At 34.2% G+C, this 115,343-nt stretch carries 94 protein-coding genes, 4 tRNA genes, 6 rRNA genes and 1 pseudogene (1 of these 105 running past the window's edge); 58 read left to right on the top strand and 47 right to left on the bottom strand.

Going from position 1 to position 115,343, the window contains the following annotated elements; all coding sequences use genetic code 11:
• Nucleotides 1-170 precede the first annotated feature (170 nt).
• The 3 genes from FLAK523_RS14310 (at nucleotide 171) to FLAK523_RS14320 (ending at nucleotide 2,836) form a co-directional block, all read left to right on the top strand.
• Nucleotides 171-695, top strand: coding sequence for a nuclear transport factor 2 family protein (locus FLAK523_RS14310; protein WP_248904734.1), 525 nt, complete (start codon nucleotides 171-173; stop codon nucleotides 693-695).
• Nucleotides 696-970: 275 nt separating this feature from the next.
• The gene (pepT, locus tag FLAK523_RS14315) at nucleotides 971-2,245 is read left to right on the top strand and encodes a peptidase T (RefSeq protein WP_248904735.1); all 1,275 of its coding nucleotides are present in this window, start codon (nucleotides 971-973) and stop codon (nucleotides 2,243-2,245) included.
• Between the two features lie 3 nt (nucleotides 2,246-2,248).
• On the top strand, nucleotides 2,249-2,836 hold the full coding sequence (locus FLAK523_RS14320) for a YdeI family protein (RefSeq protein WP_248904737.1): 588 nt from the start codon (nucleotides 2,249-2,251) through the stop codon (nucleotides 2,834-2,836).
• Between the two features lie 58 nt (nucleotides 2,837-2,894).
• On the opposite strand, the gene yajC is transcribed toward FLAK523_RS14320, so the two are convergent.
• From yajC to FLAK523_RS14335, 3 genes are all read right to left on the bottom strand, one after another.
• Nucleotides 2,895-3,167: a preprotein translocase subunit YajC gene (yajC, locus tag FLAK523_RS14325; RefSeq protein ID WP_248904739.1), complete on the bottom strand. Its 273-nt coding sequence runs from the start codon at nucleotides 3,165-3,167 to the stop codon at nucleotides 2,895-2,897.
• A 30-nt stretch (nucleotides 3,168-3,197) separates the two neighbouring features.
• Nucleotides 3,198-4,109: a transcription antitermination factor NusB gene (gene nusB / locus FLAK523_RS14330; RefSeq protein WP_248904741.1), complete on the bottom strand. Its 912-nt coding sequence runs from the start codon at nucleotides 4,107-4,109 to the stop codon at nucleotides 3,198-3,200.
• A gap of 200 nt (nucleotides 4,110-4,309) precedes the next feature.
• Nucleotides 4,310-5,416, bottom strand: coding sequence for a Glu/Leu/Phe/Val dehydrogenase (locus FLAK523_RS14335; RefSeq protein WP_305881769.1), 1,107 nt, complete (start codon nucleotides 5,414-5,416; stop codon nucleotides 4,310-4,312).
• A 201-nt stretch (nucleotides 5,417-5,617) separates the two neighbouring features.
• On the opposite strand from FLAK523_RS14335, the gene FLAK523_RS14340 reads away from it, so the two are divergent.
• From FLAK523_RS14340 to FLAK523_RS14380, 9 genes are all read left to right on the top strand, one after another.
• Nucleotides 5,618-7,378, top strand: a complete 1,761-nt coding sequence (locus tag FLAK523_RS14340; RefSeq protein WP_248904743.1) for an ABC transporter ATP-binding protein — start codon at nucleotides 5,618-5,620, stop codon at nucleotides 7,376-7,378.
• Between the two features lie 74 nt (nucleotides 7,379-7,452).
• Nucleotides 7,453-7,836 (top strand): PUR family DNA/RNA-binding protein, encoded by a 384-nt coding sequence (locus tag FLAK523_RS14345; RefSeq protein WP_248904745.1) that lies wholly within the window; start codon nucleotides 7,453-7,455, stop codon nucleotides 7,834-7,836.
• 106 nt (nucleotides 7,837-7,942) lie between these two features.
• Nucleotides 7,943-8,833: a mechanosensitive ion channel family protein gene (locus FLAK523_RS14350; RefSeq protein WP_248904746.1), complete on the top strand. Its 891-nt coding sequence runs from the start codon at nucleotides 7,943-7,945 to the stop codon at nucleotides 8,831-8,833.
• 298 nt (nucleotides 8,834-9,131) lie between these two features.
• Complete coding sequence (locus tag FLAK523_RS14355) at nucleotides 9,132-11,639, top strand: cation-translocating P-type ATPase (protein ID WP_248904748.1); 2,508 nt, start codon at nucleotides 9,132-9,134, stop codon at nucleotides 11,637-11,639.
• A 58-nt stretch (nucleotides 11,640-11,697) separates the two neighbouring features.
• On the top strand, nucleotides 11,698-12,063 hold the full coding sequence (locus FLAK523_RS14360) for a DoxX family protein (protein ID WP_248904750.1): 366 nt from the start codon (nucleotides 11,698-11,700) through the stop codon (nucleotides 12,061-12,063).
• Nucleotides 12,064-12,888, top strand: coding sequence for a sulfurtransferase (locus tag FLAK523_RS14365; protein WP_248904753.1), 825 nt, complete (start codon nucleotides 12,064-12,066; stop codon nucleotides 12,886-12,888).
• A 43-nt stretch (nucleotides 12,889-12,931) separates the two neighbouring features.
• Nucleotides 12,932-13,375 carry a cytochrome c oxidase assembly factor Coa1 family protein gene (locus FLAK523_RS14370; protein WP_248904755.1) on the top strand — a complete coding sequence of 148 codons (444 nt, stop codon included), beginning with the start codon at nucleotides 12,932-12,934 and terminating at the stop codon, nucleotides 13,373-13,375.
• Nucleotides 13,372-14,052 (top strand): GNAT family N-acetyltransferase, encoded by a 681-nt coding sequence (locus tag FLAK523_RS14375; RefSeq protein ID WP_248904756.1) that lies wholly within the window; start codon nucleotides 13,372-13,374, stop codon nucleotides 14,050-14,052. Before FLAK523_RS14370 ends, FLAK523_RS14375 begins: the two co-directional genes overlap by 4 nt.
• A gap of 117 nt (nucleotides 14,053-14,169) precedes the next feature.
• Nucleotides 14,170-14,697, top strand: coding sequence for a YceI family protein (locus FLAK523_RS14380; RefSeq protein ID WP_248904758.1), 528 nt, complete (start codon nucleotides 14,170-14,172; stop codon nucleotides 14,695-14,697).
• A gap of 31 nt (nucleotides 14,698-14,728) precedes the next feature.
• Here the strand turns inward: FLAK523_RS14380 and FLAK523_RS14385 are convergent, their stop codons facing one another.
• Nucleotides 14,729-15,070 carry a tRNA-binding protein gene (locus tag FLAK523_RS14385; protein WP_248904760.1) on the bottom strand — a complete coding sequence of 114 codons (342 nt, stop codon included), beginning with the start codon at nucleotides 15,068-15,070 and terminating at the stop codon, nucleotides 14,729-14,731.
• A 114-nt stretch (nucleotides 15,071-15,184) separates the two neighbouring features.
• On the opposite strand from FLAK523_RS14385, the gene FLAK523_RS14390 reads away from it, so the two are divergent.
• Nucleotides 15,185-15,742: a thioredoxin family protein gene (locus tag FLAK523_RS14390; RefSeq protein WP_248904761.1), complete on the top strand. Its 558-nt coding sequence runs from the start codon at nucleotides 15,185-15,187 to the stop codon at nucleotides 15,740-15,742.
• A gap of 131 nt (nucleotides 15,743-15,873) precedes the next feature.
• Here the strand turns inward: FLAK523_RS14390 and FLAK523_RS14395 are convergent, their stop codons facing one another.
• The 4 genes from FLAK523_RS14395 to FLAK523_RS14410 all read right to left on the bottom strand — a co-directional run bounded on the left by FLAK523_RS14395 (nucleotide 15,874) and on the right by FLAK523_RS14410 (nucleotide 19,020).
• Nucleotides 15,874-16,806: a peptidylprolyl isomerase gene (locus FLAK523_RS14395; protein ID WP_248904764.1), complete on the bottom strand. Its 933-nt coding sequence runs from the start codon at nucleotides 16,804-16,806 to the stop codon at nucleotides 15,874-15,876.
• Nucleotides 16,807-17,358: 552 nt separating this feature from the next.
• Nucleotides 17,359-17,658 carry a hypothetical protein gene (locus tag FLAK523_RS14400; RefSeq protein ID WP_248904766.1) on the bottom strand — a complete coding sequence of 100 codons (300 nt, stop codon included), beginning with the start codon at nucleotides 17,656-17,658 and terminating at the stop codon, nucleotides 17,359-17,361.
• Between the two features lie 83 nt (nucleotides 17,659-17,741).
• Entirely contained in the window at nucleotides 17,742-18,710 is a 969-nt protein-coding gene (locus FLAK523_RS14405; protein WP_248904768.1) for a sodium-dependent bicarbonate transport family permease, read from the bottom strand.
• 25 nt (nucleotides 18,711-18,735) lie between these two features.
• Complete coding sequence (locus FLAK523_RS14410) at nucleotides 18,736-19,020, bottom strand: hypothetical protein (protein WP_248904770.1); 285 nt, start codon at nucleotides 19,018-19,020, stop codon at nucleotides 18,736-18,738.
• Between the two features lie 56 nt (nucleotides 19,021-19,076).
• On the opposite strand from FLAK523_RS14410, the gene FLAK523_RS14415 reads away from it, so the two are divergent.
• A complete protein-coding gene (locus FLAK523_RS14415) occupies nucleotides 19,077-20,003 on the top strand; it encodes a LysR family transcriptional regulator (RefSeq protein WP_248904779.1) in 927 nt (308 codons plus the stop codon).
• A 551-nt stretch (nucleotides 20,004-20,554) separates the two neighbouring features.
• Here the strand turns inward: FLAK523_RS14415 and tnpA (FLAK523_RS14420) are convergent.
• The 5 genes from tnpA (FLAK523_RS14420) to FLAK523_RS14440 all read right to left on the bottom strand — a co-directional run bounded on the left by tnpA (FLAK523_RS14420) (nucleotide 20,555) and on the right by FLAK523_RS14440 (nucleotide 25,505).
• A complete protein-coding gene (gene tnpA, locus FLAK523_RS14420; protein ID WP_248904789.1) occupies nucleotides 20,555-21,010 on the bottom strand; it encodes an IS200/IS605 family transposase in 456 nt (151 codons plus the stop codon).
• 225 nt (nucleotides 21,011-21,235) lie between these two features.
• Nucleotides 21,236-21,694, bottom strand: coding sequence for a hypothetical protein (locus FLAK523_RS14425; protein WP_248904791.1), 459 nt, complete (start codon nucleotides 21,692-21,694; stop codon nucleotides 21,236-21,238).
• Nucleotides 21,695-22,111: 417 nt separating this feature from the next.
• Nucleotides 22,112-22,573, bottom strand: coding sequence for an IS200/IS605 family transposase (gene tnpA / locus FLAK523_RS14430; RefSeq protein WP_248904793.1), 462 nt, complete (start codon nucleotides 22,571-22,573; stop codon nucleotides 22,112-22,114).
• Between the two features lie 223 nt (nucleotides 22,574-22,796).
• Nucleotides 22,797-23,051, bottom strand: coding sequence for an FUSC family protein (locus tag FLAK523_RS14435; RefSeq protein ID WP_248904795.1), 255 nt, complete (start codon nucleotides 23,049-23,051; stop codon nucleotides 22,797-22,799).
• A gap of 423 nt (nucleotides 23,052-23,474) precedes the next feature.
• A complete protein-coding gene (locus tag FLAK523_RS14440) occupies nucleotides 23,475-25,505 on the bottom strand; it encodes a M3 family metallopeptidase (protein ID WP_248908099.1) in 2,031 nt (676 codons plus the stop codon).
• A 295-nt stretch (nucleotides 25,506-25,800) separates the two neighbouring features.
• Here FLAK523_RS14440 and FLAK523_RS14445 point away from each other — a divergent pair, with 295 nt between their 5' ends.
• The 10 genes from FLAK523_RS14445 to FLAK523_RS14490 all read left to right on the top strand — a co-directional run bounded on the left by FLAK523_RS14445 (nucleotide 25,801) and on the right by FLAK523_RS14490 (nucleotide 41,285).
• Nucleotides 25,801-26,244, top strand: coding sequence for a DUF1569 domain-containing protein (locus FLAK523_RS14445; protein ID WP_248904797.1), 444 nt, complete (start codon nucleotides 25,801-25,803; stop codon nucleotides 26,242-26,244).
• Between the two features lie 59 nt (nucleotides 26,245-26,303).
• Complete coding sequence (locus tag FLAK523_RS14450) at nucleotides 26,304-28,829, top strand: M14 family zinc carboxypeptidase (RefSeq protein ID WP_248904799.1); 2,526 nt, start codon at nucleotides 26,304-26,306, stop codon at nucleotides 28,827-28,829.
• Between the two features lie 291 nt (nucleotides 28,830-29,120).
• On the top strand, nucleotides 29,121-29,798 hold the full coding sequence (gene trmD / locus FLAK523_RS14455) for a tRNA (guanosine(37)-N1)-methyltransferase TrmD (protein ID WP_248904801.1): 678 nt from the start codon (nucleotides 29,121-29,123) through the stop codon (nucleotides 29,796-29,798).
• Nucleotides 29,799-29,969: 171 nt separating this feature from the next.
• Nucleotides 29,970-30,320, top strand: a complete 351-nt coding sequence (gene rplS / locus FLAK523_RS14460; protein WP_248904804.1) for a 50S ribosomal protein L19 — start codon at nucleotides 29,970-29,972, stop codon at nucleotides 30,318-30,320.
• A gap of 271 nt (nucleotides 30,321-30,591) precedes the next feature.
• Nucleotides 30,592-32,814, top strand: coding sequence for an NADP-dependent isocitrate dehydrogenase (locus tag FLAK523_RS14465; RefSeq protein WP_248904805.1), 2,223 nt, complete (start codon nucleotides 30,592-30,594; stop codon nucleotides 32,812-32,814).
• Between the two features lie 130 nt (nucleotides 32,815-32,944).
• Nucleotides 32,945-35,326, top strand: a complete 2,382-nt coding sequence (locus FLAK523_RS14470; protein WP_248904807.1) for a TonB-dependent receptor — start codon at nucleotides 32,945-32,947, stop codon at nucleotides 35,324-35,326.
• 42 nt (nucleotides 35,327-35,368) lie between these two features.
• A complete protein-coding gene (locus tag FLAK523_RS14475) occupies nucleotides 35,369-36,190 on the top strand; it encodes a DUF4249 family protein (protein WP_248904809.1) in 822 nt (273 codons plus the stop codon).
• Between the two features lie 70 nt (nucleotides 36,191-36,260).
• Nucleotides 36,261-36,923, top strand: coding sequence for a thiamine diphosphokinase (locus tag FLAK523_RS14480; RefSeq protein WP_248904811.1), 663 nt, complete (start codon nucleotides 36,261-36,263; stop codon nucleotides 36,921-36,923).
• Between the two features lie 96 nt (nucleotides 36,924-37,019).
• Nucleotides 37,020-37,967, top strand: coding sequence for a 23S rRNA (adenine(1618)-N(6))-methyltransferase RlmF (gene rlmF / locus FLAK523_RS14485; protein WP_248904813.1), 948 nt, complete (start codon nucleotides 37,020-37,022; stop codon nucleotides 37,965-37,967).
• A gap of 348 nt (nucleotides 37,968-38,315) precedes the next feature.
• Nucleotides 38,316-41,285 (top strand): TonB-dependent receptor, encoded by a 2,970-nt coding sequence (locus FLAK523_RS14490; protein ID WP_248904815.1) that lies wholly within the window; start codon nucleotides 38,316-38,318, stop codon nucleotides 41,283-41,285.
• A 100-nt stretch (nucleotides 41,286-41,385) separates the two neighbouring features.
• On the opposite strand, the gene FLAK523_RS14495 is transcribed toward FLAK523_RS14490, so the two are convergent.
• Nucleotides 41,386-42,045: a hypothetical protein gene (locus FLAK523_RS14495; protein ID WP_248904817.1), complete on the bottom strand. Its 660-nt coding sequence runs from the start codon at nucleotides 42,043-42,045 to the stop codon at nucleotides 41,386-41,388.
• A 246-nt stretch (nucleotides 42,046-42,291) separates the two neighbouring features.
• On the opposite strand from FLAK523_RS14495, the gene uvrB reads away from it, so the two are divergent.
• Nucleotides 42,292-44,286 (top strand): excinuclease ABC subunit UvrB, encoded by a 1,995-nt coding sequence (uvrB, locus tag FLAK523_RS14500; RefSeq protein WP_305881770.1) that lies wholly within the window; start codon nucleotides 42,292-42,294, stop codon nucleotides 44,284-44,286.
• Here the strand turns inward: uvrB and FLAK523_RS14505 are convergent.
• Both FLAK523_RS14505 and FLAK523_RS14510 read right to left on the bottom strand, forming a co-directional pair.
• Nucleotides 44,283-44,684 (bottom strand): excinuclease ABC subunit B, encoded by a 402-nt coding sequence (locus FLAK523_RS14505; protein WP_248904819.1) that lies wholly within the window; start codon nucleotides 44,682-44,684, stop codon nucleotides 44,283-44,285. The two genes, uvrB and FLAK523_RS14505, sit on opposite strands and share 4 nt — an antisense overlap.
• Nucleotides 44,685-44,924: 240 nt before the next feature.
• Nucleotides 44,925-45,263 (bottom strand): hypothetical protein, encoded by a 339-nt coding sequence (locus FLAK523_RS14510; RefSeq protein ID WP_248904820.1) that lies wholly within the window; start codon nucleotides 45,261-45,263, stop codon nucleotides 44,925-44,927.
• Between the two features lie 252 nt (nucleotides 45,264-45,515).
• Here FLAK523_RS14510 and FLAK523_RS14515 point away from each other — a divergent pair, with 252 nt between their 5' ends.
• From FLAK523_RS14515 to FLAK523_RS14535, 5 genes are all read left to right on the top strand, one after another.
• On the top strand, nucleotides 45,516-46,319 hold the full coding sequence (locus FLAK523_RS14515) for an alpha/beta hydrolase (RefSeq protein ID WP_248904822.1): 804 nt from the start codon (nucleotides 45,516-45,518) through the stop codon (nucleotides 46,317-46,319).
• Nucleotides 46,320-46,382: 63 nt separating this feature from the next.
• Entirely contained in the window at nucleotides 46,383-47,393 is a 1,011-nt protein-coding gene (locus FLAK523_RS14520) for a dipeptide epimerase (RefSeq protein ID WP_248904825.1), read from the top strand.
• Nucleotides 47,394-47,399: 6 nt separating this feature from the next.
• Nucleotides 47,400-48,431 carry an aminotransferase class I/II-fold pyridoxal phosphate-dependent enzyme gene (locus tag FLAK523_RS14525; RefSeq protein WP_248904827.1) on the top strand — a complete coding sequence of 344 codons (1,032 nt, stop codon included), beginning with the start codon at nucleotides 47,400-47,402 and terminating at the stop codon, nucleotides 48,429-48,431.
• 58 nt (nucleotides 48,432-48,489) lie between these two features.
• The gene (locus tag FLAK523_RS14530) at nucleotides 48,490-48,954 is read left to right on the top strand and encodes a DUF1456 family protein (RefSeq protein WP_248908101.1); all 465 of its coding nucleotides are present in this window, start codon (nucleotides 48,490-48,492) and stop codon (nucleotides 48,952-48,954) included.
• 7 nt (nucleotides 48,955-48,961) lie between these two features.
• Nucleotides 48,962-49,621 (top strand): NAD(P)H-binding protein, encoded by a 660-nt coding sequence (locus FLAK523_RS14535; RefSeq protein WP_248904828.1) that lies wholly within the window; start codon nucleotides 48,962-48,964, stop codon nucleotides 49,619-49,621.
• A 111-nt stretch (nucleotides 49,622-49,732) separates the two neighbouring features.
• On the opposite strand, the gene sucC is transcribed toward FLAK523_RS14535, so the two are convergent.
• Entirely contained in the window at nucleotides 49,733-50,926 is a 1,194-nt protein-coding gene (gene sucC / locus FLAK523_RS14540; protein WP_248904830.1) for an ADP-forming succinate--CoA ligase subunit beta, read from the bottom strand.
• 429 nt (nucleotides 50,927-51,355) lie between these two features.
• Between sucC and gltB the strand changes: the two genes are divergently transcribed.
• From gltB to lysA, 3 genes are all read left to right on the top strand, one after another.
• Nucleotides 51,356-55,873: a glutamate synthase large subunit gene (gene gltB, locus FLAK523_RS14545; RefSeq protein ID WP_248904831.1), complete on the top strand. Its 4,518-nt coding sequence runs from the start codon at nucleotides 51,356-51,358 to the stop codon at nucleotides 55,871-55,873.
• Nucleotides 55,874-55,875: 2 nt separating this feature from the next.
• Entirely contained in the window at nucleotides 55,876-57,330 is a 1,455-nt protein-coding gene (locus tag FLAK523_RS14550) for a glutamate synthase subunit beta (RefSeq protein WP_248904833.1), read from the top strand.
• 247 nt (nucleotides 57,331-57,577) lie between these two features.
• The gene (lysA, locus tag FLAK523_RS14555) at nucleotides 57,578-58,798 is read left to right on the top strand and encodes a diaminopimelate decarboxylase (RefSeq protein WP_248904835.1); all 1,221 of its coding nucleotides are present in this window, start codon (nucleotides 57,578-57,580) and stop codon (nucleotides 58,796-58,798) included.
• A gap of 60 nt (nucleotides 58,799-58,858) precedes the next feature.
• On the opposite strand, the gene pafA is transcribed toward lysA, so the two are convergent.
• The 11 genes from pafA to FLAK523_RS14610 all read right to left on the bottom strand — a co-directional run bounded on the left by pafA (nucleotide 58,859) and on the right by FLAK523_RS14610 (nucleotide 72,117).
• Nucleotides 58,859-60,475 carry an alkaline phosphatase PafA gene (gene pafA / locus FLAK523_RS14560; protein ID WP_248904838.1) on the bottom strand — a complete coding sequence of 539 codons (1,617 nt, stop codon included), beginning with the start codon at nucleotides 60,473-60,475 and terminating at the stop codon, nucleotides 58,859-58,861.
• Nucleotides 60,476-60,640: 165 nt separating this feature from the next.
• Nucleotides 60,641-60,750, bottom strand: a 5S ribosomal RNA gene (gene rrf, locus FLAK523_RS14565).
• A 144-nt stretch (nucleotides 60,751-60,894) separates the two neighbouring features.
• Nucleotides 60,895-63,777, bottom strand: a 23S ribosomal RNA gene (locus FLAK523_RS14570).
• A gap of 204 nt (nucleotides 63,778-63,981) precedes the next feature.
• Nucleotides 63,982-64,055: transfer RNA gene (locus FLAK523_RS14575), tRNA-Ala, on the bottom strand.
• A 108-nt stretch (nucleotides 64,056-64,163) separates the two neighbouring features.
• A tRNA-Ile gene (locus FLAK523_RS14580) sits at nucleotides 64,164-64,237 on the bottom strand.
• Between the two features lie 127 nt (nucleotides 64,238-64,364).
• Nucleotides 64,365-65,880: ribosomal RNA gene (locus FLAK523_RS14585) — 16S ribosomal RNA — on the bottom strand.
• 998 nt (nucleotides 65,881-66,878) lie between these two features.
• Nucleotides 66,879-66,988: ribosomal RNA gene (rrf, locus tag FLAK523_RS14590) — 5S ribosomal RNA — on the bottom strand.
• A 144-nt stretch (nucleotides 66,989-67,132) separates the two neighbouring features.
• Nucleotides 67,133-70,022 (bottom strand): 23S ribosomal RNA (locus tag FLAK523_RS14595).
• A gap of 189 nt (nucleotides 70,023-70,211) precedes the next feature.
• Nucleotides 70,212-70,285: transfer RNA gene (locus FLAK523_RS14600), tRNA-Ala, on the bottom strand.
• 115 nt (nucleotides 70,286-70,400) lie between these two features.
• A tRNA-Ile gene (locus FLAK523_RS14605) sits at nucleotides 70,401-70,474 on the bottom strand.
• 127 nt (nucleotides 70,475-70,601) lie between these two features.
• Nucleotides 70,602-72,117, bottom strand: a 16S ribosomal RNA gene (locus tag FLAK523_RS14610).
• The 16S, 23S and 5S rRNA genes sit together here with 4 tRNA genes alongside, the layout of an rRNA operon.
• An 829-nt stretch (nucleotides 72,118-72,946) precedes the next feature.
• Between FLAK523_RS14610 and thrS the strand changes: the two genes are divergently transcribed.
• From thrS to FLAK523_RS14655, 9 genes are all read left to right on the top strand, one after another.
• A complete protein-coding gene (gene thrS / locus FLAK523_RS14615) occupies nucleotides 72,947-74,893 on the top strand; it encodes a threonine--tRNA ligase (RefSeq protein ID WP_248904840.1) in 1,947 nt (648 codons plus the stop codon).
• A 76-nt stretch (nucleotides 74,894-74,969) separates the two neighbouring features.
• Nucleotides 74,970-75,467: a translation initiation factor IF-3 gene (gene infC / locus FLAK523_RS14620; RefSeq protein WP_248908102.1), complete on the top strand. Its 498-nt coding sequence runs from the start codon at nucleotides 74,970-74,972 to the stop codon at nucleotides 75,465-75,467.
• A 107-nt stretch (nucleotides 75,468-75,574) separates the two neighbouring features.
• Entirely contained in the window at nucleotides 75,575-75,772 is a 198-nt protein-coding gene (gene rpmI / locus FLAK523_RS14625) for a 50S ribosomal protein L35 (protein WP_022827375.1), read from the top strand.
• A 130-nt stretch (nucleotides 75,773-75,902) separates the two neighbouring features.
• A complete protein-coding gene (rplT, locus tag FLAK523_RS14630; RefSeq protein ID WP_248904842.1) occupies nucleotides 75,903-76,247 on the top strand; it encodes a 50S ribosomal protein L20 in 345 nt (114 codons plus the stop codon).
• Between the two features lie 153 nt (nucleotides 76,248-76,400).
• Nucleotides 76,401-77,204 (top strand): M48 family metallopeptidase, encoded by an 804-nt coding sequence (locus FLAK523_RS14635; protein WP_248904843.1) that lies wholly within the window; start codon nucleotides 76,401-76,403, stop codon nucleotides 77,202-77,204.
• A gap of 126 nt (nucleotides 77,205-77,330) precedes the next feature.
• Nucleotides 77,331-78,761, top strand: a complete 1,431-nt coding sequence (gene istA, locus FLAK523_RS14640) for an IS21 family transposase (RefSeq protein ID WP_248904845.1) — start codon at nucleotides 77,331-77,333, stop codon at nucleotides 78,759-78,761.
• 159 nt (nucleotides 78,762-78,920) lie between these two features.
• The gene (locus FLAK523_RS14645; protein WP_248904847.1) at nucleotides 78,921-79,148 is read left to right on the top strand and encodes a hypothetical protein; all 228 of its coding nucleotides are present in this window, start codon (nucleotides 78,921-78,923) and stop codon (nucleotides 79,146-79,148) included.
• Nucleotides 79,149-79,197: 49 nt separating this feature from the next.
• On the top strand, nucleotides 79,198-79,650 hold the full coding sequence (locus FLAK523_RS14650) for an ATP-binding protein (protein WP_248904849.1): 453 nt from the start codon (nucleotides 79,198-79,200) through the stop codon (nucleotides 79,648-79,650).
• A gap of 91 nt (nucleotides 79,651-79,741) precedes the next feature.
• Entirely contained in the window at nucleotides 79,742-80,842 is a 1,101-nt protein-coding gene (locus FLAK523_RS14655) for a sensor histidine kinase (RefSeq protein ID WP_248904850.1), read from the top strand.
• Between the two features lie 76 nt (nucleotides 80,843-80,918).
• On the opposite strand, the gene FLAK523_RS14660 is transcribed toward FLAK523_RS14655, so the two are convergent.
• Complete coding sequence (locus FLAK523_RS14660; protein ID WP_248904852.1) at nucleotides 80,919-81,776, bottom strand: hypothetical protein; 858 nt, start codon at nucleotides 81,774-81,776, stop codon at nucleotides 80,919-80,921.
• Between the two features lie 328 nt (nucleotides 81,777-82,104).
• Between FLAK523_RS14660 and FLAK523_RS14665 the strand changes: the two genes are divergently transcribed.
• From FLAK523_RS14665 to FLAK523_RS14690, 6 genes are all read left to right on the top strand, one after another.
• Nucleotides 82,105-82,296 (top strand): hypothetical protein, encoded by a 192-nt coding sequence (locus FLAK523_RS14665; protein WP_248904854.1) that lies wholly within the window; start codon nucleotides 82,105-82,107, stop codon nucleotides 82,294-82,296.
• A 59-nt stretch (nucleotides 82,297-82,355) separates the two neighbouring features.
• Entirely contained in the window at nucleotides 82,356-84,080 is a 1,725-nt protein-coding gene (locus tag FLAK523_RS14670; RefSeq protein ID WP_248904856.1) for a tetratricopeptide repeat-containing sensor histidine kinase, read from the top strand.
• 10 nt (nucleotides 84,081-84,090) lie between these two features.
• Nucleotides 84,091-84,759: a response regulator gene (locus FLAK523_RS14675; protein ID WP_248904857.1), complete on the top strand. Its 669-nt coding sequence runs from the start codon at nucleotides 84,091-84,093 to the stop codon at nucleotides 84,757-84,759.
• A gap of 134 nt (nucleotides 84,760-84,893) precedes the next feature.
• The gene (locus tag FLAK523_RS14680) at nucleotides 84,894-85,193 is read left to right on the top strand and encodes a hypothetical protein (RefSeq protein ID WP_248904859.1); all 300 of its coding nucleotides are present in this window, start codon (nucleotides 84,894-84,896) and stop codon (nucleotides 85,191-85,193) included.
• A gap of 204 nt (nucleotides 85,194-85,397) precedes the next feature.
• Nucleotides 85,398-86,201 (top strand): endonuclease/exonuclease/phosphatase family protein, encoded by an 804-nt coding sequence (locus FLAK523_RS14685; protein WP_248904861.1) that lies wholly within the window; start codon nucleotides 85,398-85,400, stop codon nucleotides 86,199-86,201.
• Nucleotides 86,202-86,330: 129 nt separating this feature from the next.
• Nucleotides 86,331-88,463 (top strand): DPP IV N-terminal domain-containing protein, encoded by a 2,133-nt coding sequence (locus FLAK523_RS14690; protein ID WP_248904864.1) that lies wholly within the window; start codon nucleotides 86,331-86,333, stop codon nucleotides 88,461-88,463.
• 208 nt (nucleotides 88,464-88,671) lie between these two features.
• On the opposite strand, the pseudogene glsA reads toward FLAK523_RS14690, so the two are convergent.
• From glsA to FLAK523_RS14715, 5 genes and pseudogenes are all read right to left on the bottom strand, one after another.
• Nucleotides 88,672-89,301: pseudogene (gene glsA / locus FLAK523_RS14695) on the bottom strand (glutaminase A); the annotation flags it as partial.
• A 17-nt stretch (nucleotides 89,302-89,318) separates the two neighbouring features.
• The gene (locus FLAK523_RS14700) at nucleotides 89,319-89,855 is read right to left on the bottom strand and encodes an IS630 family transposase (RefSeq protein ID WP_248902447.1); all 537 of its coding nucleotides are present in this window, start codon (nucleotides 89,853-89,855) and stop codon (nucleotides 89,319-89,321) included.
• An 11-nt stretch (nucleotides 89,856-89,866) separates the two neighbouring features.
• Nucleotides 89,867-90,382, bottom strand: a complete 516-nt coding sequence (locus tag FLAK523_RS14705) for a hypothetical protein (protein ID WP_248904866.1) — start codon at nucleotides 90,380-90,382, stop codon at nucleotides 89,867-89,869.
• On the bottom strand, nucleotides 90,354-90,746 hold the full coding sequence (locus tag FLAK523_RS14710; RefSeq protein WP_248904867.1) for a glutaminase: 393 nt from the start codon (nucleotides 90,744-90,746) through the stop codon (nucleotides 90,354-90,356). The genes FLAK523_RS14705 and FLAK523_RS14710 overlap by 29 nt, the downstream gene beginning before the upstream one ends.
• Before the next feature lie 42 nt (nucleotides 90,747-90,788).
• Nucleotides 90,789-92,051, bottom strand: a complete 1,263-nt coding sequence (locus tag FLAK523_RS14715; protein ID WP_248904869.1) for an asparagine synthetase B — start codon at nucleotides 92,049-92,051, stop codon at nucleotides 90,789-90,791.
• A gap of 811 nt (nucleotides 92,052-92,862) precedes the next feature.
• Between FLAK523_RS14715 and FLAK523_RS14720 the strand changes: the two genes are divergently transcribed.
• A complete protein-coding gene (locus FLAK523_RS14720) occupies nucleotides 92,863-93,393 on the top strand; it encodes a hypothetical protein (RefSeq protein WP_248904871.1) in 531 nt (176 codons plus the stop codon).
• A gap of 71 nt (nucleotides 93,394-93,464) precedes the next feature.
• On the opposite strand, the gene FLAK523_RS14725 is transcribed toward FLAK523_RS14720, so the two are convergent.
• From FLAK523_RS14725 to tgt, 11 genes are all read right to left on the bottom strand, one after another.
• The gene (locus FLAK523_RS14725; protein ID WP_248904874.1) at nucleotides 93,465-94,139 is read right to left on the bottom strand and encodes a response regulator transcription factor; all 675 of its coding nucleotides are present in this window, start codon (nucleotides 94,137-94,139) and stop codon (nucleotides 93,465-93,467) included.
• Between the two features lie 3 nt (nucleotides 94,140-94,142).
• Nucleotides 94,143-94,934 carry a sensor histidine kinase gene (locus tag FLAK523_RS14730; RefSeq protein WP_248904876.1) on the bottom strand — a complete coding sequence of 264 codons (792 nt, stop codon included), beginning with the start codon at nucleotides 94,932-94,934 and terminating at the stop codon, nucleotides 94,143-94,145.
• On the bottom strand, nucleotides 94,931-95,575 hold the full coding sequence (locus FLAK523_RS14735; RefSeq protein ID WP_248904878.1) for a hypothetical protein: 645 nt from the start codon (nucleotides 95,573-95,575) through the stop codon (nucleotides 94,931-94,933). Before FLAK523_RS14735 ends, FLAK523_RS14730 begins: the two co-directional genes overlap by 4 nt.
• Complete coding sequence (locus FLAK523_RS14740) at nucleotides 95,575-95,979, bottom strand: hypothetical protein (protein WP_248904880.1); 405 nt, start codon at nucleotides 95,977-95,979, stop codon at nucleotides 95,575-95,577. The genes FLAK523_RS14735 and FLAK523_RS14740 overlap by 1 nt, the downstream gene beginning before the upstream one ends.
• A gap of 352 nt (nucleotides 95,980-96,331) precedes the next feature.
• Nucleotides 96,332-97,876: a replicative DNA helicase gene (dnaB, locus tag FLAK523_RS14745; RefSeq protein WP_248904882.1), complete on the bottom strand. Its 1,545-nt coding sequence runs from the start codon at nucleotides 97,874-97,876 to the stop codon at nucleotides 96,332-96,334.
• Between the two features lie 140 nt (nucleotides 97,877-98,016).
• On the bottom strand, nucleotides 98,017-98,970 hold the full coding sequence (locus tag FLAK523_RS14750; RefSeq protein WP_248908103.1) for an acetyl-CoA carboxylase carboxyltransferase subunit alpha: 954 nt from the start codon (nucleotides 98,968-98,970) through the stop codon (nucleotides 98,017-98,019).
• 174 nt (nucleotides 98,971-99,144) lie between these two features.
• Nucleotides 99,145-99,735, bottom strand: coding sequence for a dual specificity protein phosphatase family protein (locus FLAK523_RS14755; RefSeq protein ID WP_248904885.1), 591 nt, complete (start codon nucleotides 99,733-99,735; stop codon nucleotides 99,145-99,147).
• A gap of 39 nt (nucleotides 99,736-99,774) precedes the next feature.
• Entirely contained in the window at nucleotides 99,775-101,706 is a 1,932-nt protein-coding gene (locus FLAK523_RS14760; protein WP_248904887.1) for an LTA synthase family protein, read from the bottom strand.
• Nucleotides 101,707-101,844: 138 nt separating this feature from the next.
• On the bottom strand, nucleotides 101,845-102,729 hold the full coding sequence (locus tag FLAK523_RS14765; RefSeq protein WP_248904888.1) for a DMT family transporter: 885 nt from the start codon (nucleotides 102,727-102,729) through the stop codon (nucleotides 101,845-101,847).
• On the bottom strand, nucleotides 102,716-103,804 hold the full coding sequence (locus FLAK523_RS14770; protein ID WP_248904890.1) for an LptF/LptG family permease: 1,089 nt from the start codon (nucleotides 103,802-103,804) through the stop codon (nucleotides 102,716-102,718). The genes FLAK523_RS14765 and FLAK523_RS14770 overlap by 14 nt, the downstream gene beginning before the upstream one ends.
• 106 nt (nucleotides 103,805-103,910) lie before the next feature.
• Nucleotides 103,911-105,041 carry a tRNA guanosine(34) transglycosylase Tgt gene (tgt, locus tag FLAK523_RS14775; protein ID WP_248904892.1) on the bottom strand — a complete coding sequence of 377 codons (1,131 nt, stop codon included), beginning with the start codon at nucleotides 105,039-105,041 and terminating at the stop codon, nucleotides 103,911-103,913.
• 472 nt (nucleotides 105,042-105,513) lie between these two features.
• On the opposite strand from tgt, the gene FLAK523_RS14780 reads away from it, so the two are divergent.
• The 4 genes from FLAK523_RS14780 (at nucleotide 105,514) to FLAK523_RS14795 (ending at nucleotide 109,094) form a co-directional block, all read left to right on the top strand.
• Entirely contained in the window at nucleotides 105,514-106,689 is a 1,176-nt protein-coding gene (locus tag FLAK523_RS14780) for a TlpA disulfide reductase family protein (RefSeq protein ID WP_248904893.1), read from the top strand.
• A gap of 181 nt (nucleotides 106,690-106,870) precedes the next feature.
• On the top strand, nucleotides 106,871-107,467 hold the full coding sequence (locus FLAK523_RS14785) for an AbiV family abortive infection protein (RefSeq protein WP_248904896.1): 597 nt from the start codon (nucleotides 106,871-106,873) through the stop codon (nucleotides 107,465-107,467).
• A gap of 142 nt (nucleotides 107,468-107,609) precedes the next feature.
• On the top strand, nucleotides 107,610-108,134 hold the full coding sequence (locus FLAK523_RS14790) for a GNAT family N-acetyltransferase (RefSeq protein ID WP_248904897.1): 525 nt from the start codon (nucleotides 107,610-107,612) through the stop codon (nucleotides 108,132-108,134).
• Between the two features lie 225 nt (nucleotides 108,135-108,359).
• A complete protein-coding gene (locus FLAK523_RS14795; protein ID WP_248904900.1) occupies nucleotides 108,360-109,094 on the top strand; it encodes a hypothetical protein in 735 nt (244 codons plus the stop codon).
• Between the two features lie 189 nt (nucleotides 109,095-109,283).
• Here FLAK523_RS14795 and FLAK523_RS14800 read toward each other — a convergent pair whose 3' ends face one another.
• On the bottom strand, nucleotides 109,284-109,751 hold the full coding sequence (locus FLAK523_RS14800) for a hypothetical protein (protein WP_248904902.1): 468 nt from the start codon (nucleotides 109,749-109,751) through the stop codon (nucleotides 109,284-109,286).
• Between the two features lie 213 nt (nucleotides 109,752-109,964).
• Between FLAK523_RS14800 and FLAK523_RS14805 the strand changes: the two genes are divergently transcribed.
• The 3 genes from FLAK523_RS14805 to FLAK523_RS14815 all read left to right on the top strand — a co-directional run bounded on the left by FLAK523_RS14805 (nucleotide 109,965) and on the right by FLAK523_RS14815 (nucleotide 112,011).
• Nucleotides 109,965-110,810 (top strand): L,D-transpeptidase, encoded by an 846-nt coding sequence (locus FLAK523_RS14805; RefSeq protein WP_248904904.1) that lies wholly within the window; start codon nucleotides 109,965-109,967, stop codon nucleotides 110,808-110,810.
• Nucleotides 110,811-110,863: 53 nt separating this feature from the next.
• Nucleotides 110,864-111,397, top strand: coding sequence for a GyrI-like domain-containing protein (locus tag FLAK523_RS14810; protein WP_248904906.1), 534 nt, complete (start codon nucleotides 110,864-110,866; stop codon nucleotides 111,395-111,397).
• A 95-nt stretch (nucleotides 111,398-111,492) separates the two neighbouring features.
• Complete coding sequence (locus tag FLAK523_RS14815; protein ID WP_248904908.1) at nucleotides 111,493-112,011, top strand: GNAT family N-acetyltransferase; 519 nt, start codon at nucleotides 111,493-111,495, stop codon at nucleotides 112,009-112,011.
• A gap of 910 nt (nucleotides 112,012-112,921) precedes the next feature.
• Here FLAK523_RS14815 and FLAK523_RS14820 read toward each other — a convergent pair.
• Complete coding sequence (locus FLAK523_RS14820; RefSeq protein WP_248904910.1) at nucleotides 112,922-113,746, bottom strand: alpha/beta hydrolase; 825 nt, start codon at nucleotides 113,744-113,746, stop codon at nucleotides 112,922-112,924.
• Between the two features lie 412 nt (nucleotides 113,747-114,158).
• Here FLAK523_RS14820 and FLAK523_RS14825 point away from each other — a divergent pair, with 412 nt between their 5' ends.
• Together FLAK523_RS14825 and FLAK523_RS14830 are read left to right on the top strand one after the other, a co-directional pair.
• On the top strand, nucleotides 114,159-114,734 hold the full coding sequence (locus FLAK523_RS14825; protein WP_248904911.1) for a ferritin-like domain-containing protein: 576 nt from the start codon (nucleotides 114,159-114,161) through the stop codon (nucleotides 114,732-114,734).
• 318 nt (nucleotides 114,735-115,052) lie between these two features.
• Nucleotides 115,053-115,343: the 5' portion of a serine protease gene (locus tag FLAK523_RS14830; RefSeq protein WP_248904913.1), read on the top strand. 276 nt of this gene lie beyond the right edge of the window; 291 of the gene's 567 nt are visible here — the first part of the coding sequence; its start codon is at nucleotides 115,053-115,055; the stop codon falls past the right edge of the window.

The raw sequence follows: 115,343 nt of genomic DNA on the forward strand, positions 1-115,343 counted from the left end.
GTGATATGCAAAAATAGAATTATCTAGCCGATAAATAAATATTTAGAAACTAAATTTATAATCATATAAAACAAACCGTATCCATTTTACTTATAATAAAATTAATTGACTAATTTTAAGGTAGTTAAAGGCTTTTAAATTTAATATATTAATTTAATTCAGAAAAAATTATGAAAAAAAATGTAGCTTTCAGTAAATTATCGCCTGCCTTAATTACCATTTTAGTAGTTTTATTTGTAGGAGTAAGTTGTAATTCCCCAAAAAAAGAGAGTAAAGAAATGTTTGACATGACTTCCGCCAAGAAAGCCATAGAAGAACAAAATGCAGTTTTTATAGAGGCTATGAACAAAGGGGATTCCGTAACTGTTGCAAATAACTATACCATAGACGCCAAGTTTATGCAACCCAATGCTAAAGCGGCAGAAGGAAGAAACAACATTCAACACCTTATGTCTAATTTTATGAAATCAGGAATGCCAGTTTTTGACATAAAAATTGTTGAGCTTTGGGGAAATGACGAAACTTTAACAGTAGAAGAGCAATGGACTTTCAGTGACAAAGACGGAAAAATAGTTGATAGCGGAAAAGCTCTTGAATTATGGAAAATGGAAGATGGAAAGTGGAAGATTCATAGAGATTGCTATAATTCGGATATGCCAATGACTATGCCCATGAATATGCCTAAAAGCCATTGACATACCGAGTAATTAATTATAAATCGAAAGCATAAAAGAGTGTAGTACATCACTTTTTTATGCTTTCGATTTATGATTACTTTAATTCATAACATCGTTACTCACAAAGAATGAATTCAATCCTTTTTTTAAATTAGAGAAAAAGCAAGGGGAATAAGAAATAATAATATTAATCCAAACTATTATCTAGTATGTTTATTTAGAATGACAAATGTAAATAATAGTCCCTTTTTCAAATAAAATGTATATTTGTGCTTCATTAAAAAAATCACAATATGCAACATATTATAGATCGTTTCATCAGTTATGTAATAATTGACACTGAATCAGATCCAAATTCAGATACTACACCCAGCACAGCAAAACAATGGGACTTAGCCAATAAATTAGTTGAGGAGTTAAAAGCTATTGGTATGCAAGACGTAACCATAGATGACAAAGCTTACATTATGGCTACTTTGCCAAGTAATGTATCTCATGAAGTACCTACAATTGGGTTTATTTCTCATTTTGACACTACTCCTGATTTTACTGGAGCAAATGTAAAGCCTCAAATTATCCCTAATTATGACGGAAAAGACATTGTACTAAATGCTGAAAAAAATATAATTTTATCGCCTAATTATTTCAAAGATCTGTTGCAATACAAAGGACAAACTTTGATTACAACTGACGGTACAACCTTACTAGGCGCAGACGATAAAGCAGGAATAACCGAAATTGTTACCGCAATGGAATTCCTTATCAATAATCCTGAAATTAAACACGGAAAAATTAGAGTTGGTTTCACACCAGATGAAGAAATTGGTCGTGGTGCACACCATTTTGATGTAGATAAATTTGGAGCTGATTGGGCTTATACAATGGACGGAAGTCAGGTAGGTGAATTAGAATATGAAAATTTTAATGCGGCTGGAGCCAAAATTACTTTCAAAGGAAAAAGTGTTCACCCTGGATACGCCAAAGGTAAAATGATTAACTCTATGTTAATTGCAAATGATTTTATCAATGCTTTACCAAAAGGGGAAAATCCACAAGAAACTAAAGGATATGAAGGATTTTTCCATGTTCACCATTTAACAGGAAGCATCGAAGAAACTGTTTTGGAATTAATCATCAGAGACCACAGCAAGAAAAAATTTGAAAAGCGCAAGGATTTAATCTTAAAAATAACTCGCAAAATCAACAAACAATTTGCGAAACAATTTGGAGAAGATATCGTAATTGCAGAAATAAACGATCAATATTACAATATGAAGGAAAAGGTTGTTCCTGTAAAACATATTGTTGACATCGCCGAAAAAGCAATGAAAGAATTAGACATTAAACCATTAATCAAACCTATTCGTGGGGGAACAGATGGTTGCCAATTGTCATACAAAGGATTGCCTTGCCCAAATATATTTGCGGGAGGACATAACTTCCACGGTAAATACGAATATGTTCCTGTAGAAAGTATGCAAAAAGCAGTTAATGTAATTGTTAAAATTGCTGAATTAACTTCCTTACCAAATTTTGGATTAGAAAAAGAAAAAACTAAAAAGAAATAATAATTGGAATCTTCAACGCCTAAAAAACACACTTGGGACAAGAATAACAACTGGACAGAAGAATTAAATCTACTGAAAGAAATTATTGCCCAAACTGAACTTGTTGAAACTACAAAATGGGGAGGTCCAGTTTATGTTTTAAACGGTAAAAATGTAATAGGTGTTGGAGGATTTAAAAGTTATTTTGGAATTTGGTTCTATAATGGTGTTTTTCTTAACGATGAAAAAAAATTACTAGTCAATGCTCAAGAAGGAGTTACAAAATCCTTACGACAATGGCGTTTTAATGCTATCGAAGAAGTTAACGAGAAAGATATATTAGCTTATATTCAGGAAGCAATAGAAAATGAGAAAGCAGGTAAAGTCATTAAACCGACAACCAAGAAAATGGTTACTGCCCAAGAATTGCAACAAGAATTAGACAGCAATAGTACTTTGGCGGAAGCCTTTAAAAATTTCTCACTCGCAAAGCAACGGGAATTTCACGAATACATTGAAGAAGCAAAAAGAGAACCCACCAAATTCTCCAGAATTGAAAAAATAAAACCAATGATTCTTGAAAACATTGGTTTGAATGATAAGTACAAATAAAAAAAAACCCAATCAGAAATAATTTCCGATTGGGATTTTTACTTAACCTTAAAAAGGTTTATTTTTTAGCTAAAGTAGCACTCATTTCCAAAGAAATTGCAGAACGCTCCATTTTTAATTTTCCAGACATTGTTTCAACTACAACTGTAGTATCAGCAAGCTCAGAAACTTTTCCATGAAGACCACTTTTAGTGATGATTTTATCACCTACTTTTAAAGCACTTTCAAATTCTTTTTCGTTTTTAGCTCTTTTTTGTTGTGGTCTTATCATAAAAAAATAGATTACGACAAACATTAATAAAAAAGGGGCAAATTGAGTTAATTGTTCCATAGTTTTTTTATTCTTTTTTTAAATTTATTATTACAATAAACCGCGACCGGTTTTATTTAGTTTTTTATTGGCTTCTAGTTCTTTAACTAAGCTATCTAAAATACCGTTGATAAAAATACTACTTTTTGGTGTAGAATACTCTTTAGCAAGTTCTAAATATTCATTTAAAGTTACTTTTACAGGAATCGACGGGAATTTCAATAATTCACAAATAGCCATTTTAAGAATGATAGTATCGATTTCCGCGATTCTATCACTGTCCCAGTTTGGAGTTTTATCAACAAATTCCTTTGCTAATTCCGCTTCGTTTAAAACAGTTTTTCTAAACAAGTCTTTTACAAAGGCCTTGTCATCGCTATCCTTATAAACTTTAGGCACACTGAAATTATCATCCATTATAGGTTTCATTGATTTCAATTGCTTAATGATATGAGTGTTTACCAATGGGATATCATCAATCCAAGTCAGTTTATCATCTTCAAGAAATTCGTATAGTTTTTCATTAGGAACGATAACATCCTGGAATAAATCAGCAATAAGCTGTCTGTCTTCTTCAAAAGAAGTTGCTGGATTACTCATATAATCTGTATAATACTTACTTGCTTTAACAGCATTAAGTAACAACAAAATATAATCATCGTTTAAGTGCCAAGAATCAATTTTACGGGTTTCTAAAGCGATGCTAAGAGAATTGTTTTCAGCGAAGATTTGAAAAATGCTATTCTTAACAAACTTTTCGTTGGGTTTACGCTCTTGTGGCGTAGCAAGATGTTTTAAGCTTGACTTGTGTAAAAATTCAGACTCTTTTTTACAAATTTCCATTAAGGAAGAAATCATTGTAAGGTATAAATCTTGAATATTATCGATACTATAAAAAAGAAATTTTTCTTCTTTTTCTAGATTATCCGATCCGTTTTGATGCATCGCATAAATGGATTGCATGACTTTAACGCGTATGTGTCTTCTATTTACCACCTTGTAAGAACTTTAATTAAATTAGCCTGCAAAAATAAGGATTTCCTTTTTTATATTAAAATATATGAATACTTATTTTAAAAGCATTCGGTGAACAGTGGTCAGTGGTCAGTTTTTAGTGTTCAGCAGTAAGAAAGGACTGAACACTAAGAACCGCATACTGAACACTATTTCTTACTGTTCTCTTTTTTCCTTTGATCAATACGATTTTGAGCGATAGTTAATGCTGCGTGATGCGTAGTTATTCCATTAGCAATAGCATAATCAAAAATTTCTAAGGTAGTATTATAGATGTTTTCTGTTCTACTCATGATTTCTGCTTTGTCATAATGAGCTAATTCAGCATATACATTTATAATTCCACCTGCATTAATCAAGAAATCAGGAGCATATAAAATCCCTCTTTCTTGTAGAATTGCACCGTGAATATCTTCATTTGCTAATTGATTATTAGCAGCACCAGCGATTACCTTTGCTTTAATTTTATAAACAGTATCATTATTCAATGTTGCTCCCATTGCACATGGCGCATAAATATCAACATCAGCAGTATATAAATCAGTCCCAGTATATATTTCAGCACTGTATTTAGCACTCACTTCGTTTAACTTTTCCTGATTGATATCAGCAATAGTTACAATCGCTCCTTCTTTTGCTAAATAATCAACTAATATTTCACCTACGTGACCAATTCCCTGAACTAATACTTTTTTTCCTGTAAGCACATCAGAACCAAATTGTTGTTTTGCAGCTGCTTTCATTCCCATATACACACCATAAGCGGTAACTGGTGATGGATTCCCTGCTCCACCTCTAGATTCAGAAATTCCTGTAACATAAGGAGTCACATCTCTTACTGTATCCATATCACTCGTTTCCATTCCTACATCTTCAGCAGTAATGTATCTCCCTGATAATGAATGAACAAATTCACCAAACTTACGCATCAACTCAGGCGTTTTTTGTGTTTTGGCATCACCTATAATAACCGCTTTCCCACCACCAATATTCAAACCTGTAATTGCTGCTTTAAATGTCATTCCACGTGAAAGACGCAACACATCATTTAATGCATCCCACTCAGTTGCATAATTAAACATTCTAGTTCCTCCCAAAGCAGGTCCCATAACCGAATTATGAATACCAATAATTGCTTTTAAACCTGTATCTTTGTCGTTACAAAATACAATTTGTTCGTGATCATCAAATGATAATTGTCCAAAAACGGGATCCATTTTTTGAAGTTCCTTTCCTGTTGTGAAAGTTGCATCCATAGTATAATTTTTTATAGTGATAAATTATGAATTTGTCAAAAAGACAAGCCAAAATTACACAAAAAATACATATCTGTAAAAATATTTATATAAAACTGCAAATTTAGCAACATTGAAGCAATACGGCCTGATAGGAGTACTAATTATATTCGAATATAATTCACAAAACCAATACATTTCAAAACAGAATATCTTAAAAAAATGAAAGAATTACGTTATTTAAATAAATATTTCGTTAAATATAAATTTAGTTTTTTACTGGGAATCGTCATAACAATAATTGCACAAATCTTTTCATTATTCACCCCAAAACTGATTAGCAAATCATTTAAGGTAATTGAATCATTTTCTAAAGATAATACCATAGATCCATCGGTTATTCAACAAGAATTAATTTCGAATATTCTATTGATTATAGCAACAACTATTATAGCCGGATTCCTGACATTTTTAATGAGACAAACACTAATCGTTATGTCGCGTCACATTGAATTTGACCTTAAAAACGAAGTGTTTAGACAATACGAGAATTTATCTCAAAATTTTTACAAACAAAATCGTACTGGCGACTTGATGAATCGTATAAGTGAGGATGTATCCAAAGTAAGAATGTATGTAGGTCCAGCAGTAATGTACACCATCAATACCATTATTCGATTTACAATAGTAATCACCTATATGTATAATGTTTCCCCAAGGCTGACATTATATACTATTCTTCCATTGCCTATTTTGTCTTATTGCATATTTAAATTAAGTACCGAAATCAATAAAAGGAGTACCATATTCCAACAATATTTATCGAAAGTTTCTAGCTTCACCCAAGAAATATTCTCAGGAATTCGTGTAATAAAAGCCTATTCATTAGAAAACCAACATCAGAATAATATGATTGAGTTGGCTAACGAAAGCAAAAGTAAGAGTTTGAATTTAGCTAAATTACAAGCGATTTTCGGTCCTTTAATGCTAGCATTAATTGGAATAAGCAACCTGGTAGTTATCTATTTTGGTGGATTAATGTATATCGATGGAACAATAAAGAGTATTGGAACAATTGCTGAATTTATCCTGTATGTAAATATGCTTACCTGGCCAGTTGCTTCTTTAGGATGGGTATCTTCAATGGTTCAAGAAGCTGAAGCATCGCAAAAACGAATTAATGAATTCCTTAAAATTGAACCTGAAATTAAAAACAACAACCCCAACCATTCTATTATTGAAGGAAATATTTCATTCGAAAACGTAAGTTACACTTATATTGACACTAATATTACTGCTTTAAAAAATATCAGTTTCACCGTTAATAAAGGAGAAACACTGGCTATTCTAGGAAAAACTGGCTCTGGAAAATCAACTATACTTTCATTGATTTCTAGACTTTATGATGTAAACGATGGTCAGATAACAATCGACGGAAAAGAAATAAGCACCTTGAATTTATACGACTTACGTAACAATATTGGAATTGTTCCCCAAGATGCCTTTTTATTTTCGGATTCGATTCTAAACAATATCAAATTTGGGAAAGAAAATGCAACAGATGAAGAAGTAAAAACTGCTGCAAAAAATGCCGTAGTGCATAAAAACATTATGGGATTCAGCAAGAAATACGATACGGTTTTAGGCGAAAGAGGAATTACCCTTTCCGGTGGTCAAAAACAACGTGTTTCTATCGCAAGAGCCATTATCAAAAACCCTCCTATTTTATTATTTGACGACTGTTTATCGGCAGTAGATACCGAAACCGAAGAGACTATTTTGAACAATTTAAACGAAATTTGTAAGAACAAAACAACTATAATTGTAAGCCATCGTGTTTCATCTGCTAAGAATGCAGATAAAATAATAATACTTGACGAAGGAAAAATCATTCAACAAGGTTCTCATAATCAACTGATAAATCAAGAAGGCTATTATGCATCTCTCTATTTGAAACAATTATCCGAAAAAGAATTGCAATAATTGTTGTGTAATACATATATTTTTTAGATTTTTGAGTACTACTTAACAACCAAATATAAACTGAGAGACGGATTATGAGAGAAAATGACATATTAGAAAAAGAAGAGATTTTTTCCAAGGTTTTACGTGCTGGAAGAAGAACATACTTCTTTGATGTGAGGGCTACAAAAGCAGATGATTATTATATTACGATTACCGAGAGTAAAAAATTTACTGAAGAAGATGGATCTTTTCATTTTAAGAAACATAAAATATATTTATACAAGGAAGATTTTACTTCTTTTGCAGAAATTCTAGAAGAGATGACATCTTATGTTTTGAACCACAAAGGCGAAGAAGTAATTTCAGAAAGACACCAAAAGGATTTCAAAAAAGAATATGCTAACGAAAAAGTAACTTCTAATGGTGAAATTCCACACATATCAAGTTTTACAGACATTGATTTTGATGACATCTAATTTAAATCTTTAAATTAGACACATTAATAACTTACGTAAAAAGTTCAAAAATCATATGGTTTTTGAACTTTTTGTTTTTATAAAAATTAACTAAATTATACATTCTATGCAAGAAATAGTAACAAAATACGCCGACAAATATGCAGAACTAATTATCCCATGGCTTTTGACTAGTGGGTTACAAATTATCATCATTATAATAGGTGCATTAATTCTCAACAAAATAATAAGTAGTTTTATTGAGAAAGCAGTTAGAATCGCCGTTAGACCTGATGGTATCTCTTCTAAAGAGGCAGAAGAAAAGAGAGAAAACACATTGATCCAAATTTTCAATACCACTGCAAAAATTAGTTTATTGACAATTACAGGTTTAATGGTTCTTCAAGAATTTGGAGTAGAAATCGCACCTATATTAGCGGCAGCAGGAATCGTGGGATTAGCATTTGGATTTGGGGGACAATACCTAATTAGAGATATTATTTCCGGCCTTTTTATCATTCTAGAAAACCAATACCGCATAGGTGATGTCGTGAATTTTGACAATGCAGGAGGAACTGTTGAAGAAATTAGTTTAAGAAAAACTACATTGAGAGATATTGACGGAACGGTTCATCATATTCCTCATGGAGAAATTAAAAAAGTGTCTAATCTTTCTAAAGATTATTCCCGTGTGAACTTAGATATGGGTGTGGGATACAGTTCTAACCTTGAACATGTAATCGAAGTGATTAACAATGTAGGTAATGAAATTGCGGCTGACCCAAAGTGGAAACAATATATCATAGCTACACCACAATTTTTACGTGTGAATGATTTTGCCGATTCAGCGATCATGCTAAAAATATTAGGAGAAACATTACCACACCGTCAATGGGAGGTTACTGGAGAACTTAGAAAAAGATTAAAAATAGCTTTTGACAAAGAAGGAATTGAAATTCCATTTCCACAAATGGTAATGCACAAAGCAAAAGAACCAGTAAACAATTCTGAAATATAAACTACCCTATTTATTCGTCCTTTTAAAAGTCTGAAAATCAATTGATTTTCAGACTTTTAATTTATAGATTATTATTACTAGAAAGATACTGAAAATGGCATAGGTCTTTTCAACGATAAGAAGTGTTTTTACAATACTAGCTAAATCCATAGTAGAATATTTTTCATCCTAATGACTTAGGAAAATGGTAATAAATTATAAAACCAACAAGTACTATTCTTTTAGTAAGCCAGCCAACTATCATTTTAAGATAAAAGTAAAAACCTTATATTTGAGTAACTCCTACCAAATTTATTCAATGTCAAAAGAAATCAATATTCCTGAAAATATCATTGGCCTAACTGATACTGAAGTTATTACTTCCAGAGAACGATTTGGGAACAATGAACAAATTCAAAAACAACAATACAAATGGTGGCTGGCCCTTTTTGATTTATTAAAAGAGCCTATGCTTTTACTTTTAATCGCTGTGGCGATAATCTATTTTATCTTAGGCGAAAATAGTGAAGCTTTTTTTATGCTTGCTGCAATAGTGGTTGTTTCAGGAATATCGTTTTATCAGGACAATCGCAGCAGGAAAGCACTGGAAGCACTAGAAAAATTGAACGAACCATTGAGTTCCGTTTTACGAAATGGTGTTGCAATAAAAATTCCCACACGTGAAATTGTTATTAATGATTTGGTCATTGCAGAAGAAGGCAACACTATTAATGCCGATGGAGAAATTGTACATAGCAATGATTTTTCAGTTAATGAATCTACCCTTACCGGCGAAGCCTACTCCGTTTTTAAATCGGAGAAAACAGATAAAAAAACCGTTTTTAGCGGCACTTTAGTTGCTTCTGGATTAGCAGTTTATAAAGCAACCAAAATTGGTCCCGAAACTGAAATTGGAAAACTAGGAAGTTCCATTCTAAACATTAAGGAACAACCTACGCCGCTACAAGTACAAATTGAAAAATTCGTAAAAGGAATGGCTGTTATAGGAATAGTTATTTTCTTATTGGTTTGGGGTGTTTATTTCTGGAAAACCCATAATTTACTGAACAGTTTATTAAAAGGACTGACCCTGGCAATGTCTATTTTACCCGAAGAAATTCCAGTGGCATTTACCACCTTTATGGCTTTGGGTTCTTGGAGATTAATGAAAGAAGGCGTGATTGTAAAAAAAATAAGAACCGTAGAAACTTTAGGGAGTGCCACCGTAATTTGCACCGATAAAACGGGAACCATTACGGAAAACAAAATGAGTTTACAATCGGTTTATGCTTTCAACACCAATAAATTATTCGAAAAAGAAAACTGGAATGATCCCGAAGCCAAAAAAGTAATTGAAATGGCTATGTGGGCGAGTGAACCGGTTCCTTTTGATCCAATGGAAAAAACATTACATCAAGAATACGAGGCAATAACTTCTAAAGACACTCGAAGAGATTTCCTGATGGTACATGAATATCCTCTTGATGGAAAACCGCCTATGATGACGCATATTTTTCAAAATCAAGAAGGCAAACGAATTATTGCCGCAAAAGGAGCTCCCGAAGCAATTTTAAAAGTATCCAACCTCAACGAAGACGAAAAAAACACGATTCTTAAAACAATGGAAATTTTGGCATCCAAAGGGTATCGAATTCTTGGAGTGGCGCATTCTGATTATTCCGAAAAAAACTTTCCTTTAAACCAAGAAGAGCTTCCCTTCCATTTTGATGGTTTAGTCGTTTTTTACGATCCGCCAAAAGCGAATATTCAGCAAATAATTAAACAATTCTATGAAGCGGGCATTCAGGTAAAAGTAATAACCGGTGACAATAGCGCCACCACTAAAGCCATTGCGGAAATGGCTGGAATTAAAAATCCAGATATTGTTATGGAAGGGGAAGAAATAATGAAGCTGGACGAAGTGAAAAGGCTACAAAGCATACACAACAGTACCCTTATGACCCGTATGTTTCCCGAAGCAAAATTGGCTGTGGTAAATGCACTCAAAAAAGACAATCAAATTGTGGCGATGATAGGTGACGGTGTCAATGACGGCCCTGCATTAAAAGCATCACACATTGGGATTGCAATGGGTAAAAAAGGGACCGAAATTGCTAAAACAGCCGCCGACTTAATTCTAGTCGATGATGATTTATCAAAAATGATTGTGGCTGTAGCTGCGGGTCGTCGTATTTACACTAATTTAAAAAAAGCAGTACAGTATATTGTTTCCATACACATCCCCATTATCCTTACCGTTTCACTACCGCTGTTTTTTGGATGGGTTTATCCCGATATTTTTACTCCAGTCCACGTTATTTTTCTAGAGTTAATAATGGGTCCAATGTGTTCGATTGTGTATGAAAACGAACCTGCTGAAAAAAACAGTATGCAACAAAGACCACGGCAGTTAGGTAGCACTTTCTTGTCTCTAAAAGAAATGGGAATCAGCATCATTCAAGGAATTGTAATAACGCTCGGGATATTATTTGTATACCAATTAACGGTTCAAAATGGAGGAAATGAAAACTTAACCCGAACTATGGTTTTCACCACTTTAGTTTTTTCAAATATCATTTTATCGCTCGTCAATCGTTCCTTTTATTATTCGGTTATTTCTTCTTTGAAAAACAAAAATAATATGATGGTGTTCGTCAATTCCATCACCTTACTGATGCTTGGAATGATTTTATACATCACTCCCATTGCTGATTTTTTTGAAGTTCTTCCGTTGCAATTTCACCAAATTGGAATTTGTCTCTCAATAAGTGCAGTTTCAGTACTTTGGATTGAAATATGGAAATGGAATAAACGCTTAAAAAATTAATGATTATCTTTATTATTCGAATTAAATTCTGATTATCAATTACTTAAATTTAAATAAAATGGAAAATAAAGACAAAATTGTGTATTGGATTGCAACTGGATTATTATCAGCAATGATGCTTATGTCAGCTGGAATGTACATATTCAACAATGCAATGGTTAGCGAATTATTTAAAAGTTTAGGCTACCCTGTTTATATTATATATCCATTTGCTGTAGCCAAAATTTTAGGGATACTGGTTATATTAACTAAGAAATCCACTTTTCTTAAAGAGCTGGCTTATGCTGGTTTCTTTTATGACTTCCTACTGGCTTTCAGCGCGCACATTAATGCCGAAGATGGTGGATATGTTCCCTCTATAGTTGCTATGACCTTGCTTATTATTTCTTATTTTTACGATAAAAAAGTTTTTAAAACTGCTTAAATGAAAAAACCAATAGTTTCTGTCAGTTGGCTCAAGGAACATCTTGATGATGCTGACTTAATTATACTCGATGCCACACAAAAAGTAAATCAAGCTAAAGTAGAATCACAATTTGATGGGCTCCAAATAAAAGGGGCACGCTTTTTTGACATCAAAAATGATTTTAGCGACACGACAAATCCATTGCCCAATACTTTACCTAATGCGGATGATTTTGCAAAAGCGGCCAGAAAGTTGGGCATAAACAAAGACAGTAAGATTGTTGTTTATGACAGCTTAGGAATTTATTCAAGTCCTAGAGTGTGGTGGTTGTTTAAAATTATGGGACATTCAACCGTTTGGGTTTTGGATGGCGGTCTTCCGGCTTGGATTAAAGAAGGGTATGCAACTGAACCAACACATCAATCCAATTACATAAAAGGAAATTTTGAATCGAAATTCAATCCTGATTTGGTTAAATCCAAAGAACAAATTTTAGAAAACATACACAACAAAGAAGCCGTATTGATTGATGCGCGTTCCAGTGACCGTTTTTCAGGGGAGACCGAAGAACCCCGAGTAGGATTACGAAGCGGACATATTCCAGGCTCCATCAATATACCATATACTAATCTTTTAAATGACGGCAAATTTTTACCCAAAGAAGAATTGGCCAAAATACTCCCGCAACATAACAAATCCTTACTCTTTAGTTGTGGCTCCGGCGTTACAGCTTGCATTGATTTTATCGCTTACGAACTTATAGGGAATAACAACCCAAAAGCGGTCTATGATGGTTCTTGGACTGAATGGGGACAAATTGAAAGTTTACCTATTGAGAAATAAATAACCCCTTGAAATTAAGGCGTTTTTAACAAACACGAAATGAATGAATAATGAACAAATAAAAGAAAAAAGTTGGTGGAAAAGAAACTGGAAGTGGTTGTTACCAACACTATTCTTCATTTTTATTCTGGGGCTAGGGTTAATGACGATTACAGGAAATGGTAAAAATATTAACGATTTAACCCAAGCCTATTCAGACAATTCTCTTTTTGAAAATGCATTTGAAAAAGCAAAAACAAACCAAAGGGTTATAGCTATACTTGGAGTTATAGAACCTATTGACAAGTTGGCCATCTTAGAAGGCAACACTAAATATTCGAACAATAATAATTCAGTAGATTTGACGGTAAGAATTATTGGAAACAAAGGAAAAGGAAAATTAGATGTATCCGCGGTCAGGAATGGCGCGACTTGGGAATACCGAAAAATTAACGTCCGAATTAAGCAAACACAAGAAGAAATACATATATTAAAAACAAAACTATGAATTTCAAAGACGAAAGCAAACTAGACAATCCCGTTTGGTATTCTTTATCTGAAAGTCACAAGGAATACGCTATAGACTATAGTGGATCTAAATTTTACCATCCTGATTATTGTCCGTTTGGAGGATTTATTGATGCAGAAACTACTTCAAGCGCTGCAAACAACTATTCTAAACTATGTCAAAACTTTTTTATTGTTGGTGAAAAACCAGTAATACCAAACAACTTAAAAATTATAGACGAATTAGTTTGTTTACAAATGATAATCTATGATACTATAGATCTTCAATATACAGATGAAATTGTAAAACTAGAAGAGGAACATCTTGACGATTTAATGGGATTAGTCAAAATCGTTTATCCTGAATATTTCAAAGAAAAAACTGCCGATATAGGAAGTTATTACGGCATCTATATAAACAACCAACTCGTTGCTATGACAGGCGAAAGAATGAAAATGGATGGTTTTACGGAAGTAAGTGCCGTCATAACCCATCCCGATCACACAGGCAAAGGATATGCAAAACAATTAGTTGCCTACACGGCGAATGCTATTTTAAAAGAAAACAGTATCCCTTTCCTTCACGTTTATGAAAAGAATTACGGTGCTATTAAACTTTATGAAAAATTGGGATTTAAGACAAGAACAAGAATGAGCTTTTGGAATATTACAACCTAACTGTAATTAAAAGCAAACTGAATCACTAAAACCATAACGCGTTGATTACCAATTGTTTTTAATAAATAAATCGTAACTTTATTACATTAATACAATTAACTTTTAACAATAAGCGCTATGGAAAATAAAAATTGGGTATTAGATCCGGCACATTCCGTTTTACAGTTCAATATAACACATTTAATGATTGCTACCTTGAGAGGAACTTTCAATGAAATTGAAGGGACTGTGGAGGCAGAAGACAATTTTGAAAACGCAAAATTTTCATTTAGTGCCAATGTAGATTCGGTTGACACCAATGATGAAAAAAGGGACGCCCATCTTAAAGGTCCTGATTTCTTTGAAACAGACAAATTTCCAAAACTCAGTTTTACCTCAACAAAATTCACGAAAATAACAGACGATAAATTCGAATTGACAGGAAATCTTACCATTAAGAATACCACAAAATCGGTCGTTTTAAATGCTGATTTTGGAGGTACAATGATAGATCCTTGGGGGAACCTAAAAGCAGGTTTTGAGTTGAAAGGAAAAATCAACCGCAAGGATTATGGATTGACTTGGAATGCCCAGATAGAAGCCGGCGGAACAATGGTAAGCGAGGAAGTGACTTTGATTGCAAACATTGAGCTTTTGAAAAAATAATATTTGGACAAAAAAAGTAGTATTTGAACAACTAACCGATACGCAATCCGTTTTCTATTTTAAAATCAGGAGCTAGTAAAATAACATCGCCCTCATCCCCTACTGCTCCCAGAACAAGACATTCACTCATAAACTTCCCGATTTGTTTTTTGGGGAAGTTCACTACGGCTACAATTTGTCGGCCGAGTAAATCTTCTTTTGAATACCGTTTAGTTATTTGAGCCGAAGTTTTTCGAACACCGATAAATTCTCCAAAATCAATCGTGAGTTGGTAAGCTGGTTTTCTGGCTTCAGGAAAATCATTGACTTCAAGAATGGTTCCCACGCGCATTTCTGTTTTTTCAAAATCTTGCCAACTTAAATTGTTTTCCATCTTTAATTATAATTTTATTCGAATGACTAATACAATCTAAAATTAATCATTTAGCCCATAAAACAATCCTTTTTTACTTAACTTTAAACCTGAAACTTTAAACTAAAAGCATCCATGTCAAGAACACCATCAAATATGCTCGCTCTAGGAACTACTGCTCCAGAATTTCAGCTGAAGGATATGACTTCAGAAACTGAAACCTTCACTTTTGCCGACTTAAAAGGGGAGAAAGGTACTTTGGTTATGTTCATTTGTAATCACTGTCCGTTTGTGCTTCACGTTTTAGAGGAAATTGTAATGATTGCAAATGATTACAGAGTGCAAGGACTTGGGATTGTAGCTATTTCTAGTAATGATGTTATAAATTATCCACAAGACGCTCCTGAATTGATGACGGAGTTTGCTTTCGAAAATAATTTTGAGTTCCCTTATCTATACGATGAAACACAGGAAGTAGCAAAAGCTTATGATGCGGCTTGTACCCCAGATTTCTTTTTATTTGACAGTCAAGATAAATTAGTTTATCGTGGTCAACTGGATGACAGCCGTCCCGGAAATGGGATTCCTCTTAGTGGAAGTGATTTACGCGGCGCCATAGATGGTGTAATTTATAACCGAATCATCAATCCAGATCAAAAACCAAGTATTGGGTGTAATATTAAGTGGAAATAAAATTATGAGTTATGGGTAATAAGTTTTAAACTGCCTACATAAAAAAAACGCCTCAAAATATAATTTTGAGGCGTTTCCTATTTATTCACTAATATAAACTGATCACTGTAAACTGATCACTGAATACTATATTACTTTACTTCCATTAATTCTACGTCAAAAATCAAAGTAGCGTTAGGTGGAATTGCTCCTCCAGCACCACGAGATCCGTAACCTAAGTGTGATGGAATCACGAAACGTGCTTTATCTCCAACTTTCAATAAAGCGATTCCTTCATCCCATCCTTCGATAACTTGACCTTGACCTAATCTAAATTCGATTGGTTTTTTTCTTGGGTATGAAGAATCAAAAACTTTTCCGTTTTCTAGTGATCCTTCATAGTGAACTGCAACAGTTTTTCCTGATTGAGCTTGTTTTCCTTCACCACGTTGGATGAATTGGTAACGCAAACCGCTTTCTGTTTTTTCAAAACCAGCTGCCAGTTTTTCCATAGCTGCCTCAGCATCTGCTTTTAAACCAGCATCGCGCTTGTTACGTGCTCCTTTGAAAGTAATAAAAGCTTCAATAGCATTCCACTTTTCAGCTTCTTCACCTACTCTTACAATTTCTAAAGTATCTAATTTGTCTCCTTGAGCAACTGCATCAACGATATCTTGTCCTTCTACAACATGACCAAAAACAGTATGTTTTCCGTCTAACCATGAAGTTGGTACGTGAGTAATGTAAAATTGAGAACCGTTAGATCCAGGTCCTGAGTTAGCCATAGCTAAAATTCCAGGCTTATCGTGTTTTAAACTTGGGTGAAATTCATCATCAAATTTATATCCTGGGTCACCAGTACCAGTTCCTTGTGGACATCCACCTTGAATCATGAAATCAGGAATTACTCTATGAAATGATAATCCGTCGTAAAATCTTGTTCCTTGTGGTTTTACTTTATTCTCCATATTTCCTTCTGCAAGTGCTACAAAATTCCCTACGGTTCCTGGTGTTAATTCGTGTTCTAGTTTTACTAAAATAGCACCTTTAGAGGTGTTGAATTTAGCGTATATTCCGTTTTCCATTATGATTGTTTTTTATTGAATGGCAAATTTACGAAATTAATTAGAGAATCTGAAAATTTGCTGCTATTGTTCCGCAAGGAACTATACATTGGTAGAAATCACAAATTACAATATTCTTTTTTTCCTACCGAGACAAAAAGAATAGCGCTCAATGTCATTAAGTCAATGCTTTTTCCTGGTTTTCATGAATTATTAAAGACTACTAGCACTCTAAATAATATGTGATTTCTCCTTCGTCGAAATCTCGACAAAGGAGAGATCACACAAGTAGCTCGACAATCCTATTATATTTATTTAATTTTTTAAAACAAAAAGGCTATCAATCCTTGACAGATGTTTACATCAAACTTAACCCATCATCCCGAAGCCTCGGGACGAACTAACCTACTTTAAAAAAAACGAAAACATGTTTCGTAAATGTCGACTATAAAAGCCAATTTATATGGAAAAGAAACTATGTTTAAAACTAGACAAAAATCCTAATTACCTTTCTATGCAAAAAGCATAGAAAGGTAATTAGGATTAAATTTTAGTATCTGTTATAAGAAATCTTTAATCTTCTATTTCAATTTGAATGACACTGCGCATTTTTAACTTTTTACCATTTAAACGTGCTTGAGAGAAAAAATCTGTAGCTAATTTTTGTTCATTCATTAGTTCATCAATTCTTCCACTATCATGAGCACATTCGGATGTATTGTTACCTTCTACGATAGATAGACGACATAATTTATGAAAATTAATCTTCACTTTTAAAACTGAATTAATAATATCTGAAGCTTCTGAAGCTGTAAAAACGCCATTAATTAAATCTATCTTCTGAGTTGTTTTTGTTTGTTCTAATGTTTCCATCTTGTTATAATTGTTTTCTTGTGTTATGAATGCAGAATTGCATAATTAATTTTTATTTATTTTGTACTTTGTATTAATTTTATTTATATCATTTTTATAATACACAAATACAATGGCATGCCTAAAGTAATATTGAAAGGAAATGTAATTGCCAAAGCCATTGGTATGTATAAACTCGGATTGGCTTTTGGTGCGGCAATTTTCATTGCTGCCGGAACTGCTATATAAGATGCGCTTGCTGCCAGAATAGCAAAAAGTAATCTGTTACCCACGCTTTCCGTTAAAATACCGCTTATAACCGCAACCAAACTACCATTTATAACAGGTATTATTATCGCAAACAGTAATGCAAACCATCCTTTTTTGATAAAATCAGATAATTTTCGACCACTAGTTATTCCCATATCTAATAAAAATACCGCAAGAAATCCTTTGAAAAGATCTGTAGTAAATGGCTTGATACCTTCAGCTTGTGCTTCGCTAGCCATAAAACCTATGCATAGACTTCCTATGATTAAGAGTACACTCCCGTTTGTAAGCGCATGATGAATTACTTTTTTCATTGGTACACTTTCTTCCCCTTTTTTAGTCTTCTTAAAAAAAGTCATAAGTAATAAACCTACCATAATTGATGGCGCTTCCATAAGTGCCATAACGGCAATCATATGACCACTAAATTCAATTTGCTCTAACTCCAGAAAAGAAATAGTGGTTACAAATGTTACTGCGCTCACTGAGCCATAAGCTGCCGCAATAGCTCCGGCATTTTCTACATTAAACTTTCTTCTAAGAATGAAATACGTATACAACGGAACTACAACAGCTAAGGCAAGCCCAAAGAGTAATGACCAAAGTATTTCCATTGAAAAAGCGCTATGCGCTAGCTCTTGGCCACCTTTAAAACCAATGGATAATAGCAGATATAAAGAAATAAATTTTGAGGAATTTTCAGGGATGCTAAGATCACTTTTTAGCTGAACAGCAATTATTCCTAGAAAGAAAAAAAGTAAAGCAGGATTGGTTAAATTATCAATTAATAAATGTAGATCCATTTTATTTTATAGTTGTTTATTAGTTTTAATTTTTTGATTGTCGATTTGATAATTGGAGAATAAAGAATGCTATAGATACTATTCCGCCACCAACTACTAGTTCAAAAAGAAATAAATTACCATTATTAATTGATAGGTAAATAAATCCGCAAAATGTAGCAAATAATGCTACAAGCTTTAGAGCTTGGCTTGGCTCTTTTCTTGTTCCTTGCCCAAATGAGAACGGTATAGATTTAGGTATACTCTCGTCCATTTTTATAATTTCAAAATCACTCAATTTTTCAAGTTTTAAATTTTGTGCAAATATCATACGTATTATTCATAAATTTTTATCTATATTTATTATGTTATATATAAGATATATTTATGAAATACACATTGCATCAACTAGAGATTTTCAATAAAGTCAATGAACTTCAGAGTGTTACAAAAGCTTCGGAAGAGTTGTTTTTAACGCAACCTGCAGTATCTATGCAGCTAAAAAATTTTCAAGATCAATTTCAAATGCCATTATTTGAAGTTGTAGGACGAAGAATTTACATCACGGAGTTTGGAAAAGAGATTGCACTAGCTGCCGAAAATATTTTAAATGAAGTGAATGCCATAAACTATAAAGCGTTATCATTTCATGGTGAGTTGGCAGGAAAACTTAAAATCGCCATTGTATCTACTGCGAAATATGTTATGCCATATTTTTTAACTGATTTTATTAATCAGCATAAAAGTGTAGATCTTTTTATGGACGTTACTAATAAGGCTGAAGTTGTCAGGTCACTGGAGAATAACGAGATTGATTTTGCTATGGTGTCTACTATTCCTAAGCACCTAAAAATAAATCGCATTCAACTTATGGAAAACAAACTTTACCTTGTTGGCGGGAAACAATTTAAATCCACTGGAAATTACCTTTCTAACAAAGAATTTGAGCAACTACCTCTTATTTATAGAGAACAAGGTTCTGCAACACGAAAGAAGATGGAATACTTTCTATCGTCCAATAAAATTTCAATATATAAGAAGATGGAATTAAAATCTAATGAAGCTGTAAAACAAGCCATAATTGCAGGATTAGGCTACTCGATAATGCCTTTAATTGGAATAAAAAACGAACTTAAAAATGGTGACTTACAAGTGATTCCGGTTAAAAAACTCCCAATGACAACTGATTGGAATTTAATCTGGCTGAAATCGAAAAATCTATCATCCATAGCTAAAAGTTTCATTGTGAATATTAATGAAAATAAAGATGACATCATAAAGAGTAAGTTTAATTGGTTTGATGAGTATCTTTAGGCAGTAAGTTTAGACGCTATAGCATCTTTTAATAATAGAAAAATAATGTGAAGTTTCTTGCATTGCCACTAACGTCAGTTTGTCTAAAAACCTCCGTACTTTTTGTGTTAATTAGAAGGTAAATACAGGCGATTTAGATTACGATTAGTTTCTTTTTATAAAAAATCGATCGGTTTGAAAATAATAAAGACAAGACGTAAAAAGCTTTAAAAGAATCATTTACAGCTTCAATAAACAAAGTAAAGGCAAAGTCTCCCGACTTTGTACCCGTTGCTAAAAGCACGTAACGAATTAACTTCAAACTAAAGTTTAACCCCAAACTAAAGCAAAAATATTGTGTTCTTTTAGTTTGTCGATTCGTATTGCTTGCTCATCGTTGTGGGTACAAAGTCGGGTCCCGAGTTCTTTCGGGATTGCGCAGCATAAACCGACTAACTCTGCGGGAAGGGTTTATACGACTGGTTTTTTGTTCCGCTAGGGACTATAAATTGGTAGAAACAACAAATCCCCCTGCTTTTTTTGTCCCGTTAGGGACTATACCAATTCTAAATCTATTCTTTGAATATAAATTTTTCGTCATAATCAATTTCAACTTTTTCAAGGAAGTCAATGTACTCCTCAATAAATGTTTTCTTTTTATGGTGTAATTCCTGATTTTGAATATAATTTATTACTTGATTGATCTGTGATTTACTGTGTGAAAATGCCCCATACCCTTCTTGCCATTCAAAATGTCGGCTTGTCAGTTTATTTTCATTTATCCATTTTGAAGAACTTTGTTTCACATCCTTCATTAAATCCGAAATGGATTGTGCGGGTCTTAACCCAATTAAAATATGGATGTGATCTGGCATTCCGTTTATTGCCAAAAGTTTATGGTTATTGTTTTGAATTATACCCGTCATATATTTATACAAATCTTCAACCCAGTTGGCTTGCATTATTCCATCCCGGAATTTAACCGCAAAAACAAAATGGATGTGTATTTGTGTATAGGTATTTGCCATAAAAGTTACGTCCCTACGGGACTTTGTTTGGGGTGGATTCCACTTCGTTGCTACCAATATTTAATTCCTACGGAATAATTTTAGAAATTTATAAAATTTAACGTTATGCTGCCTTGAGATGGTTGGAAATTCGTAACCTTTCAGTTTTCGGCATAACGAAAACTTGATGCGAAAAGGTAATTCCACTAAATTTCAGCTAGCTCAAAGCTGTTAATAGCTGGCGTTTTATTCTACATTTAGAAAGTTTTTCATTTCGTTCGGCATTGGATAGTGACTGTTTTGGCGCATTATTAAAACTATTTCACCTAAATGGAATGATAGATGAACTGTTAGGTCTTGAACTATTTTTAACTTTTCCGATATGTTGTTTTGTTCAATTGTCATTTTACTAACCTCTATTTTAATCTTTTCAATTTGCTTTTCAAACCTATCAATTTTGTTATTAAGTATACTTTGGTTTAATATGTTTTTTTCTGCGAACCACGTGTCCACTTCATTTATTTCTTTTGTTTTATTTTCACACAGTTTTTCTATTTGGTAATCCTGCCAAATTATTAAATGATTTAATATTTGCCATATACTTTTAGGAGAATTGTTATTTGTCAAACTAGCTTGTTGAATTTCCAATTTGGCGAATACTTTAAATGTGTCAAAAGAGTCTGCAAATATATTTTCGAATTTCATAAGTTATTTTCTGTGTAAAAATTGTGTTAGATTCCTGACTCTGCGGTACGCTTGCTACTAACTTGTATATATATATATATCCGAAAAATCATTCCAATCTACCCGAATTTAGGTGGATTGATCTGACAAACGTCAGGCTTTATTTTTTTTTCAAATATATAGAAAAATCATAATAGATTGTCAAAAAGCCTTTCTATTGTAGCCTAATTTACGTGTTAATTTTGGTATTCAAAAAACAAAAATTCCACCAACTCTTAGCCCAGATAGAAACGGCATCCTTTTCTTGCAACGCTGTGCAATCCCAAAAGCATTCTCAAAGGATTTATACGATTGATTTTTTGTTCCGTTAGGAACTAAATGACGGTAGAAACAACAAATCCCCCTGCTTTTTTTGTCCCGTTAGGGACTATACCAATTCTAAATCAATTCTTTGAATATAAATTTTTCATCATAATCAATTTCAAATTTTTCAAGGAAGTCAATGTACTCCTCAATAAAAGTTTTCTTTTTATGGTGTAATTCCTGATTTTGAATATAATTTATTACTTGATTGATCTGTGATTTACTGTGTGAAAATGCGCCATAACCTTCTTGCCATTCAAAATGTCGGCTTGTCAGTTTATTTTCATTTATCCATTTTGAAGAACTTTGTTTCACATCCTTCATTAAATCCGAAATGGATTGTGCGGGTCTTAACCCAATCAAAATATGGATGTGATCTGGCATTCCGTTTATGGCCAAAAGTTTATGGTTGTTGTTTTGAATTATACCCGTCATGTATTTATACAAATCTTCAACCCAGTTGGCTTTTATCATTCCATCCCTGAATTTAACCGCAAAAACAAAATGGATGTGTATTTGTGTATAGGTATTTGCCATAAATGTTGCGTCCCTACGGGACTTTGTTTGGGGTGGATTCCACTTCGTTGCTACCAATATTTAATTCCTACGGAATAACTTTAGAAGTTAATCAAATTTAACGTTCCCTTACTTCAAGTGGTTTTGGGTTAAATTAAGCCCTGTTTTCGGATTTGCAGAAAATATGATACGTTACTCTAAATCACACACTAGCTGTTGATAAACAATTCAATTTTGTTACAAGTTATTTCAAATTGCGTACCTTTAAAAGTTCTTCCACGTCTTTACTTCTTTTGTTTTTAGGGTCATTAATCATTTTGTAGATAAAATACAAAGGGATTAACGTAAGCATTCCCCAACTGTTTTTAACAATACTATAAAATATCATTCCCACTAAAACTCCAATAATCAAAGCATTAGTGATGGAAAATGATCTCGTTTTTTTTGCTTCCTCTAATAATTCTTGGTCAGTCAATTCTGAAAGGTCTTTGTTTGTCATTGTTAATTTATGTTTAATGTTATTTATTGAGCAGTCGTCAGCATAATAGAAGACAACTTGTATATATGCCTAACAAAATCATTCCAATCTACCCGAATTTAGGTGGATTGATCTGACAAACGTCAGGTTTTGTTTTTTTATCAAATATATAGAAAAATCATAATAAATTGTCAAAAAGCCATCCTGTTATCGCCTAATTTTCGTGTTAATTTATGTATTCAAAAACAAAATTCCACCAAGTCATAGCCCAGATTGAAACGGCATCCTTTACTTGCTTTCTTTAAGCAAGGAAAGATAGAGTGGAAAGCTGGACACGAGCGAAGCGAATTGACGAAGTAATTAGCTCCTAATATTCATCAGGATTAATCCAAAAAAAATGGCATCCTTTTACGAATGCCACTTTGATAAGTTATATGAATACGATTATTTGTCAGATAGTCCTGCATTTCTCAAATAAGGTTCAATTTTCATCTCGTGTCCTATGAAATCTTTAAATGCTTTGTTTAAATCAACACTATTCCCAACAGATAAAATGTATTTTCTAAAACGCTCACAGTTTTCTCTAGTCATACCGCCGTTAGCCTGCATCCAGTCGAAAGCATTATAATCTAATGTTTTTGACCAAGTGTAAGCATAATAACCAGCTGAATATCCTCCACTCCAAATGTGCGCAAAATAAGGTGTGTGGTATCTCGTAGGAACTTCATTTACTAACAAACCGTATTTTTGAAGCGCTTCATTTTCGAAAACCAATGTTGGCTTGAAATCGGATTCTTTTTCCACACTATGCCAAGCCATATCCAGGGTTGAAGCGGCTAACAATTCAGTTACTACATAACCTTTATTAAAAGTATCTGCCTTTTTAATTTTATCGATTAATTCTTGTGGAATTGCTTCCTTAGTTTTGTAATGAATAGCATAATTTTTCAAAACTTCTGGGTCTAATGCTGCATGTTCATTGATTTGAGAAGGGAATTCCACATAATCACGAGGTACTGATGTTCCTGAAAGACTGGTGTAATTTTGATCTGCAAACAAACCGTGTAAGGTATGTCCAAACTCATGAAATAGCGTTGTTACATCATCAAAACTGATTAATGAAGGATTATCATTAGCTGGTTTTGAAAAATTATAGACATTTACAATTACTGGTTTTTGTTTTAAAAAATGGGACTGATTTACAAAATTATTCATCCAGGCTCCTCCGCTTTTGTTGTCCCTTGTATAAAAATCCAAATAATAAATAGCTATAGATTTTCCGTCGTTTCCAAAAACTTCGTAAGCCACTACATCTTGATTATAAACCGGTAAATCTTTTCTTTCCTTAAAGGTAATACCATACATTTTTTTGGCTGCAAAAAACACCCCTTTTTCTAAAACAGTCGTTAGTTCAAAATAAGGTTTGATTTGGCTTTCATCTAAATCGTATTTAGCTTTACGAACTTGTTCAGAGTAAAAATCCCAATCCCAAGGCTCTAATTTAAATCCACCGTTTTGTGAATCAATTAAATCCTGAATTTCTTTGGCCTCTACTTTTGCTTTTGCGACAGCAGGCGTAGCTATTTTTGCTAATAAATCCATTGCAACTGCTGGAGTTTTGGCCATTTGATCTTGCAATTTCCATTCAGCATAATTTTTCTTGCCCATTAAATTTGCTTTTTGCAAACGCAATCGTGCCATTTTTTCCAATACTTCACGCGTGTCTCCATCGTCGTTTTTCTCAGCGCGTGTCCATGATGATTTAAATAATTTTTCTCTTGTCGCTCTATTGCTTAAACTAGACAATAAAGGTTGTTGAGTTGTATTCAATAAACCTATTAAATATTTCCCGTCTTGGCCCGCCTCGGTAGCACTTGCTTTTGCCGCAGCAATTTCATTAGCACTTAATCCAGCTAAATCAGTTGTATTATCAAATAAAACGGCTCCGTTTTTTCTAGCGGTTAACAATTTGTTACCAAAAAGGGTTCCTAAACTGGCTAATTCCCCATTGATTTTTTTCATTTTATCCTTATCAGCTTCGGATAAATTAGCTCCTGCCAATTCAAACAACTGCAAGTAATATTCGGTTAGTTTTTTATCTTCACCTTTCAGACTATTTAAATTAATCGCTTTAAATCGTTTGTACAGCTTGGAGTTTAGATAAATTTTATCATTATGAGCTGAAAATATAGGCGCATATTCAGCTTCTATATCTTGTAATGTTGGATTTGTATTGGCACCCGTTAAGTTATAAAAAGCGCTTGTTGCCCTACTTAAATCGATTCCACTAATTTCCAGTGCCAGAACGGTATTTTGAAAAGTAGCCTTTGCCGGATTATTAGCAATTTTATCTATTTCATTATCATGGCTGTTTAGAGCATATTCAAAAGCGGGTTTAAAATGCTCGTCTTTAATTAAATTAAAAGGCGGAGCTTGATACTGCAACTCACTTTTTTGTAAAAGAGGATTCGTCATTTTGATGGTTTTTTTTTGCGCGTGAAGCGTTTGTGTTTGCAATGAAGCTACAAAAACAAGCAAGGTGCCTGTTTTTATTATTCTTGATAAAATTTGCATAAAATAGTGTTTGATTTAAAAAGATAAAAGTAGTAAAAATATAAAGTATATACTAGAATTAGAGAATCCATTTAGGTAAGAAAGCTTTTTAACTTTCGAAAATAAACACATCCTCTTATTGTTTTTATCTACCTAGGAACAGATAGATTTTGAATAAATAACTTCTATATTTGTTTTCCTCTAAATTTTAAAACAAATGAATTCTATTTTTGATAAAACAGCAAACGAATCAATGCTTATGAGAATCAAATCTCTTACCCCTAACAATCAAGCAAAATGGGGAAAAATGACTGCTGACCAAATGTGCAAGCATTGTATAAGTGTAATTGACGTTCCTTTTGGCACACAAGAACTAAAAGTCAATTTCTTAATGCGGTTTTTAGGTAAAATACTGAAAGAAAAAATCTTAAATAGCAAATTCAAAAAAAACAGTCTAACCGCAAAAGAGTTTATTATAAGTTCAAACTACGATTTTGAAACTGTCAAAAAAGAATTAATTGAAAAATTCAGTCGCTTTTCTGAAAATAAAAATTCAATTGTAGTGATGAACCACCCGTTTTGGGGAAAAATGACTTACGAAGATTGGGATAAATTAATGTGGAACCATTTAGACCATCACTTGAAGCAATTTGGTATTTAATTAATATTCAGAGTATATTTACGCTTCCAAAAAAACAATACTTATTTAACTAACCCTATATGAGATTCCTATTTTACTTCGCTTTCCTTTTGAGCTTTGCAGTTACTGCTCAGCAACAAAAAGAACAACCTACTTTAGATTATTATCTACCTAAAAATGTCAGCTATAACAAAAACATCCCTACCCCAAAAAGCGTTTTTAATTTTGAATTAGGAGAAATGCATACTGACCACACGCAATTAGCTTACTATATGAAAGAGGTTGCAAAAGCTTCTGATAGAATTGCAATTGAAACTACGGGGTTTACATTTGAAAACAGACCGTTACAGCTTCTTACTATTTCGAGTCCAAAAAATCTTGCACGATTAAAAGAAATTAATGAACAACATCTAGAAAATCTAACGGCTAACAATAATCAGAAAAACGCATCTGATATGCCAATAGTGGTCTATTTAGGGTATTCAATTCACGGTAACGAATCCAGTGGATCCGGAGCAGCAATTGCTCTAGCCTACTATCTTGCGGCTTGTGAGAGTCCAGAGCTTGAAAAAACATTAGAAAACACCATCATTTTATTAGACCCTTGTTTTAACCCTGATGGAATTCAACGCTTTTCAACTTGGGTAAACAGCAATAAAAGCACCAACTTAGTTACGGACCCTAATGACCGTGAATTCAATGAAGGATGGCCAAGAGGACGATTCAACCATTATTTATTTGATATGAATAGAGACTGGCTGCCTGTTCAGCTTCCAGAAAGTCAAGCACGTATTAAAACATTTAGAAAATGGATGCCAAATGTTTTATGTGATTTCCACGAAATGGGAACAAATTCAACTTACTTTTTTCAGCCGGGAGAACCTAGTCGCACCAACCCACTTACGCCTGAATTAAATCAAAAACTTACACTTAAAATTGCAGGTTTTCATGCAAAAGCATTAGACAAAATAGGCAGTTCTTATTTTATCGAAGAAAACTATGATGATTTTTATTACGGTAAAGGTTCATCATATCCTGACATAAACGGATCGATAGGAATTTTATTTGAACAGGCAAGTTCAAGAGGTCACGCTCAGGAAAGTGCAAATGGTATCATCACTTTCCCGTTTACTATCAGGAACCAGTTCACTACTAGTTTGTCCACTTTACAAGCTACATCTGAAATGAGAACAGAGCTTCTTGAATACCAACGCAATTTTTATTCGAATGCAAGATCAGAAAGTAAAAACAGTAAAGTAAAAGGATACGTTATTGGTGACGAAAAAGATGCTACTCGAGTAAATGAATTGGCAAAAATTTTAAATCAGCATAAAATTGAGATGTTAGAATTAAAAGAAGACATCACAATAAATAACAAAAAGTTCAATAAAAACTTAAGCTATATCATCCCTATTGAGCAACAAAACACAAAACTTATTAATGCTATTTTTGACAGACAAACAAAATTCAAAGACAGCTTGTTTTATGATATATCAGCTTGGAGTTTTGATTTGGCTTTCAATGTAAATTTTGAAGGTGTCAATTCACTTTCTCAGGCGGGAGGAAAATATGTCCCAAATTTAAAATCAGGTATTGTAAGCAAGAAAAGTGATATTGGGTATCTTGTCGAATGGACAGATCATAAATCTCCAAAATTTTTATACCAATTGCTTTCAAAAGGATTGCGTGTAAAAACAACAAAAAAACCGTTTATACATAGCGGAAAACCATTTTCTTATGGAAGTTTATTTCTTCCTATTCAAAATCAGGAAATGAATTCGGATGAAATTCACAAATATCTAAATGAGATTATAAAAGAATATACATTTGATATTACAGGGGTGGAAACAGGATTTACTGAAGGAATCAATCTAGGTAACCCAAACTTCGAAACACTTTCTTTGCCTAAAGTCGCAATGCTTGTTGGTAAAGGTGTGGACCCATCAGATGCTGGAGAAATCTGGCATATGTTTGACCAAAAAGCAGCTATGCCATTAACAAAAATAGATGTCGACCAACTTCAAGGTATAAACTTAAATAAGTACACAACTTTGATTTTAGTTGACGGGAATTATTCAAGTTTGTCTCAAAAAACGACAACTAAAATAGAACAATGGGTTCAAAATGGAGGAACACTTATTGGGTATCAAAACGCAATAAAATGGCTTAATGAATCTAAATTAATTGAAGTTACTTTAAAGACAAATAAATCAGACGCAAAAAACGTAAGCTTCGAACAAATAGATGATCATAATGGAGCTCAACTGATTGCCGGAGCCATATTTGAAACAAAATTAGATTTATCGCACCCAATAAATTTTGGAATGCCAAGAAACAAAATGCCTCTGTTTAGAAATACTTCTATTATTATCGAACCTAATAAAAACAGTTTCAACAATCCAATTCAATACACGAAAAACCCATTGTTAAGTGGATACATATCAAAACCAAATTCTGAATTATTAAAAGAAACAGTTCCGTTTCAATCCATAAAAAAAGGAGATGGTAAAATCTTGATATTTACTGACAACACTAATTTCAGAGCTTTTTGGTTGGGAACGGAAAAGTTGTTTTGGAACGCTATTTTCTTTAGTAAAATGATGTAGTTCAGTTTAAAATTGTAACTAAATAACTAAAATAGTTAAATAGGCAATGTAGTAAAAAACACCTTTTAGAGGTTTTTCATTTACTACATTGTCTATTTTTAGTAAAACCTTAGAACTAAATTTAATTTTAGCTTGTAATCCCGGATTCCGCATTAGAAATCTACTACAACTAAATTCTTCTTTAAAAATAGTCCGTGAACTCTTGTTTTTATTAAATAATTCAGCTTCGTTACGAAGTCTAAGGCAAAATATGGGATAAAAAAACTATTTTTACACTCGAAAAATATAATTATGCGTATTGATATTGTTACCGTTTTACCTGATTTACTAAGAAGCCCCTTTGAAGCCTCAATTATGAAGCGTGCAATTGACAAAGGACTTGTAGAAGTTCATTTTCATAACCTTCGTGATTACACTACTAACAGACAGAAAAGTGTGGATGATTATCCATATGGTGGTGGCGCAGGAATGGTAATGACAGTACAACCAATTGATGCTTGTATCACGCACTTGAAAAGCGAAAGAACCTACGATGAAATTATTTATATGTCACCGGACGGGGAAACTTTAAACCAGAAAATGGCCAACACCATGTCGATGTATGAGAATATCATCATCTTATGTGGTCATTATAAAGGAGTAGATCAAAGAGTTCGCGATCATTTTATTACCAAGGAAATATCAATTGGAGATTATGTATTATCTGGTGGAGAATTAGGCGCATTAGTTTTATCTGATGCATTAATAAGACTTATCCCTGGAGTTTTGAGCGATGAAACCTCAGCATTGACAGATAGTTTTCAAGATGGATTATTATCAGGACCTATATACACTCGACCTGCAGATTACAAAGGCTGGAAAGTTCCCGAGGTTTTAACTGGTGGGAATTTTGCCAAAATAGACAAATGGCGTGAGGATATGGCTTATGAACATACAAAGAACAGACGCCCAGATTTATTAGAAGATTAATTATTTTAAATGTTGAGTTTTAAATTATAAATGCCTCTGAACAAGTGTTTAAATAATTCAAAATTTATAATTTATAATTCAAAATAATTTTTTACTTTTGCAGCACTTTAGATTAACCTCTGGCGAGATCCGTGAATGTTGATTTGATAAAAAACCATAATTAAAATTATCATGGCAGATTTAATGAAATTCGTTAAAGACGAATTAGTTGTAAAAAAAGACTTTCCTGTTTTCGCAGCTGGTGATACTATCACTGTATACTACGAAATTAAAGAGGGTGAAAAAACTAGAACACAGTTTTTCAAAGGAGTTGTAATTCAAAGAAGAGGTTCTGGTAATACAGAAACTTTTACTATTCGTAAAATGTCAGGTGCTATTGGTGTAGAGCGTATCTTCCCAGTTAACTTGCCAGCTTTACAAAAAGTTGAAATCAACAAAAAAGGTGCAGTTCGTAGAGCTAGAATTTTCTACTTCAGAGAACTTACTGGTAAAAAAGCAAAAATTAAAGACAAAAGAAGATAGTTTACTGTCTCTTTATCATAAAAATCCCGGCACTGTCGGGATTTTTTTTTGCCTTTTATCGAATATAATCAAGATTCCTGATTTTTTACTGATTCTACTACTAAAACCACAATTTCAAAGTTAACAACTTACCAATCCGGCAATTCATTATTTTCTGTATTAAACACAAGTCAAATTCGCTCCACTTTTCATATATTTGCTTCGCTAAATTTTAAGCAGTACACACATTTCACATCCTCATTATCAAGGATACGATTATAAAAATAACAAAATGACAGAAAAATCCAAGATTGTTTACACCTTAACTGACGAAGCGCCTTTATTGGCAACTTATTCTTTTTTACCTATTGTAAAAGCATTTACTTCAACTTCAGGAATAGATATCGAAACTAGAGACATCTCACTAGCTGGTAGAATTTTAGCCAACTTCCCTGAATTCTTGAAAGAAGATCAAAAAGTGGGTGACGCTTTATCTGAAATGGGACAATTAGCCACTTCTCCAGAAGCAAACATCATAAAATTACCAAATATTTCAGCATCAGTTCCTCAATTAAAAGAAGCTATTGCTGAATTACAAGCACACGGATATGCTATCCCTAACTTCGTTGAAGAGCCACAAGACAAAGCTGAAAACGAAATAAAGAAAAAATATTCTAAAATTTTAGGATCTGCTGTAAACCCGGTTTTACGTGAAGGAAATTCAGACCGTAGAGCTCCTAAAGCAGTAAAAAACTACGCTAAAGTAAATCCGCACTCAATGGGCGCTTGGTCTGCTGACTCTAAAACAGAAGTAGCATCTATGGATAACGGTGATTTTTACGGAAGTGAAAAATCAATCACAATCACTGATGCAACTGATGTTAAAATTGAATTCGTAGCCGAAAATGGAACGACTACAGTTTTAAAAGAAAGCACTCCTCTAAAAGTAGGTGAGATAATCGACAGCTCGGTTATGAACTTAAATGCATTAAAAGCATTTGTTATAAAAGCAATTGCTGAGGCTAAGAAAAACAACGTTTTACTTTCAGTTCACTTGAAAGCTACAATGATGAAAGTTTCTGACCCAATTATTTTTGGTGCTATTGTAGAAGTTTACTTCGCATCAGTATTCGAAAAATATGCAGCTTTATTTGACGAACTAGGTGTTAATACAAAAAATGGATTAGGTGATGTTTATGCAAAAATTGCGGGACACCCAATGCAAGTTGAAGTTGAAGCTGCGTTAACTCAAGCAATTGAAAACGGACCAGCATTAGCTATGGTGAATTCTGATAAAGGAATCACAAACCTTCACGTACCTTCTGATGTAATTGTAGATGCTTCTATGCCAGCTATGATTCGTACTTCAGGTCAGATGTATAATATTGATGGTAAACAACAAGATACTCTAGCTATCATTCCAGACCGTAGTTATGCAGGAGTATATTCTGCCACTATTGATTTCTGTAAAAAGAATGGCGCTTTCGACCCTACAACAATGGGAAGTGTACCAAACGTAGGTTTGATGGCACAAAAAGCAGAAGAGTATGGTTCTCATGACAAAACATTCCAAATGTCAGCAAACGGAGTTGTTCGTGTTGTTGATACAAAAGGTACCGTTTTAATGGAACAGGCTGTTGAAGCAAATGATATTTTTAGAATGTGTCAAGCAAAAGACGCTCCTATTCAAGACTGGGTAAAACTAGCTGTAAACAGAGCCCGTTTGTCTAGCACACCTGCTGTATTCTGGTTAGATAACAACAGAGCTCACGATAGAGAACTAATCGTAAAAGTTCAGAACTATTTAAAAGACTACGATACTACAGGACTTGATATTCGTATTTTAAACCCAATTGAAGCTACTCATTTCACATTAGATAGAATCAAAGAAGGATTAGACACTATCTCTGTAACTGGAAACGTATTGCGTGACTACTTAACTGATTTATTCCCTATTCTTGAATTAGGAACTTCAGCTAAAATGTTATCAATCGTTCCATTGATGAATGGTGGTGGTTTATTTGAAACTGGTGCAGGTGGATCAGCTCCTAAGCACGTAGAACAATTTACTGAAGAAGGATATTTACGTTGGGATTCATTAGGAGAATTTCTTGCTCTAGGTGCTTCATTAGAACATTTAGGACAAACTCAAAATAATCCTAAGGCATTAATCCTAGCAGATACTCTTGACGAAGCTAATGATGCTTTCTTGAAAAATGATAAATCTCCTGCTCGTAAAGTAGGCCAAATTGACAACCGTGGTTCTCATTTTTACCTAGCGATGTATTGGGCACAGGCTTTGGCTAAACAAACTAAAGACGCTGAATTACAAAAAGAGTTTTCGCAAATTGCAAAAGAACTTACGGAGAACGAAGCTAAAATCAATGAAGAGTTGATCGCAGCGCAAGGAAAACCTCAAAATATTGGTGGTTACTACCAACCAAACCCAGAATTAACTAGTAAAGCAATGCGCCCTAGTGCAACATTAAATGCTATTTTAGCTAAATTAGCTTAAACATATATTACCTTATAGTACTAAAAAGACAATTGGAAACAATTGTCTTTTTTTATTAACTCAATTTTAATGTTTGTTTACTTCCGTTTCCATAAACTTTTCGTCAAATTTGCATAACTAAATAAAGAAGATGTTATTAAATAAATACACTAGTCTAATTGTTGTTTTGTTATTTTCAATAGTTTCCTTTTCACAAGAAAAATTCACGTTTAGCGGTACAGTTTCCGACATTAAAAACAATGAAACTCTTATAGGTGCAACAATATATGTTCCTGAAACAAATACAACTATTAAAACGAATGAATACGGGTATTACTCAGTAACATTGCCTAAAGGAAATTACACCGTTCTAATAAGCTATATCGGTTTTCAAACACTTACTCAGAGTATAGCACTTTTCGAAAATTTAAAAATAAACCACAATTTATCAGAAAATAGTGAAGTCCTTCAGGAGGTAATTATAAAAGACAAAAATAAAAGGAGCAACACTCGCTCCCCGGAGATGAGTCTTAATAAACTATCCATTTCTTCCATTAAAAAAATGCCTGTAGTCCTTGGGGAAGTTGATGTAATAAAATCACTTTTATTACTTCCAGGAGTGACAAATGCTGGTGAAGGTGCATCAGGATTCAATGTTCGTGGTGGTGGAGCGGATCAAAATTTAATTTTATTAGACGAAGCAACAATTTTTAATTCCTCGCATGTTTTTGGTTTTTTCTCCGTCTTCAATCCGGATGCAATCAAAGATTTAAAATTGTACAAAGGCGGAATTCCAGCCAACTATGGTGGTAGAGTATCCTCCGTTTTAGATATTTATCAAAAAGACGGTAGTAGCAAAGGATTTCATATGAATGGTGGAATTGGTTTAATCGCCAGCAGACTTTTAATTGAAGGCCCTCTTAAAAAAGACAAAGGATCATTCTTGATTGGTGGTCGAAGTTCATATGCCCATTTATTTTTAAAACTATCCGAAGATCAAAAAAACAACTCTGCTTATTTTTATGATTTGAATGCCAAATTAAGCTATAAACTCAATACTAATAACAATTTATATCTATCCGGATATTTTGGAAGAGATGTCTTTTCACTAAACAAAAGCTTCACTAATATCTATGGTAATTCAACATTAAACCTAAGATGGAATCATTTATATTCTGATAAATTATTTTCGAATCTTTCTCTTATCTACAGCGATTATTATTACGGATTAGATCTTGATTTCGTAGGTTTTAAATGGGATTCAGGTATTAAAAATTATAACATTAAATATGATTTTAAAAATTACATCTCAGATAAATTCAAATTAAATTACGGTGTAAATGCAATTTATTATGATTTCAATCCAGGAACCATAAAACCAACCGATTTAAATTCAGGAATTAATTTTGATCAATTGGATAAAAAATATGCTTTCGAACCTGCAATATACATTAATGCTGAACATGAAATTTCTAAAAAAATCACTGTTAATTTGGGATTGAGATACAGCCTTTTTTATCGTTTAGGACAATCATCTGTTAATATTTACGAAAACAACAATCCACTTACTTTCAATACGGATTTACAGATATATGAAAAAGCAACTCCTATAGGAAGTCAATTTTATGATAAAAACGAAGTCATCAAAAGCTATAATAATTTGGAACCCCGATTTTCGATTTCGTATCAACTCAATGACAACCAAGCCATAAAAGGAAGTTACAATCGAATGACCCAATATTTACAATTAATATCTAACACCTCGTCTCCAACTCCATTAGATGTATGGATGCCAAGTGACAATTACATAAAACCTCAGATTGCGGATCAAGTGGCTCTGGGATACTTTAAAAATTTTAAAGACGACACCTATTCTCTTGAGGTTGAAACCTACTACAAGACAGTAAAAAACAGACTGGATTATATAGACGGTGCTAATTTAATTGCCAATAAAGCCATCGAACAAGTAATTCTAAACGGTCAGTTAAGATCTTATGGCTTAGAGGTTCTTTTTCGAAAAAATGAAGGGAAATTTAACGGATGGATATCCTATACCTTATCAAAATCTGAACAACAAACTCCTGGCAGAACACCGGAGGAATCAGGAATAAACAACGGTAATTGGTACAATTCAGTTTATGACAAAACGCACAATATTGCTATTACTAACACCTATAATCTAAATGAAAAATGGTCTTTTGCCGCTAATTTCGCATTGCAAACCGGGCAACCTGTTACCTATCCAAATGGACAATACAACTATTTAGGAATTACGGTTCCTAGTTATGGCCTAAGAAACGAAAACCGACTACCGACCTACCATCATTTGGATATTTCAGCAACGTTAACTCCAACTAAAAACAAAAACCGCAACTGGAAAGGGGAATGGGTTTTTAGTGTATATAATCTATACAACCGTAAAAATGCAGCTTCTATCAATTTTAGGAGAAATGCTGACACAAACAACAATGAGGCTGTAAAGGTTTCGATATTCGGAATTGTACCAGCTGTAAGCTATAACTTCAAATTCTAAGGATACAAAATCCATTAGAATAGAAACATAAAAACAAAGATTATGAAAAAAATATTTTCTTTTTTAGTCATTATAACTGCCTTTTTCTGCTACAGCTGTGAAGAGGTTATTCCTGTCGATTTAAATACCGCTCCTCCTAAACTTGTGATTGAAGCAGCAATTAACTGGCAAAAAGGAACCTCTGGAAACATCCAGAAAATAAAGCTAAGTACTACTACAGGGTTTTACGATGCAACCATCCCAAAAGTTTTGGGCGCTACTGTAGAAATAAAAAACAGTTTAAACGTTATATTTAAGTTTGTAGAAAAACCTAATACAGGAGAATATATCTGCTCGAATTTTGTACCGGTATTAAATGAATCCTATACGCTAACAGTCATTAATAAAGGTTCCACTTACACCGCTATCGAAACATTAAAACCTGTCGCTCCTATAACTGAAATCATTCAAAATAATGAAGGAGGCATATCCGGAAAAATGAAATACATAAAGACTTATTTTATTGACCCAGCAAATGCATCTAATTATTATTTATACAAATACAGTTACTCCTCTCCTGATAAAGTAGAATATTACGCTGATGAGGACACATTCTTTCAGGGAAACAATTTCTTTAGTATTTCCCGAAAAGACGAATTAAAAACAGGAGATAAAATTGTAGTTAGTCATTTTGGGATATCAAAAGCGTATTACAACTATCTCAATATCTTGATAAACATATCAGGAAGCGCAGGCGGAAGTCCTTTTCAATCACCACCAGCAACGGTAAGAGGAAACATTATCAACAGTACAGATTTTACTAATTATCCATTGGGTTATTTTTCCTTAAGCGAGTCAGATACTAAAAATTATACTATCGAATAAATTACCATTGTAGATAGCTAAGCATAAAATGCTTTCTTTTATTTACCTTTGCACCTAAATAAAATACCCCATGTCCTCACATCATATCGTTCGCGACGACCAAGAACCAGCCTTAATTATTGCTAACGGAGCTGCTTGTAGCAGTGAATTATTAGACCAATTATTAGAATGGTCTCCACTTGTAATTGTACTTGACTCTGCTGTAGAAAGAGTATTCGAATTAGGAATAAAAATTGATGTGCTGCTTGGTGATTTTGACCGTGGCTTTGACGCTAATTATTACAAAGAAAAACAATATCCACTTGAAGTTGTTCATACTCCAGATCAAAGTAAAACCGATTTAGAGAAAGCGTTTGATTATCTATTCGAAAGAAATATTCCTGCCGTAAATGTAATATGGGCTACAGGAAAACGAACTGATCATACCATTACAAATCTCACTAATATAGTTCGATACAGAGAAAAACTGAAAATTGTAATTCTGGATGATCATTCTAAGGTGTTTTTGTTGCCTAAAAGATTTGAAAAATGGTACCCTTCAAAAACTCCCATATCATTAATTCCCATAGGACATGTAACGGGAATTCATTCGGAAAATCTTTTTTACCCTTTAGAAAATGATTATTTAACCATTGGATATAGAACCGGAAGCAGCAATCACGTTATCAATGACGGTATTGTAATCATCGAACATAGCGAAGGTGACTTATTAATGATGGAATGTATGGATTAACATCTGAGAATTAAAATTATCCCTGAATTAAATTATAGGACTTAACTTATTGTTTTGACAAAAAGGATTCGTTATATTTACATCGAATTTAAGAAAATGAAAGTCAAAACGATTACCGAGAAAACCAATTTACATCCTAGAAATCTACACCGTTTAGGGTATGATTTCAAACAATTAATAGTAAGTTGTCCTGAACTTAAAAACTTTGTTTTTATCAATGAACACGAAATCGAGACTATTGATTTCAGTAATCCTGATGCAGTAAAGGCATTAAACAAAGCCTTGTTAGTAGAATACTACGACATACAAGACTGGGATATTCCACAAAACTATCTATGCCCACCCATTCCAGGTCGAGCTGATTATATTCATTATATCGCTGATTTATTGGCCACAGCTAATAACGGAGTAATTCCTAGAGGAGAAAATGTCCTAGGGCTTGACATAGGTGTTGGTGCTAATTGTATATACCCTATTATAGGAAACTCTGTTTATAACTGGAGTTTTGTAGGGACGGACATAGATGAAAACGCGATTGAAAATTGCAGTAAAATTATTGGAGCCAATCCAAAATTAGTTGACACTATTAGTTTACAACAACAAACAGAATCCCGTTTTATATTTAAAAACATAATTACTCCTGAAGATAAATTTACTTTCACAATATGTAATCCTCCTTTTCATTCCTCTCAAGAAGAAGCAACAAAAGGATCTTTACGAAAAATAAGCAATTTAGAAAATAGAAAAGCTACCACACCAGTATTAAACTTTGGAGGTCACAATGCTGAATTATGGTGTGAAGGCGGAGAATTAGGGTTTATCACACAGATGATCTACGAAAGCGTAAAATATCCGATGCAATGTTTATGGTTTACCACTTTGGTGTCTAAACATTCTCATTTATCCAGCATCTACAAAACCTTAAACAAGGTGAATGCAGTAGAAGTAAAAACAATTGAAATGGCTCAAGGCCAAAAAAATAGCCGAATTATTACTTGGACCTTTATGAGTCAAGAACAGCAAAAAAATTGGAAATTCGAATAGTTAATAGAACATTCCACTTTTAATTATAAGAAGGAGGCAAACTAAATAAATATCTATTTTAGTTTGCCTCCTTTTTATTTAGTCGAATAAAGCTATTAAAACTATCTATATGACAGCCGTAATATCCTACTTTTTAAGTCAAAACTTAGGTGCTAAATCATTCATATACTTCTAAACAAGACAAGTTTACTATTGTATTCGAAAAAAAAGGTGCCTAAAAAGAATAAAAACACAAAAAAAACAATTAATTACAACAGAATTTTATCATTTTGTTGAATTTTAACATTCCTATAACACATTGAATAAATATTCGTAATTTTACTTAGATAATCTAAAAACAACCAAATTATGAAAAAACTATTATTCATCTTAACCTTAATTTTCTCAGTCGCTATAACAGCGCAAGAAATTAAAGTTTCAGGTACCGTATCAGACGATACAAAAGGGCCGTTGCCAGGAACAACTATTTTAATAAAAGGAACAAATAAAGCAACAACAACTGATGCTGACGGAAAATACTCAATCAGTACAAAAATTGGAGAATCATTACAATTTTCCTATGTGGGTTTAGAAACTAAAACTGTAAAAGTTACTGGAAGCACTTTAAATATTATGTTGACGGGAAGTGGAGAAACATTACAAGACGTAGTGGTATTAGGATCCAGAAGTGCTGCAAGAACAGTAACTGAGTCTGCTGTGCCTATTGACGTGATTAATATGAAAGATATTGCTTCACAAGGACCACAAGTAAACTTAAATCAGATTTTGAATATGGTTGCCCCATCGTTTACTTCTAATACTCAAACGGTAGCGGATGGAACGGATCACATTGACCCAGCACAACTAAGAGGGTTAGGACCGGATCAGGTTTTGGTTTTAGTTAACGGAAAAAGAAGACATACTTCTTCTCTAGTTAACATTAATGGAACTCCAGGAAGAGGATCTGTGGGAACCGATTTAAATGCTATTCCAGCTTTTGCAATCGAAAAAATCGAAGTATTAAGAGATGGTGCATCAGCACAATACGGATCTGATGCGATTGCAGGTGTAATCAACATCAATGTAAAGAAAAACACAAATAAATTCGACATTGCCCTATTTGCAGGTAGTAACTTTTCAAAAGGTGCTAATGACCATACTGGAGGAAACGACGGTAATAACGTTCAAGTTGATATGAATTACGGGACTGGATTAGGTAAAGATAAAAGTTTTATCAATATTACAGGAAGTTTTCAATTAAGAGAACAAACTAGTAGAGCTAAAGATGCAACTGGTACTTTATTCAGTGCTTTTAATGCAGTGGAACAAAGAGCTAAAGAAGCTGGTACAAACATTAATGCATTATGGGGTAATATAACTAATACACCAAATTCAGCTCAAATTCTTACAGCAATAAAAACTAATGCTCTAGGTATAACTTATTTCACACCTACGCAACAAGCTGCTATTGCTGGTGCTACAACTATTAGTGCAATGCAATCAGCATTGAATTTTGACGCAACATCAGGAGAATTGGCTTATAGAAAATTAGAAAGAAGCGCTTTCAATATGAAAGTGGGGCAATCATCATTGGAAAGCGCACAATTTTTCTTGAACGCAGCTTACCCAATTACCGAAAACATTGAGCTTTATGCTTTTGGCGGAACGAGTTTTAGAAATGGGGAAGCAGCTGGTTTTTATAGACGACCAAATCAGTCTAGAGCTTATACAGCTTTATACCCAAATGGTTTCTTACCTGAAATTCATTCAACTATTAATGATATATCTGCAGCAGCTGGACTTAGAGGTAAAATGTTTAAAACATGGAATTTTGACTTGAGTAATACATTTGGTAAAAACACTTTCGATTATTCAATCGAAAACACACTAAATGCTACTTTAAGAGAGAAATCACCAACTGAATTTGATGCAGGTGGATTAGCATTTTCTCAAAACACAACCAACTTTGATATCAATAACAAGTTTGATAAATTAAATGTTGCTTTTGGTGCTGAATACAGACACGAAAATTACAAAATAAATGCTGGGGTACCTGATTCTTACAATTTATATGACATTAACAATAATGTCGTTGTAAGCGGTGTTACTCCAACTAACCAATATGTTACAGATTTTTATGGAGCATTAAGACCTGGTGGATCTCAAGTATTCCCTGGATTTAAACCGGTAAATGCTGTCGACAAAGGACGTAACAGCGTGGCTTTATATGCTGATTTAGAATATGATGTAACTGAAAAATGGCTTATCAACGGAGCACTTCGTTTTGAAAACTATTCTGATTTCGGGAATACAACTAACTATAAATTAGCTTCTCGTTATAAATTAACAGACAATATTAATTTACGTGGTGCAATTTCTACTGGATTTAGAGCTCCTTCATTACACCAGATCTATTTCAACTCAACTGCAACACAGTTTATAAATGGGGTTCCTTATGAAATTACTACTTTTAGTAATGATTCACAAGCTGCAAAGTTATTAGGGATTCCGGAATTGAAACAAGAAGAGTCTCAAAGTGCGAGTATTGGTTTTACCGCAAAAATTCCTGATGCTAAAATTACATTAACCGCTGACGCATATGTTGTTAACATTGATGACAGAGTTGTACTTACAGATACATTTTTAAGACCTGGAGGAACACCTGCTGCAGGAACTCCTGCTGCAACTTTAAACACTTTATTTGACAATGCAAATGCTACAAGAGCTACATTTTTCGCAAATGCTATAGATACAAGGTCAAAAGGAATAGACATTGTAATTAGCCATAAAGGTAGTATTGGTAATGGATTAACTTTAAAAACTGATTTATCAGGTACTATATCAAATACAAAAAGAGTAGGTAACATTCACGCTTCACCAATATTAGAAGCTAATGGTCAAATAAACAAGTATTTTTCTGAAACTAGTAGGGTATATCTACAAGAAGCAGTACCTAGAGTTAAAGCCAATTTAACAAACTCACTATCTGTAAAGAAATTCGATTTCTTCTTAAGAAACGTTTATTTTGGTAAAGTAACTGATCCAAACACAGCAGATGCTGACGGTAATGGATCTATTGACACTGCAGTTGTAAATGGAGAAACTGTACAAGTTGAACATCCAGAATGGGGTGGTAAAGTTGTCACTGATCTATCTGTTGGTTATAAATTTAATGACCATGCTAAAATTGTTGTTGGTGCAAATAATCTTTTTGATGTTTATCCAGATGAAAACTTAGCTTCATTAACTAATTCTAATCAATTTACTTATTCAAGAAACGTTTCTCAATTTGGACAAAACGGAAGATTCCTTTTTGCTAGATTAAGTTTCAGCTTCTAACAAATACTATTAAAACGAAAAACCATCACGATTATGTGATGGTTTTTTTTTGTTTAAAAATTTGAGACAGTAAAATCAAAAATAAATTCTTAACGTTTAACTATTCAATTACAATAGGCTCAAATTCAGTTTCTATTTTACTTGTGATAATTTCTTCATTAGCAATCCAATATTCTGAGGTGTATATTTTATAATGATTCCCTTCAATATCTAATTTCCATATAATATCATTTGCCTCTTCAAAAGGTTCATCACCTTCTAATTTATCTGAAAATAATCTTTTAATCACAATGCTATCAGATGACATTTTCATCAAATTTCTCAAAACTTCATCTTTTGTCAAATTTTCAGAGTAATCGTTAATTTCAACTAAAAGTTCGATTAAACTAGCTTTAGCGTTTGGAAATTTACCATTATACAGTTTAAATAATAACTGATTGATCGAATAAAGATCATAATGCAAATTAATCTCAGGATATTCTTCTGAAATCTTATCTATCAACATATCATTAGAAATTTGTTCTATTTGATTTTCATTCAAATACTCACTTAACTTATATGTCAATAGCACTTGTGCTGATTCATTAGGCTCTAATTCACTTACAGCCATTTGTAAATATTCAATACATTCATTTTCAGAAATAGTATTAGCTACCGGCAGACCAAATTCTTTTAGCAAGGCAAAATAATCCTCTTTTGACCAATAACTAGGTATCTCATTTATAGTGGTAACTCTTTCTATTGTAAATACTGCTTTCATATATTTTATCTTTTAATATTTAGACCTTTTAAAGGTAAAGAAACTCACCATATAAAATCCTATTTTATATAAGACTTAACAATAAATATGGTTTTAAATTTATTATTTACTTACAAATATAAATTTTCCAAAAAAAACAAAACAAAATCACCAACTATCCAACCTTCAATATAAATTATCCACTTCCATAAACTTGGGGCTAAACTTTGTAACTTTGCAATTCTAAAACATTGCCCCTTAATACAAATGAATTTCCAAGTAGTATCTGAATACCAACCCAAAGGCGACCAGCCACAAGCAATTGATAAATTAACTCAAGGGATTATTGATGGTGATAAATTCCAAACTTTATTAGGAGTAACTGGTTCAGGAAAAACTTTTACGGTTGCTAACGTAATTCAGGAAGTACAAAGACCAACATTAGTTTTAGCACACAACAAAACTTTGGCGGCACAATTGTATTCAGAATTCAAAGAGTTTTTCCCCAATAATGCAGTGGAATACTTTGTTTCTTACTATGATTATTATCAGCCAGAAGCTTTTATGCCTGTAACTGGGGTTTTCATCGAAAAGGATTTATCCATCAATGAAGAACTGGAAAAAATGAGATTAAGCACCACCTCTTCCCTACTTTCTGGTCGTAGAGATATACTCGTGGTTGCATCTGTCTCTTGTTTATATGGTATTGGAAACCCCGTTGAATTTCAGAAAAATGTAATTGAAATTGAAAGAGATCAAACAATATCACGCACCAAATTATTACATAGCCTAGTTCAAAGTTTATATTCAAGAACTGAAGCCGATTTTACACCTGGGAATTTCAGAATTAAAGGAGATATTGTCGAAGTCTATCCGGGTTATGCAGATGATGCGTACCGAATCCATTTCTTTGGAGATGAAATTGAAGAAATAGAATCCTTTGATGTAAAAACTTCAATGGTTATCGAGAAACACGAGAAACTAACAATATACCCTGCCAATATGTTTGTGACCTCTCCTGATGTACTTCAAGGAGCGATATGGGAAATCCAGCAAGACTTAGTCAAACAAGTGGATTATTTCAAAGAAATAGGAAAGCATTTAGAAGCAAAACGATTGGAAGAACGAACTAATTTCGATTTAGAAATGATTCGGGAATTGGGTTATTGCTCGGGAATCGAAAACTATTCCCGTTACCTTGATGGAAGGCAAGCTGGTACGAGACCTTTTTGTTTATTGGATTATTTCCCAAAAGACTTTTTAATGGTGGTCGATGAAAGTCACGTTACCATTTCGCAAGTACACGCTATGTATGGAGGTGACCGTAGCAGAAAAGAAAACTTGGTAGAATACGGATTCCGACTACCCGCTGCTATGGACAATCGTCCATTGAAATTTGAGGAGTTTGAAGCCATGCAAAACCAAGTGATATATGTATCTGCTACACCTGCAGATTATGAATTACAAAAAACAGATGGTGTTGTAATAGAACAAGTCATTCGACCAACAGGATTATTAGATCCAGTAATTGAAGTACGCCCGAGTTTAAACCAAATTGATGATTTAATCGAAGAAATTCAGTTGCGTTGCGAATTAGACGAAAGAGTATTGGTAACCACATTAACCAAAAGAATGGCGGAGGAATTAGCTAAATATTTGGCTAAAGTTGGAATTCGTTGTCGTTACATTCACTCAGATGTGGATACTCTGGAGCGTATCGAAATTATGCAGGATTTACGAAAAGGTATATTTGATGTTTTGATTGGTGTCAATCTACTTCGTGAAGGACTGGATTTACCCGAAGTATCGCTTGTTGCTATTTTAGATGCTGACAAGGAAGGTTTTCTTCGTAGTCATCGTTCATTGACTCAAACCATTGGTCGTGCGGCAAGAAACCTGAACGGAAAAGCGATTCTTTATGCTGATAGAATTACAGCAAGTATGCAAAAAACTATTGATGAAACTGAGTATCGCAGAACAAAACAAATCAATTACAATACCGCTAATAACATCATCCCTCAAGCTTTAAATAAAAAGATAGGAAGTGCCTTTACCAAGAATCCTTTGGTTGAATACGAATTAGGTCATTTCGAACTAAATAAAGCAGCTGAACCTGACACGACTTATATGTCGAGACCTGAGATCGAGAAAATCATTCGAGAAAAAAGGAAATCGATGGAAAAGGCAGCCAAAGATTTAGATTTCATACAGGCGGCAAAACTGCGTGATGACATTAAAAAGCTACAGGAACAATTGACTTAATTGTGCTGTTCCTGAAATACCATAATTACTTTTTCAGCATCAATTATTCCATTTGGGGAAGCCTTCATCATTTTAAGTAAACGATTTGTAGCATTGGGATTCAATCCCATATTAATTCCTATTTGCTGTATAGCTATGGTTTCCTTTTCGTGTAAAACTCCATCAGAATACATTAATAATGCTAATCTATAAAACTGTTGGACACGTTGAAATTCAGATTTAATGGGGATTATTGGTTCTTCTTGATGAAACAAATCCTTAAACACTGTGTTATCTATCTGTAATTCTTCTGCTATTATTTTCAAAAACTCATATTCTTTTATATGCAATTGACCATCCACAGTTGAAAATGCAATCATATCTATAAGTAAACTCTTTTTCTTTTCGAATGTATCCATCAAATCATTAATTTTAGCTAAATTATCATTTTTTATTATAGAATCCCAAAAACTAAATAATGATTAAACAAATAACCATTATTCTCCTGTTTTTTTTTACAAGCAGTAAAATTTTGAACAAAAACACAAATCTCATTATAATATACCTTTAAAATATTTCTCGCTTATAATGAGAAAGGAACAAAAAAAAAGAGAACCAAAATTGGTTCTCTCATTTTAAACTGTTACCTCAAAAAACTATTAGTCATCGTCATCATCATCGTAGTCTCTTTTATGTTCTTTCCCTTTGTGTTTTTTATAATAATCCTTTCCGTGATAGTGTTTTTTTTCTTTATAATTTCTTTGTTCATACCTTCGATCGTCATGCCACCTATCATCACACTCCCTATGGTCAACATATATTACACGTTCTTCGCGATATTCAACATTTCTCCTTTGTGGCTCATATCTACGTTCATATTGACCCGATATAACTACTGATGGAAGTCCGATGTTTACACCCACTGAAATTTGCGCATTTATCGTGCTTGAGGCAAAAAAAGTGATTCCCAGTATTGCAAGTATTTTTATCTTTTTCATTTTTTCGAAATTTAATTAATAACTATCGTAGCCAAAACCAATAACTATGCCACTTAATCCTTCTATAACCATCATAATTGTTAAATGAAAATAAGAGTACTTAAAAATCTTAAATAAACAAAATCTATTGTTTATGATCCCTAATTAAAAATTTAAAAAACTATTCAAAAAAAACACAAATAGGGTTTACATTCAAATTATAAAAAAAACAACTATTTTTAACTACGAAAAATGCTTTAAAAAAACTCCATAATGATTAAAAAACTGCTTCCCGTTCTCACATTATTTTTTTTCCTATCACATACAACTGCTCAAGAAAGTACAGCCTCTAAAAATGTTAGCAATTTCACAATTGAATCTCCTCAATTGAAAACAGCAAAAAAAATATGGGTTTATCTCCCCAAAAAATATTCCGATTCACAGAAAAAATATTCTGTAATTTATATGCATGATGCACAAAATCTATTTGATGCTAAAACCTCCTTTGTGGGAGAATGGAATGTAGATGAAAAACTGGATAGTATCAGCGCAAATGTAATTGTAATAGGGATTGAACACGGCAACGAGAAGAGAATAGACGAACTCACCCCATTTAAAAATGAAAAATACGGAGGTGGAGATGCAGATGCTTATCTCGATTTTATTGTCAATACATTGAAACCTCATATTGATAAAACATATAGAACAAAAACCAAAGCTAGGAATACAATTATAATGGGTAGCTCTCTAGGAGGTTTGGTTTCATTTTATGCCGCACCTAAATATCCAAAAGTTTTTGGTAAGGCAGCCGTTTTTTCGCCTTCTTTTTGGTTTTCGAATAAAATATATGATTTGGCTTCGCAGACTGATAAAATAAAGACCAAAATCTACTTTTTAGGTGGAGATAGTGAAAGTGATGATATGATTCCTGATTTAAATAAAATGATTGCAATTGTAAATCAAAAAAGATGTAGCTGTCTCAATTTAACAAAAACAACGGTTGTTAAAAACGGAAAACATAATGAGAAATTATGGAGAGATGGGTTTTCTAAAGCCATATTATGGCTTGGTTATTAACTAATTCCTTATATTTATCAAAATGTAAACGAATACCCATCGAATAAATAAACCCCTATTTATATGAAACTAAAACTAAGAGCATACGACCTTAAATTAAAACACACGTTTACTATTTCTAGAGAATCAATAGACTTTCAACCCTCACTGATTGTAGAATTAACTAGTGATGGTTTTTCAGGATATGGAGAAGCTACTTCAAATCCCTATTATAAAATTACAGTTCCTAATATGATTCAGGATTTAGAAAAAATCCAATCTCTAATAGAGGCAACAAATAATGAAACTCCAGAAGTGTTTTGGTCTAAAATGCATCCTCATTTAAAAGATGACATGTTTGCTTTGTGCGCTTTGGATATGGCTTACAATGATTTATATGCTCGAAAAAAAGGAAAGAAATTATACGAATTGTGGAACTACACCACTGAAAACAATCCATTAACTGATTATACTATTGGGATAGCTTCTATCGAAAAAATGGTGGCTAAAATGAAGGAATTACCCTGGCCAATATATAAAATAAAGCTAGGAACCGCAGAAGACATTGCAATAGTAAGGGAACTTAGAAAACATACCGATGCCATTTTCAGGATTGATGCTAATTGCGGTTGGGGTGTGGAAGAAACTATTAACAATGCTTTAGAATTAAAGAAACTTGGTGTCGAATTTCTGGAACAACCTATGAGGGCTGATGATTGGGAAGGACATAAGGAGGTATTCAAACATTCCGTTTTGCCAATTATAGCTGACGAGAGTTGTATCATAGAAGAAGATGTGGCCAAATGTCACAATCATTTTCACGGAGTAAATGTAAAACTGGTAAAATGTGGCGGATTAACTCCAGGAAGAAGAATGATTCAACAAGCCCGAAGTTTAGGCTTAAAAACAATGGTGGGCTGTATGACAGAATCATCAGTTGGAATTTCAGCTATTGCCCATTTACTACCACAATTAGACTATGTTGATATGGATGGTGCTCTACTTCTAGCAGAAGACATTGCAACAGGAGTAACCATTAATAATGGAAAAATCATTTATTCTGAGCTAAACGGTACAGGAGTTGTTTTAAAATAAAAATAAATGAAAGTCAATCAATTTCCAGATCGAATAATTAAAGTTGGCAATGAAGACTATCTATATTTTGGAGGAACAGCCTATTTAGGTTTACCCACCAACAAGAAATTCCTGAAATTAGTAGTCAAAAACATTTTAAAATGGGGAAGCGCTTACGGTAGTTCCAGAAATGCAAACATAAAACTCAAGGCATATGATAATGGTGAGCAATTTATAGCCAAGCACATCAAAGCTGCATCAGCTCTTACCGTTTCTTCGGGAATGCTGGCGGGAAAATTAGTCCTTGATGTGATGAAACCGCAAACGGATTGTTTTTTTCATTTCCCAACTATACATCCCGCGGTAAAAGGAACCGATAGTCTCCCCTTTTTTATCGAAGATGAATTAAATCCACGATTACTGGATTCAGTTCCAGAAAAAATTACAATTCTTACTGATGCCGTACCTTCTTTTCAAATAAAACCAATCGATTTTTCGTTTCTAAACTTGATCTCTACCACTAAAGAAATTACTTTGATCATTGACGAATCGCATTCATTAGGAATAGTTGGCGTTAATGGCTGTGGTTTGTATTCAACAATCAACCTTTCAAACATCAAAAGAAAGATAATGTTTGCCTCATTAGGGAAAGCTTTTGGGTTGTCTGGAGGTGTAATCGCAAGTGATGCTGAATTTATGAATCAAATAGCGACAAACGACACCTTTGTATCCAGCGCCGGAATGAATCCAGCATTTGTTCAAACTATGGCCGATGCAGAAGATATTTACATTAGACAACATCAAAAATTGAGAAAAAAACTGGATTATATCAATGTTAATTTAGTTAAAAATAACAAAGTTGAATTTAATCCCGATTATCCAGTAATCTATCCCCATATCGAAGGGATTAATGAAGTTTTTTCTAAAAACAAAATCATACCGACCAATTTTAAATACCCAACAGACACCAAAATGTTGAATAGAATTGTAATTACCGCCAATCATAAAGAAAAGGATTTGGATAAACTAATTCACATTCTAAACCAGCACCAATTCTAAATCTAAAATACGCATCTAATTGCTTTAAAAACGTACCTTTGTAAAAAATTAGAATATGATGACAAATAACGATATCTTCAAAAAACTCCGTGTAGCCTTAATGTTACGTGATGACCAAATCGTTGAAATATTGGAATTAGTAGATTTTAGAATTACTAAATCTGAACTGGGTGCTTTTTTCCGTGATGAAAAACACGAAAATTATATGGAATGTGGTGACCAAGTATTGCGTAATTTCTTGAATGCTTTAGTTATTCATTTACGTGGAACTAAAGAAAATCCAAAAAATCCAAATGATGTTTTAGCAAAACACAAAGCTCAAATACCGGCAAAGGATAGTACTAAAGAAAGACCTGAATTTAAAGCAAAGCCTAGAGACGAAGAAAAATCTAGAGGTGATCAAAGTCCTTCTAAATCGAAATCAGCTACTAAAAAACCTTCAAAAAAGCAATATCCTAAAGGAAATGCAAAAGAACAAGTAGTGGAAAAAGTAAAATACAATTTCGGTAAGATCAAAAAATAAAACTACTTTGAAAACTGCTTTAATAATTGGAAGTACCGGTTTAGTTGGTTCTCATTTGCTAAATATACTTTTAGAAAGTAAGGAGTACGACAAAGTGATTACTTTTGGAAAAAGAGTATCAGGAAATCAACACCCAAAACTTATAGAACATTTAATTGATTTTGATAAACCAGAATCATATGATGATTTAGTTAAAGGTGATGATTTTTTCTGTACTATTGGAACTACGATTAAAAAAGCGGGAAGTAAAGAAGCTTTTAGAAAAGTTGATTTTGAATACCCAAAACAATTTGCCTTGATTGCATTAAAAAATGGTGTAAAACAATTTTTATTAATTTCTTCGCTTGGTGCAGATGCAAATTCAGGAAATTTTTATTTAAGAACCAAAGGTGAAATTGAGTCATTTCTTGAAAACTGTAATTTTGAGAGCGTATCTATAGTCCAACCCTCACTTTTATTAGGGAATCGAAACGAATTTAGATTTGGAGAAAAAGCAGGGGCTTTTATGATGAAAGTATTTTCTTTTCTGTTTATAGGAAACTTAAAAAAATACAAACCCATTCAAGGTATTACTGTTGCCAAAGCACTTTTTGAATTAGCACAAAAAAAGACAATTGGATTTGGAATCTACAAATCAGATACAATTCAAAGAATAGGAAGTCGTTAAAAAGTAAGAATAACAGAATATAATTCATTTTAATACTTTACTGCTACCATTTAAACATAAAAAAATCCTGAGCTTTCACTCAGGATTTTTTTATATATAACTATTTTCTAATTAAGAAAGAGCCGCTTTTACTTGATCAGCTGCTTCTTGAAATTCAACAGCAGATAAAATTGGCATTCCTGAATTATCAATTAATTCTTTTGCAATAGCTGCGTTTGTACCTTGTAAACGAACAATAATTGGCACTCTAATCGCGTCACCCATATTTTTATAAGCATCAACAACTCCTTGTGCCACACGGTCACAACGAACGATTCCTCCAAAAATATTAATTAAAATTGCCTTAACGTTTGGATCTTTTAAGATAATACGGAAAGCAGTTTCAACACGTTTAGCATCAGCAGTTCCACCTACGTCAAGAAAGTTAGCAGGCTCAAATCCAGCGTACTTAATTAAATCCATAGTTGCCATAGCTAATCCAGCTCCGTTAACCATACATCCAACAGTTCCGTCAAGATCTACATAGTTTAATCCAACTTCTTTTGCTTCAACTTCGATTGGGTTCTCCTCACGAACATCACGCATATCAGCATAAGCTTTTTGTCTGTATAAAGCATTATCATCAATGTTAACTTTAGCATCTACAGCCAAAATTTTATTATCAGATGTTTTCAACACTGGGTTGATTTCAAACATCGATGCATCAGATCCAATATAAGCATTGTATAAAGAGTCGATGAATTTCACCATTTCTTTAAAAGCATTTCCTGAAAGTCCTAAGTTAAAAGCAATTCTTCTTGCTTGAAAACCTTGTAAACCAACAGAAGGATCAATTTCTTCATTAAAAATTAAATGAGGAGTGTGTTCAGCAACTTCTTCAATATCCATTCCACCTTCAGTAGAATACATAATCATATTGCGACCTGTAGCTCTATTTAATAAAACAGAAACATAAAACTCAGAAGTTTCAGTTTCACCAGGATAATAAACATCTTCAGCAACTAATATTTTGTGTACTTTTTTACCTTCAGCAGATGTTTGAGGTGTTACTAATTGCATTCCGATGATTTCGCTTGCAATTCCTTCCACTTTGTCAATTCCTTTGGCAAGCTTAACTCCACCACCTTTACCACGACCACCTGCGTGAACTTGGGCTTTAATAACAAACCAACTTGTTCCAGTTTCGGCAGTTAATTGTTTTGCAGCAGCGACAGCTTCTACAGGACTATTAGCAACGATACCGCGTTGAATGCGAACTCCGTAGCTAGCTAAAATCTCTTTTCCTTGATATTCGTGTATGTTCATAATATAGAATTTGTCTGGATTCTGAATTTATTTCAGAATATAAGTGGTACAAAAATAGCAAAAATCAACTAATTAGAGAAATCTTTTCTATTAAAAATCAGTAAACTGAAAAGTCATTAGCTAAATCTATATTGTATTAAGAGTATTAATACAAATTATATAGCAAACGTTTTTAAAAAACACACACTTTTTAAAACACTATATCGATTGAAATTTTTTCTGTGATTTTGTTTATAGGTCTGTCAAATTGAAAAAACACCTTTTTTTCACAATATGTGATTATCGATTTATCATTTCAAACAAGCCTAAAAAACGACATTGCCATTTATTTAATACTAATTTGTTTTTTACGTAATAATTAATGAGTTTAGGCGTATTCATTGAATTATAGTTAACGATATCCTTATTTTTACATAAAAAACACAAGATATGAAAGTTAAAGAACAAGGCCTTTATTTGCCTGAATTTGAACACGACAATTGTGGCGCAGGGTTTATTTGCAATTTAAATGGGATTAAATCGAACGACATTATTCATAAAGCGCTAGATATTTTAATCAAATTAGAACATCGTGGTGCCGTAAGTGCTGATGGAAGAACTGGTGATGGAGCAGGAATCTTATTTGATATTCCTCATGATTTTTTTAAAAAAGTTTGTGACTTTAAAATTCCTGAAATAAGAGAATATGCTGTTGGGATGGTTTTCTTACCTAAAAAGAGTAATCAAATCGACTTTTGTAAAGCTACTTTTGAAAAAGCTATACAAGACCAGAATTTAAGTATTATAGGTTGGAGAAATGTTCCTGTTGACATTTCAAATCTTGGACAAATTGCTGCAGAAAAAGAGCCTACAGTAATGCAAGTATTTATTGGCAAGAATGGATTAGAATTAACTGAGCAACAATTTAATGCTAAATTATTTGCAGCAAGAAAAATTGCAGAACATGGAATTATAAATTCTAAGATTTCAGAAAGTCATATGTTCTATTTTTCTAGTTTATCAACAACTACTATAATATATAAAGGACTGTTGATGCCAGAGGATATAAGCAGGTACTACACTGACTTATTAGATAATGATTTAGTAACACGACTTGCACTTGTACACCAGCGTTTTTCAACAAACACTTTTCCATCTTGGGAACTAGCGCAACCGTTTAGATATATGTGTCATAATGGCGAAATTAATACGCTTCGAGGTAATGTTAGCAGAATGCGTGCCAGAGAGGAATTAATGCAAAGTGATGTTTTTGGTGATGACCTAAAAAAATTATTTCCAATTATATTAGAAGGAAAATCAGATTCCGCTTCAATGGATATGGTTATTGAATTGTTAGTAATGACAGGACGAACTTTACCCGAGGCTATGATGATGGTTGTTCCCGAAGCTTGGGAAAAACACCAGACTATGTCAGAGGATAAAAAAGCATTCTATGAATACAATGCTTGTATTATGGAACCTTGGGATGGTCCTGCATCTATACCCTTTACGGATGGAAATGTTATTGGTGCGCTATTGGATAGAAATGGTTTAAGACCCTCTCGTTATACGCTTACTAAAAGTGGTTTTGTGATTATGGCTTCTGAAATAGGTGTTCTAGACATCAAACCAGAAGATGTAGTACAACACGGTCGATTAGAACCCGGGAAAATGTTCCTTGTAGACATGAATGAAGGGCGTATTATTGAAGATGATGAAATTAAAAAAGATATTATAACCAAGCGTCCATACAAACAATGGCTTGACGAGAATATGTTGCATCTCGCCCAAATCCCTTATACCAATAATGCAATTCCAACAGAAGAAATAGATTTTGAAACCAGACAACGTCTATTTGGATATACAATAGAAGATTTAAAAACGATTATAAACCCTATGGGGACTAAAGCTGCTGAAGCCATTAGTTCTATGGGTAACGATACGCCATTGGCTGTATTATCTAATCAACCGCAATTGCTATACAACTATTTCAAACAATTATTTGCACAAGTTACCAACCCTCCATTGGACGGTATTCGTGAGGAAATAATTACTGATATTAGTTTAGCAATTGGTGGTGATTATAATATTTTTAATATTAATTCAAATCATTGCAAAAAATTAAAAATCCATAATCCAGTTATTTCAAACGAGGATTTAGACAAAATACGCAATATTGATCATACTGATTTCAAATCGGCTACTATCTCCACCTTGTATACTATAGAAAAAGGAGTAAATGGTTTAGAGCGAGCTTTAGAAAAATGTGTTCAAGAAACTTTCAAAGCAGTTTCAGAAGGACATAATATTATCATACTATCAGATAGAGGTGTAAGTGAAAAATTGGCTCCAATTCCAATGTTATTGGCCTGTTCTTATATTCATCATTCCATGAATATCTTAAAAGTTCGTTCGAAATTTGGGATTATCATTGAATCAGCTGAGCCTCGTGAGCCTCACCATTTTGCCTTGTTATTTGGTTACGGAGCTAGTGCGATAAATCCTTATATGGTTAACGAAATTATCCACAACCAAGTCAATCAAGGCTTTATTACAGGTATAAAGGCAGATTATGCGGTGAAAAATTACAATAAAGCTACTGCAAAAGGGATTCTGAAAATTATGAATAAAATAGGCATCTCTACACTGCATTCGTATAGAGCGGCACAAATTTTTGAAATATTAGGATTAAACAAAACATTCTCCACTAAATATTTCCCTTACACACCTTCCAGAATTGAAGGAATAGGCTTGATGGAAATTGAAAAGGAAATCAAGAAAAGATATAAAAATGCTTTTCCGAATTCAAAAATTGCCAGTTTGTTGCCTTTAGAAATTGGAGGTCTCTACAGATGGAGAAGAAATGGTGAAAAGCATATGTTTAATCCAACAACCATTGCTAAATTACAACAAGCGGTACGTTTAAACAGCCCAGAAAGTTATAAAGAATATGCAACTATGGTCAATGACCAAAGTGCCAATTTAATGACTATTCGAGGATTATTCGAATTCAATAATTTGGATCCAATTCCTATTGACGAAGTAGAGCCTTGGACAGAAATTGTAAAAAAATTCAAAACGGGAGCGATGTCTTATGGGTCTATTAGTATGGAAGCGCATCAAAACTTAGCAATCGCAATGAATCGAATAGGCGGAAAAAGTAATTCTGGAGAAGGTGGGGAAGATCCAAAACGTTTCCAAAAAGACTTGAATGGAGATTCTAGAAACAGCGCAATCAAACAAGTAGCATCGGGGAGATTTGGGGTTTCTATCAACTATTTAACAAGTGCGAAAGAAATACAAATAAAAATGGCTCAAGGGGCAAAACCAGGTGAAGGCGGACAATTACCCGGTGAAAAAGTGGTGCCTTGGATTGCTGAGACAAGAAATTCAACTCCTTATGTAGGATTAATTTCTCCTCCACCCCATCACGACATTTACTCCATTGAAGATTTATCTCAATTGATATTTGACTTAAAAAATGCCAATCGTGAAGCACGAATAAACGTAAAATTAGTTTCAGAGGTTGGTGTTGGAACCATTGCAGCAGGTGTTGCCAAAGCTAAAGCAGATGTTATTTTAATATCTGGATTTGATGGAGGAACAGGTGCGGCTCCATTAACTTCTTTACAGCATACAGGAATTCCTTGGGAACTTGGATTGGCGGAAGCCCAACAAACATTAATCTTAAATGATTTAAGAAGCCGAGTAGTTTTAGAATGTGACGGACAATTAAAAACAGGACGAGACGTAGCTATTGCTGCTTTATTAGGAGCAGAAGAGTTTGGTTTTGCCACTGCACCATTAGTCGCCTCTGGATGTATTATGATGCGAGCTTGTCATTTAAATACTTGCCCAGTAGGTATAGCAACCCAGGATCCTGAATTAAGAAAAAATTTCAAAGGGACGCCGGAACATATCATAAACTTTATGTACTTCATTGCCGAAGAGCTAAGAGAGATTATGGCGCAATTAGGTTTTAGAACACTGAAAGAAATGGTGGGACAATCCCAAAAACTGAATGTCAACAAAGCGATCAAACATTATAAAGCAAGTGGATTAGATTTATCTAGTATCCTTTATAAACCTGAAAAAGCTAAAACTGTCCCTAATCATAATACTACATCTCAAGATCATAATTTAGAAAATGTACTTGATTTTGCTATCATTAAGGAAGCAATACCCTCGATTTATAGAAAAGAAAGAACAAGAGTAACATTCGAAATAAAAAATACAGACCGTTCTGTTGGTGCTATTTTAAGTAACGAAATTTCAAAAATATATGGAGAACAAGGATTACCTGACGATACTATATTAGTTGATTTTACTGGATCAGCTGGACAAAGTTTCGGGGCTTTTGCCACCAATGGACTATCCTTTAAAATTCATGGAAATTGTAATGATTATTTAGGTAAAGGACTTTCAGGAGCAAAACTGATTATCAAGGTTCCGCCTACAGCGACTTTCAAACCAGAGGAAAACATCATTATAGGAAACGTTGCTTTATACGGTGCGATTACTGGAGAAGCATATATCAATGGTATGGCTGGAGAACGTTTTGCAGTAAGGAATTCTGGGGCAACTGCTGTTGTAGAAGGAATAGGAGATCATGGATGTGAATATATGACCGGAGGAACTGTAGTTGTATTAGGAAAAACCGGAAGGAATTTTGCGGCTGGAATGAGTGGCGGTGTTGCTTATGTTTTTGATGAGAAAAAACAATTCGAGAACGGATTATGCAATATGGAAATGGTCGAATTAGAAACATTAGAAAATGATGACCTATCAAAATTAAAACGTTTGATAAAAAACCATTCTATGTATACTAATAGTCCACTAGCTAAGAGAATTTTGGAAGATTGGGAAAACCAACAAAGACATTTTATCAAAGTAATGCCTATTGAGTTTAAAAAGGCATTACAAAGATTATCTGAAGAAAAGCAAATTGAAGAACTAATAGCACAATAGTCATGGGAAAGATAGGAGGATTTAAAGAATATAGTAGAACCGACGAAAGTAATGTTGCAGTTCCAGAACGAGTTTCAAATTACAATGAATTTACGATTACGCTACCAAAAGATAAAATTAAAGAACAGGGTTCCAGATGTATGGATTGTGGAATCCCATTTTGTCATAGCGCTTGTCCATTAGGAAATTTAATTCCTGATTTTAATGATATGGTGCATCAAGAAGAATGGCAAAGTGCCTTGGAAATATTGCAATCAACCAATAATTTTCCGGAATTTACAGGTCGATTATGCCCTGCTCCATGTGAAAAGTCATGCGTTCTGGGAATCATCAGCGAACCTGTAGCTATTGAAAATATCGAGAAAAACATTATCGAAAGAGGGTTTGCAGAGGGATGGATAAAACCACAAATTCCTGCAACAAGAACAGGCAAAACAGTTGCCGTTATTGGTTCTGGGCCTGCGGGATTAGCAGCAGCACAACAATTAAATAGAGCGGGACATACTGTTACTGTTTTCGAAAGAGACAATGCCATTGGAGGATTATTGCGATATGGAATTCCAAATTTCAAATTGGAAAAAGGAATCATTGACAGACGTGTAAAAGTATTAGAACTAGAAGGAATTACTTTTAAAACCAATGTAAATGTTGGTGTAAATTATGATATAGAGCAATTAAATCAATTTGACTCAATTGTATTATGTGGTGGAGCAACCGAAAGACGTAGCTTACCAACAAAAGGAATAGAATCTAAAGGAGTAATTCAGGCAATGGACTTTTTGACACAACAAACAAAAGTATTATTTGGTGAAGATGTTACGAATCAAATATTAGCTACTGGAAAAGATGTAATTGTTATTGGTGGTGGAGACACAGGTTCTGATTGTGTAGGAACTTCTAATAGACATAGAGCCAAATCAGTGACTAATTTTGAAATTATGCCAAAACCACCCGTTGGAAGAAGTGAAACTACTCCTTGGCCTTTTTGGCCGTTACAATTGAAAACATCTTCGTCACATGAAGAAGGTTGCGACAGAAACTGGTTAATTAATACCAAAGAGTTTCTTTCGAATGAAAAAGGGGAATTAATAGGACTGAAAACAGTCGAAGTGGCTTGGAAAATAGTTCCCGGTCAAAGACCAGAACTTATTGAAAAGGAAGGGTCTGAGAAAACTTGGCCTTGCGATTTAGCATTATTAGCACTTGGATTCACCGGTCCCGAAAAAACATTAAGTGATCAATTAGGGTTAGAAATTGATATAAGAAGTAATTATAAAGCAACTAATTATCAAACAAATGTTTCTCACATTTTCACTGCTGGAGATATGAGAAGAGGGCAATCCTTAATTGTTTGGGCAATCTCGGAAGGCCGTGAAGCTGCAAGAGAAGTAGATAAATATCTTATGGGATACACCAATTTACCTACCAAAGGAAATGGTGATTTACCAACTTTATAGATAATAATAATATTGAAAATATATCAGAAACTTAAATGGCATGACTAATAACCTAAATAGTATTATATCATGTCATTTTTAATTATCTTTATGCTAAACCACCCTTATTTATAATAATCTTAATAAATACTCTTTTCAATAAAACACAAAGTGTTTGTTTTATAACATTTTGTTATGTTTTGTTATGATTTCAAATTTCCATTGTGATACCAATAAAGAATAATAAATTTGCTAAAAATTAATAACGATGCAACCTAAAGACTTACTACAATTAGCAGAACAATTTGGCAGTCCATTATATGTTTATGATGCCGAAAAAATCCAATCTCAATACAATAGATTAACTAAAGCTTTTTCTAAGGTAGATAAGTTACGTATCAATTATGCAATGAAGGCTTTGTCGAATGTTTCTGTTCTACAGCTAATAAAAGAAATGGGAGCTGGACTTGATACCGTTTCAATCCAAGAAGTATTATTAGGGCTTCATGCAGGATATGATCCTGAAAAAATATTTTATACACCCAATGGAGTATCCTTGGAAGAAATAGAAGAGGTTAATGCAATGGGAGTTCAAATCAATATTGACAATCTTTCTATATTAGAACAATTTGGAACTAAACATCCTAATGTACCCGTTTGTATTCGAATCAACCCACACGTAATGGCAGGTGGTAACACTAACATATCTGTAGGGCATATAGATAGTAAATTTGGTATTTCAATACATCAGTTACCTCATTTGGTACGAATAGTTGAAAACACTAAAATGAATATTGTCGGAATCCACATGCATACAGGTTCAGATATTCTTGATATTGAAGTGTTCTTATATGCTGCCGAAATATTATTCGATGTAGCAAAAAAATTCAAAAATCTTGAGTTTTTAGACTTTGGAAGCGGATTTAAAGTGCCTTATAAAAAAGACGATATCGAAACTGATATTGAGGAATTAGGTAAAAAACTCTCTAAAAGATTTAACACATTTTGTGTTGAGTATGGAAAAGAACTTACATTAATATTCGAACCAGGAAAATTTTTGGTGAGTGAAGCTGGATTCTTCTTAGCCAAAGTAAATGTGGTAAAACAAACAACTTCTACCGTATTTGCAGGTGTTGATAGTGGCTTCAATCACTTTATTCGACCGATGCTTTACGGTTCTCAACATCATATTGAAAACATATCGCATCCAAAAGGGAAAGAACGTTTTTATTCTGTGGTGGGATACATTTGTGAAACGGATACGTTTGCAAACAACAGACGAATTTCGGAAATTAAAGAAGGAGATATTCTATGTTTTAGAAATGCTGGTGCTTATTGTTTTTCAATGGCGTCAAATTACAACTCCAGATACAAACCAGCAGAAGTGTTGTGGATGAATGGTCAAGGTCATCTGATAAGAGCACGCGAAACTTTTGAAGATCTATTAAAAAATCAAATCCCTTTGTCTATTACGGCAACAACAGTATAAATCAAAAATCCCATTTCTTATATTAAGAAATGGGATTTTTAAATTATAAAAAATCAGTATTTATTTAGTCTCAAATACTTCTGTCAAAACATTTGCGTCTGTACCATTTGGAAAAGGTATTTTTATTAATTGAGCAATTGTTGGAGCAATTTGAGTAATTACTTTTTTACTATGAGATTCACCCTTTTTAATATTCCAGCCATAAAAAATAAGAGGCACATGTGTATCATAACTGTATGGTGTTCCATGTGATGTCCCTGTTCCTGAGTATTCAATAAAACCGGGTCTATCTAACACTATTAAATCTCCATCTTGAGTTGCATCATATCCCTTAGCAATACAATCAAGATAGTAATCACTTCCCGAAGAGGCAAGAATTTCTTCTTCAGAATATACACGTTTCACCTGATCTTGAGTCATCAAATAATCCTTGAAAGCAGCTTTTACTTTGCTTAACTCCAAACCTTTGGTTTTTAAAATTTCCTTATTAAAAAAGAGATTGAAATTCGAATAATTCAAAACTACATCAACACCAAAAGCATCAACAGAAAACTTTTTTAATCCATTTCGTATCTCAGATGGACTAACACTTTTAACACCATATTTATTATCACGTAAATAATTAACATTTTCAGCTCCAGCATGATCAGCAGTCAGAAAAAGCAAATAATTATCTTTACCTACAGTCTTATCAAGATATACTAAAAAATCAGCTATAGTTTGATCTAATCTCAAATAGGTGTCCTGTAATTCCATAGAACGTGGTCCCTGAATGTGACCAACATAATCTGTAGAAGAAAAGCTAACGGTTAAAAAATCAGTTATATTGTCTTTTCCTAATTCCTCTTTCTCTATCGTTTTCATAGCGAAATCAGCCAAAAGATTATTACCAAAAGGAGTAGAACGTAACACACCCGCATCATTTTTCTCATACATATCCTTTAAATCATAAGGAAATATAGGTGCGACACTATTGTATAATTTACCTTCATATGGATTATTATCAGGTAGACTCTCATTGTAAGTAGCCAATGGTTTGAATAAATCCCACCCTTTTTCTAAATAGGGAAGATATCTTTTTTCTTGATTGAATTGTGTAACCCAGTCAGGTAATTTTGAACCATAATAAGTACTCGAAATAAAAGCACCCGTTTTACTATACCAAAATGCCCAATTAGCGAAATGTCCAGCTGGTAAAATAGCACCACGATCTTTAAGACTTAAACCAAATACTTTTCCTTTGAAATTTGTTGCTAAACGCAATTCATCAGTAATTGAAGTAGTTTGCATATTCTTAGGAGACATTTCACCTTCTTTTACTGTACCATCACCAACAGTTTTTACATTAGCATCATCAGTACAATAGAGTTCTTTGCCTAATAGTCTGCTAAACCATTCGTTTCCTACAATACCATGACTTGAAGGTGTTGTACCAGTATAAATTGAAGCATGACCTGGACCTGTATAAGTAGGCATATAATTAAAATGCATATTTTGGAAAGTATAGCCATTACCCATTAATTTCTTGAATCCATTAGGGGAAAAATCATCCGAAAAACGATATAAATATTCCATTTTCATTTGATCTACTACAATTCCCACTACTAATTTAGGACGTTGCTGTGCTTGTAAATTTGACATTATGACAATGGTCAAAAGCAAAATTATTTTCTTCATATTTATCTGTCTTTATATTAAACAAAAATACATATTTGATTTTAAAAAAGAATCAGATGTGGAGCTTAAGAATGAAATTAAAATAACTAAAATGAAATATAGTGAATGATTTCCAAAAAAATAGGTACAAAAAAAGCCTATCTTTTCAGATAGGCTTTTTTAAAAGAAAGGCGACGACATACTCTCCCACATAACTGCAGTACCATCTGCGCAGGCGGGCTTAACTACTCTGTTCGGGATGGGAAGAGGTGAGCCCCGCCGCAATAACCACCTTAAGGTTGTTATAATTGCTTTGGGCAATTATCATAATTATTAATTAACTAAAGTTAACTATCAATTACAAAATATCTTAACATACTGAGATAAAGAAAAAAGTATTTTTTAGAAAGTTTCTTCCCCCGCCGAAGCAGGGGAAAAGTGTACATAAGCTTACGGGTTATTAGTACTACTCGACTATGACATTACTGCCTTTACATCTATAGCCTATCAACGTGGTCATCTCCCACGACCCTTAAAAGAAATCTCATCTTGTGGTGGGTTTCGCGCTTATATGCTTTCAGCGCTTATCCCTTCCAAACGTAGCTACTCTGCGATGCTCCTGGCGGAACAACAGATACACCAGAGGTTTGTCCAATTCGGTCCTCTCGTACTAGAATCAGATCCACTCAAATTTCTTGCGCCCACAGTAGATAGAGACCGAACTGTCTCACGACGTTCTGAACCCAGCTCGCGTGCCACTTTAATGGGCGAACAGCCCAACCCTTGGGACCTTCTCCAGCCCCAGGATGTGACGAGCCGACATCGAGGTGCCAAACCCCCCCGTCGATATGAGCTCTTGGGGGAGATCAGCCTGTTATCCCCGGCGTACCTTTTATCCTTTGAGCGATGGCCCTTCCATGCGGAACCACCGGATCACTATGCTCTACTTTCGTACCTGATCGACCTGTATGTCTCTCAGTCAAGCTCCCTTATGCCATTGCACTCTACGCACGGTTACCAAGCGTACTGAGGGAACCTTTAGAAGCCTCCGTTACTCTTTTGGAGGCGACCACCCCAGTCAAACTACCCACCAAGCAATGTCCCCCGCGTTCGCGGGGTTAGGCCTCAGACAAACAAAGGGTTGTATTTCAACAATGACTCCACAACGCCTAGCGACGCCACTTCACAGTCTCCAACCTATCCTACACATCATTTGTCCAAGGTCAATACTAAGCTATAGTAAAGGTGCACAGGGTCTTTTCGTCCCACTGCGGGTAAACGGCATCTTCACCGTTACTACAATTTCACCGAGCTCATGGCTGAGACAGTGTCCAGATCGTTACACCATTCGTGCAGGTCGGAACTTACCCGACAAGGAATTTCGCTACCTTAGGACCGTTATAGTTACGGCCGCCGTTTACTGGGGCTTCATTTCAATGCTTCTCCGAAGATAACATCTCCACTTAACCTTCCAGCACCGGGCAGGTGTCAGGCCCTATACTTCATCTTACGATTTTGCAGAGCCCTGTGTTTTGATAAACAGTCGCCTGGACCTCTTCACTGCGGCCACGCCGTAAAGCGTGGCGACCCTTCTCCCGAAGTTACGGGTCTATTTTGCCTAATTCCTTAGCCATGAATCTCTCGAGCACCTTAGGATTCTCTCCTCGACTACCTGTGTCGGTTTGCGGTACGGGTACTCATTACCTGAAGTTTAGAGGTTTTTCTTGGAAGCCCTTAGGCGCACTATCTCTTTGTCCGAAGACTCCGAGTACTATCGTATTTCCCCAAGATCTGTGGATTTGCCTGCAGATCTTATAGGTAGGTACTTCAACGAACTATTCCGTCAGTTCGCGGCGCTTTCATCACTCCGTCACCCCATCACAGTAATAAGTAGTACGGGAATATTAACCCGTTGTCCATCGACTGTCCCTTTCGGGTTCGCCTTAGGTCCCGACTAACCCACAGCTGATTAGCATAGCTGTGGAAACCTTAGTCTTTCGGTGTGCGGGTTTCTCGCCCGCATTATCGTTACTTATGCCTACATTTTCTTTTCTCACCAGTCCAGCATACCTTACGATACACCTTCTACCCTGTGAGAATGCTCCCCTACCACTCCATAATTTAATATGAAATCCATAGCTTCGGTAATACGCTTATGCCCGATTATTATCCATGCTCGTCCGCTCGACTAGTGAGCTGTTACGCACTCTTTAAATGAATGGCTGCTTCCAAGCCAACATCCTAGCTGTCTATGCAGACAAACCTCGTTCTTTCAACTTAGCGTATATTTGGGGACCTTAGCTGATGGTCTGGGTTCTTTCCTCTCGGACTTGGACCTTAGCACCCAAGCCCTCACTGTTATGAAACATTATATAGCATTCGGAGTTTGTCAGGAATTGGTAGGCGGTGAAGCCCCGCATCCAATCAGTAGCTCTACCTCTATATAACTTTACGCATAACGCTGCACCTAAATGCATTTCGGGAGTACGAGCTATTTCCGAGTTTGATTGGCCTTTCACCCCTACCACAGGTCATCCGAAGACTTTTCAACGTCAACCGGTTCGGTCCTCCACTGTGTGTTACCACAGCTTCAACCTGCCCATGGGTAGATCACACGGTTTCGCGTCTAACACTACTGACTAAAGCGCCCTATTCAGACTCGCTTTCGCTACGGATCCGTGGCTTAACCACTTATCCTTGCCAGCAACGTTAACTCGTAGGCTCATTATGCAAAGGCACGCCGTCACCCCACGAAAGGGCTCCGACCGCTTGTAAGCGTATGGTTTCAGGATCTATTTCACTCCGTTATTCACGGTTCTTTTCACCTTTCCCTCACGGTACTGGTTCACTATCGGTCTCTCAGGAGTATTTAGCCTTAGCGGATGGTCCCGCCAAATTCAGACAGGATTTCTCGTGTCCCGCCCTACTCAGGATACCACTATCGTTATCTTCTATTACTTATACAGGGCTATCACCTTCTTTGGCTCTACTTTCCAGTAGATTCTAATTCTATCCGCAACAAATAACGTGGTCCTACAACCCCAACATTGCCGTAACAACATTGGTTTGGGCTAATCCGCGTTCGCTCGCCACTACTTACGGAATCACTTTTGTTTTCTTCTCCTCCGCCTACTTAGATGTTTCAGTTCAGCGGGTTTGCTCACCTATCGGTGTACTATGTCTTCAACATAGTGGGTTGCCCCATTCGGGTATCTACGGATCGATCGATGTGTGCTCGTCCCCGTAGCTTTTCGCAGCTTATCACGCCCTTCATCGCCTCTGAGAGCCTAGGCATTCCCCATACGCCCTTATTTTGCTTATTGTACCAATCTTAAAATCAATTAAGACCGTTTTTTCGATTTACTAAATAAATAGTAAATCTGCTTTCTACTTTTATTATTTTCTTATCTCAATATGTCAATGAACTTTTTTCTAGGCAATAGGTAATAGCCAAAAGGCATTAGTATCGCTTCGTTATCTAGTTTTTAAACTCTTGCCTATTGGCTTTTGTCTAATTACTAAATTAGTGGAGAATAACGGAGTCGAACCGTTGACCCCCTGCGTGCAAGGCAGGTGCTCTAGCCAGCTGAGCTAATTCCCCAATACAGTTGGCAGTGTTCAGTATTCAGTTTTCAGTAACTTTACTTTACATCCAAATGAGTTGTGAATTGCTAACTCTAGATTCTTCTTTTTTTTTAAGTTTAAATAGTTGTCTCGGACAGACTCGAACTGTCGACCCCTACATTATCAGTGTAGTACTCTAACCAGCTGAGCTACGAGACACTCTTTATTCTTAAATTGTATTATTTGAACTAACAGCAAGAGTAATAAATTTTAATCTTTGTTTCCAATTTCTCTTTTCGTCTCTTTCCCTAGCGTGTTGATAAATCAACTAACACTAAGGCTCTAGAAAGGAGGTGTTCCAGCCGCACCTTCCGGTACGGCTACCTTGTTACGACTTAGCCCTAGTTACCAGTTTTACCCTAGGCAGCTCCTTGCGGTCACCGACTTCAGGCACCCCCAGCTTCCATGGCTTGACGGGCGGTGTGTACAAGGCCCGGGAACGTATTCACCGGATCATGGCTGATATCCGATTACTAGCGATTCCAGCTTCACGGAGTCGAGTTGCAGACTCCGATCCGAACTGAGAACGGTTTTGTAGATTCGCTCCTACTTGCGTAGTGGCTGCTCTCTGTACCGTCCATTGTAGCACGTGTGTAGCCCAAGGCGTAAGGGCCGTGATGATTTGACGTCATCCCCACCTTCCTCACAGTTTGCACTGGCAGTCTCGTTAGAGTTCCCGGCGTGACTCGCTGGCAACTAACAACAGGGGTTGCGCTCGTTATAGGACTTAACCTGACACCTCACGGCACGAGCTGACGACAACCGTACAGCACCTTGTAATTTGTCTTGCGAAAGATCTGTTTCCAAACCGGTCAAACTACATTTAAGCCTTGGTAAGGTTCCTCGCGTATCATCGAATTAAACCACATGCTCCACCGCTTGTGCGGGCCCCCGTCAATTCCTTTGAGTTTCAAACTTGCGTTCGTACTCCCCAGGTGGGATACTTATCACTTTCGCTTAGCCACTGAGATTGCTCCCAACAGCTAGTATCCATCGTTTACGGCGTGGACTACCAGGGTATCTAATCCTGTTCGCTACCCACGCTTTCGTCCATCAGCGTCAATCCATTAGTAGTAACCTGCCTTCGCAATTGGTATTCCATGTAATCTCTAAGCATTTCACCGCTACACTACATATTCTAGTTACTTCCTAATAATTCAAGTCAGACAGTATCAATGGCCGTTCCACCGTTGAGCGATGGGCTTTCACCACTGACTTATCTGACCGCCTACGGACCCTTTAAACCCAATGATTCCGGATAACGCTTGGATCCTCCGTATTACCGCGGCTGCTGGCACGGAGTTAGCCGATCCTTATTCTTACAGTACCGTCAAGCTCCGACACGTCGGAGGGTTTCTTCCTGTATAAAAGCAGTTTACAATCCATAGGACCGTCATCCTGCACGCGGCATGGCTGGTTCAGGCTTGCGCCCATTGACCAATATTCCTCACTGCTGCCTCCCGTAGGAGTCTGGTCCGTGTCTCAGTACCAGTGTGGGGGATCTCCCTCTCAGGACCCCTACCCATCGTAGTCTTGGTAAGCCGTTACCTTACCAACTAACTAATGGGACGCATGCTCATCTTTTACCGTTGTGACTTTAATTACATCCTGATGCCAGGTCGTAATACTATGAGGTATTAATCCAAATTTCTCTGGGCTATCCCTCTGTAAAAGGTAGATTGCATACGCGTTACGCACCCGTGCGCCGGTCTCTAGGAAGCAAGCTCCCTATACCCCTCGACTTGCATGTGTTAAGCCTGCCGCTAGCGTTCATCCTGAGCCAGGATCAAACTCTTCATCGTATATTATGCGAACTAAATTGCTTTAGTTCTATTTATGTTTGACTGAAGATCTATCGGTTTTTTCAAATCTCTCGATTCATTACTCTTTATTCTTGTGTTCTTGAAATCTCTCTCAAAAACGGCTGTCAATTCAATATGTCTAGGAACGTGTTCTTCTTGTTTTTTTCGTCTCGTTTAACACCTAAGGTGTTTCTCGAAGCGGGTGCAAAGATACTATCTTCTTTCTAATCTCACAAATCTTTTTTCCGATTTTATTCAGTTAATTTTGATTTGGTTTTCATTAAAAAAGTAAGAACTTGTTTGCTGTTGCGGGTGCAAAAGTAGACACTTTATTCAGTTATTCAAGCTTTTTGAACCGTTTTATTTTATGTTTTTTCAATTAAAACTATATATAGTTGATATCGTGTGTTTTGCAATTCATACTCTTTGCCGTAAATTATCATTTAAACAATTAAAAAGCCATATCAGACCCTTTCTAAACTCATAAAACAACTATTAACCTCTCTCATAATCCAAATAATTTCTCTAGACACCGTCATTAAAAACAACAATAACATACCCAATCCCCATAGTTACCACAAAGCTGAATTGCATAAATTAAAAAAACAGCACCAATACCCCCTTTAAACTATCCTTAGTTATTACTTTGCAGCAACAATCAAGTCCTCTTTTTAAAACTATCAAACGCTAAACCACACCCTATTCCTGTTTTATTTTAAGAGACTCAACTGCATATTACATCCGTTTAATAAATAAAAAAAAATGATAAATCAATAAATCAAAATACAGAATAATCAGGATCAGGAACAAAACCTGGGGAGGATTTAATATAAAATCAAAAGAGTATAAAATAAAAAAACCCGTTTCGTAAGAAACGGGTTTTAGAATCTGTAACAAGTCCAGATTAAAGAAAGACGACAAGCCGAGCCGTTAGGCGAACACGTCGATCCTATGAAAAACAAAAAAAACCCTATCCAGTTTGGATAGGGTTTTCAAAAGAAAGGCGACGACATACTCTCCCACATAACTGCAGTACCATCTGCGCAGGCGGGCTTAACTACTCTGTTCGGGATGGGAAGAGGTGAGCCCCGCCGCAATAACCACCTTAAGGTTGTTATAATTGCTTTGGGCAATTATCATAATTATTAATTAACTAAAGTTAACTATCAATTACAAAATATCTTAACATACTGAGATAAAGAAAAAAGTATTTTTTAGAAAGTTTCTTCCCCCGCCGAAGCAGGGGAAAAGTGTACATAAGCTTACGGGTTATTAGTACTACTCGACTATGACATTACTGCCTTTACATCTATAGCCTATCAACGTGGTCATCTCCCACGACCCTTAAAAGAAATCTCATCTTGTGGTGGGTTTCGCGCTTATATGCTTTCAGCGCTTATCCCTTCCAAACGTAGCTACTCTGCGATGCTCCTGGCGGAACAACAGATACACCAGAGGTTTGTCCAATTCGGTCCTCTCGTACTAGAATCAGATCCACTCAAATTTCTTGCGCCCACAGTAGATAGAGACCGAACTGTCTCACGACGTTCTGAACCCAGCTCGCGTGCCACTTTAATGGGCGAACAGCCCAACCCTTGGGACCTTCTCCAGCCCCAGGATGTGACGAGCCGACATCGAGGTGCCAAACCCCCCCGTCGATATGAGCTCTTGGGGGAGATCAGCCTGTTATCCCCGGCGTACCTTTTATCCTTTGAGCGATGGCCCTTCCATGCGGAACCACCGGATCACTATGCTCTACTTTCGTACCTGATCGACCTGTATGTCTCTCAGTCAAGCTCCCTTATGCCATTGCACTCTACGCACGGTTACCAAGCGTACTGAGGGAACCTTTAGAAGCCTCCGTTACTCTTTTGGAGGCGACCACCCCAGTCAAACTACCCACCAAGCAATGTCCCCCGCGTTCGCGGGGTTAGGCCTCAGACAAACAAAGGGTTGTATTTCAACAATGACTCCACAACGCCTAGCGACGCCACTTCACAGTCTCCAACCTATCCTACACATCATTTGTCCAAGGTCAATACTAAGCTATAGTAAAGGTGCACAGGGTCTTTTCGTCCCACTGCGGGTAAACGGCATCTTCACCGTTACTACAATTTCACCGAGCTCATGGCTGAGACAGTGTCCAGATCGTTACACCATTCGTGCAGGTCGGAACTTACCCGACAAGGAATTTCGCTACCTTAGGACCGTTATAGTTACGGCCGCCGTTTACTGGGGCTTCATTTCAATGCTTCTCCGAAGATAACATCTCCACTTAACCTTCCAGCACCGGGCAGGTGTCAGGCCCTATACTTCATCTTACGATTTTGCAGAGCCCTGTGTTTTGATAAACAGTCGCCTGGACCTCTTCACTGCGGCCACGCCGCAAAGCGTGGCGACCCTTCTCCCGAAGTTACGGGTCTATTTTGCCTAATTCCTTAGCCATGAATCTCTCGAGCACCTTAGGATTCTCTCCTCGACTACCTGTGTCGGTTTGCGGTACGGGTACTCATTACCTGAAGTTTAGAGGTTTTTCTTGGAAGCCCTTAGGCGCACTATCTCTTTGTCCGAAGACTCCGAGTACTATCGTATTTCCCCAAGATCTGTGGATTTGCCTGCAGATCTTATAGGTAGGTACTTCAACGAACTATTCCGTCAGTTCGCGGCGCTTTCATCACTCCGTCACCCCATCACAGTAATAAGTAGTACGGGAATATTAACCCGTTGTCCATCGACTGTCCCTTTCGGGTTCGCCTTAGGTCCCGACTAACCCACAGCTGATTAGCATAGCTGTGGAAACCTTAGTCTTTCGGTGTGCGGGTTTCTCGCCCGCATTATCGTTACTTATGCCTACATTTTCTTTTCTCACCAGTCCAGCATACCTTACGATACACCTTCTACCCTGTGAGAATGCTCCCCTACCACTCCATAATTTAATATGAAATCCATAGCTTCGGTAATACGCTTATGCCCGATTATTATCCATGTGCTCGTCCGCTCGACTAGTGAGCTGTTACGCACTCTTTAAATGAATGGCTGCTTCCAAGCCAACATCCTAGCTGTCTATGCAGACAAACCTCGTTCTTTCAACTTAGCGTATATTTGGGGACCTTAGCTGATGGTCTGGGTTCTTTCCCTCTCGGACTTGGACCTTAGCACCCAAGCCCTCACTGTTATGAAACATTATATAGCATTCGGAGTTTGTCAGGAATTGGTAGGCGGTGAAGCCCCCGCATCCAATCAGTAGCTCTACCTCTATATAACTTTACGCATAACGCTGCACCTAAATGCATTTCGGGGAGTACGAGCTATTTCCGAGTTTGATTGGCCTTTCACCCCTACCCACAGGTCATCCGAAGACTTTTCAACGTCAACCGGTTCGGTCCTCCACTGTGTGTTACCACAGCTTCAACCTGCCCATGGGTAGATCACACGGTTTCGCGTCTAACACTACTGACTAAAGCGCCCTATTCAGACTCGCTTTCGCTACGGATCCGTGGCTTAACCACTTATCCTTGCCAGCAACGTTAACTCGTAGGCTCATTATGCAAAAGGCACGCCGTCACCCCACGAAAGGGCTCCGACCGCTTGTAAGCGTATGGTTTCAGGATCTATTTCACTCCGTTATTCACGGTTCTTTTCACCTTTCCCTCACGGTACTGGTTCACTATCGGTCTCTCAGGAGTATTTAGCCTTAGCGGATGGTCCCGCCAAATTCAGACAGGATTTCTCGTGTCCCGCCCTACTCAGGATACCACTATCGTTATCTTCTATTACTTATACAGGGCTATCACCTTCTCTGGCTCTACTTTCCAGTAGATTCTAATTCTATCCGCAACAAATAACGTGGTCCTACAACCCCAACATTGCCGTAACAACATTGGTTTGGGCTAATCCGCGTTCGCTCGCCACTACTTACGGAATCACTTTTGTTTTCTTCTCCTCCGCCTACTTAGATGTTTCAGTTCAGCGGGTTTGCTCACCTATCGGTGTACTATGTCTTCAACATAGTGGGTTGCCCCATTCGGGTATCTACGGATCGATCGATGTGTGCTCGTCCCCGTAGCTTTTCGCAGCTTATCACGCCCTTCATCGCCTCTGAGAGCCTAGGCATTCCCCATACGCCCTTATTTTGCTTATTGTACCAATCTTAAAATCAATTAAGACCGTTTTTTTCGATTTACTAAATAAATAGTAAATCTGCTTTCTACTTTTTATTATTTTCTTATCTCAATATGTCAATGAACTTTTTCTTTAGAATAAAGAACAAAGAAAATAGATAATAGACTAAGTCTATATTCTTTTCTCTAAATTCTATCTTCTTCAGATAGTGGAGAATAACGGAGTCGAACCGTTGACCCCCTGCGTGCAAGGCAGGTGCTCTAGCCAGCTGAGCTAATTCCCCTTTTTTAGTTATGAGTTATTAGTTATGAGTTATGAATTATACCTCATAAAAATCTCAACTCTAGAATTTCTTCTTTTTATCCTGAATTTATTTCAGGATCTTTAAGTATAAATAGTTGTCTCGGACAGACTCGAACTGTCGACCCCTACATTATCAGTGTAGTACTCTAACCAGCTGAGCTACGAGACACTCTTTATTCTTAAATTGTATTATTTGAACTAACAGCAAGAGTAATAAATTTTAATTTTTGTTTCCGATTTCTCTTTTCGTCTCTTTCCCCAGCGTGTTGATAAATCAACTAACACTAAGGCTCTAGAAAGGAGGTGTTCCAGCCGCACCTTCCGGTACGGCTACCTTGTTACGACTTAGCCCTAGTTACCAGTTTTACCCTAGGCAGCTCCTTGCGGTCACCGACTTCAGGCACCCCCAGCTTCCATGGCTTGACGGGCGGTGTGTACAAGGCCCGGGAACGTATTCACCGGATCATGGCTGATATCCGATTACTAGCGATTCCAGCTTCACGGAGTCGAGTTGCAGACTCCGATCCGAACTGAGAACGGTTTTGTAGATTCGCTCCTACTTGCGTAGTGGCTGCTCTCTGTACCGTCCATTGTAGCACGTGTGTAGCCCAAGGCGTAAGGGCCGTGATGATTTGACGTCATCCCCACCTTCCTCACAGTTTGCACTGGCAGTCTCGTTAGAGTTCCCGACATGACTCGCTGGCAACTAACAACAGGGGTTGCGCTCGTTATAGGACTTAACCTGACACCTCACGGCACGAGCTGACGACAACCATGCAGCACCTTGTAAATTGTCTTGCGAAAGTTCTGTTTCCAAAACGGTCAATCTACATTTAAGCCTTGGTAAGGTTCCTCGCGTATCATCGAATTAAACCACATGCTCCACCGCTTGTGCGGGCCCCCGTCAATTCCTTTGAGTTTCAAACTTGCGTTCGTACTCCCCAGGTGGGATACTTATCACTTTCGCTTAGCCACTGAGATTGCTCCCAACAGCTAGTATCCATCGTTTACGGCGTGGACTACCAGGGTATCTAATCCTGTTCGCTACCCACGCTTTCGTCCATCAGCGTCAATCAATTAGTAGTAACCTGCCTTCGCAATTGGTATTCCATGTAATCTCTAAGCATTTCACCGCTACACTACATATTCTAGTTACTTCCTAATAATTCAAGTCAGACAGTATCAATGGCCGTTCCACCGTTGAGCGATGGGCTTTCACCACTGACTTATCTGACCGCCTACGGACCCTTTAAACCCAATGATTCCGGATAACGCTTGGATCCTCCGTATTACCGCGGCTGCTGGCACGGAGTTAGCCGATCCTTATTCTTACAGTACCGTCAAGCTGGTTCACGAACCAGTGTTTCTTCCTGTATAAAAGCAGTTTACAATCCATAGGACCGTCATCCTGCACGCGGCATGGCTGGTTCAGGCTTGCGCCCATTGACCAATATTCCTCACTGCTGCCTCCCGTAGGAGTCTGGTCCGTGTCTCAGTACCAGTGTGGGGGATCTCCCTCTCAGGACCCCTACCCATCGTAGTCTTGGTAAGCCGTTACCTTACCAACTAACTAATGGGACGCATGCTCATCTTTTACCGTTGTGACTTTAATTACATCCTGATGCCAGGTCGTAATACTATGAGGTATTAATCCAAATTTCTCTGGGCTATCCCTCTGTAAAAGGTAGATTGCATACGCGTTACGCACCCGTGCGCCGGTCTCTAGGAAGCAAGCTCCCTATACCCCTCGACTTGCATGTGTTAAGCCTGCCGCTAGCGTTCATCCTGAGCCAGGATCAAACTCTTCATCGTATATTATGCGAACTAAATTGCTTTAGTTCTATTTATGTTTGACTGAAGATCTATCGGTTTTTTCAAATCTCTCGATTCATTACTCTTTATTCTGTGTTCTTGAAATCTCTCTCAAAAACGGCTGTCAATTCAATATGTCTAGGAACGTGTTCTTCTTGTTTTTTCGTCTCAATAAACACCTAAGGTGTTTCTCGAAGCGGGTGCAAAAGTACAACTTCTTTTTAATCTCGCAAGCGTTTTGAAAAGTTTTTTTTTAGAAACTTTCGTTTCTCTTTTTCTTTCTTTTTAAACCCGGTTTCCCGTGTCTCGCCTACTCAATTTGTTAAAGAACTTGTTTGCTATTGCGGGTGCAAAACTACCTCCTTTTTTCAGTTATTCAAGCTTTTTAAAAGCTTTTTTTTGATGTTTTTTTATCTTTTATTTTAAATTGCTTAAAACGTGGTGATTGAAAGCAAAAGTTTTTCCTCTCTCTTCTTACTACCGAAGGAACGAGAGAATTTACGAGAGTGGTTTGCGTGGTTTGACAAGAATTTCAAATTAGTTAAGGTATATTACCTATATATAATAGGTCGCCAATTACTTCATTAAATATCCCTAAAACTAATGACAACCCAAATCCCTAGCCCTGATAGCAGCGAAAATCCTTATGTGCCGGGTTTCGGCACATAAGATTGTAGCGAATAGCAGGAAATAGCTACTGAAAAAATTAAAAGTATACCTATATATGATTGTTTTATTTAAATCGCACGTATATAATAGAACAAACCTTATATATCTATTGCTTGTGTTTTTGTAATGGCCTATATTTGCATTCTTAAATTAACAAACAATGATTAAGATTACTTTGCCCGATGGGTCAGTTAGAGAGTATGCGCCAGATGTAACTCCGATGGATGTTGCTAAAAGCATTAGTGAAGGATTTGCCAGAAATGTAATTTCGGCTTCTTTTAATGGTACAACTATTGAAACAACCACTGCTTTAACCACGGACGGTAGTCTTACATTATACACTTGGAATGACGAAGACGGGAAGAAAGCTTTTTGGCATTCAACTTCACACGTTATGGCACAAGTTCTTGAAGAAATGTATCCTGGAGTCAAACTAACACTTGGACCTGCGATTTCCAACGGATTTTATTACGATGTTGATTTTGAAGATCAAAAAATTACAGATGCCGATTTCAAAAAAATTGAAGATCGCGTACTTGAAATTTCAAGAGGTAAACATGAATTTAAATTACGTCCCGTTTCTAAAGCTGATGCTTTAGAGATGTACAAAGACAATGTTTATAAAACGGAGATGATTACCAATCTTGAAGACGGGACAATTACGTTTTGCGATCACGATACTTTTACTGATTTATGTCGCGGTGGTCATATTCCTAATACTGGAATTATCAAAGCGATGAAAATTATGAGCGTTGCTGGTGCTTACTGGCGCGGTGATGAAAAGAACAAGCAATTGACACGTGTTTACGGTACTTCGTTCCCTAAGCAAAAAGACCTGACTGAATATTTAGCCTTACTTGAAGAAGCGAAGCGTCGCGACCATAGAAAACTTGGAAAGGAATTAGAATTGTTTGCTTTCTCACAAAAAGTGGGTCAAGGCTTACCTTTATGGTTGCCTAAAGGAGCTGCATTGAGAGAAAGACTGGAGCAATTCTTGAAAAAAGCACAGAAAAAAGCAGGATACGAGCAAGTGGTTACCCCACACATAGGTCAAAAAGAACTTTATGTTACTTCTGGACATTATGCTAAATATGGTGCGGATAGCTTTCAACCAATAACCACTCCACACGAAGGAGAGGAGTTCTTATTGAAACCTATGAACTGCCCTCATCACTGTGAAATATACAATGTAAGACCATGGTCGTACAAAGATTTACCAAAACGTTATGCTGAATTTGGAACTGTTTATAGATACGAACAAAGTGGTGAACTGCACGGTTTAACGCGTGTACGTGGGTTTACTCAGGATGACGCACATATTTTTTGTACTCCGGAACAACTTGACGAAGAGTTTAAAAAAGTTATTGACCTTGTACTATATGTATTTGGTTCATTAGGATTTGAAAACTTCACGGCTCAGATTTCATTAAGAGACAAAGAGAACAGAGAAAAGTACATAGGTACAGATGAAAACTGGGAGAAAGCAGAAAATGCGATTATCAATGCAGCAGCAGACAAAGGATTGAATACTATTGTTGAATATGGTGAAGCGGCTTTCTATGGTCCTAAGCTAGATTTCATGGTAAAAGACGCCTTAGGAAGACAATGGCAACTGGGTACTATTCAGGTAGATTACAACCTTCCCGAACGATTTGATTTGACTTACAAAGGATCTGATAACGAATTACATAGACCGGTTATGATTCACAGAGCACCTTTTGGTTCGATGGAACGTTTCATTGCTATTTTACTAGAACATACAGCAGGAAATTTCCCACTCTGGTTAATGCCAGAACAGGCTATAATCTTGTCTTTGAGTGAGAAATATGAAATATATGCCAAAAAAGTTTTAGATTTGCTAGAAAATCACGAAATTCGCGCCCTCATAGACAACCGAAACGAGACGATTGGGAAGAAAATTAGAGATGCAGAAATGCAAAAGATCCCATTCATGTTGATTGTAGGTGAGGAAGAAGAGAAAAACGGAACTATATCTATCCGTCGTCATGGACAGGAAGGAAAAGGAAATATTACCATTACAATAGAAGAATTTGCTGCTATTGTGGATGAAGAGATTAAAAAAACATTAAAAGTATTTACAGTTTAACTTAAATTATAAAGTCATAGCAATAAGAAGCAACAGAGGTTACCAACCTCGCGTAGAAAAAAAGGATGCCCACAGAATAAATAATCATATTCGTGGTATACAAGAAGTACGTCTTGTAGGTGAAAACATTGAGCCTGGAGTTTTTAAACTTTCAGAAGCTTTACGTTTAGCGGATCAATTTGAACTAGATTTAGTTGAAATTTCACCAAATGCTGAGCCGCCAGTATGTAAGATTATGGATTACAAGAAATTTGTTTACGAGCAAAAGAAACGTGATAAAATCTTAAAAGCAAAATCTACACAGGTAACTGTAAAGGAGATTCGTTTTGGTCCTCAAACTGATGAGCATGATTATGAATTTAAGAGAAAGAATGCTGAAAAATTCTTAAAAGAAGGTGCTAAATTAAAAGCATTTGTATTCTTTAAAGGACGTTCTATTATCTATAAAGACCAAGGTCAGATCTTACTATTAAGATTAGCAACGGATTTAGAAGAATATGGTAAAGTGGAAGCGATGCCAGTTCTTGAAGGAAAGAGAATGATTATGTTCATTGCTCCGAAGAAGAAAAAGTAGTATTCAGTTAACAGTGGTCAGTGTTCAGTTGTAAAACTTTAAACCTGAAACTTTAAACTTGAAACAAAAGATAAGTAAGTAAGAATAAATTAAAACACTAGGAAAAAATGCCTAAAATGAAAACCAAATCTAGCGCCAAGAAACGTTTTAAAGTTACTGGTTCTGGAAAGATTAAAAGAAAGCATGCTTTTAAAAGTCACATCTTGACTAAAAAATCTAAAAAACGTAAATTAGCTTTGACACATTCAGCGTTAGTTCACAAAACAGATATGAAAAGCATCAAACAACAATTAAGAATTATATAATCGACAATTATTAATTGTCAATTACAAAAATAATTCTTTAGGTTAAAACAATTTAAAATAACCTTGGAGTATGGCCATTAAGTGCTTTTGATTTAATTCAAGCCGCCTGCTACAAAAACACATAAAAATTATGCCAAGATCGGTAAATTCAGTTGCTAAAAGAGCAAGAAGAAAAAAAATAATGAAGCAAGCCAAAGGTTTCTTTGGTAGACGTAAAAACGTTTGGACAGTTGCTAAAAATGCGGTAGAGAAAGCAATGTGCTACGCTTACCGTGACAGAAAAGTGAACAAAAGAAATTTCCGTTCTTTATGGATTCAACGTATTAACGCTGGAGCTAGATTAGAAGGAATATCTTATTCACAATTCATGGGTAAGGTAAAAGCTAACGGAATCGAATTGAACAGAAAAGTTCTTGCAGATTTAGCTATGAACCACCCTGAAGCTTTCAAAGCTGTACTTAATAAAGTAAAATAAACGTTTTATCAACTCAATTTAAGACTACTTACTTATATAGAAACCTCAATCGAAAGATTGGGGTTTTTTACTTTTAAAAGCATCCCAAACGTATATAAAAATGAATATAAAATAGAACTATAATTATCAAATCAAATTCACTAAATTCGCAATATGACGGTAATAAAAAAGCTCTGTTTCCCTATTTGTATTATAATCTTTGCAATACTTTTAACGCTACAATCTTGCGAGAAAAAAGAACAGAGAAACCAAATAACAAAACACAATACAGCCGATATAGACAGTCTCTTAAATACTGGACACAGGCTTTATGAAAATGCAAATTTTGACAGTTCATACTATTATTACAGCAAAGCAAAATATGCTGCAGAAGTAAAAAAAGACACTTCGAGAATTATTCATTCCTTAAGTTGGATGGCAGAAATACAACGAAACCAAGGGGATTATACAGGGAGCGAAAGTACTAGTGTTGAAGCCTTTCCTTATATAGGAAACTCAAATAAATACCCCTATGGAGAAACAAATATATATAATGGTCTAGGCAGTAATTATCTATTTACTTCAGATAATGATAATGCTATATATTATTATAGAAAAGCTATAAATTATAAAACAGATGAAGTTATAAAAGCAGGCATTATTAATAATATTGCTCTTATATACATCGAGAAGAGAGAGTATAAAAAAGCAATACAAATATTCTTGTCTTTAATTTCCAAAAAAAAAATTAAAGACACCCCTGAAACATATGCCAGATTAAACGATAATTTAGGTAATACGTATAATAAATCTAATAATAATTTAGCTTTTTACCACTTAATGGATATTCCGCTGCAAAGGTCGCCACGATTCCGCTACAAAGTACGCCACCCATTCCGCTACAAAGGTCGCCACGATTCCGCTGGAAAGGTCGCCACTTATTCCGGAGCAAAGTACGCCACTTTACTCTTGGTTTAACACTTTTAACGGACTGACATTCCGGCACAAAGGTCGCCACCTATCCCGGGTCCATTATCTCACTAAGTAGAGATTTAACCGCCAATTACTATAAGTTTGGTTTATAATCAAAAAACCACTTGCAGTATGGCAAATAAACTACTTAGTATGATTAAGATAAGACAGATACTTTTATTCTTAGAACGTAGTGTTTCACAGCGTTCTATAGAAAAGGAAGTGAAAATTTCTAGAAAAACAATCGCACTGTATTTGCAAAAATTTGCGCAAACTGGAGTTGATTTTAAAGAATTATTAAAGCGTTCCGATCAGGAGCTTGAGCAAATACTTGGGCTTATAAAGCCTGTTGTGGTAGACGATACTGACCCTCGGAAAGATCATTTTAACAATCTGAGTGGGTATTTTAATAAGGAACTCAATCGAACCGGTGTTACGCGTCTACTGCTTTGGGAAGAATATATTAAAGAATATCCATCAGGATTTCAGTATTCCAGGTTCTGTGAACTTTTACAGGATCAGGAGAAGGTTAACAATGCGGTGATGCATTTCGTCCATACCCCTGCAAAGCTACTCGAAGTAGACTTTGCGGGTGATATGCTTCACTATGTAGATACTTCAACAGGAGAACTAATTGCGTGCCCGGTATATGTTGCAGTGCTTCCTTTTAGTGGTTATGGTTATGTAGAGGCTTTACCGGATGCAAAATTACCTCAAGTGGTTAAAGCTTTGAACCATACTATTGCGTACTTTGGAGGGGTTCCCCTGACTGTTAAATCGGACAACATGAGGCAATGGGTGTCAAAAAGTTGTAAATATGAACCTGTATTTACTGATATGCTCGAGCAATGGGCAAACCACAATAATATCGCTCTGCTGGCAGCTCGTCCCTATAAACCAAAAGATAAACCCTCTGTTGAAAATAATGTAAAGATCACCTATAGGCGCATTTATGCCACTCTGCGTAACGATACTTTTCATAGTCTTTCTGAACTTAACAAGGCCATTAGAGAGAAACTCGATAGTCATCATCAGTTGAACTTTCAGAAGAAAGTATTCAGTAGACTTGAGTTGTTTGAAAGCCAAGAGAAAATAGCACTACAACCCTTGCCAGAATCCCCATACAGTATCAGACATTACACCAAGGCAAAGGTGCAAAAGCATTACCATGTGCTTGTGGGTGAAGACTGGCACTTTTACTCTGTTCCATACCGCTACATTGGAAAAGAGGTACGCATTTCTTATGATCAAGACATCGTAGAGATCTATTCTGATGGACAAAGAATTGCTGTGCATACTAGGAATTATACCAGCCATGGCTATACCAGTACTAGGGAACATATGCCCGAAAGACACCAGGCCATAAGTAATCAACGTGGATGGAGCCCTGAATACTATCTCAAAAAAGCCGAAGAAAATGGACCGTATAGTTTTGAATTCTTCAAAAAAGTAATGGACAGTAAACTGATAATCGACCAGTCCTATACCGCTTGTTTGGGTCTGCTGAGATTAATGAATTCGTATGGCAGTATCCGAATGGAGGCTGCGTGTAAGCGGGTTTAAGAGGTAACAAAATCAGCTATGGTGTCATTAAAAATATCCTGGAAAACAATATGGATTTACTCGAAGAAGAGGCTCCTGCTGAATTCCGTATCCCTGACCACAAAAACCTCAGAGGCCCTGAAGCCTATAATTAAACAACTTAAATAAATCCTAATAGAAATGAATACACAAAACACATTAGAACAGCTTAAAGGTCTTAAATTAACGGGCATGGCCAAAAGGTATGAAGCCGCACTATCACTTCCTGTACATGAAATAGAGGATGTCCATTCTTTGATTGCTATGATTACTCAGGCAGAAGTAGAATACAGAGAGTACACCAGAACACAAAAGTATCTAAAGGTTAGTAAACTGCGTTACCGCATTACCAGAAGATATAATCTGTAATGCAGAAAGAGGCATTACACGAGAACAGGTATTAAGACTTTCTGATGGCATGTTTATAGAAAAAGGCGAAAACGTTCTGATAACTGGTGCCACTGGTTGTGGTAAATCTTTTATGGCCTGCGCCTTAGGGCGCAGTGCTTGTTTGCTTGGTTACCGTACTCAGTACTTTAGTATGAATAAGTTCATGGATGCCGTGACCCAAGCAAGGCTCGATGGTTCGTATCTGAAATGGATTAGGGGTATCTCTGCAAATAAGCTGCTGATCCTAGATGACTTTGGGTTGAAAGCCCTGAACAATGACGCAAGGATTGCATTGCTTGATATTCTCGAAGATAGATATGGTTTAGGGTCAACTATGATTACTTCACAGTTACCCGTGGACACTTGGTACAACTTCATTGAGGAGCCAACTCTGGCCGACGCTATTATGGACAGATTGTCAGCTTCGGCACACAGAATAGCACTAACAGGCAAATCTTTGAGAACTAAAAAAAATCATTAACTTTGAAAAATATCATCTTTACTTAGTGATGATAAAGGACGGTTTGACTGGCGTACTTTACTCCGGAATAAATGGCGACCTTTAGCGCGGAATGGTGGCGTACTTTCGTCGGAATATCTACTTAAAACTAGCATTAAAAATACGTACAGAAATCAATGATAATCGAGGTCTAACTGATAGTTACTACAATTTATCAGAGTATTACAAAACAAGAGATATAAATTTATCTAATAAATATGCTCTATTAACATATCAATATTCATCAAAGTTAAATTTTGTAGATATTCGTTTAGGGGCTTTAAAATTATTAATACAAAACAGCAATGGAAATCAATCCAAAAAATATTCACTGCTATACCTTCATATCAATGATAGCATTACTAAAGTAAGACAAAAATCTAAAAACCAGTTTGCAAAAATTAAATATGATTCCAAAAAAGCAAAGGATGAGAATCTAAAACTTAAAACCCAAAAAGCAGAGAACACGCTACAATTAGAATTACATAAAAACAGGACTTTAATCTTATTCTTTATCGTAATAATTATATTGATTACTTCTGGCTTTTTATATTACTATTTGTTTACTAAAAGCAAAAGAGAAAAGGTTAAAACATCTTATGATACTGAAACAAGAATTTCAACAAAACTCCATGACGAGTTGGCAAATGATGTCTATCAAGTAATAGCATTTACAGAAACTCAGGATTTATCTTCAGCGAATAACAAAGAAATTTTGCTGACAAATCTAGATACTATCTATTCCAGAACGAGAAACATTTCTAAAGAAAATAGTACTATAGAAACAGGAACTCCTTTTTTATATAACTTAAAAGAAATGATTTCGGGGTATAATACTAATTCAATCAATATCATAATTAACGGAATAGACACCATTAATTGGTCCACATTAGAAAACACAAAGAAAATTACCGTTTATAGAGTACTACAAGAGTTGTTAGTAAATATGAAAAAACACAGTAAATGTAGTATCGTTGTATTGTCATTCAAAAAAAATAAAAACAACTTGCATATAGACTATACGGATAACGGCGTAGGAGTAACATTTGACAAAATAAAAATGAAAAATGGTCTTGAAAACATAGAAAATCGTATTCAGGCGATAAATGGAACTGTTGCTTTTGACACAAAATTTGATAAAGGATTCAAGGTAACTATAAAATTTCCTGCATAAAAATTAGTGTAATTAGGATAAAACATTCCTGCTTTTATCAATTCAACATTTCTGTTTTAGGATAATGCTATATTGATTATTTTAAATCATATTTATTAATAATATAATTTGTTATTGGTTTTAAAGGCTTTCCTGTCTCTGGATGAAACCCAGGAGCATTAAAAATTTCTACAATTCCATCATGCTTATAATACCAAATGAGCGGTTTTTCATTCCTGAAAAATTGATGCTCCCCTATAGAATCTAATTTTTCTAACTTCATTACGCTTTCATCAATAGGCACTATAATATTAGAATGCACAATTCCAAGTTGATCATTTGTACAACTAACTTTTTCATAATGATTTCCCACCCACTTCATACATTCCTTTTTAGAAAAAAACACCCCTTTTACAGTATATCCCATAAAAAACAAGGATAACAATACTGTAACAATAATTAATACCTTCCTACCTGGCTTATTATCGTTCACTCCCTTTACTATCCCTTTTTTAACATCCAAATTTCCAGTAACCAATTCTGTAGTTTCTGTTAATACAGCAACTCCCGAATCACTTCTTTCACTACCATTCCCTTTAAGAATATACCTGTTGTATGGTCTTTTATCAAAATCTACAAGAACGGCTGCTAATTCAATCCTAGAAGTGTTCTCAGTGTCTTTCTCCCCTTTTAAAAATGAAATTACCGGCTTGAATTTTCCAATATCAAAATTCTCAATTGCCTTCCTTAAGTTCTTTGTTTCAGTCACATTAAAAAACAATCTAAATATATTCCCATCAGTTGTAGACAAGACATTTTCAAATTTCATCAAACACAGATTTCGCAATTGAGCTGGTGTAGGATTTAATAAAATTCCTGATACATCTTCAATTTTAGACACTTCATATTGTGCCCTGATGGCACTTTTATATTCTTCAAAAGTAATTTTACTCATAGACATTATTGGAATTAATTAGAATACACTGGAAACCTTCGGAATTATCGGAATGACCGGAATTCATTGCAAATAGTCACCCAAAGACAGCATTCCTTTGCTTCAGAATTAGTTCTTGTTTTAACCTGCAATTAAAACAAATGTACGAAACTAGTTTCAAAAAAGTGTTGCTAAACAGTATAGCCAGTTTATCCGAGAAGTATAAATAATACTATCCTGTTTCAGCACACTTCACTTCCCGAACCAAAATTAAATGGCAAAGCCTTAAACAATATTCGAATCAACTTTTCGAACAGCAATGCCTATGTCAAATTTTTAAATCAAAATTATGAAAAAAACAGTTCTTATAGGAGTGTTAGCAATTACAACTGTGTTAACAATATCATGTACAACGGATTCAGTTGAGACTGAAAATTTAAAAGACGTTAATGAAATCAAAACAATTGGGGTTTCAGGAAATGTCATATATGCAGATGGCCCAGGAGATGACCAAATTATAATAAACCCTCCAAAACCGTAATCAATAAATTAATTTAAATTATTAAGTATTAATTACTAAATTCGGGGAAAGTTTCAATTATGTTTCGTTCCCCGATATTTATTTTCCTTCTACTCTTTTCAATCTATTCTTGTGACAATATCCCAAAAGACAAAACAACTCTTATAAAAGAAAAACCTAAAACTGTAAACAGTATTGAAGCACGAAAATTATTAGACAAAGCCGATGTTTTTAATTCAAACCAAAAATTTGACAGTGCTTATTATTTTTACAACCGTTCCAAAATAATTTATGAATTGGAAAATGACAGTGCAAATATTGCCTATAATTTAATACAAATGGCATCAATGCAACAGGTATTGAGTGATTATATAGGGAGTGAAAAAAATTTAATAGAAGCCTTATTATATATACAACAAGGATCCCCTTATAAATCAGCAGCCTACAATTCACTTGGTATCTCTTCAAAGGAACTATACAATTACGAAGATGCTTTGTATTATTATAACAAAGCTAAAATTAACACTACAGATACTATAGCACAAATACAAATTGTCAATAATAAAGCAAACATCCATATCAAACAAAAAAAATACGAATCCTCTATACAACTTCTTGAGCCATTATTAAAATCAAAAATATTAGAAACCAATGAAGTTAGAAAAGCTAAAATTTTGGACAATTTAGGATTTTCATATTTCAAAAATAACAAGTATCAGGATGGATTGTCTATGATGCTAGAAGCACTATCGATTAGAAAAAAAAATAATGATATATATGCTTTAATAAGTAGTAATTTACATCTTGCTGAATATTTTCAAAAAAGCCAACCTCAAACAGCAAATGAATATGCTCTAAATGCGTATCAAATCTCCAAGAATATACACAATGTTGATTCCAGATTAGAATCACTCTCTTTTTTAATCGCTCATAATTTTGAAAAAAAATCAAATCAATTTGCAGTTGAATACATAAAGCTTAACGATAGTATTCTAAACGTTCGTAATAACGCTAAAAACCAGTTTATAAAAATAAAATTTGACAGTGAACAAAATAGAGCAGAAAACCTTAAACTAACAGCTCAAAAAGCTGAGAATGCATTGCAATTAGAGTTGCAAAAAAACAGAACCTTAATCTTGTCTTTTGTGCTATTAATTGGTGCTACAATTACTGTGTTTATTGTTTATTATTTAAGAGCAAAAAACAAAAGGGAAAAAATTCAAACCTCCTACAATACTGAAATTAGAATAGCAAAAAAACTACATGATGAATTGGCAAATGATGTCTATCAAACAATGGCATTTGCTGAAACACAAGATCTTTCTTCATTTAACAACAAAGAAACCCTACTCAATAATCTTGACACCATCTATTCCAGAACCCGTAACATCTCTAAAGAAAACAGTACCATAGAAACAGGAATTAATTTTATACCAAACCTTAAAGAAATGATGGCTGGCTTTAATACGGAAGCAACTAATATCATATTAAACGGATTGGACACCATCAATTGGTCTTCCATTGAAAACACAAAAAAAATAACCGTTTATCGAGTGCTACAAGAACTCTTGGTCAATATGAAAAAACACAGTAAAAGCAGTTTAGTTGTGATTTTTTTTAAAATAAATGAAAATAAAATCTGTTTGGATTACACTGATAACGGGGTTGGAGCTACATTTGATAAAATAAAAAACAAAAACGGACTTCAAAATGTGGAAAACCGTATTCAAGCTATAAAAGGAACAGTTACTTTTGACACTAAATCCGATAAAGGATTCAAAGCAACTATTTCATTTCCTATATAAACATTGACTTATGTTAAAAAAAATATTAATCGCCGAAGATTTAGACAGCATCAGTATTGCAGTGGTGCAAGCATTAGAAGAACTTAATATAGCGGACATAAAGCACGCCAAATACTGTGATGATGCTTTACTTCAAATAAAAAAAGCGCTCCAAGATAACGTTCCTTATGATTTATTAATTAGTGATTTATCGTTTAAGCCAGATCACAGAGAAAACAAATTGAATAGTGGAGATGAACTTATTGAAGCTGTGAAAAAAGTACAACCAGACATTAAAACAATTGTTTTTTCAATTGAAGACAAGTCGTATCGTATAAAATCCCTGTTTAATGACCTAGGAATTAATGCTTATGTTTCAAAGGGAAGGAATAGTATCCCTCAATTACAAAAAGCCATCCAGAATGTTTTTACTGATGATGAAAAAATAGTATCTCCTGAACTTGAGTATGCATTAAGAGATAAATCCCTTCACGAAATTGAGTCTTATGATATTTCCTTATTGAAATTATTGTCCAAAGGACTTAATATGGAAGATATTTCTCTAGAATTTAAAGACACAGGAATTATTCCTAATGGTTGTAGTAGCATTGAGAAGCGAATAAACAAACTCAAAACCTATTTCAAGGCCAGCAACAATGTACATCTTATAGCTATATCCAAAGACTTAGGATTAGTATAGTATAATAAAGAAGAGTCTTAGATTTCTTAAAGATTTATAAAAAAAATCCCGTTTACGGTTTCCCGTAAGGAATTTATTTTCAATGTGTTTAAGTTTGTTAAAATTAAAATTATTCACAATAAAATTAATAAGCTATGGAGAAAAACGACACTATATACATATCAACTGAAGATCTAAATAAGAAAGGTAAAGTTGATAAATGGAACAAACGCCTTGATGATTATAATAATTATGTGAAAGAATATATTAAACATTACAAAAAATCATTAAATGGAAACGCTATTTCATTGACTAAATACCCTTATATGAAAATAAAATCTGAGGGATTAGCTGAGCGCATTAATAAAGCACAAGATAAAAACATTTTAACCGAAAGTCAGGTTAAAAGAGTTTATAAAATTAAAATGAAATTAATAAAATCAGTCGAATTCTGATTTTAAAATGAAAATGAAAAAATTAATTATACTAGGCTTATTCCCACTATTTTTGTTGTTGTCTTCTTGTCCAATAAAACAAAAAAAAGAACAACGTATTATTAAATATGATAGTTTTAAATTTAAGTATGATGATTAAATCAAGACATCAACTACATATTAATAGAAGTCTTTAACAAACCTATTTTAGTACTAAACTATTAAATGAAATATTTCTTCACGTTTCTATTTCTACTTTATATTTCGATTTTATATCCACAAGCCAAACTCGTTTCTTGGAACTTGGAAAATTTTGGAAAATCAAAGTCTGATGAAACAATCAGTTATATTGCCAATACATTAAAAAATTATGATTTAGTAGCCATTCAAGAAGTAGTGGCGGGATATGGCGGCGCCCAAGCTGTAGCTAAACTTGCTGACGAGCTAAACAGAAAAGGAGCCAAATGGGATTATGTAATCAGTGAGCCTACAAGTAGCAGTGCCTACAAAACAGAACGTTATGCTTTTCTTTGGAAAACAGCTGTACTAAAAAAAATAGGCAACCCTTGGTTAGAAATAAAATACCATCTTGAAATTGATAGAGAACCTTATTTCTGTACGTTTGAATATCAAAAAAAACAGTTTACAATTGTCAATTTTCACGCAATTACCAAAAGTAAACAGCCCGAAACGGAGATTAAATATTTTAAATACCTCCCAGAGGAATATCCAACCTTGAATTTGATATTCGCTGGAGACTTCAATTGCCCACAATCGCATACAGTTTTTAATCCTTTGAAAAAAATGGGATATAAAGCCATTTTAGAAAATCAAAAGACATCTTTAAAACAAGAATGTAAAAATGGAGAATGTTTATCGGCTGAATTCGATAATATGCACTACTCCACCATTAAAGTAAAACCACTAAATTCAGGAATTATATCATTTTATAAAAGCTTCAACTCCTTAAAAGAAGCAAGAGCAGTATCTGACCACATTCCTATATGGTTTGAATTTTCTCTTAACTGATTTTATAGGTATACAATAGAAATACCTTTCTGTCTTTTTTATTGTAACAATAAGCAATGATTATAGTCAAACAATAAGCTGTAAACAATTAGTATATTTACATTTTATTAGAAACCAAAATCATTATTCATGAATAAATTTTCAATTCTCTTTCTGAGTTGCATTGTATCATTATCTTCAATTGGTCAAACCAAAAAATTAACGCTCGAAGAAGGTGTTTTACAACAAAATCGCCAATTTAAAGCTGACAACCTAAGTGGTTTTAATTGGATTCCAAAATCAAACCAGTATGTTTATTATACAGAAGGTTGGTCAAAAATGAAAACTGCCAATACCGCCGATTCAAAAGCTAATGAATTAGTCAAATTAGTCGATGTTAATTCAGCATTAGGAACTAATTTGAAACACTTTTTCGGGACAGAATGGATTGATTCAAACACCCTTTTATTTACTGATGCAGGAAAATATTATACGTATTCAATTGCTACAAAATCAGGAAAATTAATTCAGACACTTCCTGAAAAGGCAGAAAATCAAACTTTCGATACAGCAAAAGAAAATCTAGCTTTTACTGAAGTTAACAATTTATATTTTCTGAATAAAAACAACCAAAAAATTACGGTTACTAATGAAACAAACGAAGGTATTGTTTCAGGTCAGGCCATTTCAAGAAGTGAATTCGGCATCAGTAATGGAATCTTCTGGTCGCCAAAAGCATCTTTTTTAGCTTTTTATCAAAAAGACCAATCTGATGTGGCCGATTATCCTTTGCTAGACATCACCCAGACTCCGGGGAAATTAGAAAATATAAAATACCCAATGATTGGTCAAAAAAGTGAAAAACCAAGAGTGGGAATCTACAATCTTACGACTCAAAAAACGGTTTTTATTTCTCCAAAAGGAAATCAAGAAGATTATCTAACTAATCTTTCCTGGACTCCAGATGAAAAATATGTTGTGATTGCCGAGTTGAATCGTGGACAAAATGATATGTCCTTGAATGTGTATGACTCACAAACGGGAAATTTTGTAAGAACCATACTTAATGAAAAAAATGATCGTTGGGTAGAACCGGAACATCCAGCTTATTTTCCAAACAACAAATCGAATAATTTTGTTTGGATCAGCGAAAAAGATGGATTCAATAATATGTACTACTATTCTATTGAAGGGAAACTTATAAAAAAACTGACTGATAATAAATTCCCATTAAGAACAATCCTAGGAAGCAATCCTGCTGGAACGGAGATTTATTTTTCGGCAACAGGAGAAAAAGGCATTAATATGTTAGCTTACAAAGTCAATCTAAAAGGAAAACAAACGCTAATCACTAAAGAAGAAGGCGTACATACAGTATCAATAAGTACAGATGGAAACTGGTTTTTTGATGAATATTCTAATCATTCAACGCCTTCAAAATCTGTTTTATACGATAAAAATTTAAAATCTAAAACACTTCTTGAAAGCACTAATAAATATGAAGGTTATGCTTTAGGAACTTCTGAAGTTAAAACTATAAAATCAGCTGATGGAACAACTGATTTATACACCCGATTAATCAAGCCAAGTGATTTTGACCCTAGTAAAAAATACCCGGTTTTAGTTTATGTATATGGAGGACCACATGCACAATTGGTGACGAATTCCTTTCTAGATGGAGCCAGTCTTTGGATGTACTGGATGGCTGAACAAGGATATTTAGTATATACGGTTGATAACCGTGGATCTGACAATCGTGGTTTTGAATTTGAAAGCATAATCCACGGCCGCTTAGGTGTCAATGAAATGGAGGACCAGATGAAAGGTGTTGAATATTTGAAATCCCTTCCTTATGTTGACGGAAATCGTTTGGCGGTTCACGGTTGGAGTTTTGGAGGATTTATGACCACTTCATTGTTATTGCGTAAACCGGATGTTTTTAAAGTAGGTGTTGCGGGAGGTCCAGTAACTGACTGGAAATATTATGAAATTATGTATGGAGAACGTTATATGGATACTCCAGCGGAAAACCAAAAAGGTTTTGACGAGGCCAACACCTTAAATTATGTGAAGGATTTAAAAGAAAAATTGCTTTTAATTCATGGAACCAGTGATGATGTGGTGGTAATGCAACATAATTTAGCATTGGTTAAAAAGTTTGTAGAAGCTGGAAAACAAATGGATTTTTTCCCTTATCCAATGCACAAACACAATGTTTCAGGAAAAGACCGAGTGCATCTTATGACCAAAGTGTTGAATTATGTAATCGACAATAATAAATAGTTCTAAGAGCTATTTAGCTTCGCTGAATCTTCGATTTCCTGCTTTACATTGTAATCTATTAATTTTTTAAAGGAATAAATAGGATTTCCACTGCAAACGAAGTTCACTGAACTCTGATAAAAATAGAAATCAAGTGAAGTAATCAGGGCTAAAAGACAAAAGCCAATCTTAATTGATTGGCTTTTGTTTTATATATAAATATTGAAAATTAAAATATAGACAATCCTGTTTTAGTAGTAAATAATTCCAAGGCATGCATTCCTAATTCTGAATTTCCTTTTTTGTTTAATTTAGGAGACCAAGTGGCAATCACAAAATTATTAGGATACAAAGCAACAATTCCGCCCCCTATTCCGCTTTTACCTGGCAAACCTACTTTATAGGTAAACTCACCTGACTCATCATAGAAACCGCAAGTTTGCATTAAAGCATTGAGTCGTTTCACTTGACTTTTAGTCAAAATTTGTTTCCCTTCTTTCGTTTTTCCCTCATTGGCAAAAAAGAAAAAAGAATTTGCCAGTTCTAGACAATTCATTTCAATAGAACATTGATGGAAATAAAAATCCAAAACGGTGTCTACATCATTTTCAATATTCCCAAAAGACTTTAAAAAATTGGCTAAAGCCGCATTTCTAAAACGGGTATCTTTTTCAGATTGAGCTACTGATATATTATAATCTATGGTACGACTTCCTGAAATCATTCGAACAAATTCCAGAAAATCGTCTTTTGGATTTTTTAAACAAGAAACTAAAATATCTGCAATAACAATGGCTCCCGAGTTTATGAATGGGTTTCTGGGAATGCCTTTCTCATATTCTAGTTGGATTAAAGAATTAATACCAAACACATGTATTATATGGCCCAAATTTTATCTAAAAATACATAGCTATATCCACAGATACTCATTACCTCTTTTTTGCTTGTAGCTTTTACGACATTAGTAATGAAATCTTCTACATCTTCCAATGAATTATAAAATTTATTAGAAAATTCTCGTTTGTATTTTGCCCACATTTTTTCAGCGGGATTAAGTTCTGGACTATATGGTGGTAGAAAAACCAAAACAATATTTTCAGGAATGATTAATTTTTTTGCCTTATGAAACCTTCCATTATCCAGCACCATTATTTTGAGTTCTTTCGGATTTTCCTTTGAGAAATTATCTAAAAAAACTTGAAAATTATCAGCGTTGCAATGTGGGAGTATTAATTGAAAATGGTCTCCAGTTATGGGCGAAAAAGCTCCAGAAAGCCAAGTTGATTTAAAAACTTGTTGGAAAGCACAAATCGGCTTAACACTAATAGCAGTAACTGATTTTCCGTTTCGAGTGAACAAACCAAAACGCGATTCATCTTGAAAATACAAGTTTACAGAGTCAAAATCACCCACCGTATTTAGTGCTATTTCTTGACAGATTCGTCCGAAGTCTTTTTAAAAGAGATTCCCTGATCTTCGTCTTTTTGGACATGACTTTTGCGGGCTACTTTTACACTTGATTTAAAATTCCTGATGCAATAATAAAGCAACGTATTGTAATTGAAAGTCTTCCCTGATTCTTTTTCAATCCAATCTTTAAGCTCAACATAGCCTTGAAGTCCATTTTGAGGGTCGTTGAGTTTTGTTTCCAACATATTGTGTTCAATAGCATTAAAAGCCGACGGCTTAAAACCTGTTTTTTGATGCTTCATCAAACCCTCAATTCCAGAATTAAGGTATAATGTCCTCCAATTCTGAACGCTATTAGGGTCAACCACAGCTAATTTAGCAACCTCACGTTTAGAAATCCCTACTTTTTCGTTTTGCTTCAAAATCAGCAGAACTCTCAAACGTTGACCAATAAACGGAATAGATTGTTTGAGCAGATTTTTTATTTCTTTTTCGGTTTCCTTAATTACCAAAATTTTTGCATGCGCCATGATTACTTTTATAATATAGTCCAAATATAACATAAAAAAACCAATTATCAAAATTGGTATATATTATATTTTCGTTTGGTATAAAAGCCGTTCCAGAAGGTTCTACCCCTACTCTTTTCCAGATACTTTCACCTGAAAATGAAAAAGCTAATGCTACAGTTAATGCTTTTGATATACTCTGAATGGAAAATTTATCCTCACTATCACCAATACCAGAATTCTCTCCATCAATTGTTGTTATGTGGATCCCAAATTTATTCGGGTCAATTTTTGCTAATTCGGGTATAGTTGTCGTTACATTCCCTATTGTCGGGAACGCAATACACTCTTGCTGTATCTCTTTTAAAATTGCTTCGTAAGCCATCAGTTCAATAAAATTAAAAAGGGTAATATGAAAATCTTATTATTATGTTTTTTGCTTTTTCTTTTTGGCAGCGGGAAACAAGACATTATTCAATATTAATCGATAGCCAGGAGAATTAGGGTGTAAATCAAGAACTGTAGGGGAATCCCCTACCCTGTGTTGATAATCTTCAGGATCATGGCCACCATAAAAAGTAAACATTCCTTTTCCTTTTTGTCCATGAATATAGCGCGCTTCATTATTTAAAAGACATTCGCCTAAAACCAACACATTAGATTTTACAAACTCTCGGTCATAAGAGGTTGTTTGTCCCATAAATCCTTTTACTAACTGAGTGTGATTTTGACAAAGCATAGTAGGGATAGGGTCCCATTTAGCCGAAAATTCCATTAAAGTAAAATAGTCTTTATCTAACGGAATTTGTCTTTTCTCCGTCATATCAATATCCGAAAACTCATAACGCTCTGTCTTTCTTTCCAAAGTAAAATTCTTAAAAGCAAAAGACTTGGTGAAATCAATCTTTGACTGGTAATTAGAATCACTCGCATCACCATCAAACATAGCCTCACATATGTCAATTCCTTCAGCGGCCAGTGCAATATCAAAACTATCTGTAGCTGAACACATCGCAAACATAAATCCACCCCCAATAACAAAATCACGAATCTTTTGGGCAACGGCTAATTTCTCATCGGAAACTTTATTGTATCCTAATTTTGTAGCCAATGTTTCAGCTTCTTTCTTTTGTTCGATATACCATGGTGCATTCCTATAAGAACCAAAGAATTTTCCATATTGTCCAGTAAAATCTTCGTGATGTAAATGCAACCAGTCATAAAGCAATAAACCATCCGATAAAACGTCTTCATCATAGATAGGTGTAAAAGGAATTTCGGCGTAGGTAAGTACAAGTGTCACTGCATCATCCCAAGGTTTCTTTCCTTTGGGAGTATAAACAGCAACTCTAGGTGCTTTTTCAAGAATAACCGTTTCCATATTTTGGGAAGGACTAGCTATTTCTTCAAGGATACTATTAGTCTGACTATCGGTAAGTATTTCAAAAGACACTCCCCGTATTTGGCATTCTTTTCTAATCTCAGGAACATCAGGCAATAAAAAAGAGCCTCCTCTATAATTGAGCAACCAGCTTGCTTTGTATTTTTTATCGATACACCAATAAGTAATACCATACGCTTTAAGATGATTTTGTTGGGTTTCTGGATCCATTGGCAACAAAATAAAAGATGCTTTTACTGAAAAGGATATCAGTAATAAAAAAACGACAACTATCTTTCTCAAAGCCATATTGATTATTTTAAATCAAAGATATAAAAGCTAAGGGGGATTATTAGTCAAATTTAACTTTTAAATGCATTCTATAGTAAGATTAGTACTCGTGAAAATCAAGTAAAAAACCAGAACTCTATAAAGATGCACTTCTACAGTATAAAAATTATAATTCAAGTAAAAACACGTATATACACATTAGCTACAATTCTTAAATTTGTGTATGTTATTTTAATAAAAGTAAAAATGAAAATTTTAATAATGAAATCTAATAATAATAATAATCCATTTAATGGTTTTATGCTACTTAAAAAATCTGGCGCCTTATTGTTAGTGCTACTTATTATTGTTTTTTACATTTTGTCATATCATTTGCATTTTTCTTAAATTAAAAAAAGATTAGAAAAACGATTAATATCCTTAAAAAACATTTAAAGCAAATTTCAAGATTTCCGAATCCTACTAATGAAATTACCTATAGACCCAAACTATAGAACAGTTCTTTAAATTCAATAAAAACTCCAAAAAACAGTCTCGAAAAGGCAATTGGAGTTCCAAATTTTTTAAACTCCAAATTAAAAACCACAGGAAATTGTAACTAGTTTTAAACTAATACATAAAAAAAGCCTATGATTCAAATATTAAAAAGAGGCCATAATCCCGATTTTTTATAAAAAGCGCAATAAATCAGGGCTTGAGCCAAAAAACCACACCATTTCACTTATTAACTAACCATTATATTATCGATTTATTCTGATATAATTGTATTGATACGGTTACAAATAAGTACGTATGAAAAGCGCGAAAAATTTACAAAACATCAATTATTATGAAAACATTTATTATTGCGTTGCTATTGGTAAGTATAATCAATACAACATATAGCCAAGAAGACAAATCAACTGAAGATGCAATAGCATCCCTAAAAATGGAAGAACTTCCTAGCGTTGTTATTAAAAGTGCCGGAAAAGATTTCTCAGTTTATTTACCAGATAACAACCCTGACAAAAATGTAAAAGCACTACAAAGAAAATTTATAGGATACCGTTTAGGAAAAGATTTCGAAGGTTATGACACATATTTAGTAATGATGGAATCCAAAAAGGGAACATTAGTGGCAAACTATAATGAAAACGGAAAATTAATTAGAGTAGTGGAAAATTATAAAAATGTAATACTTCCAAATGCTGTAATTTATTCTTTATTCAAAGAATATCCTGGTTGGGAAATTACAAATGACAAATTTATATTTTCACAAGAAGATGGTGATATAACTAAAAAAGAATATACAATCAAGATGAAAAAAGGGAAGGAAACAAGAAAAATTGTAGTCAAACCTGACGGAGAAATTAAAAAATAAATATCGTAAAAACGATATTCAAAAATAAGAACTGTCTATAATACATTAGACCGTTCTTATTTTTGCTTATACTATTTCAATAAATCCCCAAGAGTTACAATTCCATTCCTTATAGCAAAGACTACCAATCCAGCAATATTTCTAGATTCCGTTTTAAGCAATAAATTATTTCTATGTCCTTCAACTGTTCTAGGGCTTATAAAAAGAATTTCTCCAATTTCAACAGTCGTTTTTTGTAAACATATTAATTCTAGCACTTCATTTTCACGAGAGGTTAGAAAATTAGGGTCAAAAAAAGTTTTGGTGATTTTATTACTTGAAACTGTTTCATGAATAATTTTCATAACATCCTCATTGTAGTAAAAACCTCTTTCATTAACTTCCATAATTGTTATAACTAATTCTTCAGGAGTAGCGTTTTTCATTAAATAAGAAGCTGCTCCCACATTCATCATATTAACAATAAAAGATTTAGTATTGTAACTTGTTAAAGCAATTATCTTGATATTTGGATATTCATTATTAATGATTTTAGTAGCTTCAACTCCATTTAAAGATGGCATATTCAAATCCATAATAATAATATCAGGATGAATTATACTTTCTTTTAAGAATGTTAAAAGTTCATTCCCGTCTGAAGCTTCAAAAAATATTTCAATATTTTTTTCCCTTTCTAATAGAAAAGAAATCCCTTTACGAAAAAGAATTTCGTCATCAACTAAAATTATTTTGATACGATTATTCATAATTTAAAAATTAAAACCCACTTCTATTCCTTTATTAAAACTTGAATCAAAAACAATACTCCCTTCCAAAAAAGAAATCCTACTCTCAATATTTTTCATTCCAAGCCCGTTTTGATTTTGTTTGTCTTTCAAATCAAACCCACAACCATCATCCGAATATTTACAGTAATTCAATCCGTTTATATTTTCAAAAAGTATAGAAATGTTTTTAGCTTTTCCATGACGTATTGAATTATTTATCAATTCCTGTAGTACTCTAAAGATATGTAAATGTTTGTCCTTATCCAAATCATCAAACTGAACCTTATTTTGGTAGTTAACAACCACAGATTTGCTATTATTAAAATCCTGACACAATTCTTCGATGCCGGCATGAAGACCAAATTTATCTAAAACAGGAGGCAACAAATCATGGGCAATCCTTCTTGTACTATCTAATGCTTTTCCGGTAAGATCGATTATGTTCCCAGTAAATTCAGCAATTTCATTATCGGATAAATTTGGAGTTTTCAATAAATGGCTATTCAATGAAACAATATTGAGTTTAGAACTAATATCATCATGTAAATCTTGAGCTATACGTTTACGTTCTGCTTCTTGCGTAAGAATAACTGCTCGCAATTGTTCTTTTTGATGACTGATAACAAGATCCCTTTTCTCTAATTCCTTTTGGACAATTTTTTTTCTCGAAAAATAGAAAAACAAAACCAATACTATTCCCATCAAGAGAAAAGCGACACTACTATAGATTATTACTTCTATTAATTCCCCTTCTAGAATTACTTCTTTCTTCATAAACTTTTCTGATCTTTTCTTTTATAAAAACTTTGTTTCCATTCCACTAGAATAAAGAGTTGATAAATTATATATAAAAAGGCATTTAGGATCCATGGAATTTTATTTAATTTAGGGCTTAGGCTCGTCATCAAATTTCCCACTAAAAATAAAATACAGCTTCCTGATAAATATAAAAGTATCCCCATATTAATATAATAGAAATCCCTATTTTCAGTTGTTAGTTGGTTATAAAAATAAAATGCTGCATAAGCAACCAATAAAATAGAAGTTAGTATTATTTCGAACAGATTGAACTTTAAAAAAGCTTCCGGTTCCTTGATATATTGAAATGCTATAATTAATAAACCTATAATTAAGCCCCCCTTCACTATCTTTCTCTGGAAATCTACTTTTTTTAATATATTTAAGTAAAAAATACTCAATACGACAAACTGTCCAATGAAATAAAAGTGCGATAGAAATAGATTGTTTCTTTTCTGTTGAATTAAAATTTCCGCCAAAATTTGAACTACAAAAACCAATCCTAAGTAAAAAACAAATATTTTATAAGCTTTCCCTTGATTGGAAAATCTTATAAAAAAAAGGACTAAATTCAATAATAAAATCAGATATCCAATATATGCAAGTAATTGATTCATTAATTCCTAGTCATTAAAGGACTTGACGGGTCACAGTCAGTTGGACAAGGTCTTGTAAAATCATAAATATCGTCTTCAACGGGATTTGCGTCACCAACCCCAACGGTAATCATATCTTCATAAATTTTAGTTTCGGGGTTGAATTTAGTACCCACAATCATCAATTTCTCGACATTGTTATCATCCACACCTATATAAGCTCTTACAGCATCAACGCCTTCAGCCAATACCTCCAACAAATCAACTTTGGGAATCAAAAAAGCATTCAAATTATGATGTTTATTGTAATTCCCTTCTTTTTTCTTCCAACGTTTAGCCCATTTTTGAGCTGTTTCTAGAGAAATGGCATTAACACTATTTTTCACTCTTTGTATATTGTTTTCTTCTGTGGTTTCTTTGTGCATAATTATTCAGGTTTTGGTTATATAAATTTTTCTGCAAATTATAAATATAAAGTATGCCAAGTTACTGTTTTATTTTATGTTTTAAGAAGAAAAATAAAGTCCCTAATAAAAACAAAAACCTATGATAATAGCATAATTACAATACAGTAAGCATAAATTCCACTTAGTTATCATATTAATATTATCAACAATAAAATATATTAGAAGATTTTTCAGGCAAAAAAACAAATAATCAATTCAACAACACATTCTGGAACTGATATCCACTCAAACTTCACTTTCAAATCTTCAAAACACCATTAAATACAGCCATAAAAAAATCCGCTATAAAAGCGGATTTCAAAATCATTTATTAGAAAGGCATATCACTGTCGTCCTCTTCATCATTAAAATTACTTCCAAAAGCTTCATGAGCTGAAGGAAGATTTTTAGTTATGAATGGATTATCATCCTGATTCATAGAAGAAGGTAAATCATCATAATTACCACTAAAATCATCTAGATTGTCAAATTTACCCAGATGACCAATGAATTTCAAACGTACGTTTTCAATACCACCATTACGGTGTTTTGCTATCATTATTTCCGCTTGTCCTGCAGTAGGAGAAGCTTCGTCATCATCCCATTCATCAATCTTATAATATTCTGGACGATATAAAAAGGATACAATATCTGCATCTTGCTCAATCGCACCCGATTCACGAAGGTCAGAAAGTAAAGGTCTTTTACTCGATCCACGTGTTTCAACAGCACGCGATAACTGAGAAAGCGCTATTACGGGAACGTTCAATTCCTTTGCCAGGGCTTTCAAATTTCGAGAGATAGTAGAAATTTCCTGTTCACGGTTTCCTCCCCCTTTTCCATTACCACCGGCAGTCATCAACTGCAAATAATCAATAATAATAATTTTAATTCCGTGTTGCGAAACTAAACGACGACACTTAGCCCTTAAATCAAAAATTGAAAGTGATGGAGTATCATCAATAAAAAGTGGTGCTTTTTCTAAGTTTTTAACTTTAGTACTCAACATTGTCCACTCGTGTGGCTCTAGTTTTCCTGTTCTTAATTTTTCTGAAGACAATCCTGTTTCAGACGATATTAAACGGGTAATTAATTGGACTGAAGCCATCTCTAAAGAGAATAAAGCAACAGGATGTCCAAAATCAATCGCAATGTTTCTAGCCATAGAAAGTACGAATGCCGTTTTTCCCATCGCTGGTCTCGCTGCAATGATAATTAAATCACTTGGTTGCCAACCAGAAGTAAGCTTATCCAAAAGAGTAAATCCAGTTTCTACACCACTCAGTCCTTCTTGCTTGCTAATTTCTTCAATTCTCTTTTTGGCTTGCAATACTAAACTTTGGGCTGTTTCAGAACTTCTCTTAATATTCCCTTGAGTAACCTCGTATAATTTAGATTCCGCTTGATCTAATAAATCAAACACATCAGTTGTTTCGTCATAAGAAGCTTCAATAATCTCAGATGAAATACGAATCAAACTTCTTTGAATAAATTTTTGAAGAATTATTCTAGAGTGAAATTCGATATGAGCAGAAGAGGAAACCTTTTGAGTCAATTGAATTAAATAAAAATCTCCACCTGCAATTTCCAGTTTTCCGTTTTTTCTTAACTGAGCTGAAACCGTTAATAAATCAATAGGCTGTGTTTCAGTAAAAAGTTCTACAATGGCTTCAAAAATATATTTATGCCCATCTTTATAAAAAGCATCTGCTTGTAAAATATCAATTACATCATCGACCCCTTTTTTATCAATCATCATTGCTCCAAGAACCGCCTCTTCTAATTCTAAAACCTGAGGAGGTAACTTACCCTTTTCCAGGCTTATAATAGTAGATTTGTCGACCTTAAAAGGACTAATGTTTTTGAAGTTTTCCATAAAGCGAAAGTAACATAAAATTAAAAAAAAACACTATTGAGTTATTACTAAAAAATGTTTATAAGTAGTAAGCTTTTGTTTATAAGCCAAAAAAAATCCGAAACTGTAAGGCTTCGGATTTATATAATAAAAGTAAGAATTTACTCTTTGAATTCTCCCATATTACTGTATTTATCCATTCTTTGAGCGACTAAATCTTTTGTTGATAAGTCTTTCAATTCATTGAACCCTTTCATAATATACTCCTTAACAGTTTCAAAAGTGGTTTCTCTATCGTAATGAGCTCCCCCTAATGGTTCAGGTATAATGTCATCAACTAATTTTTGTCTTTTCATATCAGCTGAAGTCAGTTTTAAAGCATCGGCTGCTTGCTCTTTAAAATCCCAACTTTTCCATAAAATTGAAGAACAAGATTCAGGTGAAATTACAGAATACCAAGTGTTTTCTAACATGTATACTTTATCTCCCACACCTATTCCTAATGCACCACCTGAAGCACCTTCACCTACAATGATAGAAATAATAGGCACTTTAAGCAAAGTCATTTCAAATATGTTCCTTGCAATAGCTTCACCTTGTCCGCGTTCTTCTGCTTCAAGTCCAGGATAAGCACCCGGAGTATCTATAAGAGTCAAAACGGGAATACCAAACTTCTCTGCCATTTTCATCAAACGCAAAGCTTTACGATATCCTTCAGGATTTGCCATCCCAAAATTTCTATATTGACGTGTTTTAGTATTGTATCCTTTTTGTTGACCAACAATCATAAATGACTGCCCGCCAATTTTTCCTAAACCACCTATCATGGCTTTGTCATCTTTGAAACCTCTATCACCGTGAAGCTCTAAAAAAGTATCGCCACATAGTGCTCTAACATAATCTAGAGTATAAGGTCTATTAGGATGTCTTGACAATTGAACACGTTGCCATGCTGTCAAGTTCTTATAAATCTTCTTTTTAGTTTCTTCTAATTTTTTGTTGATTTGCTTACAAGTGTTTGTAACATCAACATCTGATTCTTGACCAATGACCAGACATTTATCTAACTGATCTTCTAGATCTTTTATCGGAAGCTCAAAATCTAAATATTCCATAGGATTTGTGCGTTTTTGTTTTAGTTTTTGTTTTGGAGATGCAAATATAAATATTAAATCATTCAAGAAGCTAATAATTTTCTAATTTAAACCTTAAAAAGATTCAAATAATAACTAAATAGCAACTTTAAAAACAGGCTTTTCAGACACTAATAAACAGTATTTAACTCGATATCAATTCTTTACCCCAGCTGTTTCTTTACGCGGTATATACGCTTTTAAATACTCTCCTTTTGGAGTTCCGTCATCAAATGAACTAAACTTCACTAATGTTCTAACACCTTGACGCGCTTCTTCATTCTTGAAATTTTCGTATTCTATTCGATACAAAGCCGAATACATTTCGGCTCTTCCCGTACCGTGATAACAGTGTATTAGAACTGGATAGTTATCTTTATCATCCATAATTTTAAAGAAAGTATCCAGGTTTTTTTGATTTGGCACTTGATCAGAACCATTATTAAAATATCTTACTCCTTTAATTTTTGCTACAGCATCCTGTTCTGCTGTAAGTTCAGTAGGGATTTCAGGATTATTTACTAAATCAGCAGTTCCAGGAAACCTCAAATCAACTATCGATTTTATATTATACTTCTTTACATAGCTTTCTATTTCATCCGGCGGAATAACACCTGATTTGTATACTTTCCCTTCAGTAATCGTTTCAAAATTATGATTGATATTCATATCATACACATATTTTGCCACGAAAATCAACACCAATGCCAGTAAAGAAAAGCCAATTATTTTTTTATTAATCTTCATATTATATTTTATTTATTTTTCAATTTAATACTCTAAGAACTATTTAGCGTATAGTTTTCTATCCACTATTCGATCCATATAATCTTGTATGAAAGCTTTGCAATTCAATTCTACAGCATCCATTTCAGGATTTCTGTTTTTAATCAAATTATGTTTTAATGCTTTATCGTCTTTATCGTAAAAACCAAGTGCATTTTTACCATCAAATGTACATATATAATTCCCTTTAGAAAATTGGTATATATTTCCCGTGGAATTTATCACAAAAGGCTCACTTGATTTCTTGTCTAATAAACTTCTCCCCCAACTCCTAAAAGGTTTCTCATACCCTATCATATCTAAGATAGTAGGATAAATGTCTATTTGTTGCGCTAAATCAGTATCAACGCCTACGTACTTACTATTGGGCTGATAAATCAATATAGGAACCGCATAACGGTTGATAGGTTTTCTATATTCGTCATAAAATATTTGGTTACAATGATCAGCTACAATAACAAAAATAGTATTAGAAAACCAAGCTTCTTTTTTAGCACTGTCAAAAAACTGTTTTAATGCAAAGTCAGTATATTCAACGCATTTATGCATGGGAACTCCTCCTTCATGAAAAGTCTTTTTATATTTATCAGGTATGATATATGGTTCGTGAGAGGAAACGGTAAATGCCGAAGCAAAAAACGGCCCTTTCTTTTTATCCAATGTTTTCTTCATGTACTGTAGAAATGGTTCGTCCCATATTCCCCAAAATCCATCAAATTGACTATCATCATTAAACTCTGTTCTTCCGTAATAATTATCAATCCCCAGGATATTACTAAATCCTAGAAATCCCATCGATCCATTGGCAGCACCGTGAAAAAAAGAAGTGTCATATCCTTCACTTTTCAATACTGAAACGATTGATTCTATTTTTTGTTTTGGATAAGGAGAAGACGTAAAAGCATCTTTAAAAGACGGTATTCCAGATAAAACTGATGACATTCCATGAATTGATTGTCTCCCATTTGCATAACCATTTGTATAAATCATACTGTGTTGTGACAAAGAATCTAAAAATGGAGCGTGGCTTTTATAATTTGGGATGTTTGCGTCTTTATTAAAAGCGCCAATATATTCACGCCCGTAGCTTTCTAGAATAAGAACAACCACATTAGGTTTAGATTTAGGATTGTTATGGTAGCTTTTTATAGGCTGCACTAAACTTGCAATCACTTGTTGATTTACATCAGGGTAAGAAGTCTTTAAAAAACTATTGCTAAACAAAGTTCTAATTATAGAAAACGGAGTGTTTAAAACAATATCCGAATGTACGATGTTCTTCACATGACGGCTAGCGTCCAAAAGATTAATAGGTCGGGTTGATTTCTTAAAATCACCGCCACGAATTCCTCCAATAACCATAGTCACTACAAACAAGAAACCAACAGTTGAAAATCCTAAATACGGAATGTGTTTTAAAGGATTAAAATCCTGAACCACTACTTTTTTATAGAGATATATCCATAGCGTTGACAGAGCTAGAAACAATACAAATACATGCCAATACTCAATTAGAAAATTACTAAATAGTATTACTTTATTCGTCTCGTGTTCTAATACGTTCATAACTGCCGTAGTTGTACGAGCAAATGTGAATTTATAGTAAATGAAATCTATAAAATTTGTGGCATAGGCCAAAAGGTTTGTAAAAAAATACAAGTAGAAAAGAAATTTCTGATATCCTTTATTTGTGTTTTTATAAAAGGGTAGTATCGAAAAAACGATAAACAAAATATTAACGTAAAGTATAGCAGTTGTATCAAAGGCCAAACCATAATAACTTAAAGACATAAAATCAGAAACTGACTCTACTCTAAGTAAATCTGAATTGTATAGGTAAAATAAAATTCGGGAGATGAAGTAAAAAAAGTAAGCTAATAAAAGCCTAAATCCCAGTACTTTGTATTCGTTTAAGCGCAAGTGTTTTTGCATTCCTTGGTTTTTAATTAGTAAAACTTTGCAAAGGTATTGTATTTATTTTGTTTCCGATTGTTAAATTAAACACAAATATAAGTTGTTGTATATCAGTAGATTAACATTCGAAAAGACAATATTTAATTTTGCTTTTGGTTATTCAACTCTTTTTTGTCTATGCTTGATAATTCCGTTTAGGATAACAGTTAGGATAATGATAAAAGCACCTATGTAAAAAGAAGTGCTCATCTTTTCTTTCCCGCCAATGATATAATACGCTAATACTATGCCATAAACTGGTTCTAGGTTAGTGGTAAGCATAACGGTATAAGGACTTAGCTTCTCCATAACCTTTACTGATGCTGTAAAAGCATAAGCCGTACATACTGAAGCCAGTAACAAAATCAGCATCCAATTGTTTAATGTCAAAACAAAGAAGTCTAAAGAGAATTTATTTTGTGTTAAAAAGTAAAGCGTTATAAAAAACACCCCAGCCACAAACTCATAAAAAGTGATTACTGAGGAATCGTGATCCAATATTAATTTTCCATTAAAAAGAGTAAACAACACTCCAAGAATTATAGAAACTAAGGCATATAGCATTCCCTCAAGGTAATTTACCTCAACTTTCATAATCATTCCCAGCCCAGCTATGATGATTAGACCAAAAAACACTTCATACCAAAGTATCTTTCGACCATAAAATAACGGTTCTAATAAAGACGCAAAAAAAGCTCCCAATGAAAAAACCGAAAGTGTAATGGAAACATTAGAAATATGAATGGCGTGGAAAAAGAATATCCAATGCAAAGCAATCAATAAACCCACAAAAATAAGTTTAAGTAAGGATTTCATTGGGATAAGGAATGACTTTTTCTTAAACACAATAAAAAACAGTAGAAATACAGCAGCAAAAAGCATTCGATACCAAACTAAAGCATCAGCAGTAATGGTAATTAAAGCGCCTAATATGGCAGTGAATCCCCAGATAAAAACAATTAAATGAAGATTTAAATAACTTTTAAATTTATCGTTTTGCATTTCGTAATAAAAATATCGCCAATATCCCAAAAACAACATTGGGAAACCAAACGGCAATTAAAGGTGAGAAAGTGGATTTTTCGGCTAGTACTCCAAAAATTTTATCAAAAAAGACAAACCCAAAAGCAATAGCAATTCCTATGGTTAAATTCATTCCCATTCCGCCTCTACGTTTCATTGCAGATACTGAAACGGCAATAATGGTAAGAATAAATGCTGAAACAGGAACTGAGAATTTTTTATACAATACCACCATATATACATTGATATTTGAGGAACCGCGTTTTTTCTCCTTATCAATAAACTTATATAATTTATTTAAACTAAGGGTTTCCGCTATATATACCACTGGAGTCAAATCTTCTAAATCAAAACTGAACTTGGCTTTTTTCTCAGCCTCTTTTTCAATTTTATCCCCAAGTTCCCCCACCGTTCTTTTAGTATAATCATACATGGTATAAGTACTATCCTTTGGGTTCCATTTTATTCTACTTGCCGTAATTTTAGATTCTAATTTCTCCTTATTGAATTTTTCTAAAACAAAATTAAAAGCGGTTTTAGATTCCGTATTAAAGCTATTTACATATAAAAACTCGTTCTCACTTATTTGTCGATACACATCAGTATTATCGCCACGCATTGCTTCTTTCCCTCCGGTTTTCAGGTAGGTATACCTAAAATTATTGAACCCTTCACTCGATACCGGAACAACGTAAAAACCCATTAATAATACAAAAACAGATATAAGGGAAGCACCAATGATATAAGGCCTTAAAAAACGGGTAAACGATATTCCCGAGCCAAGAATGGCAATGATTTCCGTATTATTAGCCAACTTTGAGGTAAACCAAATAATGGATAAAAACAGGAAAATGGGAAACAAGGAATTGGCAAAATAAATCGTGAAATGATAATAATAAACCACAATATCCCAAAAAGGAACTTTATGCTCTATCATAAAATTAATCTTTTCAGACACATCAATGATAATCCCAATAGGTATAAACAGCAACAACATAGCCGAAAAAGTGGCTAAATATCTTTTCAGAATGTACTTGTCTATTATTGTTAGCATTTAAAAAGGTTTAAGGTTTAAGGTTTAAAAGTTTAAAGTTCAAGACGATTGCAAATACATTCACACCGTTTTAAACTTTAAACTAAAAAAACTTTAAACATTTTTTTTATAATCTCTGGTTCATATTTTTAACCATCATATCTTTCCAGGTTCTAAAATCACCGGCGATAATGTGTTTTCTAGCCTCACGAACAAGCCACATATAGAAACCAAGGTTGTGAATCGTTGCGATTTGTTTCCCTAGGTATTCATTTGCAGCAAACAGGTGACGTAAATACGCTTTGGTATACTCTGTATCCACATAAGTAAGTGCCATTTCGTCAATAGGCGAAAAGTCATCAGCCCATTTTTTATTCTTGATATTGATCGTACCGTTAGCGGTAAACAACATACCGTTTCTAGCGTTACGCGTAGGCATCACACAGTCAAACATATCAATTCCCAGTGCAATGTTTTCCAAAATATTGATAGGTGTTCCCACTCCCATTAAGTAACGGGGTTTGTCCTCTGGCAAAATTTCACAAACCACTTCGGTCATTGCGTACATTTCCTCCGCAGGTTCCCCTACTGATAGTCCACCAATAGCGTTTCCTACTTGGTTTGAATTCGCAATATATTCGGCTGATTGTTGACGCAAGTCTTTGTAACAACTTCCTTGAACAATTGGGAAAAAAGCTTGGTCGTAACCATATTTCATAGGCACCTTCTCCAAATGATTCACACATCGGTCAAGCCAACGGTGGGTCATTTTCATCGAGCGCTTCGCGTAATTATAATCACAAGGATATGGTGTACACTCATCAAAAGCCATAATAATATCGGCACCTATGGTACGCTGAATTTCCATAACATTCTCAGGTGTAAACACGTGGTATGAACCGTCAATATGCGATTTGAATCGAACTCCTTCTTCCTTAATCTTACGGTTAGCCGAAAGTGAATACACTTGGTATCCACCTGAATCCGTCAAAATATTACGGTCCCAGTTCATAAATTTATGCAATCCACCCGCTTTTTCAAGAATTTCCGTTTGAGGACGCAAGTATAAATGGTAGGTGTTTCCCAGGATAATATCTGGGTTTATATCTTCTTTTAGCTCTCTTTGGTGCACCCCTTTAACCGAGGCAACAGTCCCAACAGGCATAAAAATTGGTGTTTCAATAACACCGTGATCTGTAGTAATGCTTCCCGCTCTAGCTTTAGTATGCGGGTCTTTTTGTAATAAATCAAACTTCATAATACCGTTTTTCTACCGATTGTTCGGCGGGCAAAGATAGGTTAATTTGAAAACCTCATCAAATATTTTTTTTTATTCTAATTGAAATAAAAAAGAGGGCTCCTAACCACCAAATTTCAAATAACACTCCGGAAGAAAACTAGAGAATTAGATATATAAAAATGTTTTAATATTTCCTTTTGGGCGTGTCCTCCGCAAAAAGCTACGGTCAGGCTATTCGCTTTATCTTTCTGTCGCTAAAGAAGCGCCATAAAGGATACCGCTGCTATCCTTCACGCGAAACACTACATTCAATGATAAAAAACCATAAAATAAAAGCTACAAATATCACTTTGAAAAATGTTTTGTCTTACTTTTTTTATAAATTCGCTGAATGATAGTAGTGTCATCTATACACAAATGCAAATAAAGTTGATGTTATAAACAAGTTGCCGGCAAGCAGCGAAAAAATGACCGTTAAAAAGAAAAACTAATGAAAAACAGAATTATTCTAATTACTATATCAATATTGTTAATTACGATTTCTTGTAAGAAAACAGAAGAAAAAATAGAAATAAATGTAACTGATTATATTTCAAATATTCCAACTGATAAATCATTCAAAAACAAATTCATTGTTTTAGAATTTTGGGCAACTTGGTGTGCACCTTGCCTTTCGGCAGTTCCGCATATAAATGAATTACAAAATAAATTTAAATCGAATAATGATTTAATTTTTGTTTCAATTACAGATGAAAAAGCCGAAAAGGTAAGAAATACTTTAAAACATATTGAGTTTAGTACAATTGTCATTAGCGACCAAACTAAAAAAACACATAAAACATTAAATGTTTCTGCAATTCCAATAACAGTTTTAATTGACAATAATGGAATAGTAAGGTGGAAAGGAAATCCAGAAGAACTTAATGAAGAACTTATTGAGAAATTTATTAACGGAAAAATTTCACCTAATATTGATAATAAAAAGACTAATATCGAAGGTGCAAAAAGTCAAGATGATAAAAACAATGAAGATTTGGAAGATGTTGTTTTTAAGATAATCAAAAACAAGCAAACAAAATATACATTTACTTTAATAAATACAAATGGAAACAACTCAATGATTGCAAGTGCATTAGTTAAAGGGAAATATATTGCATCAAATAAAAAATTATCTGAAATCATATCAAATTTGCTAGATATTAATGAACAACAAGTAATAATTTCTGAAAAATTTAAAAACAATAAATATAGTTTGATTTATAAAAATTCCGATATAAAATCTGCTGAAAGTGGAATTGCAGACATAATATACAATTTGCTTAAAACATTAGATTTAAAAGAAATTATTCAAAATAAAAACACTGAAATTTACAAATTAAAAATAATTGATAAAAATAAAATAGAAATATCAAAAGAACCTAAAACAGAAATTGGACATTCAGGCAGTAGTACAAAAATCGTTTGTTCAAATACAGAAATAAAATCTTTAATTAACGAAATAAATAACAGTTTTAATATTTTAGTTAAGGACGAAACTAATTTAAAAGGTAAATATGACTTTCTTATAAGAAATAAATCGATGGAAAATCTAAAACAAGATTTAGAAAAGTATGGATTGAAATTAGAAAAAACAATAGAAATAGAAAAATTATATAATTACAACTAACTCTGCCAGCCGACAACCGCTGTTTTGATATAGTGTTTGATTTAGTGGAATTGTCGTTTCGCATCAAGTTTTCGTTAAACCGAAAATTGAGCGTTTACGAACTTCCAGCCATCTTAAAGTGGCATTCGTTGGCAGTAATATTACCGGAAATTGAGAGTAACAACTAAACTAGAAAATAAAATTGGAAAAAAGTTCATATCAAAAAATAGAAGAATTAAGTAATGTTAAATCAGAAAATTTACTTGGATTTAAATCTATGGAGGATTATGAAAAATGCCTCTTACATATTGAAAATTTATTAAATAGCGCAATATTACTTTACAAAAACAACTTTATAAACCAATCTTTCTTTTTAACAATCACATCAATTGAAGAAATAGCTAAAGCTGAAGTTTGTATATATAGAGGATTTCAAAAACCAGATAAAACTGTTAAACGCAATAAAGATGGATTATTTAATCATAAAACAAAGCATCTTGTTGCTGCAAATGAAATAACATTTAAATTCTTAAAATCAATATCAAAAATAGGAATAGAAGAAACAATTTTAATTAAAGATAAATTAAATAATGGTGAGTTTGTAAGCCTAAGGGAATCCTCATTGTATTTTGAAAATTGTCAAAATGGAACAAAAACACCTAATGACTTAATTACAAAAACAGATTGCTTAAATCTTCTCTTAATTTGCATTGAAATTTTTGAAGACAGATTATTTGGATTCAGCGATAAAACAGACATCATAACAGATCGAGTTTTAATGAAACTAAATGAAATTTAAATACAGCTGCCAACAGCCATTTAAGCTAGCTGGGATTCAGTGGAATTATCGTTTCGCTTCCTATTTTCTGCAATCCTGAAAATTGAAGGGTTACGAAGCACACACCACTTCAAAGCAGCTAAATATACACAAGCAAAAACGAATGAAATACCTACTAACAGGTCAAGAAACCGAAAGGCTAAAATTTAGGCTACTGAGATCAGATGACTTCAATTCTTGGATAAATTTATTTAAAGCAAATAATATTGCGGAATATTTACAACTTGATCCTAAACTATCCGAATCTGAATTATGCAAGTTATGGTTTGACAAAGTGTTTCATAGATACGATAATGATTTGGGAGGAATGAACGTCCTAATTAATAAAACAACAAACCGAATTGTTGGTCAATGTGGTCTTCTAGTTCAAACAATTGAAAGTGTCGAGAGATTAGAAATTGGTTATTCTATTCTTCCTGAGTTTTGGAAACAAGGATTTGCAATTGAAGCTGCAACAAAATGTAAAAATTATGCATTTGAAAACAATAGTGCTGATTCATTAATCTCAATGATCCATATCGATAATTTAGACTCTGAAAAAGTCGCTTTAAGAAATGGAATGACCTTTGAAAAAAAAGTGAACTCTTTTAACATTTTTCGGATTGACAAGGAGAATTGGAAACCATAAAAGCCAGTAAACAATCAAGCTAAGAATAAATGATGTTGATTTTGTCATTTCGACCATCGGGAGAAATCACATAAAGAGCGTAACTGATGTGATTTCTCCTTCGTCGAAATGACAAATAAACCCTTAACCTAATGAAATTTGGACGTGCCGCTCCACTGAGAATTTGATTCTCGTATAAGGCGATTCCTAAAATGAATTATAAAAATCCAACATAAATCAAAAAAAATGAAAACTAAATTAGAAAAAAAAGTCAACTTTTTAACGGGATATGCAATTGTAAGTAGTCTTGTTTTTAGCGTGGTTATTTTAAGCTCTTTTGGTAAAGAAGATAAAAAAGAAACTTTTGACGAAATCACTACAAAAAAAATCAACTTAATAGGTGAAGATGGCAGCCTAAGAATGGTACTCAGTAATGAAACCAGACAACATTCAGGTAGAATGAACGGAAAAGATTACCCAAAAAGAGAAAGACCGGCCGGTATGATTTTCTTTAATGATGAAGGAGACGAGTGTGGCGGTTTAATTTTTGCAGGAAAAACCAAAGACAACAAAACCAGCTCAGGAATGTCATTTACAATGGACAATTACCACGATGACCAAGTAATTCAACTCTTAAATACGGAAGAATATGAAAATGGTAAAAGTTTTATTCAAAGAGGGCTAACCATCAATGAGTTTCCGTTAGGCTCAAACATAGACACCAGAAACGCAAAGTTTGAAGAACTGGAAAAAATAGAAAACAAGGAATTAAGGAACCAAAAAATGGATGAATTATGGGCCAAAGAAGGCTCAAAAAGGAGATTGTTTATTGGACGAAATAAATCCAACAGTTCCGGTTTATTTCTATACGATAAAGAAGGAAATCCAAAAATAAAAATTCACGTAGACGAAGAAGGAAATCCAAAAATTGAAATCGTGGATAAAAACGGAAAAACAAGAAATTTTCTTGAAAGCAAATAATAAAATCAGGTTTTAGACATTTGGGTTTTGGATTTATTTTCGAACTGAAAAAAAACTAAACTGAAATCATCTTTTATTTTAATTAAGATCTAATTTTCAAAAACACATTTCGTCTTACGACAACTATAACCATAAAAAAACCGCTACTTTCCAACTAGGAAAGAGCGGTTTTTTTACTAATTCAAAATATTAAAAAAGACCTAATCGCACACTTGGTGTATTTACTCGTATTTGCGTATTTACTGAAGTACTGCGAGGGCTTCTCTGGTAATTACGTTGGTCGTATTGATAATAATAAAACCCTGCGTGATGGTAAAATGAATCACTGTGGTAACAATGGTCATCACAATGATAATGATGTTCAGCATAGGCGTCTTTTTTCCCTTGCACATAGGCACGATGCGCCCTGTTATTGTCTTCCTTTAAATCTCTTTCATATTGTTTCTGTTCTTTCCAGAAGGCTTTTTCTTCAGCTTTCGTTTTGGCTTTGAATTCCATCTCAAAACGAGCGTCTTCGGCTCCACGTTGCTCGTAATACGCTATCTTATCTTGATTTGTATTTACTCTTGTTTCGCTTTTTACTTTGGCTTCTTGAGCATTCATTGATACTACTGTTCCCAAAAACACTATTGCTATTACCGTATTAATTGTTTTCATAATTTTTAATTTTATTGATAGTACGTTATCGTTTGTAATGCTACCTTCAATAGTAAGACAACTGTAAACTAGTTTACCCTACCCTATTATCAAAAAAATATTTTTTCAAGCTAACAATAAGAGCTTCAATGTGTGAATAAAGTAACTTAAACCCATAATTGTATAATGCATCGATAAGATAAAATGTGGAATTTTGTAACTTACAAATTAGTTATGAAAAAAATAATTCTCCTATTAAGCGTTGTCCTTGTGTTGTTCTCCTGCAAGAAAAGCGAAACAAACAATGCTGTTGAAACAAAAAAAGTGCGTGTAAGAAAACAACCAAAAACGATTTCTTATACCCTAGAAAAAACAAAACAGTGGTTAGAAAAAATCGCAAATGATTCCTCAAAAATTCATATTGCCTTTGCGATTAACAGAACTGACAAAGCAAATTTCGTGCAAATGGATTCGGTCATTATCCCTACAGATATGAGTGGTGATATTGAATTTTATCTTCCGTTTCCTCATCATATTGATTATTTAAAAGACATTGATAAAATTATCTATTTCTCTTACCCTACACAAACATTTGCCGCTTATGAAAATGGGGAGTTAATTTATACGGGACCAACCAATATGGGACGAAAGAAAGACCAAACACCTACTGGCCTATTCTTTACCAACTGGAAGGCAGAACAAACTATCAGTACATTTAATGATGAATGGGATTTACGATGGAATTTTAATATTGAAAACAAAGAAGGTGTGGGATGGCATCAATATAGTTTACCAGGTTACCCGGCTTCGCATTCTTGTTTACGTCTTCAGGAAAAAGATGCTCGTTATCTTTATGACTGGGCTGACCAATGGATTCTAGCCGATGAGGAAAATGTAAAAGTGAAGGGAACTCCTGTACTTGTTTTTGGTTCTTATAATTTTGATGCACCAAAACCTTGGTTGCAGTTAATTGCTAATCCAAAGGCCATAGACATTTCAGAGGATGAAATTGAAAAAGTAACCAAGCCTTTCTTAAGCGCTATTTTATTGGAACAAAAAAACAGAAAAGCAAATAAATAAACTAAAAACATTAATTTTACTAGAAAAAGAAGCTATCCAGTAAAAAAAATAAAATGATTCCAAGAATTGAAAGTCTAATCGCGAAAAAGTTAATTGGAAAAAGTCTTTCGATGTCTGTATCCCAAGATAAAACCCAGGAATTATGGCAAAGCTTTATGCCCAGACGTAATGAAATAGAAAATCGTGTGGGCACTGAATTCTATTCTATGCAAATGTATCCTCACACGTATTTTGCTAATTTCAATCCAAATACTGAATTCGAAAAATGGGCAACCGTTGAAGTGACGGACTTTGATACCGTTCCTAATGATATGAAGTCCTTTATATTAAATGGAGGACAATATGCTGTGTTTCTCCATAAGGGATCCAACAACATTTACGGTATGTTCGAATACATTTTTACTACTTGGTTACCTAATTCAGAATACGATATAGACGACAGACCTCATTTTGAAATATTGGGAGACAAATACAAACGAAATGAAGAAAGTTCAGAGGAGGAAATTTGGATTCCAATAAAAAATAAAGAGCTAAAAATTGACAATTCGAATTTGAATTCAAAAACCGAAATAAAAGTTAATATATGAAATACAAAACAGGAAAAACCGTTTTTAAAACTTTGTATTCTTAACTTAGTCCTAGTTTACAAAAACATATTCCATTAATTTAAAAAGTCTAAAAGTTGATAACATTCGAAACAGAACGATTAATTCTAAAACCTACTACAAAAGAAGATGCCGAATTTATTATAGATTTATTAAATACTCCTAAGTGGATTGAATTTATTGGTGATCGAAATGTTTCAACTATAAAAGATGCCGAAGACTACATTGAGACAAAAATGACCTCTCAAATGGAGAAACTAGGTTTTGGGAATTATACTCTAATTAGAAAATTCGATAGAGAAAAAATAGGTTCTTGTGGCCTGTACGATAGAGAAGGTTTAGATGGAGTTGATATCGGATTTGCTTTGTTACCTAAGTATGAAAAAAAAGGATATGCTTTTGAAGGGGCTAACAAACTAAAGGAAGTCGCCATCAGTGACTTTAAGCTTAAAGAAATAAGCGGAATTACTTCGAAAAAAAACACAGCATCTCAAAATTTACTGATGAAAATTGGACTTAAATTCGAACGAAACATTCTACTTCCAAATGAAACGGAAGAAATACTTTTATACAAATTAAACCTAGAAGATAACTAGATTTAGAAAAAGTAATCCGTCTCTTTTTTAACAGATAATTAAAATACTACTGTTGTAAATTGTTTACCATATAAGAGATATAAGAACATATAAGTTGTTGCCGCTTCTAGTTAGCTTAAATGGCCTTATTTTCCTTATATGATTAAAATTTAAGATGTTTGTTTTTTGTGTAAAATCCTTTTACAATATAAGAACATATAAGTTGTTCCCGTTTATAGCTAGCTTAAATGACCTTATTTTCCTTATATGGTTAAATCTAAGCTTTCATTCTAGCATTAAATCCTTTTACCATATAAGAGATATAAGAACATAAAAGTTGTTGCCGCTTCTAGTTAGCTTAAATGGCCTTATTTTCCTTATATGATTAAAATTTAAGATGTTTGTTTTTTGTGTAAAATCCTTTTACAATATAAGAACATATAAGTTGTTCCCGTTTATAGCTAGCTTAAATGACCTTATTTTCCTTATATGGTTAAATCTAAGCTTTCATTCTAGCATTAAATCCTTTTACCATATAAGAGATATAAGAACATAAAAGTTGTTGCCGCTTCTAGTTAGCTTAAATGGCCTTATTTTCCTTATATGATTAAAATTTAAGATGTTTGTTTTTTGTGTAAAATCCTTTTACAATATAAGAACATATAAGTTGTTCCCGTTTATAGCTGGCTTAAATGACCTTATTTTTCTTATATGGTTAAAATTTAAGATGTTTATTTTTGTATAAAATCCTTTTACAATATAAGAGATATAAGAACATATAAGTTGTTCCCGTTTATAGCTAGCTTAAATGACCTTGTTTTTCTTATATGGTTAAAATTCAAGCTGTTTTTTTTTGTAAGCAGACCTAAATCATAATAATCTTCATTCGGAAATCCCCTTTTAAAGTTGGCTCCATAGAGGAAAAAAATGTCTATTTATTTAATTTTATAAAATCCAAAACCTCGTCATAACGGTCGCTCCAAGGATAAAAATATTGAACTACCATAGGCGCGTGTTTTTTGTTAACTCCTATCTGTTTTACATCAGGCTGAAAGGGTTTTAATGCTTTTACAAAACGAGTGTTGGCTATTTTTATTGATTGATAAGTCTTGTCACCAACATAGATTAAAAAAGGCGGTGTGTTCTTATCTATAAAATAAATAGGAGAAGCGTCCTGCCATTTTTCAGCTTCCGTTGTCCAAGTCGTGATATAGTCGTCCTCAGTAGTAGGAGGCCTTTCTCCCAGGTAATGTTTCATATCTAAACCTGCAGCATCATTTAGAATTATTCCTGATATACTTTTTGGATCGATTCCGAATTTCGGATTCATAACGGCCAAAGCCCCTAGATGTCCTCCAGCGGAATGTCCCGTTATAAAAATTTGATTTAGATTTCCATTGTACTTCTTAATATTCTCTTTTGTCCACTGTATTACTTCTGCTATTTGACGAGTCATTTGGGCATAATCAGCATTTGGGCTCAAAGTATAATCAGGTATAACTGTGATAACGCCCTTAGCAGCAAAATTCCTTCCCAGCAAATCATAAGTTCCCTTTCTCCCACTATTCCAGTTCCCGCCATGAACAAAAATCAATACAGGAAGCGTCTCCGCTTTAAAATTTCTTGGAACAAAAACATTCAAACGAGGTGCTTCTTCAACACTAGAAATGGTTGTTGGCATATAAGAAACATCCTTAACCTTTATAGAACTACAACTCACTAACAACAAAACAAAAACAACAGAATAGAAGCGCATCTTTTTTTTACTAATATAGGTTTTTTATAATCAGAAAATTGACTTGTCATATGTATTTACTCTTAATTCCTTTTTTAAAATTTTCAAACAAAGCAAAATCAACATAAAAAATTTACAACTATTTTTTTATAAAAAAACCACACTCCCCCTATTCCATTGCACTATACTTTCTTAGTAAAGAAAAACATTCTGTTATTACAAAGAAACACCCTATTATTTTTAGTTAATTAACAACTATTATCATTATATTTAGTTAATTAACAACTACTTAGCGCTATATTTTTAGTAAATTTATATTGTTACAAAATCTAACGCGTAGGATTTTGAAAACAAACAATTAATAAATTAGGGTATGAATGTTTGATTTATACTTTCAAAATAATAACTACTAATAATTTAAAAACAAACTATTATGGGAACTGCATATAATAAACCAACAAGTGATAAAAGAGTAGAAGCAACTAACACTAATTCAGCTCATGGATTAAGAGATTTATTTGAATTTGGATTAAAAGATATTTATTGGGCAGAAAAAGTTTTGTCAAAAACATTACCAAAAATGGTTCGAAACGCTTCCTCTCCAGAATTAGTGAGTAACTTAAAAAAACAATTAACTGAAACAGAGAAACACGTAACCAGATTAGAAGAAATATTCAAATCATCAGGAATCGAGCCCACTGCTAAAAAATGTGACGCTATGGCAGGCATCATAAAAGAAAGCAATAATATGCTTAAAGATACTGATATTGGAGTTGTTCGTGATGCTGGAATCATTGCAGCAGAACAAAAAGTTATCCATTATGAGATTGCAACTTACGGTACTTTACACGCGTTTGCAAAAACCTTGGGAGAAACCAAAGCGGCTAAACTGCTGGCTAAAACGCTGAAAGAAGATAAAGAAGCAGATGCTTCATTTACAGATATTGCTTTAAAAGCAATTAACAACAAAGCTTCTAGAGCTGCCGCAATAGCAAATATCAGAATGTAATATGGATTACTAATCCAAAAATATTAATAAATTAAGATTTATAGCCCCGCTGAAACGGGGCTTTTTTTATGGGCCTAATTCATCCACATTAAATGTCCCGAAAACATTATGGAATGTTCCGTTTAAAAACTCGTCAATCTAAATTCGATTATTTTTTCATAAAACATTTTTTATAGAAAATACTAAAACAAAAAAATTAACACATATGTTTTAGTAAGTAAATTCATTATGTTTGCAAGGCAGAGAAAAGCATATCAATCTATTTACTTTTTGCTTTTTTCGAACGGTAACATCTGAATAATTAATACTGTACTATTTATGGAAATTCTTGAAAATCTAGAACCATTACTAAGAACGTTTTGGTATGTCGCAATTCCAATAAGTGTGATTTTTATTATCCAAACTATTTTGACTTTTGTGGGAGCTGATGCTTCAGATGGATTAGAACCTGATTTCAACGGAGACTTTGACGGAGCCGATTCCCCTTTTCAACTATTCTCATTAAGAAACTTAATTAATTTTTTACTGGGCTTTAGCTGGGCAGGTATTTCATTTTACAGCAGTATAAACAATCCTTATATACTTATTCCTTTATCTATAATTATTGGG

Source organism: Flavobacterium sp. K5-23 (genome assembly GCF_023278045.1).
Taxonomy (GTDB): domain Bacteria; phylum Bacteroidota; class Bacteroidia; order Flavobacteriales; family Flavobacteriaceae; genus Flavobacterium.

Excerpts from the sequence above, each read along its gene's own strand:
- FLAK523_RS14310 (WP_248904734.1), top strand. The coding sequence starts at position 171 with ATGAAAAAAAATGTAGCTTTCAGTAAATTATCGCCTGCCTTAATTACC.
- pepT (WP_248904735.1), top strand. The coding sequence starts at position 971 with ATGCAACATATTATAGATCGTTTCATCAGTTATGTAATAATTGACACT.
- yajC (WP_248904739.1), bottom strand. The coding sequence starts at position 3,167 with ATGGAACAATTAACTCAATTTGCCCCTTTTTTATTAATGTTTGTCGTA.
- nusB (WP_248904741.1), bottom strand. The coding sequence starts at position 4,109 with ATGCAATCCATTTATGCGATGCATCAAAACGGATCGGATAATCTAGAA.
- FLAK523_RS14335 (WP_305881769.1), bottom strand. The coding sequence starts at position 5,416 with ATGGATGCAACTTTCACAACAGGAAAGGAACTTCAAAAAATGGATCCC.
- FLAK523_RS14340 (WP_248904743.1), top strand. The coding sequence starts at position 5,618 with ATGAAAGAATTACGTTATTTAAATAAATATTTCGTTAAATATAAATTT.
- FLAK523_RS14345 (WP_248904745.1), top strand. The coding sequence starts at position 7,453 with ATGAGAGAAAATGACATATTAGAAAAAGAAGAGATTTTTTCCAAGGTT.
- FLAK523_RS14350 (WP_248904746.1), top strand. The coding sequence starts at position 7,943 with ATGCAAGAAATAGTAACAAAATACGCCGACAAATATGCAGAACTAATT.
- FLAK523_RS14355 (WP_248904748.1), top strand. The coding sequence starts at position 9,132 with ATGTCAAAAGAAATCAATATTCCTGAAAATATCATTGGCCTAACTGAT.
- FLAK523_RS14360 (WP_248904750.1), top strand. The coding sequence starts at position 11,698 with ATGGAAAATAAAGACAAAATTGTGTATTGGATTGCAACTGGATTATTA.
- FLAK523_RS14365 (WP_248904753.1), top strand. The coding sequence starts at position 12,064 with ATGAAAAAACCAATAGTTTCTGTCAGTTGGCTCAAGGAACATCTTGAT.
- FLAK523_RS14370 (WP_248904755.1), top strand. The coding sequence starts at position 12,932 with ATGAATAATGAACAAATAAAAGAAAAAAGTTGGTGGAAAAGAAACTGG.
- FLAK523_RS14375 (WP_248904756.1), top strand. The coding sequence starts at position 13,372 with ATGAATTTCAAAGACGAAAGCAAACTAGACAATCCCGTTTGGTATTCT.
- FLAK523_RS14380 (WP_248904758.1), top strand. The coding sequence starts at position 14,170 with ATGGAAAATAAAAATTGGGTATTAGATCCGGCACATTCCGTTTTACAG.
- FLAK523_RS14385 (WP_248904760.1), bottom strand. The coding sequence starts at position 15,070 with ATGGAAAACAATTTAAGTTGGCAAGATTTTGAAAAAACAGAAATGCGC.
- FLAK523_RS14390 (WP_248904761.1), top strand. The coding sequence starts at position 15,185 with ATGTCAAGAACACCATCAAATATGCTCGCTCTAGGAACTACTGCTCCA.
- FLAK523_RS14395 (WP_248904764.1), bottom strand. The coding sequence starts at position 16,806 with ATGGAAAACGGAATATACGCTAAATTCAACACCTCTAAAGGTGCTATT.
- FLAK523_RS14400 (WP_248904766.1), bottom strand. The coding sequence starts at position 17,658 with ATGGAAACATTAGAACAAACAAAAACAACTCAGAAGATAGATTTAATT.
- FLAK523_RS14405 (WP_248904768.1), bottom strand. The coding sequence starts at position 18,710 with ATGGATCTACATTTATTAATTGATAATTTAACCAATCCTGCTTTACTT.
- FLAK523_RS14410 (WP_248904770.1), bottom strand. The coding sequence starts at position 19,020 with ATGATATTTGCACAAAATTTAAAACTTGAAAAATTGAGTGATTTTGAA.
- FLAK523_RS14415 (WP_248904779.1), top strand. The coding sequence starts at position 19,077 with ATGAAATACACATTGCATCAACTAGAGATTTTCAATAAAGTCAATGAA.
- tnpA (WP_248904789.1), bottom strand. The coding sequence starts at position 21,010 with ATGGCAAATACCTATACACAAATACACATCCATTTTGTTTTTGCGGTT.
- FLAK523_RS14425 (WP_248904791.1), bottom strand. The coding sequence starts at position 21,694 with ATGAAATTCGAAAATATATTTGCAGACTCTTTTGACACATTTAAAGTA.
- tnpA (WP_248904793.1), bottom strand. The coding sequence starts at position 22,573 with ATGGCAAATACCTATACACAAATACACATCCATTTTGTTTTTGCGGTT.
- FLAK523_RS14435 (WP_248904795.1), bottom strand. The coding sequence starts at position 23,051 with ATGACAAACAAAGACCTTTCAGAATTGACTGACCAAGAATTATTAGAG.
- FLAK523_RS14440 (WP_248908099.1), bottom strand. The coding sequence starts at position 25,505 with ATGACGAATCCTCTTTTACAAAAAAGTGAGTTGCAGTATCAAGCTCCG.
- FLAK523_RS14445 (WP_248904797.1), top strand. The coding sequence starts at position 25,801 with ATGAATTCTATTTTTGATAAAACAGCAAACGAATCAATGCTTATGAGA.
- FLAK523_RS14450 (WP_248904799.1), top strand. The coding sequence starts at position 26,304 with ATGAGATTCCTATTTTACTTCGCTTTCCTTTTGAGCTTTGCAGTTACT.
- trmD (WP_248904801.1), top strand. The coding sequence starts at position 29,121 with ATGCGTATTGATATTGTTACCGTTTTACCTGATTTACTAAGAAGCCCC.
- rplS (WP_248904804.1), top strand. The coding sequence starts at position 29,970 with ATGGCAGATTTAATGAAATTCGTTAAAGACGAATTAGTTGTAAAAAAA.
- FLAK523_RS14465 (WP_248904805.1), top strand. The coding sequence starts at position 30,592 with ATGACAGAAAAATCCAAGATTGTTTACACCTTAACTGACGAAGCGCCT.
- FLAK523_RS14470 (WP_248904807.1), top strand. The coding sequence starts at position 32,945 with ATGTTATTAAATAAATACACTAGTCTAATTGTTGTTTTGTTATTTTCA.
- FLAK523_RS14475 (WP_248904809.1), top strand. The coding sequence starts at position 35,369 with ATGAAAAAAATATTTTCTTTTTTAGTCATTATAACTGCCTTTTTCTGC.
- FLAK523_RS14480 (WP_248904811.1), top strand. The coding sequence starts at position 36,261 with ATGTCCTCACATCATATCGTTCGCGACGACCAAGAACCAGCCTTAATT.
- rlmF (WP_248904813.1), top strand. The coding sequence starts at position 37,020 with ATGAAAGTCAAAACGATTACCGAGAAAACCAATTTACATCCTAGAAAT.
- FLAK523_RS14490 (WP_248904815.1), top strand. The coding sequence starts at position 38,316 with ATGAAAAAACTATTATTCATCTTAACCTTAATTTTCTCAGTCGCTATA.
- FLAK523_RS14495 (WP_248904817.1), bottom strand. The coding sequence starts at position 42,045 with ATGAAAGCAGTATTTACAATAGAAAGAGTTACCACTATAAATGAGATA.
- uvrB (WP_305881770.1), top strand. The coding sequence starts at position 42,292 with ATGAATTTCCAAGTAGTATCTGAATACCAACCCAAAGGCGACCAGCCA.
- FLAK523_RS14505 (WP_248904819.1), bottom strand. The coding sequence starts at position 44,684 with ATGGATACATTCGAAAAGAAAAAGAGTTTACTTATAGATATGATTGCA.
- FLAK523_RS14510 (WP_248904820.1), bottom strand. The coding sequence starts at position 45,263 with ATGAAAAAGATAAAAATACTTGCAATACTGGGAATCACTTTTTTTGCC.
- FLAK523_RS14515 (WP_248904822.1), top strand. The coding sequence starts at position 45,516 with ATGATTAAAAAACTGCTTCCCGTTCTCACATTATTTTTTTTCCTATCA.
- FLAK523_RS14520 (WP_248904825.1), top strand. The coding sequence starts at position 46,383 with ATGAAACTAAAACTAAGAGCATACGACCTTAAATTAAAACACACGTTT.
- FLAK523_RS14525 (WP_248904827.1), top strand. The coding sequence starts at position 47,400 with ATGAAAGTCAATCAATTTCCAGATCGAATAATTAAAGTTGGCAATGAA.
- FLAK523_RS14530 (WP_248908101.1), top strand. The coding sequence starts at position 48,490 with ATGACAAATAACGATATCTTCAAAAAACTCCGTGTAGCCTTAATGTTA.
- sucC (WP_248904830.1), bottom strand. The coding sequence starts at position 50,926 with ATGAACATACACGAATATCAAGGAAAAGAGATTTTAGCTAGCTACGGA.
- gltB (WP_248904831.1), top strand. The coding sequence starts at position 51,356 with ATGAAAGTTAAAGAACAAGGCCTTTATTTGCCTGAATTTGAACACGAC.
- FLAK523_RS14550 (WP_248904833.1), top strand. The coding sequence starts at position 55,876 with ATGGGAAAGATAGGAGGATTTAAAGAATATAGTAGAACCGACGAAAGT.
- lysA (WP_248904835.1), top strand. The coding sequence starts at position 57,578 with ATGCAACCTAAAGACTTACTACAATTAGCAGAACAATTTGGCAGTCCA.
- pafA (WP_248904838.1), bottom strand. The coding sequence starts at position 60,475 with ATGAAGAAAATAATTTTGCTTTTGACCATTGTCATAATGTCAAATTTA.
- thrS (WP_248904840.1), top strand. The coding sequence starts at position 72,947 with ATGATTAAGATTACTTTGCCCGATGGGTCAGTTAGAGAGTATGCGCCA.
- rpmI (WP_022827375.1), top strand. The coding sequence starts at position 75,575 with ATGCCTAAAATGAAAACCAAATCTAGCGCCAAGAAACGTTTTAAAGTT.
- rplT (WP_248904842.1), top strand. The coding sequence starts at position 75,903 with ATGCCAAGATCGGTAAATTCAGTTGCTAAAAGAGCAAGAAGAAAAAAA.
- FLAK523_RS14635 (WP_248904843.1), top strand. The coding sequence starts at position 76,401 with ATGACGGTAATAAAAAAGCTCTGTTTCCCTATTTGTATTATAATCTTT.
- istA (WP_248904845.1), top strand. The coding sequence starts at position 77,331 with ATGGCAAATAAACTACTTAGTATGATTAAGATAAGACAGATACTTTTA.
- FLAK523_RS14645 (WP_248904847.1), top strand. The coding sequence starts at position 78,921 with ATGAATACACAAAACACATTAGAACAGCTTAAAGGTCTTAAATTAACG.
- FLAK523_RS14650 (WP_248904849.1), top strand. The coding sequence starts at position 79,198 with ATGTTTATAGAAAAAGGCGAAAACGTTCTGATAACTGGTGCCACTGGT.
- FLAK523_RS14655 (WP_248904850.1), top strand. The coding sequence starts at position 79,742 with ATGGTGGCGTACTTTCGTCGGAATATCTACTTAAAACTAGCATTAAAA.
- FLAK523_RS14660 (WP_248904852.1), bottom strand. The coding sequence starts at position 81,776 with ATGAGTAAAATTACTTTTGAAGAATATAAAAGTGCCATCAGGGCACAA.
- FLAK523_RS14665 (WP_248904854.1), top strand. The coding sequence starts at position 82,105 with ATGAAAAAAACAGTTCTTATAGGAGTGTTAGCAATTACAACTGTGTTA.
- FLAK523_RS14670 (WP_248904856.1), top strand. The coding sequence starts at position 82,356 with ATGTTTCGTTCCCCGATATTTATTTTCCTTCTACTCTTTTCAATCTAT.
- FLAK523_RS14675 (WP_248904857.1), top strand. The coding sequence starts at position 84,091 with ATGTTAAAAAAAATATTAATCGCCGAAGATTTAGACAGCATCAGTATT.
- FLAK523_RS14680 (WP_248904859.1), top strand. The coding sequence starts at position 84,894 with ATGGAGAAAAACGACACTATATACATATCAACTGAAGATCTAAATAAG.
- FLAK523_RS14685 (WP_248904861.1), top strand. The coding sequence starts at position 85,398 with ATGAAATATTTCTTCACGTTTCTATTTCTACTTTATATTTCGATTTTA.
- FLAK523_RS14690 (WP_248904864.1), top strand. The coding sequence starts at position 86,331 with ATGAATAAATTTTCAATTCTCTTTCTGAGTTGCATTGTATCATTATCT.
- FLAK523_RS14705 (WP_248904866.1), bottom strand. The coding sequence starts at position 90,382 with ATGGCGCATGCAAAAATTTTGGTAATTAAGGAAACCGAAAAAGAAATA.
- FLAK523_RS14710 (WP_248904867.1), bottom strand. The coding sequence starts at position 90,746 with ATGGCTTACGAAGCAATTTTAAAAGAGATACAGCAAGAGTGTATTGCG.
- FLAK523_RS14715 (WP_248904869.1), bottom strand. The coding sequence starts at position 92,051 with ATGGCTTTGAGAAAGATAGTTGTCGTTTTTTTATTACTGATATCCTTT.
- FLAK523_RS14720 (WP_248904871.1), top strand. The coding sequence starts at position 92,863 with ATGAAAACATTTATTATTGCGTTGCTATTGGTAAGTATAATCAATACA.
- FLAK523_RS14725 (WP_248904874.1), bottom strand. The coding sequence starts at position 94,139 with ATGAATAATCGTATCAAAATAATTTTAGTTGATGACGAAATTCTTTTT.
- FLAK523_RS14730 (WP_248904876.1), bottom strand. The coding sequence starts at position 94,934 with ATGAAGAAAGAAGTAATTCTAGAAGGGGAATTAATAGAAGTAATAATC.
- FLAK523_RS14735 (WP_248904878.1), bottom strand. The coding sequence starts at position 95,575 with ATGAATCAATTACTTGCATATATTGGATATCTGATTTTATTATTGAAT.
- FLAK523_RS14740 (WP_248904880.1), bottom strand. The coding sequence starts at position 95,979 with ATGCACAAAGAAACCACAGAAGAAAACAATATACAAAGAGTGAAAAAT.
- dnaB (WP_248904882.1), bottom strand. The coding sequence starts at position 97,876 with ATGGAAAACTTCAAAAACATTAGTCCTTTTAAGGTCGACAAATCTACT.
- FLAK523_RS14750 (WP_248908103.1), bottom strand. The coding sequence starts at position 98,970 with ATGGAATATTTAGATTTTGAGCTTCCGATAAAAGATCTAGAAGATCAG.
- FLAK523_RS14755 (WP_248904885.1), bottom strand. The coding sequence starts at position 99,735 with ATGAAGATTAATAAAAAAATAATTGGCTTTTCTTTACTGGCATTGGTG.
- FLAK523_RS14760 (WP_248904887.1), bottom strand. The coding sequence starts at position 101,706 with ATGCAAAAACACTTGCGCTTAAACGAATACAAAGTACTGGGATTTAGG.
- FLAK523_RS14765 (WP_248904888.1), bottom strand. The coding sequence starts at position 102,729 with ATGCAAAACGATAAATTTAAAAGTTATTTAAATCTTCATTTAATTGTT.
- FLAK523_RS14770 (WP_248904890.1), bottom strand. The coding sequence starts at position 103,804 with ATGCTAACAATAATAGACAAGTACATTCTGAAAAGATATTTAGCCACT.
- tgt (WP_248904892.1), bottom strand. The coding sequence starts at position 105,041 with ATGAAGTTTGATTTATTACAAAAAGACCCGCATACTAAAGCTAGAGCG.
- FLAK523_RS14780 (WP_248904893.1), top strand. The coding sequence starts at position 105,514 with ATGAAAAACAGAATTATTCTAATTACTATATCAATATTGTTAATTACG.
- FLAK523_RS14790 (WP_248904897.1), top strand. The coding sequence starts at position 107,610 with ATGAAATACCTACTAACAGGTCAAGAAACCGAAAGGCTAAAATTTAGG.
- FLAK523_RS14795 (WP_248904900.1), top strand. The coding sequence starts at position 108,360 with ATGAAAACTAAATTAGAAAAAAAAGTCAACTTTTTAACGGGATATGCA.
- FLAK523_RS14800 (WP_248904902.1), bottom strand. The coding sequence starts at position 109,751 with ATGAAAACAATTAATACGGTAATAGCAATAGTGTTTTTGGGAACAGTA.
- FLAK523_RS14805 (WP_248904904.1), top strand. The coding sequence starts at position 109,965 with ATGAAAAAAATAATTCTCCTATTAAGCGTTGTCCTTGTGTTGTTCTCC.
- FLAK523_RS14810 (WP_248904906.1), top strand. The coding sequence starts at position 110,864 with ATGATTCCAAGAATTGAAAGTCTAATCGCGAAAAAGTTAATTGGAAAA.
- FLAK523_RS14820 (WP_248904910.1), bottom strand. The coding sequence starts at position 113,746 with ATGCGCTTCTATTCTGTTGTTTTTGTTTTGTTGTTAGTGAGTTGTAGT.
- FLAK523_RS14825 (WP_248904911.1), top strand. The coding sequence starts at position 114,159 with ATGGGAACTGCATATAATAAACCAACAAGTGATAAAAGAGTAGAAGCA.